This window comes from Rhizobium phaseoli (genome assembly GCF_003985125.1).
GTDB lineage: Bacteria > Pseudomonadota > Alphaproteobacteria > Rhizobiales > Rhizobiaceae > Rhizobium > Rhizobium phaseoli.
Map to the genome: position 1 here is coordinate 57,672 of NZ_ML133575.1, position 102,240 is coordinate 159,911.

Annotated in this window: 104 protein-coding genes and 2 tRNA genes (1 of these 106 cut by a window edge); 40 read left to right on the forward strand and 66 right to left on the reverse strand. The window is 61.7% G+C overall.

Going from position 1 to position 102,240, the window contains the following annotated elements; translation table 11 throughout:
- From flgK to EFD56_RS19105, 12 genes are all read right to left on the reverse strand, one after another.
- On the reverse strand, window positions 1–901 hold the 5' portion of the coding sequence (flgK, locus tag EFD56_RS19050) for a flagellar hook-associated protein FlgK (RefSeq protein WP_004672315.1). Its footprint begins 587 nt before the window's first position; only the first 901 of its 1,488 coding nucleotides appear in the window; its start codon is at window positions 899–901; its stop codon lies beyond the left edge, outside the window.
- A gap of 19 nt (window positions 902–920) precedes the next feature.
- Window positions 921–2,225: a flagellar hook protein FlgE gene (locus EFD56_RS19055; RefSeq protein ID WP_004672314.1), complete on the reverse strand. Its 1,305-nt coding sequence runs from the start codon at window positions 2,223–2,225 to the stop codon at window positions 921–923.
- A 126-nt stretch (window positions 2,226–2,351) separates the two neighbouring features.
- A complete protein-coding gene (rem, locus tag EFD56_RS19060) occupies window positions 2,352–3,023 on the reverse strand; it encodes a transcriptional activator Rem (RefSeq protein WP_009993745.1) in 672 nt (223 codons plus the stop codon).
- Between the two features lie 280 nt (window positions 3,024–3,303).
- Complete coding sequence (locus tag EFD56_RS19065) at window positions 3,304–3,867, reverse strand: lytic transglycosylase domain-containing protein (RefSeq protein ID WP_037114483.1); 564 nt, start codon at window positions 3,865–3,867, stop codon at window positions 3,304–3,306.
- Complete coding sequence (gene fliK / locus EFD56_RS19070; protein ID WP_126905974.1) at window positions 3,809–5,236, reverse strand: flagellar hook-length control protein FliK; 1,428 nt, start codon at window positions 5,234–5,236, stop codon at window positions 3,809–3,811. Before fliK ends, EFD56_RS19065 begins: the two co-directional genes overlap by 59 nt.
- Complete coding sequence (motC, locus tag EFD56_RS19075; protein WP_126905975.1) at window positions 5,233–6,528, reverse strand: chemotaxis protein MotC; 1,296 nt, start codon at window positions 6,526–6,528, stop codon at window positions 5,233–5,235. The genes fliK and motC overlap by 4 nt, the downstream gene beginning before the upstream one ends.
- A gap of 10 nt (window positions 6,529–6,538) precedes the next feature.
- Window positions 6,539–7,861 carry a MotB family protein gene (locus tag EFD56_RS19080; RefSeq protein ID WP_126905976.1) on the reverse strand — a complete coding sequence of 441 codons (1,323 nt, stop codon included), beginning with the start codon at window positions 7,859–7,861 and terminating at the stop codon, window positions 6,539–6,541.
- The gene (locus EFD56_RS19085; protein ID WP_012482690.1) at window positions 7,858–8,487 is read right to left on the reverse strand and encodes a hypothetical protein; all 630 of its coding nucleotides are present in this window, start codon (window positions 8,485–8,487) and stop codon (window positions 7,858–7,860) included. Before EFD56_RS19085 ends, EFD56_RS19080 begins: the two co-directional genes overlap by 4 nt.
- Before the next feature lie 201 nt (window positions 8,488–8,688).
- Window positions 8,689–9,651: a flagellin N-terminal helical domain-containing protein gene (locus tag EFD56_RS19090; RefSeq protein WP_126905977.1), complete on the reverse strand. Its 963-nt coding sequence runs from the start codon at window positions 9,649–9,651 to the stop codon at window positions 8,689–8,691.
- A 300-nt stretch (window positions 9,652–9,951) separates the two neighbouring features.
- A complete protein-coding gene (locus EFD56_RS19095) occupies window positions 9,952–10,863 on the reverse strand; it encodes a flagellin N-terminal helical domain-containing protein (RefSeq protein ID WP_004672304.1) in 912 nt (303 codons plus the stop codon).
- Between the two features lie 246 nt (window positions 10,864–11,109).
- Window positions 11,110–12,018 (reverse strand): flagellin N-terminal helical domain-containing protein, encoded by a 909-nt coding sequence (locus tag EFD56_RS19100; RefSeq protein WP_037143396.1) that lies wholly within the window; start codon window positions 12,016–12,018, stop codon window positions 11,110–11,112.
- A gap of 281 nt (window positions 12,019–12,299) precedes the next feature.
- Window positions 12,300–13,205 carry a flagellin N-terminal helical domain-containing protein gene (locus EFD56_RS19105; RefSeq protein WP_037143392.1) on the reverse strand — a complete coding sequence of 302 codons (906 nt, stop codon included), beginning with the start codon at window positions 13,203–13,205 and terminating at the stop codon, window positions 12,300–12,302.
- 431 nt (window positions 13,206–13,636) lie between these two features.
- Here EFD56_RS19105 and EFD56_RS19115 point away from each other — a divergent pair, with 431 nt between their 5' ends.
- Window positions 13,637–15,553: an O-linked N-acetylglucosamine transferase, SPINDLY family protein gene (locus EFD56_RS19115; protein ID WP_064826944.1), complete on the forward strand. Its 1,917-nt coding sequence runs from the start codon at window positions 13,637–13,639 to the stop codon at window positions 15,551–15,553.
- Window positions 15,554–15,682: 129 nt separating this feature from the next.
- Here the strand turns inward: EFD56_RS19115 and fliP are convergent, their stop codons facing one another.
- The 13 genes from fliP to flgF form a co-directional block, all read right to left on the reverse strand.
- Window positions 15,683–16,420, reverse strand: a complete 738-nt coding sequence (gene fliP, locus EFD56_RS19120; protein WP_004672297.1) for a flagellar type III secretion system pore protein FliP — start codon at window positions 16,418–16,420, stop codon at window positions 15,683–15,685.
- A complete protein-coding gene (locus EFD56_RS19125) occupies window positions 16,417–16,923 on the reverse strand; it encodes a flagellar basal body-associated FliL family protein (protein ID WP_037114479.1) in 507 nt (168 codons plus the stop codon). Before EFD56_RS19125 ends, fliP begins: the two co-directional genes overlap by 4 nt.
- A 12-nt stretch (window positions 16,924–16,935) precedes the next feature.
- Window positions 16,936–17,652, reverse strand: coding sequence for a flagellar basal body L-ring protein FlgH (flgH, locus tag EFD56_RS19130; protein ID WP_011424030.1), 717 nt, complete (start codon window positions 17,650–17,652; stop codon window positions 16,936–16,938).
- Entirely contained in the window at window positions 17,649–18,188 is a 540-nt protein-coding gene (locus tag EFD56_RS19135) for a MotE family protein (protein WP_016734780.1), read from the reverse strand. Before EFD56_RS19135 ends, flgH begins: the two co-directional genes overlap by 4 nt.
- Window positions 18,185–19,306, reverse strand: coding sequence for a flagellar basal body P-ring protein FlgI (locus EFD56_RS19140; RefSeq protein WP_012482683.1), 1,122 nt, complete (start codon window positions 19,304–19,306; stop codon window positions 18,185–18,187). The genes EFD56_RS19135 and EFD56_RS19140 overlap by 4 nt, the downstream gene beginning before the upstream one ends.
- Complete coding sequence (gene flgA, locus EFD56_RS19145) at window positions 19,303–19,785, reverse strand: flagellar basal body P-ring formation chaperone FlgA (RefSeq protein WP_037114475.1); 483 nt, start codon at window positions 19,783–19,785, stop codon at window positions 19,303–19,305. The genes EFD56_RS19140 and flgA overlap by 4 nt, the downstream gene beginning before the upstream one ends.
- A gap of 17 nt (window positions 19,786–19,802) precedes the next feature.
- Window positions 19,803–20,591 carry a flagellar basal-body rod protein FlgG gene (flgG, locus tag EFD56_RS19150; protein ID WP_010023131.1) on the reverse strand — a complete coding sequence of 263 codons (789 nt, stop codon included), beginning with the start codon at window positions 20,589–20,591 and terminating at the stop codon, window positions 19,803–19,805.
- A 19-nt stretch (window positions 20,592–20,610) separates the two neighbouring features.
- Entirely contained in the window at window positions 20,611–20,952 is a 342-nt protein-coding gene (fliE, locus tag EFD56_RS19155) for a flagellar hook-basal body complex protein FliE (RefSeq protein ID WP_126905978.1), read from the reverse strand.
- Between the two features lie 3 nt (window positions 20,953–20,955).
- The gene (gene flgC / locus EFD56_RS19160; RefSeq protein WP_004672289.1) at window positions 20,956–21,372 is read right to left on the reverse strand and encodes a flagellar basal body rod protein FlgC; all 417 of its coding nucleotides are present in this window, start codon (window positions 21,370–21,372) and stop codon (window positions 20,956–20,958) included.
- A 5-nt stretch (window positions 21,373–21,377) separates the two neighbouring features.
- Window positions 21,378–21,770, reverse strand: a complete 393-nt coding sequence (gene flgB, locus EFD56_RS19165) for a flagellar basal body rod protein FlgB (RefSeq protein WP_004672288.1) — start codon at window positions 21,768–21,770, stop codon at window positions 21,378–21,380.
- Between the two features lie 174 nt (window positions 21,771–21,944).
- Entirely contained in the window at window positions 21,945–22,487 is a 543-nt protein-coding gene (locus EFD56_RS19170; RefSeq protein WP_012482678.1) for a hypothetical protein, read from the reverse strand.
- Between the two features lie 2 nt (window positions 22,488–22,489).
- Window positions 22,490–23,884 carry a flagellar protein export ATPase FliI gene (gene fliI / locus EFD56_RS19175; RefSeq protein WP_126905979.1) on the reverse strand — a complete coding sequence of 465 codons (1,395 nt, stop codon included), beginning with the start codon at window positions 23,882–23,884 and terminating at the stop codon, window positions 22,490–22,492.
- A 3-nt stretch (window positions 23,885–23,887) separates the two neighbouring features.
- Complete coding sequence (gene flgF / locus EFD56_RS19180; protein ID WP_004672286.1) at window positions 23,888–24,622, reverse strand: flagellar basal-body rod protein FlgF; 735 nt, start codon at window positions 24,620–24,622, stop codon at window positions 23,888–23,890.
- A 253-nt stretch (window positions 24,623–24,875) separates the two neighbouring features.
- On the opposite strand from flgF, the gene motA reads away from it, so the two are divergent.
- The 6 genes from motA to EFD56_RS19210 all read left to right on the forward strand — a co-directional run bounded on the left by motA (window position 24,876) and on the right by EFD56_RS19210 (window position 30,171).
- The gene (gene motA, locus EFD56_RS19185) at window positions 24,876–25,748 is read left to right on the forward strand and encodes a flagellar motor stator protein MotA (protein WP_012482675.1); all 873 of its coding nucleotides are present in this window, start codon (window positions 24,876–24,878) and stop codon (window positions 25,746–25,748) included.
- Window positions 25,749–26,696 (forward strand): FliM/FliN family flagellar motor switch protein, encoded by a 948-nt coding sequence (locus tag EFD56_RS19190; protein WP_126905980.1) that lies wholly within the window; start codon window positions 25,749–25,751, stop codon window positions 26,694–26,696. It abuts the gene before it with no gap.
- Window positions 26,697–26,761: 65 nt separating this feature from the next.
- The gene (gene fliN, locus EFD56_RS19195; RefSeq protein ID WP_010003290.1) at window positions 26,762–27,349 is read left to right on the forward strand and encodes a flagellar motor switch protein FliN; all 588 of its coding nucleotides are present in this window, start codon (window positions 26,762–26,764) and stop codon (window positions 27,347–27,349) included.
- A gap of 27 nt (window positions 27,350–27,376) precedes the next feature.
- On the forward strand, window positions 27,377–28,417 hold the full coding sequence (gene fliG / locus EFD56_RS19200; RefSeq protein ID WP_004672278.1) for a flagellar motor switch protein FliG: 1,041 nt from the start codon (window positions 27,377–27,379) through the stop codon (window positions 28,415–28,417).
- Between the two features lie 228 nt (window positions 28,418–28,645).
- Complete coding sequence (flhB, locus tag EFD56_RS19205; protein ID WP_029531633.1) at window positions 28,646–29,725, forward strand: flagellar biosynthesis protein FlhB; 1,080 nt, start codon at window positions 28,646–28,648, stop codon at window positions 29,723–29,725.
- A gap of 5 nt (window positions 29,726–29,730) precedes the next feature.
- Window positions 29,731–30,171, forward strand: coding sequence for a hypothetical protein (locus tag EFD56_RS19210; RefSeq protein WP_004672272.1), 441 nt, complete (start codon window positions 29,731–29,733; stop codon window positions 30,169–30,171).
- Between the two features lie 58 nt (window positions 30,172–30,229).
- Here the strand turns inward: EFD56_RS19210 and visR are convergent, their stop codons facing one another.
- From visR to EFD56_RS19275, 13 genes are all read right to left on the reverse strand, one after another.
- The gene (gene visR / locus EFD56_RS19215) at window positions 30,230–30,976 is read right to left on the reverse strand and encodes a transcriptional regulator VisR (protein ID WP_012482671.1); all 747 of its coding nucleotides are present in this window, start codon (window positions 30,974–30,976) and stop codon (window positions 30,230–30,232) included.
- Window positions 30,977–30,984: 8 nt separating this feature from the next.
- The gene (gene visN, locus EFD56_RS19220) at window positions 30,985–31,731 is read right to left on the reverse strand and encodes a transcriptional regulator VisN (protein ID WP_097541242.1); all 747 of its coding nucleotides are present in this window, start codon (window positions 31,729–31,731) and stop codon (window positions 30,985–30,987) included.
- A gap of 383 nt (window positions 31,732–32,114) precedes the next feature.
- Window positions 32,115–33,806 (reverse strand): flagellar basal-body MS-ring/collar protein FliF, encoded by a 1,692-nt coding sequence (gene fliF / locus EFD56_RS19225; RefSeq protein ID WP_012482669.1) that lies wholly within the window; start codon window positions 33,804–33,806, stop codon window positions 32,115–32,117.
- Window positions 33,807–34,005: 199 nt separating this feature from the next.
- A complete protein-coding gene (gene cheT, locus EFD56_RS19230) occupies window positions 34,006–34,395 on the reverse strand; it encodes a chemotaxis protein CheT (RefSeq protein WP_012482668.1) in 390 nt (129 codons plus the stop codon).
- 16 nt (window positions 34,396–34,411) lie between these two features.
- Window positions 34,412–34,966 carry a chemoreceptor glutamine deamidase CheD gene (cheD, locus tag EFD56_RS19235; RefSeq protein ID WP_012482667.1) on the reverse strand — a complete coding sequence of 185 codons (555 nt, stop codon included), beginning with the start codon at window positions 34,964–34,966 and terminating at the stop codon, window positions 34,412–34,414.
- Window positions 34,963–35,352 (reverse strand): response regulator, encoded by a 390-nt coding sequence (locus EFD56_RS19240; protein WP_004672258.1) that lies wholly within the window; start codon window positions 35,350–35,352, stop codon window positions 34,963–34,965. Before EFD56_RS19240 ends, cheD begins: the two co-directional genes overlap by 4 nt.
- Window positions 35,352–36,395: a protein-glutamate O-methylesterase CheB gene (gene cheB, locus EFD56_RS19245; protein WP_004672257.1), complete on the reverse strand. Its 1,044-nt coding sequence runs from the start codon at window positions 36,393–36,395 to the stop codon at window positions 35,352–35,354. The genes EFD56_RS19240 and cheB overlap by 1 nt, the downstream gene beginning before the upstream one ends.
- On the reverse strand, window positions 36,392–37,300 hold the full coding sequence (cheR, locus tag EFD56_RS19250) for a protein-glutamate O-methyltransferase CheR (RefSeq protein WP_037114465.1): 909 nt from the start codon (window positions 37,298–37,300) through the stop codon (window positions 36,392–36,394). The genes cheB and cheR overlap by 4 nt, the downstream gene beginning before the upstream one ends.
- Window positions 37,297–37,764, reverse strand: coding sequence for a chemotaxis protein CheW (locus tag EFD56_RS19255; protein WP_012482665.1), 468 nt, complete (start codon window positions 37,762–37,764; stop codon window positions 37,297–37,299). The genes cheR and EFD56_RS19255 overlap by 4 nt, the downstream gene beginning before the upstream one ends.
- 4 nt (window positions 37,765–37,768) lie before the next feature.
- Window positions 37,769–40,057, reverse strand: coding sequence for a chemotaxis protein CheA (locus EFD56_RS19260; protein ID WP_126905981.1), 2,289 nt, complete (start codon window positions 40,055–40,057; stop codon window positions 37,769–37,771).
- A 17-nt stretch (window positions 40,058–40,074) separates the two neighbouring features.
- The gene (gene cheY1 / locus EFD56_RS19265; RefSeq protein WP_003570362.1) at window positions 40,075–40,440 is read right to left on the reverse strand and encodes a chemotaxis response regulator CheY1; all 366 of its coding nucleotides are present in this window, start codon (window positions 40,438–40,440) and stop codon (window positions 40,075–40,077) included.
- A complete protein-coding gene (locus EFD56_RS19270; RefSeq protein WP_126905982.1) occupies window positions 40,437–40,733 on the reverse strand; it encodes an STAS domain-containing protein in 297 nt (98 codons plus the stop codon). Before EFD56_RS19270 ends, cheY1 begins: the two co-directional genes overlap by 4 nt.
- A gap of 63 nt (window positions 40,734–40,796) precedes the next feature.
- A complete protein-coding gene (locus tag EFD56_RS19275; protein ID WP_126905983.1) occupies window positions 40,797–42,431 on the reverse strand; it encodes a globin-coupled sensor protein in 1,635 nt (544 codons plus the stop codon).
- Window positions 42,432–43,054: 623 nt separating this feature from the next.
- On the opposite strand from EFD56_RS19275, the gene EFD56_RS19280 reads away from it, so the two are divergent.
- Complete coding sequence (locus tag EFD56_RS19280; RefSeq protein WP_126905984.1) at window positions 43,055–44,476, forward strand: ArnT family glycosyltransferase; 1,422 nt, start codon at window positions 43,055–43,057, stop codon at window positions 44,474–44,476.
- Window positions 44,477–44,485: 9 nt separating this feature from the next.
- Here EFD56_RS19280 and EFD56_RS19285 read toward each other — a convergent pair whose 3' ends face one another.
- Entirely contained in the window at window positions 44,486–44,746 is a 261-nt protein-coding gene (locus EFD56_RS19285) for a helix-turn-helix transcriptional regulator (RefSeq protein WP_004674688.1), read from the reverse strand.
- A 77-nt stretch (window positions 44,747–44,823) separates the two neighbouring features.
- Between EFD56_RS19285 and ybaL the strand changes: the two genes are divergently transcribed.
- The 4 genes from ybaL to EFD56_RS19305 all read left to right on the forward strand — a co-directional run bounded on the left by ybaL (window position 44,824) and on the right by EFD56_RS19305 (window position 50,600).
- Window positions 44,824–46,647: a YbaL family putative K(+) efflux transporter gene (gene ybaL, locus EFD56_RS19290; protein ID WP_126905985.1), complete on the forward strand. Its 1,824-nt coding sequence runs from the start codon at window positions 44,824–44,826 to the stop codon at window positions 46,645–46,647.
- Between the two features lie 54 nt (window positions 46,648–46,701).
- Window positions 46,702–47,082 (forward strand): hypothetical protein, encoded by a 381-nt coding sequence (locus tag EFD56_RS19295; RefSeq protein ID WP_012482658.1) that lies wholly within the window; start codon window positions 46,702–46,704, stop codon window positions 47,080–47,082.
- A gap of 84 nt (window positions 47,083–47,166) precedes the next feature.
- Window positions 47,167–49,713, forward strand: coding sequence for a protein translocase subunit SecD (gene secD / locus EFD56_RS19300; RefSeq protein WP_064821338.1), 2,547 nt, complete (start codon window positions 47,167–47,169; stop codon window positions 49,711–49,713).
- A 170-nt stretch (window positions 49,714–49,883) separates the two neighbouring features.
- Entirely contained in the window at window positions 49,884–50,600 is a 717-nt protein-coding gene (locus EFD56_RS19305; RefSeq protein WP_126905986.1) for a sensor histidine kinase, read from the forward strand.
- 104 nt (window positions 50,601–50,704) lie between these two features.
- On the opposite strand, the gene EFD56_RS19310 is transcribed toward EFD56_RS19305, so the two are convergent.
- The 3 genes from EFD56_RS19310 to EFD56_RS19320 all read right to left on the reverse strand — a co-directional run bounded on the left by EFD56_RS19310 (window position 50,705) and on the right by EFD56_RS19320 (window position 52,734).
- Complete coding sequence (locus EFD56_RS19310; RefSeq protein WP_010022093.1) at window positions 50,705–51,142, reverse strand: response regulator; 438 nt, start codon at window positions 51,140–51,142, stop codon at window positions 50,705–50,707.
- Window positions 51,143–51,171: 29 nt separating this feature from the next.
- Window positions 51,172–51,876, reverse strand: coding sequence for a helix-turn-helix transcriptional regulator (locus EFD56_RS19315; protein WP_037143346.1), 705 nt, complete (start codon window positions 51,874–51,876; stop codon window positions 51,172–51,174).
- 480 nt (window positions 51,877–52,356) lie between these two features.
- Window positions 52,357–52,734, reverse strand: coding sequence for a response regulator (locus EFD56_RS19320; RefSeq protein ID WP_126905987.1), 378 nt, complete (start codon window positions 52,732–52,734; stop codon window positions 52,357–52,359).
- A 194-nt stretch (window positions 52,735–52,928) separates the two neighbouring features.
- Here EFD56_RS19320 and EFD56_RS19325 point away from each other — a divergent pair, with 194 nt between their 5' ends.
- Genes EFD56_RS19325 through EFD56_RS19340 form a run of 4 tightly spaced genes read left to right on the forward strand, consistent with a single transcriptional unit; the run spans window position 52,929 to window position 58,723 of the window.
- Complete coding sequence (locus EFD56_RS19325) at window positions 52,929–55,070, forward strand: sensor histidine kinase (protein WP_126905988.1); 2,142 nt, start codon at window positions 52,929–52,931, stop codon at window positions 55,068–55,070.
- Window positions 55,057–55,482, forward strand: coding sequence for a response regulator (locus tag EFD56_RS19330; protein ID WP_004674503.1), 426 nt, complete (start codon window positions 55,057–55,059; stop codon window positions 55,480–55,482). The genes EFD56_RS19325 and EFD56_RS19330 overlap by 14 nt, the downstream gene beginning before the upstream one ends.
- A gap of 4 nt (window positions 55,483–55,486) precedes the next feature.
- Window positions 55,487–57,082 carry a response regulator gene (locus EFD56_RS19335; RefSeq protein WP_126905989.1) on the forward strand — a complete coding sequence of 532 codons (1,596 nt, stop codon included), beginning with the start codon at window positions 55,487–55,489 and terminating at the stop codon, window positions 57,080–57,082.
- Between the two features lie 21 nt (window positions 57,083–57,103).
- On the forward strand, window positions 57,104–58,723 hold the full coding sequence (locus EFD56_RS19340; RefSeq protein WP_184348107.1) for a VOC family protein: 1,620 nt from the start codon (window positions 57,104–57,106) through the stop codon (window positions 58,721–58,723).
- A 16-nt stretch (window positions 58,724–58,739) separates the two neighbouring features.
- On the opposite strand, the gene EFD56_RS19345 is transcribed toward EFD56_RS19340, so the two are convergent.
- The 3 genes from EFD56_RS19345 to EFD56_RS19355 all read right to left on the reverse strand — a co-directional run bounded on the left by EFD56_RS19345 (window position 58,740) and on the right by EFD56_RS19355 (window position 61,726).
- Window positions 58,740–59,639, reverse strand: coding sequence for a DMT family transporter (locus tag EFD56_RS19345; protein WP_126905991.1), 900 nt, complete (start codon window positions 59,637–59,639; stop codon window positions 58,740–58,742).
- Window positions 59,640–59,764: 125 nt separating this feature from the next.
- Window positions 59,765–61,249: an FAD/NAD(P)-binding protein gene (locus EFD56_RS19350; protein ID WP_126905992.1), complete on the reverse strand. Its 1,485-nt coding sequence runs from the start codon at window positions 61,247–61,249 to the stop codon at window positions 59,765–59,767.
- 42 nt (window positions 61,250–61,291) lie between these two features.
- Window positions 61,292–61,726, reverse strand: a complete 435-nt coding sequence (locus EFD56_RS19355) for an OsmC family protein (protein WP_010008021.1) — start codon at window positions 61,724–61,726, stop codon at window positions 61,292–61,294.
- A gap of 144 nt (window positions 61,727–61,870) precedes the next feature.
- On the opposite strand from EFD56_RS19355, the gene EFD56_RS19360 reads away from it, so the two are divergent.
- The 4 genes from EFD56_RS19360 (at window position 61,871) to ligD (ending at window position 65,929) form a co-directional block, all read left to right on the forward strand.
- Complete coding sequence (locus tag EFD56_RS19360; protein ID WP_012482648.1) at window positions 61,871–62,131, forward strand: hypothetical protein; 261 nt, start codon at window positions 61,871–61,873, stop codon at window positions 62,129–62,131.
- 182 nt (window positions 62,132–62,313) lie between these two features.
- The gene (locus tag EFD56_RS19365; RefSeq protein ID WP_010025636.1) at window positions 62,314–62,544 is read left to right on the forward strand and encodes a DUF2188 domain-containing protein; all 231 of its coding nucleotides are present in this window, start codon (window positions 62,314–62,316) and stop codon (window positions 62,542–62,544) included.
- 18 nt (window positions 62,545–62,562) lie between these two features.
- Window positions 62,563–63,417 (forward strand): non-homologous end joining protein Ku, encoded by an 855-nt coding sequence (gene ku, locus EFD56_RS19370; protein WP_126905993.1) that lies wholly within the window; start codon window positions 62,563–62,565, stop codon window positions 63,415–63,417.
- A 1-nt stretch (window position 63,418) separates the two neighbouring features.
- On the forward strand, window positions 63,419–65,929 hold the full coding sequence (ligD, locus tag EFD56_RS19375; protein WP_126905994.1) for a DNA ligase D: 2,511 nt from the start codon (window positions 63,419–63,421) through the stop codon (window positions 65,927–65,929).
- A 2-nt stretch (window positions 65,930–65,931) separates the two neighbouring features.
- On the opposite strand, the gene ku (EFD56_RS19380) is transcribed toward ligD, so the two are convergent.
- The 5 genes from ku (EFD56_RS19380) to EFD56_RS19400 form a co-directional block, all read right to left on the reverse strand.
- Entirely contained in the window at window positions 65,932–66,732 is an 801-nt protein-coding gene (gene ku, locus EFD56_RS19380) for a non-homologous end joining protein Ku (protein WP_016734807.1), read from the reverse strand.
- A gap of 91 nt (window positions 66,733–66,823) precedes the next feature.
- Complete coding sequence (locus tag EFD56_RS19385) at window positions 66,824–67,969, reverse strand: right-handed parallel beta-helix repeat-containing protein (RefSeq protein ID WP_064824820.1); 1,146 nt, start codon at window positions 67,967–67,969, stop codon at window positions 66,824–66,826.
- A gap of 201 nt (window positions 67,970–68,170) precedes the next feature.
- Complete coding sequence (locus EFD56_RS19390; protein ID WP_016734809.1) at window positions 68,171–69,193, reverse strand: ABC transporter permease; 1,023 nt, start codon at window positions 69,191–69,193, stop codon at window positions 68,171–68,173.
- Window positions 69,177–70,712 carry a sugar ABC transporter ATP-binding protein gene (locus EFD56_RS19395; protein WP_126905995.1) on the reverse strand — a complete coding sequence of 512 codons (1,536 nt, stop codon included), beginning with the start codon at window positions 70,710–70,712 and terminating at the stop codon, window positions 69,177–69,179. The genes EFD56_RS19390 and EFD56_RS19395 overlap by 17 nt, the downstream gene beginning before the upstream one ends.
- A 112-nt stretch (window positions 70,713–70,824) precedes the next feature.
- Window positions 70,825–71,811, reverse strand: coding sequence for a sugar ABC transporter substrate-binding protein (locus tag EFD56_RS19400; RefSeq protein WP_037115628.1), 987 nt, complete (start codon window positions 71,809–71,811; stop codon window positions 70,825–70,827).
- A 314-nt stretch (window positions 71,812–72,125) separates the two neighbouring features.
- On the opposite strand from EFD56_RS19400, the gene EFD56_RS19405 reads away from it, so the two are divergent.
- The 9 genes from EFD56_RS19405 to EFD56_RS19445 all read left to right on the forward strand — a co-directional run bounded on the left by EFD56_RS19405 (window position 72,126) and on the right by EFD56_RS19445 (window position 81,443).
- The gene (locus EFD56_RS19405) at window positions 72,126–73,136 is read left to right on the forward strand and encodes a LacI family DNA-binding transcriptional regulator (protein ID WP_064826926.1); all 1,011 of its coding nucleotides are present in this window, start codon (window positions 72,126–72,128) and stop codon (window positions 73,134–73,136) included.
- A gap of 212 nt (window positions 73,137–73,348) precedes the next feature.
- Window positions 73,349–74,080 carry a FadR/GntR family transcriptional regulator gene (locus tag EFD56_RS19410; RefSeq protein WP_126905996.1) on the forward strand — a complete coding sequence of 244 codons (732 nt, stop codon included), beginning with the start codon at window positions 73,349–73,351 and terminating at the stop codon, window positions 74,078–74,080.
- On the forward strand, window positions 74,077–75,663 hold the full coding sequence (locus EFD56_RS19415; RefSeq protein ID WP_126905997.1) for an ABC transporter substrate-binding protein: 1,587 nt from the start codon (window positions 74,077–74,079) through the stop codon (window positions 75,661–75,663). The genes EFD56_RS19410 and EFD56_RS19415 overlap by 4 nt, the downstream gene beginning before the upstream one ends.
- A 76-nt stretch (window positions 75,664–75,739) precedes the next feature.
- Window positions 75,740–76,699 (forward strand): ABC transporter permease, encoded by a 960-nt coding sequence (locus EFD56_RS19420; RefSeq protein WP_126905998.1) that lies wholly within the window; start codon window positions 75,740–75,742, stop codon window positions 76,697–76,699.
- Between the two features lie 3 nt (window positions 76,700–76,702).
- Window positions 76,703–77,578: an ABC transporter permease gene (locus tag EFD56_RS19425; RefSeq protein WP_064833761.1), complete on the forward strand. Its 876-nt coding sequence runs from the start codon at window positions 76,703–76,705 to the stop codon at window positions 77,576–77,578.
- A 19-nt stretch (window positions 77,579–77,597) separates the two neighbouring features.
- Window positions 77,598–78,515 (forward strand): dihydrodipicolinate synthase family protein, encoded by a 918-nt coding sequence (locus tag EFD56_RS19430; RefSeq protein ID WP_126905999.1) that lies wholly within the window; start codon window positions 77,598–77,600, stop codon window positions 78,513–78,515.
- Entirely contained in the window at window positions 78,515–79,540 is a 1,026-nt protein-coding gene (locus EFD56_RS19435; RefSeq protein ID WP_406550337.1) for an ABC transporter ATP-binding protein, read from the forward strand. Before EFD56_RS19430 ends, EFD56_RS19435 begins: the two co-directional genes overlap by 1 nt.
- A complete protein-coding gene (locus EFD56_RS19440; RefSeq protein ID WP_126906001.1) occupies window positions 79,541–80,494 on the forward strand; it encodes an ABC transporter ATP-binding protein in 954 nt (317 codons plus the stop codon).
- A gap of 10 nt (window positions 80,495–80,504) precedes the next feature.
- Window positions 80,505–81,443 (forward strand): dihydrodipicolinate synthase family protein, encoded by a 939-nt coding sequence (locus tag EFD56_RS19445; protein WP_126906002.1) that lies wholly within the window; start codon window positions 80,505–80,507, stop codon window positions 81,441–81,443.
- A gap of 75 nt (window positions 81,444–81,518) precedes the next feature.
- Here the strand turns inward: EFD56_RS19445 and EFD56_RS19450 are convergent, their stop codons facing one another.
- Window positions 81,519–81,917 carry a RidA family protein gene (locus EFD56_RS19450; protein WP_064817426.1) on the reverse strand — a complete coding sequence of 133 codons (399 nt, stop codon included), beginning with the start codon at window positions 81,915–81,917 and terminating at the stop codon, window positions 81,519–81,521.
- A gap of 163 nt (window positions 81,918–82,080) precedes the next feature.
- Here EFD56_RS19450 and EFD56_RS19455 point away from each other — a divergent pair, with 163 nt between their 5' ends.
- Window positions 82,081–82,674 carry a TetR/AcrR family transcriptional regulator gene (locus tag EFD56_RS19455; RefSeq protein ID WP_126906003.1) on the forward strand — a complete coding sequence of 198 codons (594 nt, stop codon included), beginning with the start codon at window positions 82,081–82,083 and terminating at the stop codon, window positions 82,672–82,674.
- A gap of 57 nt (window positions 82,675–82,731) precedes the next feature.
- On the opposite strand, the gene EFD56_RS33170 is transcribed toward EFD56_RS19455, so the two are convergent.
- The 3 genes from EFD56_RS33170 to EFD56_RS19470 all read right to left on the reverse strand — a co-directional run bounded on the left by EFD56_RS33170 (window position 82,732) and on the right by EFD56_RS19470 (window position 84,684).
- Window positions 82,732–82,959 (reverse strand): hypothetical protein, encoded by a 228-nt coding sequence (locus tag EFD56_RS33170; protein WP_004674562.1) that lies wholly within the window; start codon window positions 82,957–82,959, stop codon window positions 82,732–82,734.
- A gap of 72 nt (window positions 82,960–83,031) precedes the next feature.
- Window positions 83,032–84,066 carry an Atu2307/SP_0267 family LLM class monooxygenase gene (locus EFD56_RS19465; protein WP_126906004.1) on the reverse strand — a complete coding sequence of 345 codons (1,035 nt, stop codon included), beginning with the start codon at window positions 84,064–84,066 and terminating at the stop codon, window positions 83,032–83,034.
- Window positions 84,067–84,282: 216 nt separating this feature from the next.
- Window positions 84,283–84,684, reverse strand: a complete 402-nt coding sequence (locus EFD56_RS19470) for a DoxX family protein (protein WP_126906005.1) — start codon at window positions 84,682–84,684, stop codon at window positions 84,283–84,285.
- A gap of 245 nt (window positions 84,685–84,929) precedes the next feature.
- On the opposite strand from EFD56_RS19470, the gene EFD56_RS19475 reads away from it, so the two are divergent.
- Window positions 84,930–85,838: a LysR family transcriptional regulator gene (locus EFD56_RS19475; RefSeq protein ID WP_126906006.1), complete on the forward strand. Its 909-nt coding sequence runs from the start codon at window positions 84,930–84,932 to the stop codon at window positions 85,836–85,838.
- Window positions 85,839–85,875: 37 nt separating this feature from the next.
- Here the strand turns inward: EFD56_RS19475 and EFD56_RS19480 are convergent, their stop codons facing one another.
- Window positions 85,876–86,613: a response regulator transcription factor gene (locus EFD56_RS19480; RefSeq protein ID WP_126906007.1), complete on the reverse strand. Its 738-nt coding sequence runs from the start codon at window positions 86,611–86,613 to the stop codon at window positions 85,876–85,878.
- 676 nt (window positions 86,614–87,289) lie between these two features.
- Window positions 87,290–88,375: a hypothetical protein gene (locus EFD56_RS19490; RefSeq protein WP_126906008.1), complete on the reverse strand. Its 1,086-nt coding sequence runs from the start codon at window positions 88,373–88,375 to the stop codon at window positions 87,290–87,292.
- A gap of 527 nt (window positions 88,376–88,902) precedes the next feature.
- Between EFD56_RS19490 and EFD56_RS19495 the strand changes: the two genes are divergently transcribed.
- The 8 genes from EFD56_RS19495 (at window position 88,903) to EFD56_RS19530 (ending at window position 95,577) form a co-directional block, all read left to right on the forward strand.
- The gene (locus tag EFD56_RS19495; protein ID WP_126906009.1) at window positions 88,903–89,478 is read left to right on the forward strand and encodes a PE-PGRS family protein; all 576 of its coding nucleotides are present in this window, start codon (window positions 88,903–88,905) and stop codon (window positions 89,476–89,478) included.
- A gap of 104 nt (window positions 89,479–89,582) precedes the next feature.
- Window positions 89,583–91,298 (forward strand): type I secretion system permease/ATPase, encoded by a 1,716-nt coding sequence (locus EFD56_RS19500; RefSeq protein WP_126906010.1) that lies wholly within the window; start codon window positions 89,583–89,585, stop codon window positions 91,296–91,298.
- A gap of 14 nt (window positions 91,299–91,312) precedes the next feature.
- Window positions 91,313–92,758 carry an HlyD family type I secretion periplasmic adaptor subunit gene (locus EFD56_RS19505; protein WP_126906011.1) on the forward strand — a complete coding sequence of 482 codons (1,446 nt, stop codon included), beginning with the start codon at window positions 91,313–91,315 and terminating at the stop codon, window positions 92,756–92,758.
- A 7-nt stretch (window positions 92,759–92,765) separates the two neighbouring features.
- The gene (locus EFD56_RS19510) at window positions 92,766–93,044 is read left to right on the forward strand and encodes an IS3 family transposase (protein ID WP_010024466.1); all 279 of its coding nucleotides are present in this window, start codon (window positions 92,766–92,768) and stop codon (window positions 93,042–93,044) included.
- Window positions 93,045–93,175: 131 nt separating this feature from the next.
- Entirely contained in the window at window positions 93,176–93,694 is a 519-nt protein-coding gene (locus EFD56_RS19515; RefSeq protein ID WP_064842255.1) for a hypothetical protein, read from the forward strand.
- The gene (locus tag EFD56_RS19520) at window positions 93,691–94,908 is read left to right on the forward strand and encodes an Nramp family divalent metal transporter (RefSeq protein WP_126906012.1); all 1,218 of its coding nucleotides are present in this window, start codon (window positions 93,691–93,693) and stop codon (window positions 94,906–94,908) included. The genes EFD56_RS19515 and EFD56_RS19520 overlap by 4 nt, the downstream gene beginning before the upstream one ends.
- A 1-nt stretch (window position 94,909) precedes the next feature.
- The gene (locus EFD56_RS19525) at window positions 94,910–95,275 is read left to right on the forward strand and encodes a hypothetical protein (protein ID WP_126906013.1); all 366 of its coding nucleotides are present in this window, start codon (window positions 94,910–94,912) and stop codon (window positions 95,273–95,275) included.
- Window positions 95,272–95,577: a PRC-barrel domain-containing protein gene (locus EFD56_RS19530; protein WP_037143276.1), complete on the forward strand. Its 306-nt coding sequence runs from the start codon at window positions 95,272–95,274 to the stop codon at window positions 95,575–95,577. Before EFD56_RS19525 ends, EFD56_RS19530 begins: the two co-directional genes overlap by 4 nt.
- A 95-nt stretch (window positions 95,578–95,672) precedes the next feature.
- On the opposite strand, the gene EFD56_RS19535 is transcribed toward EFD56_RS19530, so the two are convergent.
- The 10 genes from EFD56_RS19535 to EFD56_RS19580 form a co-directional block, all read right to left on the reverse strand.
- Window positions 95,673–95,748: transfer RNA gene (locus EFD56_RS19535), tRNA-Phe, on the reverse strand.
- Between the two features lie 236 nt (window positions 95,749–95,984).
- Complete coding sequence (gene yacG, locus EFD56_RS19540) at window positions 95,985–96,197, reverse strand: DNA gyrase inhibitor YacG (RefSeq protein WP_016734832.1); 213 nt, start codon at window positions 96,195–96,197, stop codon at window positions 95,985–95,987.
- Between the two features lie 32 nt (window positions 96,198–96,229).
- Entirely contained in the window at window positions 96,230–96,850 is a 621-nt protein-coding gene (locus EFD56_RS19545; RefSeq protein WP_012482617.1) for a Maf-like protein, read from the reverse strand.
- Window positions 96,851–96,905: 55 nt separating this feature from the next.
- Window positions 96,906–97,124 carry a translation initiation factor IF-1 gene (gene infA / locus EFD56_RS19550; protein ID WP_003545338.1) on the reverse strand — a complete coding sequence of 73 codons (219 nt, stop codon included), beginning with the start codon at window positions 97,122–97,124 and terminating at the stop codon, window positions 96,906–96,908.
- A 123-nt stretch (window positions 97,125–97,247) separates the two neighbouring features.
- Complete coding sequence (locus EFD56_RS19555; RefSeq protein ID WP_037143274.1) at window positions 97,248–97,724, reverse strand: arsenate-mycothiol transferase ArsC; 477 nt, start codon at window positions 97,722–97,724, stop codon at window positions 97,248–97,250.
- A 5-nt stretch (window positions 97,725–97,729) separates the two neighbouring features.
- The gene (locus tag EFD56_RS19560) at window positions 97,730–98,203 is read right to left on the reverse strand and encodes a UPF0262 family protein (protein WP_012482615.1); all 474 of its coding nucleotides are present in this window, start codon (window positions 98,201–98,203) and stop codon (window positions 97,730–97,732) included.
- Between the two features lie 4 nt (window positions 98,204–98,207).
- Window positions 98,208–99,506, reverse strand: coding sequence for a histidinol dehydrogenase (hisD, locus tag EFD56_RS19565; protein ID WP_126906014.1), 1,299 nt, complete (start codon window positions 99,504–99,506; stop codon window positions 98,208–98,210).
- A 51-nt stretch (window positions 99,507–99,557) separates the two neighbouring features.
- A complete protein-coding gene (locus tag EFD56_RS19570) occupies window positions 99,558–99,989 on the reverse strand; it encodes a DUF2948 family protein (RefSeq protein WP_126906015.1) in 432 nt (143 codons plus the stop codon).
- Between the two features lie 95 nt (window positions 99,990–100,084).
- Window positions 100,085–101,377 carry a UDP-N-acetylglucosamine 1-carboxyvinyltransferase gene (gene murA / locus EFD56_RS19575; RefSeq protein WP_064826911.1) on the reverse strand — a complete coding sequence of 431 codons (1,293 nt, stop codon included), beginning with the start codon at window positions 101,375–101,377 and terminating at the stop codon, window positions 100,085–100,087.
- Window positions 101,378–101,467: 90 nt separating this feature from the next.
- The gene (locus EFD56_RS19580) at window positions 101,468–101,662 is read right to left on the reverse strand and encodes a hypothetical protein (protein ID WP_012482611.1); all 195 of its coding nucleotides are present in this window, start codon (window positions 101,660–101,662) and stop codon (window positions 101,468–101,470) included.
- Window positions 101,663–101,817: 155 nt separating this feature from the next.
- Here EFD56_RS19580 and EFD56_RS19585 point away from each other — a divergent pair.
- Window positions 101,818–101,892 (forward strand) — tRNA-Thr (locus EFD56_RS19585).
- The last annotated feature ends 348 nt before the right edge of the window (window positions 101,893–102,240 follow it).

A 102,240-nucleotide genomic window follows, 5' to 3' on the forward strand; every position in this document is an offset into this window, starting at 1 on the left:
GAGAGACGAGGCCGCGGGCGATTTCATCGAGCTGCTTCTGGAAGTTGGGGGCGATCTCGTCGCGAACCTGAAGGAGCGACTGGAGGCTCCCCTGCGCCGTCGTCGTCGATCCGCTGCCGCGCGGCAGTGCGACACCGTCGACATAGACCGAATTGCCGGTGATGGTGGCGTTGTAGACATCCTGAGCCTGGAACGTCACCTTGCGCGGGATCGTCTCGAACAGGATCGTCCCGTCAGGCGTGCTCAGCACCATATCGTTGTTGTCGCGCGTTGTCGCGCTGACGCCGACGATCTGCGAAATCTGCTTGAGGGTCTTCTCACGCTCATCGAGAGCGCTGGAAGGGTCCGCCCCCGTAGCCGTGGCGGTCTTCACCGCGTTATTGGCCTTCTCGAACTGGCTGAGGAGCGTGTTCAGCGTGTCGACCGCGGTGGCGATCTGCTTGTCGGCGCCGGCGCGAACGTCCTGTACGGATTGCGAGGCATTGTTCAGCGAGTTGGCGACGTCCTGAGCGGCGGTGATGGCGCCCTGAGCGGCGACAGTGCTGCCGGGCGACGTGCGGAAGGCCTGGAGCTTCTGCTGGAACACCCCGAGATAGGTGGATGGCGACGTTTCATAGTCGTTGCCACCCATGATCGACTTGAGGTCTTCAAGGCCGCTCAGCAGGGTCTGCTGAGCGCTGTCCTGAGAGGACGACTTGAGATACTGGCGCAGCAGGGCGTCTTCCTGAGCCCGGTCGATCTTGACGACCTGCGAGCCGTTCAGGGACGTGGTAAGCATTGCCTGCCGGCGCACGTAATCTTTGTTGCCCGCATTCGAGATATTGTTCGATACGACACTGCTCTGCGTGCCGGTATTGTTGAATATGCTCTGCGCGGTATTAAGTGCGGATGTGAGCGACATGGCTTACCCGTTACCCTGATTATCTCTTGAGATTGACGAGAACGTCCATGATGTCGGATCCCGTCTGGAACACTTTCGAATTGGCGGTGTAGCTGCGCTGCGCTTCGATCATCTCGGTCAGTTCGCCGGCGAGGTCGACGTTCGAACCTTCGAGAGCACCCGATTTGATGGTGCCGAGGCCATTGGTCTGCGGGAAGCCGGTGACGGTGACGCCCGACTGGCCGTTGGCGCTGTAGACGTTGCCGCTCATCAAGGTCAATTTGTCCGGGCTTGCGACATTGGCGAGCGGAATGCGATAGAGCGGCTTGGTGCTGCCGTCTTCATACTTGGCATAGACGATGCCATCGCCGTCGATGGTGACGTCCTTGACCGGGGTCGCCGCCTGGCCGTTCGGCGTGCCGGTGCCGGAAAAGGCAGCGCCGAGCTGGGTCAAGCCTGAGAAGTCCATTGCAATCGTCTGGCCGGTGACCCCATCGGTGATGTTGATAGCGCCGCCCGTGAGCAATTTGCCATCGCGGTCGAAGGTGATCGAGCCCGTGCCGACTGCGCCACCGGCGCTGTAGGGGAAGGAGGTGGTGCCGCCGGTCGCCGCATTGGCGTTGCGGAACATCGCCACTTCCCAGGTGGCCGCAGCAGCGGGAGGTGCCGGCGGCGGCGCTGCCGCGACCGCGGTCTTGGTGAAGTAGAAGTCGTACATCACCTTGTTGCCGAGACGGTCGTAGGCGACCATCGAGACTTTTTTGGTGTCCGTCGTCGTGGTGGCAAGGTTGGCACTCGGGAGCGTCGCAGGAGCGACCGGAGCGACGTTGGCGTTGGAATCGAGGTTGCCTTTGAAGACACCGGATGTCGAGGCGATGGCGGTGAGGCCATCCTGGTTGACGTTGACGGGAACCAGGCCGTCGAAGCCATTGACGACGACCGCGGGAGAACCAGAATCGTAGGAATAGCCCATCAGCTGGAAGCCGGCGGCGTTGACGAGGTTGCCTTCGTCATCCTTCTGGAAGTCGCCGGCGCGGGTCAGAACCGGCGTGCCGTCAGGCCCCTGGACAATGAAGAAGCCGTCGCCCGAGATCGCAAGATCGGTGGTGGAGGTGGTGTAGGAAATGTCGCCCTGATCGGAGACGGCCTGGCGGACGGAGGTCTGAACGCCGCCAGAATTGTAGTTGCCGCCCGAGGAGGGCAGGACCAGCGAGGAGAAGCTCGTCGACACGGCCTTGTAACCGGTCGTGTTCACGTTGGCGATGTTGTCGGAGACCGTGCTGAGGCGGTTCGCCTGCGCGTTCATTCCGGATACCGCCGTCTTCATGCTGCCGAAAATGCTCATCTGAAAACCTCGTTTTACCTGTTAAACTCGAGAGTATTTGTCGGGCCTTGCGTGAAGCTGTCTGTGATGGCGCGCTGCAAGGCCGATCTCGAGGTCCAGCCGGGCGCCGCCACCCGGCCGAGAAAATCAGGCCCAATCGATGCAGTAGCCAAGGAAGCGCTTGGAATCGACCGGATCGACGCCGAGCTTCTTGCGCAGCTTTTTGCGCAGCTTCGAGATGTGGCTTTCGACGACGTTCTCTTCGACCTCTTCGTCGAAGATGCCGTAGATGGCGTTGAAGATCTGAGTCTTAGTCACCCGGCGACCGCGATTGGCGATCAAATATTCGAGGATGCGGCGCTCGCGCCGGGGCAGCGCGAAGACTTCGCCGTTGATCTCGGGGTCGCGGCCATCCGAGAAGACGCGGATGCCGCCGATGTCGGTGTAGTTGGCGATCGCCTTCAGCCGGCGCCGGATCGCAGCCGCCCTGGCGAGGATTTCGCGCGGATGGACCGGCTTGCGCACCACGTCGTCAACGCCGCAATCGAAAAGCGCAAGCGTGTTTTCCAGCGAGGGTTGGTCGCTGACCGCGATCACCGGTGCCATCGAGCGATCCCGGATCGCCCGCGGCAACTCCAGGCTGCGCTGGCCCTGTCCGATGAGGAAGGCCTCGACGGCCGCAATATCAGAATCGGCGGCGGTCTGCACCCAGTCGCCAAATTCCGATGGATCAAAACCGGTAGAGGGAATGCCCTCCCGGCCAAACAGAGATGTATATCCGTCTTTCACGAGCTCGCGCTCATCAACCACTACGATCATTCGTCCGCCTCCGAATCAGTGTGGCACTTCGATGATCTATGGGTACGAATCGCGCGAATCGGCGACAACTCGTTAAAGTTAATGGCAGAAATTAATAATTGATTAAGATCTGCGTGGCGATTTGATCTAGATCTAGTGGTCGCCCTCGAATATCCACACAAAAGTTTCGTGGAAAAGTTAACGAGCGGTTAAATGTGACTTGCGCATCGATTTGGCGCCGGATTCCTGCCACATTATGACACAGTTTCGTCATATTCCGGCACTTCTATTTCCGGTTGAATTAATTTTGGCAGAAGTTACTCGCATTGGGAGTCCACTTGCCGTAGCCCGTGGCCACCAGATTGGCGATGACGCGGCAGACATATTGCTTCTGCGCGGGATCGTTATTCGGGCCGGCATGGTATCTGGCTACCGCCATCGTCCACGTCTCATGACGGTCATGCAGGTTGCGGAGAAACCTCGCGGCATATTCGACGTTGCGATGCGGATCGAACATGTCCTCGGCGGACGCGAAATTCTCGCCGTGATAATAGTGGTTGATCTGCATGCATCCGATGTCGATGAGCTTCGCCCCGCTTCTGCGAGCGACATCGAACTGCCGCATCGCGTCCTCTTCCGAAGGCGGGAAGATCGCCTTACCTTCGACGTTCATGGCATAGGGATAGAGCGAGCCTTTGCGACCGGTCTCCGTCAGACCGACCGAATAGAGGATGCCCTCCGGGATGCCATATTTGGCGGCAGCCGACTGGATTTCGCGTTCGCAGGCGCCGGTGGAGGCAGCCGCCTCAGAGGTAAACGCCGCCAGCCCCGCTGCCGCGAGCCCCGCCAGCAGAAACGTCTTCAATACCGGTCTCGCCTGCGCCATTGAAGCCTCCATCCGTCCGCTGCGCCGTCTGATTGTGGCGCTCGCGCGCCGCCCCGCCCTGCCCCTGCTGGGCGAGCGACTGCTGCGGGGAGGCCTGCCCCTGCCCGCCAGCCTGATTGCCGGCGTCGACGCGCTCGACGGGAGCCATACTGATGGTAACGTTGTCGACCGCGTAACCCTGGCTGCGCAGCGCTTCGAGAATCTTGCCGTGATCTTCCTTCAGCTGCCGGTAGGCGGCACCGGTTTCGACCTTGAGGTCGACGTTCAAGGCATCGCCGGAGAGGCGCATGGTCGCCGTCACCAGGCCAAGATCGATCGGGTTCATCTGGATCTTCAGCGTATTGACCACCTTGCCGGTGCTCGTCCATTCCGCCGCGTTGGAGAGCGCCGAGCTCGGCTCCATGGCGCGCGCCCATTCGGAATCGCCGGAGAGGGCGGCGGTGACGGCGGCGGAATTGGTATTCTGCGCCAAGCCGATATAGCGGCGCGATTCGAGCACCGAGACGTTTTCGACGTCGGTCTTCTTCGAGCCGTCCTTCGACCCGGCCTGATCCGCACCGATGTGAACATCCATCGATACGCCGCGACCGTCGGCGCGGCTGAGCCGGAAGGTTCTGCCGTCAGCGGCGTCGGCATTCTGCGCACCTGGAACCCCGATGTCATCCGCCTTGATGCCTTCGACATTGCCGCTGACGGCCGCCAGGGCGTCGGATGCGTGGCCGCTCGTTTTGCCGTCAGCCGCAGTCTTCTTGTCGACAGGCCCGGCCTCCCCGGCCGTGGCGGCGGCGAGTTGAGCGGCGGCGGCCGGCAAGGCGGCGGGCTCCTGCTTCAACAGGCCGAGTACGTCGGAAATGCCGCCGTCATCGTCCTCGCTGTCGGCATCCGCATCTGTTGCCGAGAGGTCGGTCTTGGCGTGTTTGACCCCTTTGGCTGCCTGCGCGGCCTCGTCAGCGGACGGATCCTTGGCATCGAGCTTACCGCGATCGGCCGGCAACTTGGCCTGATCCTTTGCGGGCTTTGCAGCGGCCTTTGCACCATTGGCGACTGTTTCCGGCCGCGCCTCGGCCTGCGCCTTCAGGGCGGCGTCGCTGAGATCGATCAATGGCTTGGCGCCGCTGCGGCGGCGGACCGTGTGCGCCAGCGTCGCCGCGTCGCCGTCGACCACTCCCTGATCCGGCTGCGCATCGTCGGGCGCGTCGTTGGCGGCACTGCCGCTCGCTTTCGCGAGCACATCGGAGAAGTCGCCCTTCTGACCGGCGGCGTCGCCCTTTCCTGCCCCTTTGGCGGATTTCGCGGCCGCAGCCGCGTCCGCACCGGAGGCTCCGCCCGAGACGCTCAAATCCATCATTGTTCGTTGCCTTCCTGCGCCAGAAGACCATCGATCTCGTCGAGCTTGGATCGGCTGGTCGTCACAAATGCGTTGAATGAGGGGTCGGTATCCTGGCTCTGGCCAGTCGATGCCACACCTCCCGGAACAGGCTCGGGAGACGCGCCTGGCGCTCCCGGTTGCATGGCTATCGCCGCGGCCTTTTCAGAAGTGATTTCTTGATGAGAAGTGTTAGGATCGGATGCTTGCGTCAGGCTTGCCGGATCCGGCGCGCGCAGGATCTGCTCGGCGACGGATCGTGCCGCCGCCTGCAGCGCCTGGTCCCGCGGCGACAGTGCATTGCCGTCAATGCCGCTGACATTCTTCGCCGCCTGATCGATATCCTGCGTGGGAAGGCCGGCCATGCCGCCGTAAAAATCGGCGAGCGGGCCGAAGGCATTGTCGGTGCCTGCACCAAGCGATTGCACACGTTCGACCGCCATGCGCGCCAGCTCCGGCTTGCCTGATATTGCGGCAGCGCGAGCGATGCGCAGATAGACCTCACGCTGGCGCGGAGCATCCATGAAGGACAGGATGTCGACGACATCCTGCGGTTTCACGTCGCGATCATGGGCGACGACGAGCTTGACGAACAGATCGGCAAATTGGCTGGCATAGGGCGAATGCAGGAAGCGGCGGGCATAACGCTGCGAATAGGCCAGCCCCTTGTCTAGCAGTCCCTTGTCGACGCAGATGGCGACGGAACGGCGCAAGGCCGCTTCCTCGACAATCGTGCCCGGCGCGGCGAGACGCGCCTGGTCGTAGAGATCCAGCGCATCCGTCGGTTTCGTGGCGATCAGGACGTTGCCGCCGATCAGCGCCAGGTAGGGACCGATCTTCTTGTCACGATATTCCCTGGCTGTTTCCTCCAGCGTTTTGGCGACGAGGAGCCCTTTGCCGCTCAGATATTTGCGCAGCACGTCGGTGACGCGGTTGTCGAAATAGCCGTTGACGTCATGGGCGATCAGATATTCGAGCGTCTGCGGATTGCCGCCGCTCATCGCATAGATCAGCGCAGCATCGACATTGCGGTCGTCGTCGTAGATCGACGTATCGGCCGTGCGCAGCCGCTCGTCGATCGTGCCCAGCATGAAGCGCTGCATCTCGCCGGCCGAATGATCGCCGGCGACGACCGAATCCTGCACGAACTGCAGCGACCGCAGCATCTTGTACGGCGAGAGATCGTCCGGATCCTGCGCATTGCCTGCGGCGGGCGAAAGCATCGCCAGGCCGAGGGCTATAAATCCGAGGTAACGATGCTGCCGACGCGCCATCCGACTATCCTTAATCCGCCTGCACCAGGATCTCGATCCGGCGGTTGGCCGCGTTGAACGGGTCGGCAGGCAGTTTCAACCGACGGTCGGCGAAGCCGGAGACCTGCGATATGCGCTTCTCGTCCAGCCCGCCGCGCACGAGCATGTAGTAGGCACTTTGGGCGCGATCCATCGACAGCCGCCAGTTCTCGTTCTGGCCGCCCTTGTACTGACGTCCGTCCGTGTGGCCACGGATGGCGACGGCGCCGCCCCTCTCCTTCAGGATCGTGCCTATCCTTTCCATGGCCAGCACCATCTCCTGGCGCGGAACCGCGGAACCGATGTTGAACATCGAATCGTCGTTCTGGTCGGAGATGCTGACCAGCAGGCCGCCTTCGGATGCCGTCACCGTCAGGCCTTCGGCAAGCTTGCCGGCAACGCCGCCGATCTGTTGGGCGATCTGCTGCTGAAGCTCATCCGCTTCCTTCTTCTGCCGTTCGGTCTCGTCCGCGCTCTTGTCAGCATCCTTTTGGTGATCGGCGTTCTTCTCGGCCTCCGCCTTCTTCTCGTCGGGCGCCTTACCATCCGTCGTCTTGCCGCCCTTGGTCTCGGGCGCGCCCTTGGTTTCCTTGCTCTCCTTGGCGTCCTTGGCGGGCTTCTGGTCGGTCGCCAAAGGCACCGGCTTCATATCCTCGGCCTTGGCGACCTCGGTTGCCGCACCTTCGGTCGCCTGCTCCGCGCTCTTGCCGGGCGGCAGGGCTTTTCCAGCCGTTGTCACCTCGACCTGCTTCGTCCAGAAATCCGGATCGAAGGGATCGCGATAGGCTTCGCCGCCATCGGCGCCGGTCGCCGGGCCGGAATCGGCCGCGCCGCCATCGCCCTTGGCGCTGACATTGGCCTGCTGGCCGACTTCCTGGGCGATCTCGGCAAGAACCGAATATGGATTTTCGAAAAAGTCGGCTTCGGAATAATTGGTCTGGTCGCCTGAAGTCGATGTCTGGTCGTCACCATCGGCGGCGGACTTGCCCTCAGTCGGATTGTCTTCCTTCTGCTTCGACTTTTCCTTCTTTTCCTCACCCTCGGCATGGTCGACGGGCTTCTTCAGGCCCTTCTCCGTCGGCTTTTCGTCGGCGAGCTTGATCGGATTGAAATAGGTCGCGACCGCGGCCTTGGTTTCCTCGTTGGCGGCGTTGACAAGCCACATGACCAGGAAGAACGCCATCATCGCCGTCATGAAGTCGGCATAGGCAATTTTCCACGCACCGCCATGGGCACCATCGTGATCACCGCCGCCATGCCGCTTGACGATGATGATCTCGTTCCTGCCGTGGTGATGGTTTTCGCCTTCGCTCATTCGAGAACTTTCTTCAAGCTGGCCGCCCAGGCGGACATACGGGTGACGATGACGGAGTCACCGATTTCGACGGCAAGATCGATATCGTCGCTCTCCAGGTGGCGAACCGCGGTGGCATGTTCGCCGAGCTCGGCCTTCAATATGTCGAAGAGGCGGGTCGGCCCCCTGACGACGATCGGTCCGGCAGCACCCTCGAGGATCGCGTCGCGCAGCAATGCGGCGAGGTTTTCGGCGGCCTTGGCCGCAAGCGCCTCGGTCATGACGGGCGCAATCGCCGCAGCCGCGCCGGCGCTGACCAGTTGGGCGAGTTCTTCGGCAATATCGCGCACGCGCGAGGCAATGACGGCGGCCGCCTCGACTTCATAGCGGAGCTTCAGTTCTTCGAGCTCGCGCGCATGGATCTCGGCCAGAGCGCGCGCCTCGCTTTCGTATTTCTCGGTCAATTCAGCGGTCGCCGCCGCATGGCCTTGCGCATAGGCATCGCGACGCTCCGCCTCGACGTCGACCGATGGTTCGCTCGGTGCCTCGGGAAAAGCATCGCCGGGAAAGTCGTCGATGTCGATGATCGGCGCCGACGGTTTCGGCTCGCCGAAATCCTTCAAATACCGAGAAAGCGAAATGCTCATAGAAACCATCCAGCATCCGGGAGACACGCAGCATGCTGCCCCCCGTTCAAAATGACCTTGCGCGCGACATGTCCTTCGCGGCGAACAAGGGCTTGACCTTGCGCCGGCATGATTTCGGACGATGCCTTCATGCCGGAAACTAGGAAGTCAAACTTGCGCGAGGGTGAATGGCGCCGCCGCCATCGACGATCGCGCCCAGCTCTATTCCAGCAGAATGAGGATCTTGCTGGCGGCCGTGTTCAGGATCGAGATCGCTTCCACGGCCATCTGCTTCTGGGTTTCTATCGCCTTTTGCCGGATCGAAGCCTCGTCCATATCGGTATCGACGAGCGCGCCGACGCTCTTGTCGATCGAATCGGACAGATCGGCGGTGTAGTCGATCTGATCGTCGATGCGCGCCTTCATCACGCCGATCGAGGCGGATGTCGTCGTCAGCGAGGAGAGCAGAGAGTCGGTGACATCCAGCATGTCGGCGAGCTGGGCGTCCGTGGTGTTCTTGCCGATCGCGACTTCCGTGCCCGTCGCCGGCGTCGTCGAATCGGCGTCCAGCAGGTAATAATTCCGCGGTCCCGTGCCGCTATTGTTGATCGCCTGGGCATCAACTGCCTTGGTGAACAGGCCGCCGCTCGCATTGTTCTTATCTATGAGGATGGTCTGCGACGACGGGAAGTCGATGCTCTGAGCCTGGTATTCGCCGGTCGAGGCGCGCACGAAACCCGAAATGACCGACCATGTCGGCGGCGACGCCTTGTCACTGTTCAGCAACCAGTTCTCCCCTGCAAAGGACGTCGATTCGACGACGGTCCTCAGCTGGTCCTTGTATTCGCTGATCTCGGCGTTGATCTTATCCTTGTCGGTGCCGGGCTCTCTTGCCGCAACGAGCTTGGTGCGAATCTGGGTGACGAGATCGATCGCCGAAGTCATCGCCGTATAGGTCGCATCCACCTTGGCGGCACCGAGACCGAGCGCGTCGCCGATCGTGCCGAGATTGGTGCTGTCCGAGCGCATGACGGTCGCGACCGACCAGTAAGAGGCGTCGTCGGCGGCCGTCTCGATCCGATATCCCGAAGACACTTGCTGCTGGGTCTGGCTGGCTTCTTTGTTGATGCTGCGCAGCACCGAAAGTGCATTCACCGCGGCCGCGCTGGTAATCTTAACGGTCATCGACAGGGTCTCGGAATCAGATGAAAGGGCAGGCCGGACTGCCGGCAGCGACTGGCGTGGCGTCATGCCTCCGGTGGATCTCCACCGGCGTGTCGCAAAAACAAATCAACTCAAGGTCAGGTTAACTCGATACCAAGCTGTTGAGCAAGAGCGCGGCCACGAGCCGCAGCCAGCGAAACTTCGCCCGGAGCAACCTATTGATATAAAAGAAAGAACCGCGCCGTTTCGGGCGCGGTCCGGAAGGTTTTCTGCGTGGCGCCGGACGGCGGCGCAAGATTCGGTCCAGCTTCAGCGGGGCGATTAGCTGCGGAACAGGGTGAGGATGTTCTGCGCGCTGGAATTGGCGATCGACAGCGACTGGATGGCCAGCTGCTGCTGGGTCTGCAACGCCGTCAGCTTACTCGATTCCTCTTCCATGTCGGCATCGACGAGGCGACCGACGCCTGAGTCGATCGAGTCGCTCAGCGCTCCGACGAAGTTTTCCTGCAGTTCGATGCGGGTGGAAATCGAACCGAGCTGCGAGGCAGCCTTGGTCATGGCTTCGAGACCGGCCTCGATCGAGGTCAGCGCCATGGAGATCTCAACCGAACCGAAGGTGCTGATATCCATCGAATAGATCGAGCCGATCGTACCGTATGACGTGCCGATAATGCCGGCGCTCGTATCGATCGTGCCGGTCGAGGTCATGCCGAAGAGAACGTTGCCCGAGGAGCTCGTGTCCAGGACGTAGTCCGTCGTCTTGACCGAGACATTGCCGTTGCCGTCGCGGACGAAGGTCGACACGACGCTCTTGGTGCCGTCAGCGCCGGCGACCCAGTTTTCACCGGAGAAGGAAGCCGACTGCGCGATGCTCAGAAGCTGCTGCTGCAGCTGACCGATTTCCTCCTGGACCTTGGTCTTGTCGACGCCCTTTTCGGTTGCGGCAACGATCTTCGCCTTGATCTCACTGATGACGTCGATGGCGCTGTCCATGGCGGAATAGGCAGTGTCGACCTTGGCGGCGCCGAGGCCGAGAGCGTCGGAAACGGCAGACAGCGCCTTGTTGTCCGAACGCATGGTCGTTGCGATCGACCAGTAGGCGGCATTGTCGGCGGCCTTTTCGACGCGGTAACCCGAGGATACACGGTTCTGCGTGCCTTCGAGGCTGTCGTTGATGCCGCGGAGCGTCTGAAGGGCGGCCATCGCCGCGACGTTGGTCAAAATGCTGGTCATGAAATGATTGCCCCTTGTCGGCAGGTGGGAAAAAGGGACATTCCGGAAAGCTACCGGGAACGGGGATCAGCCTCATGCCTGTTAACCGGTTTTAAATTTCGGTTAACCCGCCGTCTCGTTGGCCTCAGAAAACAGCATTATGGTTAATCAATCCTTAACGGAAATAAAAAAGCCGCGCTCCATCGAAGCGCGGCTCTATTTCGAGACGCCCGCCGGAGACCGGCGGGCCATATTTTCTGCCGGATATTAGCCGCGGAAGAGCGACAGGATGGTCTGCGAAGAGGAGTTCGCAATCGACAGCGACTGGACAGCCAGCTGCTGCTGGGTCTGCAGGGCGCTGAGCTTGGAGGATTCTTCTTCCATGTTGGCGTCGACGAGGCGGCCGACACCGGAGTCGATCGAGTCGCTGAGCGCGTTGACGAAGTTTTCCTGCAGTTCGATGCGCTTGGAGATCGAGCCGAGAGCTGCACCGGCGCTGGTCATGGACTTCAGAGCCGATTCGACGTTCGTCAGAGCGGTCTGGATCTGGCCGAGGGTGAAGTTGGTGATGTCCATCGCGTAGACCGAACCGGTCGCGCCATTCGACGTGCCGAGGATACCCGTGGAGGTTTCGACCGCGCCGCCGCTCATGCCGAACAGAACGTTGCCGGCGGAGCTGTCGTCGAGAACGTAGTCGGTCATCACGACGGAAACGGCGTTGGAGCCGTCGCGGACGAAGGAAGCGACGACGTTCTTGGTGCCGTCAGCACCGGCAACCCAGTTTTCACCGGAGAAGGACGCCGACTGAGCGATGCTGAGCAGCTGCTGCTGCAGCTGGCTGATTTCTTCCTGGACCTTGGCCTTGTCGACACCGTTTTCAGTGGCGGCTACGAGCTTGGCCTTGATGTCACCGACGACGTCGATGGCGCTGTCCATGGCGGAGTAAGCGGTGTCGACCTTGGCGGCGCCGAGACCGAGAGCGTCGGAAACAGCGGAAAGTGCCTTGTTGTCCGAACGCATGGTCGTTGCGATCGACCAGTAAGCGGCATTGTCGGCAGCCTTGCCGACGCGATAGCCGGACGAAACGTGAGCCTGGGTCGTCTGGAGGCCCTGGTTGATGCCGCGGAGAGTCTGGAGGGCTGCCATTGCAGCATTATTGGTGTTGATGCTCGTCATAGTCTGATTGCCCCTTATTGGCAGAATTTAAGAAGGGACATTCCGGATTTTGGCCGGCCCACAGCGATCAGCATCATGCCTGTTAACCATTCTCGTTAAGGTTAACTCGCCGTTTCGATGGGCCTAGAAAACAGCAAGATGGTTAAGGAAAGCTAAATTAAAAACGGAAATAGTGTAAAAATATCTGAGGCTTAGACGGATTCTCATTAACCTTATATTAAAACATTTCGCGGCCGGGGATAACCCGGCCGCGAAACTTGGAAGCCTTGTGCCGACCGCTCTTAGCGGAAGAGCGAAAGGATGTTCTGCGAAGAGGAGTTCGCAATCGACAGCGACTGGATGGCCAGCTGCTGCTGGGTCTGCAGGGCGCTGAGCTTGGAAGATTCTTCTTCCATGTCGGCGTCGACGAGACGGCCGATACCGGAGTCGATCGAGTCGCTGAGAGCCGAAACGAAGTCTTCCTGGTTGTCGATGCGCTTGGAGAGCGAGCCGAGAGCTGCACCCGCGCTGGTCATGGACTTCAGAGCAGCTTCGACGTTCGTCAGAGCGGTCTGGATCTGGCCAGCAGTGAAGTTGGTGATGTCCATGGCGTAGATCGAACCGGTCGCACCATTCGATGTACCGAGAATACCCGTGGAGGTTTCGACCGCGCCGCCGCTCATGCCGAACAGAACGTTGCCGGCGGAGCCGCTGTCGAGAACGTAGTCCGTCGTCGTAACCGAAACGGCGTTGGAGCCGTCGCGAACGAAGGAGGAAACAACGCTCTTGGTGCCGTTAGCGCCGGCAACCCAGTTTTCGCCGTTGAACGAAGCCGACTGCGCGATGCTTTTCAACTGCTCCTGCAGCTGGCCGATTTCTTCCTGGACCTTGGCCTTGTCGACGCCGTTTTCAGTGGCGGCAACGAGCTTGGCCTTGATGTCGCCAACGACGTCGATGGCGCTATCCATGGCGGTGTAAGCGGTATCGACCTTGGCGGCACCCATGCCGAGAGCGTCGGAAACTGCAGACAGAGCCTTGTTGTCCGAACGCATGGTCGTTGCGATCGACCAGTAAGCAGCGTTGTCAGAAGCCTTTTCAACGCGGTAACCGGACGAAACGTGGTTCTGCGTGCTGTTGAGGCCCTGGTTGACGTTGCGCAGCGTCTGGAGAGCGGCCATTGCGGAAGAATTGGTGTTAATGCTTGTCATAAATCTGTCCCCTGGAAACTAGATACAAAAAGGAGGACATACCGGACTGTAGTACCGGCGATGACGGACCAGCTTCATGCTACTCGGCGCCTGCTTGTTTGGCCCAAACCCGTCATGTCCAGGGCAATCTCGCAGCCAATGCTTGCCAACTTCTTAAAAATCGAGGTGCCGTGCCGGCTCCTTACATCGCATAGTTAATGCCGGCTGAATCTATTCGTTCACATGCTAACATACCGGGAAAGAAGCCGTTTTCCCTCGGGAACGGAAGCGTCGTCATCAGACGCACCGGTTTCAAGCAAGCTTCGAATGCCAATGTGGCAGGTGCCGGGATAGCACCATCGGATCATCCACCCGCTTTCGGGGAGGACGGCCCGTACCTGCGCCGGGCGATCGACAGCCATGCCAGAACATTTCCTTCACGGAGTTGGGTTTTGAACAGCAAAGTTTCGTTCTCTGCGGCATCCAGAGATTATCAGGCGGGCCGCTACACACAGTCCCTGGCGACGCTCAACCAGCTCATGGATATCCAGCAGGACGCCAAGACCTACGCGCTGCTGGCCAAGAACCTCGTGCAGCTCGGCTTCAAAGCCGATGCCGCGAAAGCCTATGGCCTGGCCGGCAATTGCGAAGGACCGAACGCCTACGAATATCAGAAGCAGGCTGCCAAGCTCTATTACGAAACCGGCAGCGAGGACGAAGCGCTGCTGATCGCCATGCGCAACCTCACCAGGGCGCAGGAAGATGCCGAGCTCGCCTTCATCATCACCGCGATCTATCTGAAGCGCCAGCAGCGGGATATCATCCGCCCGTTCAAGACGGTGCTGTCGGAAAGCATGAATCCCGATCATATGCGGCTGGCGGCCCTGCTGCTCAGCGACGATCTCAACGACGCAACCAACCAGACGCTTGCCCGCAACCTCTTCAAGCGTTTTCCGGGCAATCACGCCTTTCGCTTTCTCCACCTCGTTTTCGCTCGCGAGTTCAATGATTTCGAAGAGGCCGCCAAGCATCAGGCGGCAATCGACGGAACCCTGGCGAAGGGCGATCTCGATATCCTGCGCAAGGACAACCCCTTCTATCATCTGCACTGGTGCGGCAACGAGAATTTCAACCGATATGCCACGATCGGCACGACCCCACTCAACCAGGACCGGGTCGCCTCCCGACGCAACCAGCCGCACACCTGGTCGAACAAGATCCGGATCGGCTACATGTCGTCGGACTTCTGGGATCGCCACGCGACGATGAAGCTGTTGCAGCGCATTCTCGAACTGCACGACAAGGACCGGTTCGAGGTGACGCTCTTCTGCCATACCGGCCCGGAATATCTGAAGCACAATGACACCGACCGCAGCCGCTGGGGCAGGATCGTCGACATTCACGGCTTCTCCGACCAGGCGGTTCTGGCAATCGTGCGTGAGCACAATATCGACATCATGGTCGACCTGAAGGGCCATACGTCAGGCAGCCGGGCGGCCGCCTTCAACCAGCCGCTCGCACCCGTGCACGTCGGCTGGCTCGGCTTTCCCGGCAGCACGGTCAACATCGACCTCGACTACGTCATCGGCGACCATTTCGTTTTGCCCGAAGTGGCAAAGCCGTTCTACCACGAAAAATTCTGCCGGCTGCCGGAGAGCTATCAGCCGAACGATCCGCTGCATCGTCCGAAGCCGCGTCCGGTCACCCGCGAGCAGCTCGGCCTGCCGGAAGATGCTTTCATCTTCGCCTCTTTCAACGGCAACCGTAAGATCACCCCTGAGGTCGTCAACAGCTGGTGCCGGATTCTCAAACGGGCGCCGAACAGCGTGCTATGGCTGATGGCGAATTCGCCACGCAACCAGGCGAACCTGTCGAAGCACTTCCAGACGGCAGGCATCTCGCCGAAGCGGATCATCTTCTGCCCGCGCGCACCCTACGACCAGCATATAGACCGCCAGCAGGCGGCCGACCTCGGCATCGATACTTTCCCGGTCAACGGCCATACGACCACCTCGGAGCAGCTCTGGGGCGGCCTGCCGGTTCTGACCTTCAAGGGCACCAACTTCGCCTCACGCGTCAGCGAGAGCCTGCTGCAGGCGATCGATCTGCCCGAACTGGTCGCCGGCGACCTGCAGGCCTACGAGGATCTCGCCGTCGAACTGGCGCAGAATCCCGGGCGGATCGCGGAATACAAGGCGCGGCTGAAGGAGAAGCGTTATATCGCGCCACTCTTCGACGCCGAACGTTTCTGCAATCATCTGGAGCAGGCCTACGAAATCATGGCCGACCGCGCCAGACAGGGCCTCGCCCCCGAGCATATGGACATTCCGGCGCTGCCGCCGCGCACCGCCCCGTTCGCTTCCGAGTAAGGTTCGACCTGGATGAGAAACCCCGCCGGAGCCATCGTTCCGGCGGGGTTTCCTATTGCAAAAACTCAATGTGTTATGGCGTCCTTTGTGCGTCTGAAACGCGCGGCGCGGTAAAGACCTGGCCAGCGATCAGCTGAACGAGCGCACCAGGCTGCCGACCAGCAGGTTCCAGCCGTCGATCAGCACGAAAAAGAGAATCTTGAACGGCAGCGAGATCGACGTCGGCGGCAGCATCATCATGCCCATCGCCATGGTGATGGTTGCGACGATGAGATCGATGACGAGAAACGGCAGCACGACGAGGAAGCCGATTTCGAAACCGCGGCGGATCTCGGAAATCATGAAGGCGGGGATCAGCACCCGATAATCGATCGGATCGGTCGTCTGGATATTCTGGCCGCGTTCACGCGCCAGATCGACGAACAGCGCCAGATCCTTGTCGCGGGTATTGGCCGCCATGAAGGTACGGAAGGGCTCGGCGATACGCTGGACTGCCTCGGTCTCGTTGATCTGGTTGGCAAGCAGCGGCTGCACGCCGTTCTGCCAGGCCTGATCGAAGGTCGGCGACATGACGTAGAAGGTCATGAACAGCGACAGCGACAGGAGGATCATGTTGGAGGGGGTCGAGGAGATGCCCATGCCCGAACGCAGGATCGAGAAGGCGATGACGAAGCGCGGGAAGCTCGTCACCATGATCAGTATGCCCGGCGCGACCGAAAGCACGGTCAGCAGGCCAAAGGTGCGGATGATCCAGGCGGCGACGGAGCCGTCGACCGGCACGTTCAACAAATCCGTCGGCAGCTGCTGCGCCACCGCCAGTTCCGGTACCGCCATCATGGCGGCTAGGAAAATTATAAATCGAATCATTCGATGACAAATGTCCTGAACATGACCTTCGATACTCGCCCTTGCGAGCGAAGGTCAACACGTTCCTGGATGTCATCCTTGAGATATTGAAAGCCCCGCGGCCCCTCGATCTGCTGGAGGGAAACGGTCCTGATATAGGCCAGGATATCCTGGTGAATATCCTCGGCAACCTTGACGTCAGGCGGCCCGTTGAACAGCAGCGCGACTTCCAGCCGCACCCAGTTTTCCGAGGGGTAGGCGAGGTTCGAGGTGATCGGCTCGAGCTGGACGACGTTGTTGGCCTCGGTCGAGATGTGCGCCAGGCCTTCCTCGGCCTTCTTCTTGGCCTCGGCGTCCTTGGCCTCTTCGGCCTCCTTGGCGACCTTGATCTCGGGGGCGACGATCGTGCCGACCGCCCAGCCGCCGCCGGCGCCGAGCAGGGTCAGGACGGCGACGCCGATAATCGTCATCAACGTGCCGGATTTCGTCTTCGGTTGACCTGCGCTTAAGTCTGCGTCTGCCATCGTCGTTCGGCCTCAAAGCGGCGAGAAAAGGTCGACGGCCTGCTGGCCGCGCGGAGGCTGCTGCACTTCCATCAGGCGGCCGCGGCCGCCATAGGAGATGCGGGCTTCGGCGATCTTGTCGTAGGAGATCTGGTTTTCCGCATTGACGTCCTGCGGACGCACGATACCGGCGACGTTCAGGATGCGCAGTTCCTGGTTCAGGCGCACCTCCTGTGAACCCGAGATGACGAGGTTGCCGTTTTCGAGGATGCCGGTGACGACGGCGGCGACCAGCAGGGTGAGCTTGTCGGTGCGCTCGATCTTGCCCTTGCCGTCGGTGCTGGTGTCGGAGCCGTAGGTCAGATCGGTCTTGGATTCCGGCGTCCAGCCGAAGATCTGCGCATTGACGTCCCAGTTCATGCCGCTCGAATTTTTTCGGCTGCGGTTGGTCTCGTTGTCGAAGGAGGCCTTGTCGTTGATCTGGATGTCGACGGTCAGGATGTCGCCGACATTGAGAGCCCGCGCATCCTTGAAGAGGGCTGCCTGCGAATCGCTCCACAGCGAATAGCCCTGCGCGACGGCGCGCGGCTGCTTCGGATAGAGCGCCATCTGCGGCGTCTGGCCATAGGCAAGGCCGCTGCCGATCGGGCTCATGGCGGGCGCGCGGCCGATCTCGCTGACCGCCGTCGGAGACTGGCAGCCTGCAAGGAGTGCGAGGGCGGCGATCGCGGCCGGGAAACGCATGTTCATGAAGGATCCTTCGACGTATTGGGATCGGACGCACTGGCGATGATGCTGGCGATGGCCGCCGCCTTCTTCGCGTCCATCTCATTGAGGATGAGGCTCGACTGGCGCGGGCTGAGCCGCATGATCACGGCGGAGGCCACCTCGATGTTCATATCCTGCAACTGCAGTGCGGCCGCATCCGGCTTCATCTTCTTGTAGATTTCGGTGAGACCAGCCTCTGCCTGCTTCAGGAAATCGTCGCGCCGCTTCAGCCAGTCCTGGTATTCAGCCTTGCGCTTGTCCATCTCGGCGACGCGGGCGTCGATGTCGGCGCGAAGCTTTTCCAGCTCCTGCTTCTGCAGGAGGTAACGCTGATCGCGGGCGGGATCGGCGATGTTGGTGCAGAACTGCTTGATCTCGTCCTGGGAGGTGATGTCTCCCTCCGGATGCTCCTGCGCGAAGGCGCCGGGGATCGACAGCAGCACGAGGCCTGCCGCCGGCAGCGCCAGCCGGCGCAGCAGCTGCAGGACTGTCATCTCGTGGTTCAGGATCGTCTTCATTGCAGCACAAGCTCCGCCTGCAGGGCGCCCGCCGACTTGATGCCCTGGAGAATGGCGATGATGCCATCCGGTTTGACGCCGATATTGTTGAGGCCGGCGACGAGGGTCCTGAGGTCGGGACCGTCAATGATGGCAACGCGTCCGCCGGTCTGCTCAGCCGCAATATCGGTCTGCGGCTGGACGGCGGTCCGACCGCGCGAGAAAGGCTCGGGCTGGATGATCTGCGGCGTCTCGGTGACCTGGACCGTCAGGGTGCCGTAGCTGACGGCGACCGGCGAAACGCGGACATCGGAGCCGATGACGATCGTTCCGGTGCGCTCGTTGATGACAACCTTGGCCGGCGTATCGGTTTCGACGATGAGATTCTCGACATCGGCCATCAGCCGGGTGAGATCGGCCGTGCGCGGCTTCTGGATCACCACTTCCTGCGAATCCTTGGCTTCGGCGACCGGGCCGCCGAAGCGGGCCGAGGCATAACCGTTGACGATATCGGCGATGCGGATCGCCGTCGAGAAGTCGGGATTGCGCAGCTGCAGGACGAGATTGACCGAATCCTTGAAGCGGGAGGGCAACTCGCGTTCAATGATGGCGCCGCCGGGCACGCGGCCGGCGGTGGTCACACCTTCGGTCACGGTCGCCGCCTGACCCTGTGCCTGAAAGCCGGAGACGATAACGGCGCCCTGCGCAACGGCGTAGATCTGGCCATCGGCGCCGGAAAGCGAGGTCATGACGAGCGTGCCGCCGCGCAGCGACGTCGCGTCGCCGAGCGAGCTCACCGTCACGTCGATCCGGCTGCCGGGGCTTGCGAAAGGCGGCAGGTTGGCGGTGACCATGACGGCGGCGGTGTTCTTGGCGTTGGACTGGCCGCCCTGCGTCGAGATGCCGAGATTCTGCAGCATCGCCCGCATCGACTGCTCGGTGAAGGGCGAAGAGCGGAAACCGTCGCCGGTGCCCTGCAGGCCGACGATAAGGCCATAACCGATCAGCTGATTGTCGCGGCCGGCCTGGAGGGAGGCGATATCCTTGATGCGCGACGTCAGCGCCCAGGCGGGCGCGACGTCGGCCAGGCTCATGGCGAGAACCGCGACAAGCGTCAGGAAACGGAACAACAATCTCATTTTGCCCTCACATGGACCGTGCCGTCCGCAAGCACCGTGCCGCTGACGATCACACCGGAGTCCATATTGCGTGCGCGGATGAGCTGCCCGGTGGCGCCGTCTTCGAGCGGCGTGCCGGCGGCCGAGATCGTCATCGGGCCGAGCGAGAAGACCAGGCGGATCGAAGAGCCGCGCGTCACCGTATAAGGCTCGCGCAGGCCCGAAACAGCAATGGTGCGGCCCGGCAGCAGCGTGCGCTTGGAGACAAGGCCTTCGACCTGGGAAATGGATTTGGCAAAATCGCCGGCAAGGTTGGGGTTGGTGACCTCGACCTCCTGAAGCTGGCTGGCCGACAATGTATCGCCGGGGTAGATGATTGTCGTCGGGACGACGGCATAACCCATGCCGGCGTCGGCGCCTGCGGGCACCACGATGCCCGCGACTGCGATCATGGCTGCCGCCACCCATCCCGAGATGTGTCCTGCCCGGCAAAACATCATGTTTTCGGCCCTTCCCTTTACTTCAGGTTCTTGCTGACGATGGAGGCCATTTCATCAGCGGTGGTGATCACCTTGGAATTCATTTCGTAAGCGCGCTGCGCCGATATCAGCTCGGTGATTTCCTTCACCGGATCGACGTTCGAAGATTCCAGATAACCCTGCTTCATGTAGGCGAAGCCTTCCTCGTCGGGATTGCCGACAACGGCCTCGCCGGAGGCCGCCGTTTCCTGGAAGAGGTTGTCGCCGATCGGCTGAAGGCCCGCCTCGTTGACGAAGTCGGCAAGCGTCAGCTGGCCAAGCACGGTCGTATCCGTGGCGCCCGGCAGCTTGACCGAGACTTCGCCGGAGCGGCTGATGGTCAGTTCGGTCGAGCCTGTGGGAATAGTGATGCCGGGAAGGACCTCGTAGCCGTCAACGGTGACGAGCTGGCCCTGGTCGTTCTTGTTGAAGGCGCCGGCACGGGTATAGAGCGTGGTGCCATCGGTCGACTGGATCTGGAAGAAGCCCTTGCCGATCAGCGCCACGTCGAGATCGTTGCCGGTCTGGGTGAGTTCGCCCTGGAGATGCAGATTGCGCACCGCAGACGTCTGAACACCGAGACCGATATTGGCGCCTTCCGGGACCACGGCCTGGTTGGCGCGGTTGGCCACACCCTTGGCGCGTTCGGTCTGATAGAGCAGATCCGTGAACTCGGCGCGGGCCCGCTTGAAGCCTGTCGTGTTGATGTTGGCGATGTTGTTGGCGATGACTTCCAGATTGGTCTGCTGGGCATCCATGCCCGTTGCTGCAATGGCGAGCGCTCTCATGTGTTCGTCCTCAAATCAGTTACATCTGCATCTTGGTGACTTCGAGAAAGGCCGAGACGACCTTGTCGCGGATGGCAATCGCAGTCTGCAGCGTCTGCTCGGCTTGGAGCATGGAATCGACGACTTCACGCGTCGTCGCCGTACCCTTGATGCCGGCAAAGGACATGCTTTCGGCGCCCTTCAGGCTGTTGACGGCGTCGCTCGCCATATTGCCCATGACGGAGGCGAAGCTCATGCCGTTGGCCGCACCCGCGGTGCCCGGCATGGTCGCTGCGGACGATGAGGCGGAATTCTCGGTCTCGACGGCACCGAGCGCGCGGGTCATCGAAAGGTTGCTGACATTCTGGACGCTGCTGATCATTTATTATTGGCTCTTCAGAAGATCGATCGTTGACGAGATGAGGTCGCGGGTCTGCTTGATGGTCTGCAGGTTGGCATCGTAGGAGCGGTTGGCTTCGCGCATGTCGGCCATCTCGACCAGAACGTTGACGTTCGGCAGCTTGACGACGCCCTTGGCGTCCGCCGCCGGATTGCTGGGGTCGAATTCGGTGCTGAAATCGCCCTCATCGACGCCGACCTTCTTGACGTTGACCGTCTCGACGCCGCTTACGTGGTCCATCTGCTGGCCGAAGGTGATCGTCTTGCGGCGATAGGGATCGGCGCCGGGCGTGTCGCCGGTCGAACGGGCGTTGGCGATGTTTTCCGAGACGATGCGCAGACGCGTCGATTGCGCCTCGAGCCCCGAACCGGCGATTTTCATAGCTGCGGAAAGCGGATCCATGACAATTACTTCCTGACGGTCATCAGCATCATGCGGTTGAAGGAGCTGACCAGCGAGGTGTTCAGATCGTACTGGCGTTTGATGTCGCCCGACTTCGAAAGCTCCTCAGCCAGTCCGACGGTGTTGCCGGATTCCTGAATGCCGATCTCCTGGTCGAGCGCCGCATCCTTGACGTCGATATCGCCGGTCTCGCTGAAATCGTTGCCGCTGAAATGCGCCGGGTTGGTGCGCGTCATGGTGATGTCGGACTTATCAAGCACGGCATCGAAGGGCGTGACGTCCTTGGCACGGAATTTCGGGGTATTGGCATTCGCGATATTGCCGGCAACAACCTGCTGACGGATCGTCAGCCATTCCGCCTGTCGCGAAGCCAAGTCGAAAAGTTGGATCGGTTGCATGAGAACTCTCCGTTTTTACTAGCCCGAACCTAGTGCGGTAATCTTGCGTGGGACTTACCGGAAATCGGGCTTGGCGGCGCTTTCGGCGAGGTCGCACAAGAGGGGCCGCATAAGAGAAAGGGCTCCTGCCGGTCTGCGGCGGAGCCCCTGTTGCCTTCGGCTTTGCGAAGAGGTTCAGTCGTTCTTGTAGATCTCACCCTTGGAGGTGATGATCACCCATTTGCCGTCCCGCTGCTCCAGCGTCGCAAGGCGGCTTTCGTCGGGCAGGATCGAGCCGATGCGCACCACATACATGCCCGAGGGATCCTCGATCAGCGCCCGGCCGTTGGAGACATGCAGCAGGCGGAAGGAAGACTTGCCGGGGAAAGGCTGCTCTTCCAGCAAGTCACCGCCATCCCGCGCTTTGCCGAGATCGGAGACCGTTGCCGTCGTCAGCGGATCGACCGGCGGAACCTTCTTGGCTGCCTCGTTCTTGTTGACCATGGCCAGCGGCGAGACGCTGAAGACGTTGCGGGCCGGCCAATCCGGCAGTTCGCGCGAATTGCTGCTGGCGGCGACATTGATGCCGAACTTGTCGGCGTTGAAGAAAACGTACCAGGGGAAAAAGGCTGAAGCGCCGGCAAGCGCCAGGCCGGTGTAGGTGAGAAACCGATCCAGCATCGCGCCTTTCCTGCGCTGCTTCAGCGAAGCGATGCGTTCGTCGTCGAATTCAGCCACGTCTATCTCCTCTGGATGGGTGCGCCCGGATTGCCCATGCCGGCTGCGGCTTTCAGCGCGCCGGCGAGGTCAGCAAAGGCGTCGACCGACTCACGATCGCCCGGCGCCTGTTTCAGGACGTCGTAAATGATGGGGACCTGCTTGACCGCCATGTCGAGATCGGGATCGGCGCCCTGGCGGTAGCCGCCGATCAGGCGCAGGTCCCGCGTCTCCTCGAAGCGGTGGATCAGCACTTTCAGCCGCGACACCAGCTTCTCCTGGTCCGGCGTCCAGGCCTTGCGGGCAAGACGCGAGATCGAGGCGAGCGGATCGATCGGCGGATAACGCCCCTCTTCGGCGAGGCTGCGCTGCAGGACGATATGGCCGTCGAGGATGCCGCGCGTCGAATCGGCAATCGGGTCGTTGTGGTTGTCGCCGTCGACGAGGACCGAGATGATCGCGGTAATCGTGCCGGCGTCTTCGGGGCCGGGACCGGCGCGCTCGAGCAGGCGCGGCAGTTCGGTGAAGACCGACGCGGGGTAACCGCGCGCGATCGGCGGCTCGCCGGAGGCGGTTGCCACCTCGCGGATCGCATGGGCGAAACGGGTGACGCTGTCGACGATGAAAAGGACGTTCTCGCCCTTGTCGCGGAAATGCTCGGCAATGGTGATCGCCGTCAGCGGCGCCATCTTGCGCAACATCGGGCTCTCGTCGCTGGTCGCGACGACGGCGATCGCCTTCTTCATGTTGCTGCCGAGCGTATCCTCGATGAACTCGCGCACCTCGCGACCGCGTTCGCCGACGAGCGCGATGACAACCTTGTCGAAGGCGTCGGCACGGGCGAGCATCGACAGAAGCGTCGACTTGCCGACACCGGATCCGGCGAAAATGCCGAGGCGCTGCCCGAGGCAGAGCGGCGAGAAGATGTCGATCGCGCGCACGCCGGTCTTGAATCCTGTTCCGACGCGTTGGCGGGTCATCGACGGCGGCGCGGTGTTGGAGATCGAGCGGCGATCGAGGCCCTCGACGATCGGGCCCTGCCCGTCGATCGGCTCGCAGAGCGAATTGATGGTGCGCCCGCACCAGCTGTCGGACGGCGAAATGCGGAAAGCGCCCTTGCGAATGACGGTATCATGGATGCCGATCGGCTCGCCGGGTTCGATCGGGCAGACGTAGATCAGCTCCGGCTCGACGCGGACGACCTCGCCGAGATGGACGCCGGAGGCGGATTTATGCGCCACGAACTCGCCGAGACGAACATGGCGGGAAAGGCCGCGAACGGTGTAGTGGCCGGCGGCAATGGTCTGCACGCGACCACCATGGGCCACCGCGAAGTCGGGCGATGCATATTGGTCGACGAGACCCGCCAGATGCGCCAGCGTCGGGGAAAGGCTGTCCTCGGCCAGTAGCGTGCTCATGTTTTAGCGGCTGCCTCCAAGCGTCTGGACGGCTTCCTTGAACGAATCCTCGCTGTCGCGCATCAGCGACGAGATGCTTTCGAAGGAGCGGTTGACCTCGATCAGCTGGGTGATCTCGCGCATGGCGTTGACGTTGGAGTTTTCCAGATATCCCTGCTCGACGCCGACATTGAAGCGGTCGACCACGGCGCGCGGCTGATCGGTGGTCATGATGCCGCTGTTTTCGTAGCGCAGGTAGCCCTTGCTGATATCGGCCTCGAACAGCCCGAGCGATCCGACCTGGCGGCCGGCCTGATAGATGATGCCGTCGGTGCCGACCGCCGGCTCGCCGGCCTTCGTGTCGAGCTGGATCGGCGCGCCGCCGGCGTCGAGAACCGGATATCCCCGGATCGAGACGAGCTCGCCGGTTTCTTTCAGGGTGAAGCGGCCGTCGCGCGTCAGCACGCGGCCGGCCGGCGTATCGAGCGAAAACCAGGCATCACCCTTGACGGCGAAATCGAGCATGTTGCCGGTATGCTGCAGCTCGCCGTTCTGCTCGTTCAGATAATCATTGCCTTGGGAGACGAAGGCGACTTTGGTGTTCAGCTTGTTCTTGGTGGCCGCCACCATCTCGTCGAACTTCACCTCGGTGGCGCGAAAACCGGTCGTGTTCACGTTCGCCATGTTGTCTGCGATGGTGTTCAGGCGCTTTTCGAGCGCCATCTGCGACGACAGAGAAACATAAAGACCGGATTGCATGTCGGAACGCTCCAAGCATTGGCGATGAACGGAACGAAAAGCCGGGCGTCGTCTGATCTGGTTCGGCCGGAATTTCGCTGAGGCGGCATCTCAGAAACGGGCGCGAACGCCCATTCGTCTCCTTCAGATTGACGGCAGATGCTTGCGCGAAGCTGGTACGCTGAAATGCCCGCATGCGGCCTTTTCATCAGCCTCACGCAAGGCAGAAACCCTATCCGTCTCAAAGAAAAGCAACGTTCAGATTGGGCTGACGATGAACATCATTATCGGATTTATAGTGACTTGCGGCTGTGTCGTCGGCAGCTTCATGGCGATGGGCGGCCACGTGGAGGCTCTGTTCCAGCCCTTCGAATTCGTCATCATCGGCGGCGCCGGCCTCGGCAGCTTCATCATGGCCAATCCGATGAAGGTGGTGAAGGATTCCGGCAAGGCGCTCGGCGAAGCCTTCAAGCACGCCGTGCCGAAGGAGCGCAATTATCTCGATACGCTCGGCGTGCTCTATTCGCTGATGCGTGACCTGCGCACCAAGTCGCGAAACGAAATCGAAGCCCATATCGACAATCCGGCCGAATCGACGATCTTCCAGCAGGCACCCACGGTTCTGAAGAACAAGGAGCTGACGGCCTTCATCTGCGATTATGTCCGCCTGATCATCATCGGCAACGCGCGCAGCCACGAAATCGAGGCGCTGATGGATGAAGAGCTCAACACCATCATGCACGACAAGATGAAGCCCTACCACGCGATCCAGATCATGGGCGATTCCTTCCCGGCGATCGGTATCGTCGCGGCCGTTCTCGGCGTCATCAAGGCGATGGCCCACATCAACGATTCGCCCGAAGTGCTCGGCCACCTGATCGGCTCGGCGCTGGTCGGCACCTTCCTCGGCATCCTGTTGTCCTACTGCGTCTGCTCGCCGCTGGTCTCCCAGATCAAGGTCGTCCGCAACAAGCAGCACCGCCTCTACGTGATCGTCAAGCAGACCTTGCTGGCCTACATGAACGGTTCGGTGCCGCAGGTCGCTCTCGAATACGGCCGCAAGACGATCTCGGCTTACGAGCGTCCGTCCATCGACGCCGTCGAACAGGAAATGATGAACCCAGGCGGCGAAAACAAGGCGGCTTAAATGACCATGAGCGATGCTTCGCATGACAAACCGGCAATGGACCCCGCCCTTCTCGCCAAGCTGACAGGCGGGCTTGGCGACAGAGGCCGCGTGTCCAAGATCTGCAGCGCCTTCGGAGAGGTCTACAGCGAGTTCTTTCCCGATGTCATCAAAAGCGAGACCGGCCTCGACGTGACGGTCAATTATCTCGGCTGCGAGATCGGCTACAAGAACCACCTGGTCGATGATCTCAGCGCCAATGTCACCCTCGTCGATGCGACGTTGCGCAACTGGTCGCAGAACATCACGCTTGCCTGCGGCAATGGTTTCGTCATCACGCTGATGGAGCACCTGCTCGGCGCCACCGCCGATACGATCGAGGAACCGGCCGACCGGCTGCTCTCGATCATCGAACTCGATCTGGCGGTCATGGTGTTCGACAAGATCGCCAAGGTACTGCGCTCGGCGGTCAACGCGCCGGGCGGTTTCGAACCGAGCCTTTCGGCCCCGCACGCCCCTGACGCGCGCCCCCGGCCGCCGGAAGACAAGCCGGACGAATTCGCCGCCGCCATCAACATGTCGCTGACGCTAGCCGGCATCGTTTCGGAATTCTCGCTGATCGTTCCGCAGACGGCGCTGCTGAAGACCAAGGTGACGGCCCCGAAGCCGAAGCGTCAGGCCGCCGCCTCACCTGAATGGAGCGAACAGCTCGGTGACCAGGTGCGCCGCTCGCATGTCACGCTCGAGGCCAGGATCAGGCTGCAGGATCTGACGCTGCGGACGATATCGAAGCTGATGGTCGGCGACGTCATCCCCTTCCGCGACAGCGGCGACGTGCGCGTCGAGGTCAGCGCCAACAGCAAGGAATTGTATGTCTGCGAGTTCGGCCGCTCAGGCGAAAACTACATGGTCCGCGTCAAGGATACGATGAACTCGGATGACGAGCTCATCCGTCATTTGATGAATTAGTCGGTTCTCTGGATTTTGGGCTGCAAAGGCAGTTTGAGGCAAGTTTCAACTGGAATAGTGATTTCATGGCAACGAAGAAAACACAGCAGAACAGCGACCTCTCCCTGGATGTGCCGGGCAGCGAAGCGGATCTCGACCAGGCGATCGACGATCTGCGCGGCGTGCTGAAGCAGGACGCCGATGGTGACCTGTCGCAATTTGGCGGCGACCTGGAGAATGATGCCTTCGGAGCAGGAACGGATCTGGCTGCCTTCGGCGGCGAGATTTCGGATTCCCCTTTCGGCGGCGATGATTTCGGCGGCGATTTCGGCGCTGGCAATGCCAGCCCGGCCGCAGGCATGGATTTCGGCGACAGCTCTTCGTTCGAGACGTCACCGGCGCCGCTCGGCAGCGCGCTGACTTCGAATTTTGAACTGATCATGGACATTCCGATCGATGTCCAGATCATGCTCGGCACCAGCCGGATGCAGGTCTCCGGACTGATGAATCTCAACGAAGGTGCGACGATCGCTCTCGACAAGAAAATCGGCGAACCTGTCGAGATCATGGTGAATGGCCGCAGGATTGCACGCGGCGAGATTACGGTGCTTGATAACGACGACACCCGATTCGGCGTAAAACTGATAGAAGTTTTGAGTACGAAAAAAGCCTGATCCCTGTGGGGACGGAGAGGTTAGACCATGATGGACTTTGACGATTTCGGCGGCGCGCTAGCCGGGAAACCGTTGACCCAGGCTGAAAAGGCGGCGGCGGTCCTTCTCGCCATGGGAAAGGGTGTCGCCGGCCGGCTGTTGAAATATTTTACCCAGGCCGAGCTGCAGACCATTATCGCGTCTGCCCAGTCGCTGCGCGCCATTCCGCCGGACGAACTGCTGTCGCTCGTCTCCGAGTTCGAGGACCTCTTCACCGAGGGCGCCGGACTGATGGACAATGCCAAGGCCATCGAGGCTATTCTGGAAGAAGGCCTGACTCCCGACGAGGTCGACAGCCTGCTCGGCCGACGCACGGCCTTCCAGGCCTACGAGACCTCGATCTGGGATCGCCTCAGCGAGGCGGAGCCGGCATTCGTTGCGCAGTTCCTGCTGCGTGAACATCCGCAGACCGTCGCCTATATCCTTTCGATGATGCCCTCCTCCTTCGGCGCCAAGGTGCTGCTGCAGCTTCCCGACAACCGTCGCGCCGACATCATGAACCGCACGGTGAACATGAAGACCGTCAGCCCGAAGGCGGCGCAGATCATCGAGAACCAGGTGATGACGCTGCTTGCCGAGGTCGAGGCAGAACGCAACGCAGCCGGCTCGACGAAGGTCGCCGATCTCATGAACGAGCTCGACAAGCCGCAGGTCGACACGCTGCTCACCTCGCTCGAATCGATCAGCCGCGAATCGGTCAACAAGGTTCGCCCGAAGATCTTCCTCTTCGAGGACCTCATGTACATGCCGCAGCGCAGCCGCGTCCTGCTGCTCAACGACATTTCGACCGATGTGCTCACCGTCGCGCTGCGCGGCTCGCCGGCCGAGATCCGCGAATCGGTTCTCTCCGCCATCAGCCCGCGCCAGCGCCGCATGATCGAATCGGATCTGCAGAGCGGCATGGGCGGCGTCAATCCGCGCGAGGTCGCCATTGCCCGGCGCGCCGTGGCGCAGGAAGCGATTCGCCTGGCCAACTCAGGCCAGATCGAGCTCAAGGAGAAGGAAGGCGACGCTTCGGCAGCGGCCTAATCTTCCGATACTGTTGACAAATCCGGCCGCCCGAAAGGCGGCTGTTGATCGCCCTGCAACAGACGATTACCCTTCATCGATAGGCCGCGCTCTATAGCGTGTCGCAGAAAACCCGGTTTTCGCGACGCGCTACAGCTCTTTGTTTGGGTGCATGTCGTCATCCCAAAACCGCTGCCCTTGGGTGGCATGCATTCGCTGCGGCCTGTTTCTTTGACGGAGGGCCGCGACTTGGCAGACGATGACAAGGACAGCAAAACAGAAGCCCCGACCGCGAAAAAGCAAACCGACGCCGCGGAAAAGGGCAATGTGCCGTTTTCGCGCGAGCTGTCGATCTTCGCGACCATCCTTGCTACTTTCATCTATCTGGTGTTCTTCCTTCCCGAAAACGTCGGGCGCATGAGCGAAACGCTGCGCGACATTTTCGAGCAGCCCGACCAATGGAAGATCGAGACCGGACCGGACATACTGGCGCTCTTCGTCCGCCTGGGCTGGGCAAGCGCTGCGCTGCTGGCGCCTGCCTTCATCCTGCTCATGGTTTTCGGCATCGCCTCCTCGATCTTCCAGAACTTGCCGACGCCGGTGCTGGAGCGCATCCGGCCGCAGGCTTCGCGCATCTCGCCGATGAAGGGCTGGTCACGGCTCTTCAGCCTGCCCGGCCTTATCGAGTTCGGAAAGTCGCTGTTCAAGGTCGTCGTCGTCGGGGTGATCCTGTTCTTCGTGCTCAGGAGCGAATATTTCGGCTCGATCGACGCGATGTTTTCCGATCCGCAGACGATCCTCGTCAGGATGATGACGGCGATGCGCAAGATCATCATCGTCATGCTGATCGCCACCGCAATCGTCGCCATCGCCGATTTTTTCTGGACGCGCCATCATTGGTTCACCGAACTCAAGATGACGCGTCACGAAGTGAAGGAAGAAAACAAGCAGGCGCAGGGCGATCCCTTCGTCAAAAGCCGGCAGCGCTCGCTGATGCGCGACCGCGCGCGCCGGCGCATGATCGCCAACGTGCACCGGGCAACACTCGTCATCGCCAACCCGACGCACTACGCCGTGGCGCTGCGTTACGCGCGTGAGGAGAACGACGCCCCGGTGGTGCTGGCAAAGGGCCAGGACCTCATTGCGCTGAAAATCAGGGAGATCGCCGAGCAGAACGGCATCCCGGTGTTCGAAGATCCGCCGCTTGCGCGCTCCATGTTTGCGCAAGTCTCGGTCGATAGTGTCATACCGTCAGTCTTCTATAAGGCCGTTGCGGAGCTCATCCACAGGGTTTACGCCGCAGACGCCAAGAACAAACGGGTAAGATAAGCCGAATGAAAAAATGCCCTCACTCTGCCCAGCGTGAAAAGATCCTCGCAGACGCGATCAGCCCGGTCGCCACCGAACTGCGCCTTCTGGATGCTTCTGACCTTATTTCACTGCTGCGCTTCGAGTATTACGGCAATCTGGCCGATCTCGTTGCTTCGGCCGCGGAGCTTTTCTTTCATCCGGGCACGGTCAATTTCGGCCTGGGCGGAAACTATACGTTGGAATGGGGCGGCAAGCCGGAGGTCGTTCTCGACCTGGAAATCAAGCCGCGCGGCGTCACCGTCTATGCCCAGCTCACTCTTGCCGAGGATCATGCCGGCATCGAAATCAACCACATCGCCTTCCAGGATCCCTCTCCCGACCCCGACGAGAATACCGTCTTCCTGGAAAGGAGCCTTCGGCAAGCCCGTTACAGCCTGAAACCGCCGCGGGCGCTCGCCAGCTGAGCGGTCTTGATCAATCAAGCTTTGGCGCCGTCTTGCGTGAACGCCGGCAGGCGCTGCCTCAACTGATGTAGCCGAGCCGGATCGCCTTGGCGATCGCCTGGATGCGGTTGACGGAATCGAGCTTGATCGTCGCCGAGCCGAGATAGGCGTTGACCGTGTGCACGGACAGGCCGAGCTTTTCGGCGATCTCTTCGCTGATGCGCCCGTCGCCGGCAAGCTGCAGACAGGCGATCTCACGTTCGCTCAGTGCTTCGGCGGCGGCCGTGCGGCGCTCGTCGAGCGAGAGCAGATCCATCATGATATGGCAGCAGCGACCATGCAGTTCGACGATCATGTCGCTTGAAGGGTCGATGTCATCGCCGGTAAACAGAATGAAGCCATTGCCGACGGCGCCGAGTCGCACCGGAAAGGCAAGGCCGGAAAAAGGCAGGATGCCATCCCTCAGGCGCGTCATGAACGGCGCGAAGTCGGCCGGTCCGGGGGCCGCCCGGTCATGGGCACCGGCCCATGAAAGCGGCAGCAGCGACTTTTCGATATGGTCGAGAAGGATATCGCCATAGGCATCCGTGAAGGCCTTGCCGAAACCGGCATTGGAAGATCCCCAGTTCTCGAGCTCGCAGACGAGGCGCTGCTTCGCCGGCAGGCCGGAGCCGCTGACGCGGTAGATCGCGAAGCCCTGGGCATCGGCGAGTTTCTGCATCGCGATCAGCCGCGGAAAAAGGTCGGACCGGCTGGAGATCCTGTTCACCCGCACCATGCGGAGCGGATCGGCGCCGTTCATCACCCTGCTTGATGGATGCCCCATGGATCCCCCTATACGAGATTGTTACGGACCGCGAAGGCAATGGCCTCCGACCGGGTCTTGGTCGCCGTCTTGCGCATCACGCTGGTGATGTAGTTGTTGATGGTGTTGCGGGAGATTCCGAGGATCATCGCGATCTCGTCGCTGGTCTTGCCTTCGGCGATCCAGAACAGGCATTCCAGCTCGCGGTCGGTCAGCTCGAAATCACGGTCGACCCTGGCGCCGCCGCAGCGAAGGAAGCTCGCGACATAGCCGGCAAGCAGACCGACATCCCGCAGCCGCTCCGGCGACAGGATAAACCCTTCGCCGAACAGGAACATCAAGGCCAGCCGCGAGCGGCCGACATTGAAAGTCAAAGAACAATATTGGCGGCTGGCGCCCTCCGGCACGGCGGCGCTCTCGGGCAGCAGCGCAAAATTCGGCTGGAAGACCTGCATGCATTTTTCCAGCTCGGTGGAGCGGGCATAGCCGCCGACGAGATCGTTGGCGATGTCCTTGACCAGGTCGAAGGGCCAATCCGAGGAGACGACGAAATCGAGGCCGCTTTCCTGGATGAGATCACAGCGCGCCAGCAGATAGTGCGAAGCGCCGACATATTCCGTCAGGGCGCGCAGACCGGACTGCAACCTGCCAGTGCTGGCGACGCTGTGCAGCCGCTGAATCAATTCATCGCGCGGCAACAGAGCCGGCGCCACTGCGCTTGCGAAATTCATCATCTGCTTCTCGCCTTTGCTCGCCTGAAATATGGTCATATCCATTGGCAACGTCCTGCGGCTGAGAAACGATCACACTCGGTGCAACGGCAATTTTTCTGTAAAGGATTCAATTCATGTCCCGCTGGAATCCCATTTCGAATCACCCAAGGGTAAGCCAGCCGATGTAAAGTACCATCTCCGACTTCTAGGGATTTACTTTCTCCGCCGTCCATGCCCTGATTCGAATGCCGATCATGCCTCTCAAGACATAGTGGAGGCTACGGTGATTCTGGCTGTACCGCAACTTGATTCGCGTTTTACGCGAGTGAGCTTCGGCAGCTTTATCCACCAGCCGCGGGCCTTACTGACCTTTGTGGGGCCCGGCAAGACCCCATACCGGAAAGATCCGGTATGGACGTGAAAAAGGCCGGTTTCCCGGCCTTTTCTTATGCTGCGTCGTCGATCGCCCATTTCCTGAGGATTTTCGCGGCGCGCTCCTCGTTGATCTCGACCATGCGGGCGAGCTTGCGTTCCGGGCCCTCCTTGACGCGGCGGTTGAAGTTGCCGTCGTCGTCGCCAAGGCTGAGCAGGTCCTCGGTGCTGTCGAAGCCGAAGTCGGATCCGAAGCCGTCCATGAGAGCGCCTCCGGGCGCGCCTACCGCCGGCGCGAAGTCCGGCAGCTCGAGCCCGGCCGCTTCCGGCGTGGCGTCGCCGAGGACCGCGCTTGCACCATTGCCGCTGACGCTGCGGACCAGCGGGCGCAGGCCCATCCAGACCACCACGAAGGCGACGGCGACGAAGGCGAGCGAGTTGATGATGCCGGCAAGATTGCGGCTCAGCATGTCCATGACGCGGACACCGCCGGTAGCGTCTTCGAGCAACTGATTTTCGAGGAAGTCCATGGCGGTGACGGTGACGACGTCGCCGCGCTTGGCATCGATGCCGGCCGCCGAAGCGACGATCTTCTGCATTTCAGCGAGATAGGCGTCGATCTTGGCCTGATCGGCCGGCTCGCCGACCATCTTGGCGATACGGCCCTTGTTGACCACCACGGCGATCGACAGCTTTTCGACCTTGTAGCTGTTGCGGGTCGTGGCCGTCGTCCTGCTGTTGATTTCGTAGTTGGTCTGCTCTTCGCGCTTGTCGGACTTGTCCTGCGATTCCGGGCCACTGGCGCCGCCGGCGTCAGGAGCTGCCTGCGGAATGTTCTGTTCGACGGTCGTCGCGTTGTCGGACTGCTTCTGCTGCGACTGCTGGGCTTCCTTGGTCGAGCGTACCGAGCGTTCGACCTTGGATTCGGGGTCGTAGGTCGTTTCCTGGATCTGCTGGGCGTCGGTGTTGAGGTCGGCGGTGACGCTGGAGCGGAAGTTGTCCATGCCGAGGAACGGCGCCAGCGCCTTGTCGATGTTGGATTCGACTTCCTGCTGAACATTCTGGACGATGTTGAGCGAGCGGTTGAGCGAGCTGTTGCTCGCCTCGTCGCCGGACGCGAGCAGCTGACCGGCGGAATCGAGAATGGTCACGTCATCGACGTCGAGCCCCGGCACGGCCGAGGCGACAAGGTGGCGGATCGAGGTCGCGGCGCTGCGCCCGGTGGCCGCACTCGCACGAATCATGACGGAGGCCGTCGGTTTCTGCTCCGCCTTCCGGAAGTTCCCGACCTCCGGCATGACAATATGCACGCGCGCGGCTGTTATGCCCGAGATCGACTGAATGGTGCGGGCGATTTCGCCTTCCAGCGCCCGAACCCGCGTTACTTCCTGCATGAAGGAGGTCAGGCCGAGCGAGCCGACATTGTCGAAGAGTTCGTAACCGGCATTGGCGCTGTTCGGCAGGCCGCGCTCGGCAAGCATCAGGCGGGCCTTGCCCGTCATGCCCGCCGGTACGGAGATGCTGGCGCCGTCCGTGCCGACCTGAAAATTGATGTTGGCTTCGGCAAGCGCCATGCTGATCTGGTTGAGATCGGGAGCGTCGAGGCCGACGTAAAGCGTTTCCTGTGCCGGTTTGTTGACGAAAAGAGCGGCCGCAAGGATGATTGCTATGGAAAGGGCGCCGACGCCTCCCAGAATCATCAGGCGCGTCCGGCCCAGGGCGCCAAAGTTCTTAAATATCTGAACTAATTGATTTAACAGATTCATTCTGTTCTCGCACGATCCGTCAAAGACAAAGCAGGCTTATTGCCTCATCTGACGAATAATCGGCGAAACTTGTGCGAGCGTTTCGTGGAGCGCGCGCGGGACCGATAGGCCGACGCCTGCCATGCAGCGATTTTGCGAGAGCGACCCCGGTGAAACCAAGGCCCAAGGCGGGAGAAGCGAAGCCGAAGGATAGCGTGCGTCAGAAGAAATCGAAGTCGCCGGCCGCCTTGCTCAGCGGCTGAGAATGGCCATGGCGGGTGGCGCCGCCCAGTGCCTTCTGCATTTCCGCCAGCTTGACGAGGCTGAGCGCAGTTGCGACGTCGACGGTCCAGCCGAGCGGGATTTCGCCGGTGATCGTGTCGATGAATTCAGCAAGGCCGCGCGATTTCTGCACCGCCAGATCGATGCCCTGCATGACCTTCATGGCGTCAGGCGAATTCAGAACTTCGGCGCCGCCGAGCTCGAGAAGCTGCGGCTCGATGCGCTCGATCAGGTAGGCGACATCGTGCAGTTCGGACACGATGCGCATCAGGATGTCGCTCAGCGCTTCGACAGGCTCGGGCGGCTCCATCACCGGGTTAAATGTCATATCAAAATCCTTGCCATCAAAAAAATTCGATACTGGTTTCGACGGGCTTCTGCGGAGCGGCGGGACGCTGCTCGAGAGCGACGGTTCTCTGGGTTTCGGCGCCGGTCAACGGATATTGCCGGGCACGGCCGGAGACCGGCCAATATTCGAGTTTGCGCCCATGCTCTCCACCGGTCGAGGAGCCGACCACCGGAATGCCTTCATCCCTCAGGAACTGCATGGCGAAGGCCGCGTTCTGCTCACCGACGTTGGAGAAGGTCGAGATCGTCTTGGCGCCGCCGAAGATCTTTGCCTCCAACCGGTCGCGCCGGGCGCCCTGCTTCAGGAGACCGTTGATCAGCAATTCCATGAGATGCACGCCGTAGCGCGTGGCATCCCCGCCTGATGTCGGCGACGTCGCCGAACCTGGCAGCAGAAAGTGGTTCATGCCGCCGATGCCGGCGACAGGGTCTCTGAGGCACGCAGCCACGCACGAGCCGAGAATGGTCGAGAGCACCGCATTCGGATCGCTCAGAACCTTATACTCGCCTTGAATGATGTGCACGCGGCGGGCTGCCCCCTCAGTGATCATTTCAAGGCTCCAAACACGGCTTCGATGGCCGCTTTCATCTTCTCGATCGTGAACGGCTTGGCGAGCACGTTGTTGGCGCCGAGCTGGGCTGCCTTCTGCACCAGCGCGCGATCGCCCTGGGCGGTCAAGATGATGAAGGCCGCTTTCTTGGTGTTCGGGTTGGTGCGCACGGCCTGAAGGAAACCGATGCCATCCATCTTCGGCATGTTGAAATCCGAGATCACCAGATGATGCGGCTGCTCGGTCATGATCTTCATGCCCTGCTCGCCGTCGCCCGCCGACGTGATCTGCTTGAAACCGAGCTGTGTCAGCGCGTCGCTGAGCAGCAACCGGCTCGTTACCTGATCATCGACGATCAGAACTTTGATTTTCTCCGCGATCGACATTATTCGGTCCCTTCCTTTCGGGCGGCTGTCATTTTCAATATTTCCTCACCGATGGCAGACAGTGGCAGCTGCTGCTCAACGGCGCCAAGTTCGTGCGCAACCCTTGGCATTCCGTAAACGACACAGGTTTTTTCGTTCTGGCCGAGGGTTCTGGCCCCGGCGTGACGCATTTTCAGCAATCCGGCGGCGCCATCACGGCCCATTCCGGTCAGGATCACACCAACAGCGTTGCGGCCGGCCAGTTCCGCAACCGAATCAAAGAGCACATCCACCGAGGGGCGGTGACCATTGACCGGCGGGCGGTCGACAAGGCGGCAGCACGGCGCCGAAGCGCCGGTGACCTGGAGATGACGTTCGCCTCCGGGCGCCAGATAGATCTTGCCGATTTCGAGACGGGCGCCGTCGGTCGCTTCCTGCACCACCGGCGCGCAGAGCCGGTTCAACCGTTCGGCAAAGCTCTTGGTGAAGGTCGGCGGCATGTGCTGGGTAATCACAGTTGGCGGACAATTGGCCGGGAATTTCTGGAGGACGGCAATCAGCGCTTCGACGCCGCCCGTCGACGAGCCGATCGCGACGATCTTGCGGCCGACGCGGAAATCGGCGACGGAAGGCGGCGGCGTGGCGGCCACCACCGGCTGGGAAAACTGGCGCTGGGTGCGGGCGGCGGCCTTGACCTTCTCGGCGAGGTCGCCGAAGGGCCTGGGTTCGCCCGGTCCCGGCTTGCCGACGCAGTCGAATGCGCCGATCTCAAGGGCTGCCAGCGTCGCCTCGGCGCCGCGATGGGTCATCGTCGACACCATGATGACCGGCATCGGACGCAGCGTCATGATCTTTTCGAGAAAATCGAGGCCGTTCATATTCGGCATCTCGATGTCGAGCGTCACGACGTCGGGGTTCAGGCGCTTGATCGCCTCGCGCGCCTCCAGCGCGTCACCGGCCTGGCCGATGACATTGACCTCAGGGTCCGAACTCAGAACGGCCGTGATCAGGCCGCGCATCGTCGGCGAGTCGTCAACGACGAGAACCCGTGCCGGCGCGCTCATGCCTTCCTCCCGAGACCCTTGGTCGTGTAGCGATAGGTCGTGATGCCGATATTGTCGAAGACGTGCTTCGCCTCGCCGGACACGCGCTCGGAATGACCGATATAGAGATGGCCGCCCTCCGGCAGCAGGCCGGCGAAACGCTGCCAGATCTTCATCTGCGTCGGCTCGTCGAAATAGATGACGACGTTGCGACAGAAGATGACGTCGAACTTGCCCTTGAAGGGCCACTGCGCCATCAGGTTCAGCTCATTGTAGGTGATCAGCCGCTTGACCCGGTCGTCGACCTGGAACTTCCTGCGGCCCTGCACCTCGATTTCGCTGAACCATTGCTTGCGCATGGCGGGCGACACGGTTTCGAGCGCGCTCTCGTCATAGGCGCCGGCCCGGGCGATCGCCAGGATTTTCGGATCGATGTCGGTTGCTAGGATCTTGAAGTCGTAATCGGCGACATTCGGCATCAGCGACAGCACGGTGAGCGCGATCGAATAAGGTTCCTGCCCGTCAGAGGAAGCGGCCGACCAGATACGCACCCTGCCGCCGGCTCTCGCCCGCTGCAGAAGCTCCGGCAGCACATGATCGCGCAGATGCTCGAAATGATGATTTTCGCGGAAGAAGCGGGTGAAATTGGTCGTCAGATGCGACAGCATTTCGCGGCGCGGTGCGGCACCCGCCGGGGACGCGACGAGTTCGCAATATTCCCGGAAGCCGGAAAGGCCGAGATTGCGGATATGTTTCGACAGACGCGAATAGACGAGCGAAGCCTTCGTCTCGTTGAGGAAGATGCCGGCATCCGAGTAGATCATGGCGGCGATTTCCGTGAGGTCGCGGCGGGTCAGCGGATATTCTCCGCTCGCCAGCACCTCGTCGGCTCCCAGCCTCTGATCCTTTGCACCCATTGCACTCATGCGGCTTCGCTTTCGGTCTCGGAAAAGAGGGCTTCAAGTTCGATCAGGCAGATCATGCGCTTGTCGATGGCAAGAATGCCTCGGGCAAACTGGCGCTCGAGGTCGGAGGAGATTTCCGGCGTCGGCTGAATGATCTCGTCAGTCACCGTCAGAATGTCGGAGACGGCATCGACCAGGAGGCCGACGACCTTGCGACGGACCTGGGCGACGATGATGACATGACGAGCGGTCGGATCGGCCGGCTTCATGCCGAGGCGGGCGGCGAGATCGATGATCGGCAGCACCGCGCCGCGCAGGTTGATGACGCCAAGCATATAGGCAGGCGAGTGCGGCATCGCGGTCGCCGGGGTCCAGCCCCGGATTTCGCGAACCGACATGATGTTCACGCAAAATTCCTGATCGCCGATGCGGAACGCGATCAACTCGCGGTCCCCTTCGTTCAGACTTTTTACGGAATACGACATTGCCTTACCCTACCGCTGCCAACGACATTTCCGCTTTGAGCGACTGGCCGCGCGAAGCGCCGACAACCGCGTCGACATCCAGGATGAGAGCCACGCGGCCGTCGCCTAGGATGGTGGCGGCGGCAATGCCCGGCACGTGTGTGTAGTTGGCTTCCAGGCTCTTGATGACCACCTGACGCTGTCCCTGGATGGCATCGACCATCAGGGCGCGCTGGCCGCCGCCTTCGGATTCGACCAGAAGCGCCACACCCTCGACCGGATTGGCCTGGGTCGCGCGGAAATTCAGGATGCGGCCGACGTCGACCAGCGGGCAGAAAGAGTTGCGGATCGAAATCAGCCGGTGGTTGGAGCCGAAGGAATGGATCGCAGAGGCTTCCGGCTGCAGCGTTTCGACGATCGCGGTCAGCGGCACGACCAGCGTCTGGCCGGCGACGGTGACCACCATCCCGTCGAGGACGGCGAGCGTCAGCGGCAGGCTCATGGTGAAGACCGAGCCGTGGCCGGGCTTGGAGGTGATGTTGATGCGGCCGCCGAGCGCCTGGATCGAACGCTTGACGACGTCCATGCCGACGCCGCGGCCCGAGATGTCGGAGATCTTGTCGGCGGTCGAGAAGCCCGGCAGGAAGATCAGGTTGTCGATTTCCTCGTCCGACAGGTTGGCGTCGGCCGGGATGAGGTCATTGTCGATCGCCTTCTGGCGCACCTTCTCGCGGTTGATGCCGGCGCCGTCGTCGGCAAGCTCGATCAGGATGCGGCCCGAACGATGCTTGGCGGTGAGGCGGACGGTGCCTTCGGTGTTCTTGCCGGCGGCTGCGCGCTTTTCCGGCGTTTCGATGCCGTGGTCGACGGCATTGCGGATCATGTGGGTCAGCGGCTCGGCCAGCTTGTCGATGACCGTCTTGTCGACTTCGGTGTTCTCACCTTCGGTGATCAGGCGGATCGACTTGCCGGTCATGTCGGCGATTTCGCGGACGATACGTGACATGCGCTGAAAGACCGGCTTCACCGGCTGCGCGCGGATCGCCATCACCGAGTCCTGGATCTCGCGGGTGAGCTGCTGCAGCTCTTCGAGGCCCATGTTGATCGAGGAGGTGCCGGTCGTGTCGTTCTCGATGACGCTCTGCGACAGCATTGCCTGGTTGATGACCAGTTCGCCGACGAGGTTGATGAGGCGATCGACACGGTCAAGATCGACGCGGATCGTCTGGCCGGCACCGGCGGCATTGTTCTGGGCGGCGGCATTTGCTGCAGCCGCTGCTGCGGCGGCTGCCGATTCCTTCTTTTCGACGCGGGCGGCGGCTGCGGCCATTTGCGTGACGTTGGATGCGGTTTCGGCGGCGGCAACGGCCGCAGCCGTCTCGGCGGCGGCAGCGCCGGAAACGTCTTCGGCTGCGCCGGTTTCGTCCAGGATCGACAGGTCGAAGGGAACCGGCACCATCGGCAGTTCCTCATTGGCGCCTGTGTTGCCTGCCGCTTCGTCGACCGGCTTTATCGTCAGGTCGCAATCCCATTCGGCGAATTCGAAGACGGTGCGGATGGCGTCCTCGCCCTTGTCCGTCTTGATCGTGACGTTCCAGAAGAAATAGGCGCCTTCCGGATCGAGCTCCTCGAGGCCGGGCAGCTCGTCCATGTTGCAATAGATGGTCATCTCGCCGAGGCGGGAGAGGTCGCGCAGCAGCAGGGTGGCGTCGTTGCCCTTGGAATAGAGCTCGAAGCGCGGTTTGAACGTGACTTCATAAGCCGGCAGGTCGGAGCCCGCTTCGTCGCCGCCGAAATCGTCGAAGGAGAAGGGGATCGGCTGGAAACCGCTATCGTCGGTCGGCTTGGGAGTGGGCGCGGCAGCAGCCGGCGCGGGTTTTGCGGCGGCCTTCGGCGCAGGCGCCTCTGCGGCGGCCGACGGAGACGGCAATTCGCCATTGGCCAGCGCTTCCAACTCCTTGACGAGGCCGCGGCTGCGGCTCTCATCGACGCTGCCGCCGTCGCGCGCGGCATTGGTCAGGTCGGCGAGCACGTCGGCCGACTTCAGCATCACCTTCAGGACGTCCTGGGTCGGCTCGAGCTTGTTGGAACGAACGCAATCGAGAGTGGTCTCGAACACATGGGCGAAGGCAACCAGATCATCAAGGCCGAAGGCGCCGGCGCCCCCCTTGATCGAATGCACGGCACGGAACACCGCATTGACGGTTTCCGGATCGCGATCGCCATCGTTCATTTTCAGAAGACCGGATTCCAGCTCGGCGAGCTGTTCCTCGCACTCCTGGAAAAAGATCTCTTTGATTTCGTTCATATCCATAGGAGCAAATCCTGGGTTTAAGCGGTTACACGCTCAATTGCATCGATCAGCTTGGCCGGGTCGAAAGGCTTGACAATCCAGCCGGTGGCGCCGGCCTGGCGGGCGCGGTTCTTCTTTTCCGCGTCGCTCTCGGTCGTCAGGACCAGGATCGGGATCGCCCGATATTTCTCGTTGCGGCGGACACCTTCGATGAAGCCGAAACCGTCGAGGCGCGGCATGTTGATGTCGGTCACGATGACATCAGGATTGGACTCTTCGAGAACCTCGAGACCCTCGACGCCGTCTTCCGCCTGGATCGTCTCGAAGCCGGCATTGTTCAGCGTCACGAGCAGCATGTTTCGGATGGTGCGTGAATCATCCACGGTCAGTACTTTTTTCTTCATTGCCGAATCTCCTTGGCAAGCAGGTGGTCAATATTGACGCCAACCAGCTGCATGGTTTTTTGAAATGCGTCGGACACCTGGGAGAAGGTGAACGGCTGCTTGTCCTGCGCCCAGGTTTTCTCGGCGGACATCAGGACCTGTGCGCAAAGAGCACCGATCCGCTCAACGCCGGATGCGTCGATCGAAAGACCGCTGCCCCTCAACGAAAGGAGTTTTTCACGCAAGGCGGAAGCCTCGTTGAGGTCGAGCACCGCTGTCAAATTCAGCGTCTTGCCACTCTTCTTTGCTACCATCAGCTTGTCCTTGTCCCCTTGTCCCCGGCCCGAAAAGATGAGCTGAGGCGATAATCCGATAGGTTAGTAAACATTCCGCCCACCTCCGACGCTTGCGAACGACCGGGGAAGGCCAAAATCGTCATTTTCATATTCGCCCTCGACCGCAGCGGCGCGGGCAGCGGCATCGATGGGACGCGACGGCGTCACGCGGACCGGCGCCGACCGGCCGGCATGGGCATTTTCGCGCGCGATGCGGAATTCGCGAACCGTCCGGCCGAGTTCGACAATGACCGTGTGGAGATCGTCGGCACCATCAGCCGAGCGCTGCGCAAAGCCGGCGCTATCGGCCACTTCGACGCCCAGGCCCTTCACCTCGGCGGTGACGCCGTCGAGGCTTGCGGCATGTTCACCGGTCTTCGTGGCGATGCCTGCAATGGCGGCATTGATGTCGGTGACCTGGCGCACGATGCTGCCGATCGAATCCTGCGTGCGGCCGACCATCTGCACGCCGGCATCGACCTGCGCCTTGGTGGTGGTCACCAGCGTCTTGATCTCGCGGGCGGCCTCGGCCGAGCGCTGGGCCAGCGCCCGGACTTCCTGGGCGACCACGGCAAAACCGCGGCCGGAATCACCGGCACGCGCCGCCTCGATGCCGGCATTCAGCGCCAGAAGATTGGTCTGGAAGGCGATCTCGTCGATCGCGCCGATGATCTGCCCGATCTTTTCTGCCGACTGCTCGATATCGGCCATGGCGCTGATCGCGCGGCCGACGACCTCGCCGCTTTCCTCGACGGCGGCGCGCGTCGAGGCGGCCGCCTGTTCGGCGGCGCGGCTGTCAGCGGCGCCGTCACGCACGCTGCCGGCAATGCCGGCAAGGGTAGCGGCGGAAAGCTGCAGCCGGTCGGCCTGGCCGGACGCCGTGCCGGCGAATTGCCGCGACAGGTCCGCAAGCGACGCCGTTGCCGCTTCCGCTTTGACGGTGCGCCCGGTGATGTCGGCGAATTCGGCCTGGAGACCATCCAAGGCGCCGTTCAGCGCAGCGGCGATCCCGGCATAGGCGCCGTCGACGTCGACAGGAGCGCGCCGCGTCAGATCGCGGGCGGACAGGCCTTCAATGACATCGCCGAAGATCCTGACGATCTCGGCCTCATGATCGGCGCGCTGATCGGCAAGCGCGCGGTTCTGGGCGGCGCGCAGCGCATTGAAGCGGAGCGACACGGCGATTTCCACATCGACCATGACAATGCGGATAATCGCCGTCATCAACTCGGAGATTTCGCGGGTGCGGCGCTTGGCCGACGGCAGCAGCGGCCGGCCGGCGATCTCCCCGGCGAGGCCGGAAAGGACGTGCTCCAGCATGACGCCGTGACCGGCCACGTGCCAGCGCGGGTCGAGACCCATCTTGTTTTCGGTATCGGAGAGAACCTTGACACGCTCGGCATAGAGGCTGTCGAAGCGGGCATCTGTCAGCACGTCCCAATGCGAGGACTGAAGATCATGCAGGCGTTCGACCTGGCGCTCGCTCTCGAAATTGCGCGAGGCATCGGGGAATGACTGGAAGCGGTGGAAAAGGTCACGCAGCCCGGCCTTCAGATGCGCTTCGAGGGCCGGCCGGTTGCGGCGCACCAGTTCGCACTGGTCGGCATCGAGACCGGCAAAGCGCAGGCGGTCGCGCAAGCTGCCTGCCTGCGCTCCACGAGCCTGATCTGATGGCATGTCCTGCCTCAACGCCTGTCCCCGACCCACTGTCCAGGCGGATGCCTGGTTAAAAACTTTCGCAGCATCCGCTGAACGCCAAGCGTGGAGACGGTCCTCTCCACCGGCAACAACCGGCGGATCGAGCCCCCTGATCAGCTATGTTTCGGAGCTGTCTGAAGAGATGGATACCGGATCAACCGGTACGGCGGGACGGCGTCATGCCTGGTGGGAACGAGTGCATCTTCCCATTCCGACGTGTAAACCAATGTTTATGGTTAATTCCTTGCCTGAAGGTTAATAAGCCATTCCACCGTGCCTGCTTTTGAAGCAATTCAGGCCTGTTGGCATGAAATACTGCTGCGCAGTTGCACGTCTGCTACAAGGCACACGCAAGCTCCGTGTTATAGGCCAGTCGACAACCAAGACATGACGTCGACAAGGACAGAGCAATGATTGTTCTCGGATTGGGTTCCTGCTTGATCGCAATGGGCGTGCTCGCAGCTATCGCCCGGCTCGATTTTCTCGCGGCAAACCGCGACATCCGCATGCTTCGGGTGTTCTAAGTCCCTTCCCCGTTGGCAGTCCGGCGCCTTTGGTGTAATCGCACTCGCGCCTTTCATGTCAGCGGAACACTCAAGTTCATGTCCCCCAGATCTGGTCTTCTCATCGTTCTCGGCTTCACGCTCTGGCGCGTCGTCACGCTCTATTTCGATGCGACGGACCTTTTCGTCGACGAGGCGCAGTACTGGTTCTGGTCGCAGAATCTCGATCTCGGCTATTACTCCAAGCCGCCGATGATCGCCTGGGTGATCCGGACGATGACCGAGTTTTCCGGCTCAAATGCCATCTACTGGATCAGGCTCTGCGGACCGCTGATCCACATGGCGGCAGCACTGGTGTTGATGAAGGTTGCCAAACGTTTCGTCGGGCCGGAGATCGAGGGCTGGACGGGCGCCACCTATATCACCCTGCCAGGGGTGGCGCTTTCCTCGGTGTTCTTCTCGACCGACGTCATCCTGCTGTTCTTCATCGCCATTGCCCTGCTTGCCTATTTCGGCCTGACCCAGCGGCGCTCGGTCGGGCTGGCGCTCCTCATGGGCCTCGGGGTCGGCCTCGCCTTCCTGACGAAATATGCCGTGCTGTTCGTCGTTCCGGGCGGCGCACTCGCGCTCCTTCTCATTCCGGCGGCGCGCATCGCCATCCGGGATTTCGTCATCGCCGTCGCGGTCGCGGCGGTCGTTGCCCTGCCGAACCTCTGGTGGAACCTCAGGCACGACAATACGACGGTGCGCCATACGCAGGACATCGCCCATTGGAGCGACCTCGGCATCAATCTCCGCCGCGGGCTTGAATTCTTCGCCGCACAATTCGGCGTCGTCGGGCCGATCATCTTCTTCGCGATCCTCTGGGCGGTCTACCGCATGATCAAGGGCCGGAGCGACGACCGTGAGAAGATGCTGGTCTGGCTGTCGATGCCGGTGGTGGCGCTTATCACCCTGCAGGCGACGGTCGCCAAGGCCTATGCCAACTGGGCCGTGACCGCCTATGTGGCGGGGACGATCCTCGCTGTCTGGCTGCTCTATCGGCTGTGGCCGAAAGGCCTCAGGTTGTCGCTCACCATCAACGGCGTCGCAAGCCTGCTGTTTCCGCTGGCGACGATCTTTCCGCAGCAGGTGCTGCTGCCGAACGGCGACGAATTGATGAAGCGCTATCTCGGCCGCGCCGACGTCAGCCGCGAGGCCGCGGCGCTCGCCGATCAGGCCGGCACCAACATCATCGTCACCAACAACCGCGACATGGTCGCCGATCTTTTCTATACGCTGCGCGACGCCTCCTACCGGATCTATGCGCGGGCGCCGGCAGGCCTTCCGGAGAGCTATTACGAGCAGGAATTCGCCCTGCCCGCCGAGACGACCGGCAAGGTGCTTTTCCTCACGGACGGCCCCCTCGCCTGCGCGACCGAGACGCCCGAGATGCTGAAGAACTGGCAGCCGGCCGCGGGCTACTACAAGAGCAAGACGCTCTACATCTACAAAGTCTCGGCCAGCTGCCTGGCGCCCTAAGTCCGGGTTTTAACCCGGCCGATCGGGCAGGCAGAGGCCGGTGCCCGCGCCTTCGATTTCGACAAACCTGACGCCGCCCTGTTCGAAGGCGAGGCGCAATTGCGCCTCCGTGGCCCGGTGGATGTCGTGGTGGCGTCCCTCGTAATCGCGGATGGTGCTGCGCGACACTGCGGCCCTGTCGGCCAGGTCGGCCTGAGTCCAGTCGAGCAGGCCGCGCGCGGCGCGGCAGAGAGCGGGCGTGAGAATTGTCGCCCTTGCGCCTTGACCCATGATTCCAAGTCACCCATATTGGTCGATATAGACCATATATGTCATAATAAGCAGGATTTCCAGATCGGGAGACGGTAATGCCACACGACACGCCCTTGATCTCGACAATCGTCGGCGGCCTCGTGCTGGCTTTCATCTTCGGCGCGCTTGCCCATCGGCTGCGCATGCCGCCGCTCATCGGCTATCTCATCGCCGGCGTACTGGTTGGGCCGCATACGCCGGGTTACGTGGCTGATCAGAGCCTGGCCCCGGAGCTTGCCGAAATCGGCGTTATCCTGCTGATGTTCGGGGTCGGACTGCATTTCTCGCTAAAAGACCTGATGTCGGTGCGGGGCATCGCGCTGCCGGGCGCGATCGCGCAGATCGCCTTCGCGACGCTGCTCGGCTGGGGGCTTGGCGCCCTCATGGGGTGGCCGACCGGCGGCAGCCTGGTGTTCGGCCTGGCGCTTTCGGTCGCCTCCACCGTCGTGCTGCTGAAGGCGCTGCAGGAGCGGCGCCTCGTCGAGACGGAGCGCGGCCGCATCGCCGTCGGCTGGCTGATCGTCGAAGACCTCGCCATGGTGCTGGCCCTGGTGCTGATCCCGGCGGCGGCCGGCATCGGCGGCGAAGGTCACGCTCCCGCCGAGCCGCTCTCGGCCGGACTGAACCGCCTGTTCGACCTCGATCTCGGCATCGGCGGCATGATCGCCACGACACTGGTGAAGGTGGCGCTGTTCGTGGCGCTGATGCTGGTCTTCGGCCGCAAGCTCATTCCCTGGACGATGCATCGCATCGCCCATACCGGCTCACGCGAGCTCTTCCGGCTTGGCGTGCTCGCCATCGCACTCGGCGTCGCCTTCGGCGCGGCCAAGCTCTTCGGCGTGTCGCTGGCGCTCGGCGCCTTCTTTGCCGGCATGGTGCTGGCCGAAAGCGAGCTCAGCCATCGCGCCGCCCAGGAAAGCCTGCCGCTGCGCGATGCCTTCGCCGTGCTCTTCTTCGTCTCGGTCGGCATGCTGTTCGATCCGAAGATCCTGATCGACAGGCCGCTGCCGATCCTCGCCACTATCTTCATCATCGTCATCGGCAAATCCGTCGCCGCCCTGCTGATCGTGCTCGCCTTCAAGAAGCCGCTCGCCACGGCGCTGACGATTTCGGCGAGCCTCGGCCAGATCGGCGAATTCTCCTTCATCCTCGCCGCCCTTGGCGTCGACCTCGGGCTGTTGCCGGAGGAAGGCCGCGACCTGATCCTGGCCGGCGCCATCATCTCGATCATCCTCAACCCGCTGCTGTTCTTCCTGTGCGACCGCCTGCGCCCGTTGCTCGAGGGCACAAGGCGTGAGGAGAGCACGGCCGAGCCCGCTGTTGCGCCCGCCGAGGAAACGGCGCCGTCTGAGGATGACGAGGTGCATCCGAGCGGCCTCCACGGCCATGCCATTGTCGTCGGTTACGGGCGGGTCGGCAAAATCGTCGGGCAGAACCTGAAATCGGCGGGCACGCCCTTCCTCGTCATCGAGGATTCCGACAAGCGCGTCGGCGAGCTGAAAGCGCAGGGCATCGAAGCCTTCCTGGGCAATGCGGCGGCGACGGAGACGCTCAATCTTGCCAATCTGCCGGCGGCGCGCAGCATTGCGATCGCCATCCCGAACGCCTTCGAGGCCTGCCGCATCGCCGAGCAAGCGCGCAGCGCCAATCCATCCATTCTCATCGTCGCCCGCGCCCATTCCGACGCCGAAGTCGAGGCGCTGAAGCAATATGGCGCCGACACCGTCATCATGGGCGAACGCGAAATCGCGCTGGGTATGGTTGACCGGCTCGCTCAAGTGCATCATGAGAGTGTGGCCTATGAAGACAGTGCCTATGAAGACAGTCATGGGCCTGATACAATTATCGCGACGGACCACCCTCCGCCGGAAAGAGAATGAAAGATTGGCGTGCTTTTGAGCCGATACGGGAGTGACATCGCCGGGACGGAGGAGATGGAGCTGGACCAGCGCCGTCTGACGAGCCGTATCGCTGCTTCCCTGCTCTTCGCCGTACTTGCCTATATCGGCTTGCTTTTCGGCGGCAATCTCGTCATCGCGCCGACCACCGCCGTCAACACGCTTTCCTCGTCCGGCCGCGATCCGCAGCCGCCGCAACTGAGCGCGCGAGAGGCCGTGCGCGGGGTGCTTGCCGCCGAGCGCAAGCTTGCGCCGAAACAGGCCGCCTACGATGCCGGGTCGCCTGCCCTTGCCGCCGCCCCGACGGTCGATTTCGCGGGCTGGAACAGCGCCTCCCCTCTCCCGGCATTCGAAGCTCCGCTTCGTGCTTCAGTTTTCAGAGCCCATCAGCCGCGCGCACCGCCGGCCGCTGCCTGACATTGCGCCAAGCGGCGCTTCCGACAATTGACGACATGCCGCCAGCGCCCGAGCGCCGGCTTTGGATTATCTAAGGAATACAACATGCGCAATTCACCATGGCTGGTGTTCACCTATTCGGTGATCATCATAATCGGCCTATTGATCGCTCTGCCGAATGCTCTGCCGCAATCCACCCTCCAGCGGCTGCCGTCTTGGCTGCCGCATGAGCAGGTATCGCTCGGCCTCGATCTCCGCGGCGGTTCCCACCTCGTCCTCGAAGTCGACGAAGCCGACCTGACCAAGGAACGGCTGCAATCGCTGCTTCAGGACGCGCGCCGCGTGCTGCGCGAAAAGGGCATCCAGCCGAAGGCCGTCGTGCGCAGCCAGAACCAGATCGTCGTAACGCTCGCCGATGCCGCGCAGAGCGATGCGGCCGTCACCGATCTCAAGACGCTCGCCAATCCGATCAGCACCGGCCTCAGCGCCGGCCAGGCGGATCTCGCCGTCACGGCGAACGGCGCCACCATCACCATCGGCTTCTCGCCGGCCGGCATCTCCGCCAATGTCGACAATGCCGTCCAGCAGAGTCTGGAAGTCATCCGCCAGCGCGTCGACCAGGTCGGCGTCTCCGAGCCGACCATCCAGCGCATCGGCGCCAACCGCGTGCTCGTGCAGCTGCCCGGCGCGCAGGATCCGACGCGGCTGCGCCAACTTCTCGGCTCGACGGCGAAAATGTCGTTCCACATGGTGGCGCCGAACAACCAGCCCGGTCCGGGTATCACCATGATGCAGGACGAAGAAGGCCGGTCCTATGCTGTTCTCGACCGCGTCGAAATCTCCGGCGACCGCCTTTCGGATGCCCGCGTCAGCTTCGACCCGAACACACATGAGCCGGTCGTCAGCTTCCGCTTCGACAGCGCCGGCGCCACCCGCTTTGCCGATATCACCCGTCAGAATGTCGGCAATCCCTTCGCCATCGTCCTCGACGACAAGGTGCTGAGCGCCCCCAATATCCGCGAACCGATCACCGGGGGCTCCGGCCAGATCTCCGGCAACTTCTCGGCCGACAGCGCCACGACACTCGCCGCCATGCTGCGCGCCGGCGCCCTGCCCGCCAAGCTGACGGTCATCGAAGAGCGCACGGTCGGCGCCGACCTTGGCGCCGATGCCATCAAGATGGGCATCTATTCCGGCATCGTCGGCTTTGTCCTCGTCGCAGCCTTCATCTTCGTGCTCTACGGCACTTGGGGCATCCTGGCGAACGTGGCGCTGCTGATCCACACGATCCTGACCTTCTCGGCGCTGACGCTGGTCGGCGCAACGCTGACGCTGCCTGGCATCGCCGGTGTCGTTCTCGGCATCGGTCTGGCGGTCGACGCCAACGTTCTCATCAACGAGCGCATCCGCGAAGAAACGCGCAAGGGCCGGAGCGCCTTCGCCGCCATCGACACCGGCTTCCGTCGTGCCTATTCGACCATCATCGACGGCAACATGACCGCACTGATCGCTGCCGCCATCCTGTTCTGGTTCGGCTCGGGACCGGTGCGCGGCTTTGCCGTGACCATGGCGCTCGGCCTGATCATCTCGATGTTCACCTCCGTCGCCTTCGTGCGCGTCGCGATGATCGAGATCACCCGCCGCAGCAAGATGAAGGTGCTGCACATCCGGCCGCTGATCCCGTTCAGCCCCTACGACAAGCATATCCAGTTCATGAAGGCGCGCTTCTTCGGCGTCACTGTTTCGGCGCTGCTGTCGATCGCCTCCATCGTGCTGTTCATCCATCCCGGCCTCAACTACGGCGTCGACTTCCGCGGCGGCATCCAGATGTCCGTCAAGACCCAGGGAACGGCCGATCTCGCCAAGTTCCGCGAGGGTCTGGACAGTCTCGGCCTCGGTGAAATCACGCTGCAGTCCTTCGGCGGCAACAACAGTATCCTCGTTCGCGCGCAGCGCCAGGAGGGCGGCGAAGAGGCGCAAACCGCGGCGGTGACCAAGCTGAAGGCCGAAGTCGCCAAGATCGATCCGACCGCCACCGTCGAAGGCACCGACGTCATCGGCCCGAAGGTCAGCGGCGAGCTCGCCTCGGCAGGCATCCTGTCGGTGGTGATCGCGAGCTTTGCCATGCTGATCTATATCTGGGCGCGGTTCGAATGGCCGTTCGCCGTCGGCGCCATCGTCACGTTGGTGCTCGACGTCACCAAAGCAATCGGCTTCTTCGCCATCACCGGCCTCGACTTCAATCTGACGGCCATTGCCGCCATCCTGACGCTGGTCGGTTACTCCGTGAACGACAAGGTCGTCGTCTATGACCGCATGCGCGAAAATATGCGACTCTATAAATCGATGCCGCTGCGCGAGATCATCGATAAGTCGATCAACGAGACCCTGGCGCGAAGCCTCTACACCAATGCGACGGCCTTCCTCGCCCTGGTGCCGATGGCAATCTGGGGCGGCAGCGCCGTCTCGAGCTTCGCAATTCCGATGGTCTTCGGCATTCTCGTGGCCGGCGCCTCGTCGATCTTCATCGCCGCACCCATCCTGCTCTTCCTCGGCGACTGGCGCCGCCGCCACGCCAAGGCGCCGGTCACCGATGCGGGCGTCGATATCATCCCGCCGGAAGAGGGCCGCTCGCGCAAGTCGGCGAGCTGAAACGGGTTGTTAACGCATCCTTGAACAGGGCGCCGGTTGCAGAGCCGGCGCCCTCTTTTTATGATTGCCTATTGCCAAGATAAAATTATGCATCAATTCAAGCTATTACAGCGTCCACCGCGCATTTGAAAAAAGCGCGGCGCCGCAGCAAAGATCGGGAAAACCGTCAGATGTCACCCAACCCGACGAGACCGCTCCAGACCACTGTTGCCGGCGACACCGAAGAGCGCATCAAGCGCTTTCTCGCCACCGCCTCGCACGATCTGCAATCGCCGCTGCGCCATATCGCCATGTATGCCGAGCTGCTGCTCGACGATCTCGAGGAGACGCTCGACAGCGAACAGCTTCAGAGCCTCAGGATGATCATGGAGAAGGCGCAAGCCGCGCAGCACCTGACCAAGGCATTGATGAGCCTTGCCGGCGGAGCGCCTCAAGTGTCGCCCGAGGTGGTCGACCTCAAGGCGCTGGCCGAACGGATCTGGAACGAGCTGGTGGATGAGACGGGCGCCGGCGATGCCACCCTTGCCTGCCAGGACCTGCCCTCCATCCGCACCGACCCTACGCTGTTCGGCATGGTGCTGCGGCAGCTGATTTCCAATGCCCTCACCTATCGCGGCTCATCGCCGCCGCAGGTAGCGATCGCGGCAGCGCAAGAGGGGGCGATCTGGCTCATCCGGATTTCCGATAACGGATCGGGCATCGATCCCGCCCATCGCGAGCGGATCTTCGAGCCCTTCTGGAAATTGCCGAAGGCAGGAGCCGTCCCCGGCGCCGGCCTCGGCCTGACGACGGCGCAGGAGATTCTGACGGCGCTTGGCGGCGATATCCGCCTTGACCATTCGGACGAAAGCGGCAGCCGCTTTACCATCCGCCTGCCGGTCGCCTAAAGCGTTTCGCGATCTTTCAGATTCGCTTGTCGCGCTTTAGATCTTTGTTTTTACGCATTGTCTTTATCGCAAAACCGCAAACCACCGCACGGTTTCGAAATGCGCTAAATGCTGTAGTCGTCCTTCCAGAAATCCGGGACGTCGTAGGTCACATATTCGCGGATGATGTGCTGCAGCGTCTGCGCGTCGATTTCGTCCTTGCCGATGCGGAAGTCGACGCCGTAATCGGGGAACTCCTGGAAATAGCCGCCCGATATATCGGTCGAGACCACGCCGATCGGGCCGGTATAGCCGATGCCGCGCAGTTCCGGCACCGTCTCGCGGAAGTCGGCATTGGGCAGAAGGCGGTTGTCGAGCAGGATGAGATCGAAGCGCGCCGCACGGATCTTTTCCAGCGCGTCGCCGATCGACGGCGAATATTCGACTTCGACCAGCGGCTCGGAGAGATCGGCGATCTTCTTTTTGAGCGCGCGGAATTCGATGAATTCGTCGTCGACAAAGAGAACCTTTACCGCGTTCTTTCGGACCGTTTCGCTGGTCATCTCATTTTCCCCAGTCCCAAAGTCCATGTTCACGAAACCAAACCGTTTCTCAGGGCGATCGCCACCATGTGGACGCGATTCACTGCGTCGAGTTTGCGCGCGGCCGCGGTGATATGCGAATTGACCGTGTGTTCGGACAGACCAAGAATGATGGCGATTTCCGCCGAGGTTTTGCCTTCGCTCGTCCATTTGACGATTTCCGCCTCGCGCTGGGTCAGCCGTCCGGACATTTCGTGCGTCAGGATTTCCTCGTAGAGCTTGTCGAAAATCCGCATGGCGTCGAGAAGCATGTCGGCGATCTCGCCCTGGTCCGGCTCTTCACGCACGCCGCTCAGCACCAGGCAATATCGCCGCCCTTCCGGTGTGAACAGCGGGATGAAAAGGAAGACGCCGTTGCGGAACTCGTTAAACAGGCGATCGGAGGGGTAGGCAGCCGGCTCAGCGCTCCTGCCATGGACCGGCGTTGCCAGAAACTGGGCGCTCTTTGCCCGGACATTCCCGAGCGCCTCCCTCAACGTCGCGATGAAAAGGCCGACGCGGCGCTCGGGGACATTGGTGATGACGACATCACGTTCACCGAAAGGAGCCGACGCTTCGGAAATGCGGGCAAGCGCGAAATTGTCGAAGTGATAATGCTGCGCCGCCGCTTTCAGCAGACGGAAAAAATCGGTGCGATTGATCGCCCGGCTCAGTTCCGGTCCGGCATGAAAAGGAGTTGCCGCGGCATTGCTCATTCCCAACCTTCCTCTCCTCCCGCCTTGCCCCCGATCCCCAAATCTTGGGATATACGTCTTAAAGGCGAAGAGCTACAAAAATTGCGAGACGGTTGATGAGAGATATCGAAACGGGGACTTTCGGTACGCAAGGCGGATATCATCAGTTATCTCAACTACAGGTGATGCACGGGCAGATTATACTGAGGGGCAGTAGTTCTTACCTGGGTGTCGTAAATCTTCACGCGTTCAACATCCATGAGTGCGGGAAGGCAGTGCCAGACGTAAGCGCGAGAGAGCCGATAGGCCCATTCAGCTAAGGGGTTGGCTGAAGTTCGTGGCGGCGAACGCGGGTCCATTCGGTTCTCTCAGCGCTTATTTTTCATTCTGTCCGCTTCGTTTCGGTTGCATCTTGAGATGCACACTCGGCCTTGTCAATTGCGGTTTGTCATATCGCCCGGACGAATGCCAGGAAACGCACCATCGGGTTTCCCCCGTTTCCTACACTTCAAGATTGAGAAGGATCGCGGCGAGGTCCAGCGGCTTCTCAAGGTAAAAATCGGCACCGGCATCGAGCGCACGGGCGCGATCCTCAGCGGCATCCGATCCGCTGCAGATCGCCAGCCGCATCGCGCTGAAGCGATCGTCGCCACGCAGACTGCTCACCAGGCCGATGCCGCTGTCGAGCGGCATATAGAGATCGGCGACCAGCAGCTCCGGCGGAGCCCAGCCTTCCGCCACGCGCTGCTTCAGCGCTTCCAGCGCGGTCTCGGCCGTCGAAAAACAGAACAGATCGACGTCTATCTGCTGCTTCCTGCGGATATAGTCGAGATAGAAGAGATCATCCCTGCTGTCGTCGACGTAAACGATGGTAGGCATTCAGCACCACGATTTGGATATTGTTCGAATGAACCTCGCTGTCCTTCGTCCTCACGATATCGCGATTTCACAAAAATTCGATCCATCTTATCGAAAAATCATTTCGCAAAAAGCGCGGCGACGGCTTCGCCTGCCTATTGAGTATTCCTCGATTTCGGAAAAAATGGCCCCGCGAACCGAAGGAGGATACACGGGTGCAGGATAAGGGCAACGTGGACCCGCAGGATCAGCGAAGGCGGCGCTATCGCGCTTTCGCGATTGCTGTCGGCTGCCTGATGTTGCTTCTCGGTGTCAGCGCTTTGGCCGGCTGGCTGTTGCAGATCGCGATCGTTATTTCGCTGATCCCCGGCTTTCCGTCGATGGCCTTCAACACCGCGCTTGGCTTCGTGCTTTCCGGCGTCGGACTTGCCGCCTCGATGCTGGCCGACCGCCGCTCTCGTATAGCGGCAACTGTGATGGCAGGGCTTGCAGCGGCGATCGCGGCGGCCCGGCTGGTGGAAATCGCCACGTTCGGGCGGCATTTCCACAATATCGACCTGCTGATATCGCAGCTGCTCGTTCCGCCCGACTTCATCGCTGCAATCGGCGGCGGCATGGGCCCCAACACGGCGTTGATCTTCCTGATCGCCAATCTTTCGCTGCTGCTCTCCCTCCACCTCGAGACGTCGAAAAGCCAGGTGGTGCAGGAGCTGACCAGCTATGTCGTCATCACGCTCGGCATGATCGCGCTCGCCGGCTATGTCACCGATGCCGAACAGGGCTATCGCTGGGGACCTTATGCGGCGATGGCGCTGCATACGGCGATCGGCATGGTGGTCTTCGGCTGCGGCCTTGTTGCCCGCTCCTGGTGGATGCAGCCGGCAAACCGGGCGCAGATCCCGCTGCTGATCCCGGCGGCGGTCTGCTTTACCGCCCTTCTCGTCGATCTCTATACGCCGCTTGGCCTTGCCAACGGCATTCTCTACGTGCCGCTGGTGCTGACGGCCCTCTGGTTCGGCAACAGAAATGCGCCGCTGTTCTTCGCCTTTACCTGCACCGTGCTGCTGATGCTCGGCTTCTTCGCCGTCAGGCACGACGAGGCGTCGTTCTGGCAGGAGATCGCCAACCGCACGATCACCGCCGCCACGCTGTGGCTGATCGCAATCCTCGTCTTCTATTTCCTGCGCAACAACCACAATCTCGAGGCTGAACGCATCCGCTTCGGCGCGCTGGTGCGCAGTACGCCCGACGCCGTCATCGTCATTGATGGGCGTGGAACGATCAAGAGTTTCAATCCGGCGGCCGAAAGCATGTTCGGCTATGCCCCGCAGGAGACGATCGGCCGGAACATCAAGATGCTGATGCCGGAGCCCTATCATTCCGAGCATGACGGCTATCTCACCCATTACCGGCAGACCGGCGAGGAACGCATCATCGGCACGACGCGCATGGTCTCCGGCCGGCGCAAGAACGGCATCGTCTTTCCGATCGAGGTGTCCATCAGCGTCGTCTTCAGCGGTGAGACAAAGACCTTCGTCGGCATCGTTCGCGACATCAGCGAGCGCGCCCGGCAGGAAGAGCGGATGAAAACCACGCTTGCCCAGCTCGAGGCCTATACAGCCGAACTCGAGCGCAGCAACCACGACCTCGATGAATTCGCCTACATCGCCTCGCATGATCTGAAGGAGCCGCTGCGCGGCCTGCACAACCACTCCCGATTTCTCCTCGAAGATTATGAGGACAAGCTCGACGATGACGGCGTGCGCCGGCTGAACCGTCTGGTGCGTCTCAGCCAGCGCATGGAAAAGCTCGTCAACGACCTGCTTTACTTCTCCCGGCTTGGGCGACAGCAGCTGGCGGTCAAACGCACCGATATCGGCCTGATCGTCAAGGATGTGGTTGCGACGATGGAACTCCTGCTGGAGGAGCGGCATGCCAGGGTCGTCATCGACGGCCGGCTGCCGGAAGTCGTCTGCGACGCGCCGCGGCTGACCGAAGTGTTCCGCAATCTCATTACCAACGCCATCAAATACAACGACAAGCCGGCGCCGCTGGTCTCGATCGGCTATCTCGAACGCTATGTCGGCGAGGACGGTACGATCGCCCGCAACGTGTTTTTCGTTAGGGATAACGGCAAAGGCATACCCCGGGAATTCCATGAGGATATTTTCCGCATTTTCAAACGTCTCGAAAAGTCGCAAGATTCCGACGACGGGACCGGAGCAGGCCTCACCTTCGTCCGCAAGATCATCGCGCGGCACAACGGCGATATCTGGCTGGAATCCGAAGTGGGCGCCGGCACCACATTCTATTTCACCCTGGGAAAAAAGCGCGAGGGGCAGAATGCAGCAGCGTGACACGCAACCGATCCTCATCGTCGAAGACAGCGAAGACGATTTCGAAGCGACGATGCGCGCCTTCAAGCGCACCAACCTGCGCAATTCGATCCGCTGGGCGGCTTCCGGCCAGGAAGCGCTCGACATGCTTACGGCGATGGTGCCGAAGCCGGGGCTGATCCTGCTCGATCTCAACATGCCCGGCCTTGATGGCCGCAAGACGCTGGAGGCGATCAAGTCGAATGACGGCTGGCGCAAGATTCCGGTGGTGATCCTGACGACCTCCGACGACGAGCGCGACATCGAAGGCTGCTATGCGCTCGGCGCCAATACCTATGTGCAGAAGCCGGTCGATCTCGACGGCCTCTTCGCCGCGATCCAGCGGCTGAAGGAATACTGGTTCGAAATCGCGATCCTGCCGCTCGAGGACTGACGGTTTGGCGGAAGACTGCTGCATTCTCATCATCGACGACAATATCGACGATCGCGAAGTCTATCGCCGCATACTGGGCCGCGTCTCCAGCACCGCCTATACCGTCGTCGAGGCGGAGACCGGCGAAGAGGGGCGCGCACTGAACGGGCGCAAGCGGCCGGACTGCATCCTGCTCGATTATTCGCTCCCCGGGCGCGACGGGCTGGGCGTGCTTGCCGATATATTAGAGGACGATCCTGCCGCCAATGTCATCATGCTGACCGGCCAGGGCAGCGAGACGGTTGCCGTTGAAGTGATGAAGGCCGGCGCGCGCGACTATCTCACCAAGGATTCGCTGTCGCCCGAAACGCTGCACCGCTGTATTCAGAACGCCATCATGCACGGCATGCTGGAAGCACAGCTGGAGCAGAAGCGGCAATCGCTCGAGATCTTCACGCGCGCCATGGCGCATGATCTGAAGGAGCCGCTGAGGACGATCAAATCCTTCAGCCGCATCCTGCACGGTTCCGCAGCACTTCCGGCCGAAGACCGGGAGCTGCTCGATTATGTGCTCAGCGCCGCCGACCATATGGAAGACCTGATCGTCAAGGTCTCCGGCTTCACCAAGCTCGAAGCCTATGGCGGGCCGGCGCTGACGCCGGTCTCGCTGTCGGATGTGCTCAACCAAGTGGAGGACAATCTGCGCCAGCAGATGGAGAGCCGCGGGGCGGTGATCATTCGCGGGGCGCTGCCGGAGGTCATGGGCGATGCGACGCTGCTGGCCCAGCTTCTGCAGAACCTGGTGTCGAATGCCATCCGCTATTGCGATCGAAAAGCTCCGGAGGTGACGATCTCGGGCGAAGCGCAGGGGGATACCTGCCGGCTGACGGTGCGTGACAACGGACCGGGCATCGATCCCGAGCACCGCGAGCTGATCTTCCAGCCGTTCAAGCGGCTGGTCGGCCGCGGCATCGAGGGCACCGGGCTTGGCCTTGCCATCTGCCGCCGCATCGCGCAGCTGCATGGCGGCTCGATCTGGTGCGAACCGGAGAAAGGGCACGGCGCCACCTTCATCCTCGAAATACCGCTTGCTGCGGCGCGGCCCGCGCCGCCGGCCGCATCGGCCGTTCCGCCGAGCGCAAAGGCAGTGGAGCAGCCGGGCGAAGGTTCCGGCAGGCTTGCCGAAGTGCTGCTCGTCGAAGACAGCCCGGCCGACATCCAGATTCTGAAAATCAAGCTGATGCGGCGGGAGAAAGTGACCTTCAACCTGCATATCGCCACCAACGGACGCGAGGCGATGCGGCTGCTCGAAGAGCGCGCCGGCATAGCCGACCTGCCGCAGATCGACCTGATGCTGCTCGACATCAACATGCCGATCATGGACGGCTTCGAGGTGCTGAACGCCCTTTCGGCCGACGCGCGACTGAACCGGATTCCCGTCTGCATTCTCAGCACCTCAAGCGACGAGACCGACATGCAGCGGGCCAGAAATCTCGGCGCACGCGCCTATATGGTCAAGCCGCCGACCCTGCAGCAATTGGAAGAGGCACTCGAGGATGTCGATCATTTGGAGCTGCTGCAGCGCGGCGATTCGCTTGCGCTTTGTGCGGAACAAAACTAAGCGATGGTCATTGGCAACGGTATGATCTTTGCGACTTTCATACTCGCGCTCCTGACGACGCCGCTTCAATCAGGACTGCTCTCAATGGTTTCAGGCATACATCACGTGACGGCCATCACCCGCAAGGTGCAGGCGAACGTGGACTTTTACGCCGGCTTTCTCGGCATGCGGCTCGTCAAGCAGACGGCCGGCTACGAAGATGCGATGCAGCTTCATCTCCTCTATGGCGATGCAGCGGGCACGCCGGGTTCGCTGGTCACCTTCCTTGTCTGGGAAGATGGCGCGCCGGGCCGGGCAGGCTTCGGCCAGATCAGCGAAATCTCGCTGGCGATCAACCCCGCAAGCATCGGCTACTGGCTGACGCGCGCCATGAGCTACGGGCTGCGCTCGGAGGGACCGGCCGACGAATTCGGCGAGCCCGTGCTCAGGCTGAAGGATCCCGACAATATCATCCTCAAGCTGGTCGGCGCAAAGAACGTCACCTCGCCGGCCGCCTGGGACGGCGCCTCGATCCCGGTCGAGCACGCTGTCCAGCGGGTGCGTGGCGCAACCATGCTGACGGAGAAGCCAGATGAAAGCCGGGGCTTTCTCGAGCGCCATTTCGGTTACCGCTTCCAGGCCAACCGCGGCACGATCGACAGGCTGGTTTCGCAATCGGGCGACGTTATCGACGTGCGCGATGCGCGCGGCTTCTGGTCCGGGGCGCCTGGCACCGGCACGATTGATCACGTCGCCTTTCGCGCCCCCGACGAGGAGACGCTGCTGTCGGTCGGCAAGAGCCTGGAGGCGAGCAATGCGTCGCCGACCAACTTGCATGACCGCAAATATTTTCGCTCGCTCTATGCCCGCGAGCCGGGTGGCACGCTGATAGAGCTTGCGACCGACAAGCCAGGCATGACCATCGACGAAGAGCATGCCGCGCTCGGGACGAAGCTTTTCGCGCCGCCCGACGCGATCACCAATCTCGACGAGCTGAAGGTGGTGCTGCCGCAATTTTCGATGCCCGGCCAGCCGCGCATCAATTATCGCGAGCTGCCCTTCGTCCATCGCTTCTACACGCCGCCCGATCCCGACGGCAGCGTCTTCGTGCTGCTGCACGGCTCGGGCGGCAATGAGACGACGCTGATGCCGCTCCTCAACAAGGTGGCGCCGCGCGCGACGCTGCTTGGCGTGCGCGGCCGCGCGACAGAGGAAGGTTTTCCGCGCTGGTACAAGCGCATCACGCCCTTCTCCTTCGACCAGAACGACATCAAGACCGAGGCGGAGGCCTTTGCCGCCTTCATCGAAGGCGCCGTCAAGTCCTATGGCCTTGACCCCAAGAAAGTCGTCTATGTCGGCTATTCCAACGGCGCTAACCTTTTGAACTCGCTGCTCTACCTGCACCCGAATCTCGTTCACAAGGCGGTGCTGCTGCGCTCCATGCCTGTCCTCAGCGACTTTCCGCATGCCGACCTCAAGGGCACGGACCTGCTGGTCATCAGCGGCAAGACCGATGCCTATGGCAAATATGCCAGCGAGCTGGAAGACCGGCTGAAGAGTTCGGGCGCCACCGTCGATTCCGACGTCATTCCCGGCGGTCACGATCTCGGCGATGCCGATGTGCCGATCATCCAGAAATGGCTTCTGCAGGAAAGCCGCTGACGCCGCGTCGGGATGGTTAGACGCGTGATGCCCGGGCGACCATGATGCCGGCGAGCACCACCGCGGCGCCGAGCGCCTGCATCGCTCCGATCGTCTCGTTGAGCAGCGCCCAGGCGAGGATCGCGGCGACGACCGGCTGAAGCAGCAGCGTCAGCGAGGAGAAGGCCGGCGGCAGATAGGCCAGCGCATAGGTGATCGCCACCTGGCCGCCGGCATGGCTGATAAAGGCGAGACCGAAGAGCATCGACAAGCCATAGAGGGTCGCCGGCAGCATATGGCCTTCGAAGAAGAAGGCCAGCGGGAAGATGCAGACGGCGGCTGACGCCGTGCTCCACAACATGATGCGGATCGTATCGAACCGGCTGCGCAGCCTGCCGATCGCCAGGATATAACAGGCATAGAAGAAGGCGGCGATCATCGCCGTGCCGTCGCCGCGCAAGTCGCCATTGCCGAGCCCTGCCGGACCGCCTTTCAGAATAACGACACCAGCCAGCGCCAGAAGCAGCCCCGACAGGAAGACTCCGCTGGTTCTCGCCCTGAAAAACAGGACGGCGATCAGCGTGACGAAAACAGGCGCGAGATTGGCAAGCAGCGTCGCATTGGCGACCGAGGTCATGGTCAGCGAAAGGTGCCAGGCGGCAAGGTCGAGCGCCAGCATGACGCCGGGAAGAACCAGCATGAAGTAGTCCGCAAGGCTTTGCGGTCTGGGCCCAGCATTCTTCTTCAGCAGCGAGACGATGAAGATCGGGATCAGCGCCAGCGCCACGCGCCAGAAGGCAGTGGCCATCGGACCGACCTCGGACAGCCGCACGAAGATCGGCGAGCCGCCGATCGCCGCTCCGCCGAGAACGAGCGCCGCAAGAGCGAGACGATTGGAAGGCGAGGCTTCGGATAGGGTGGAAGCGGTCTGCGACATGATCTCGATATTTCTGATTGCCCTAAGGCCGTCCGGCCGTTGACTGCGGACTGCGTAGCAGAAGTCGATCGCCTGAGACAGTCGAAGAACGACATCGAAAAGGAAAATCGGGGGGAAATGGAAAATCAGGCGGGATGCGTCTCGGTCTCAACCTGCCGCAGCTTTGCGGCGATTTCGGCCGCAATGAAGAAGGCGTGCTCGGTCACCTGCGGCAGCCCCATCAACTCGCCGAAGGTGCCGCGCGCCAAGGGACCGGAGATCAACAGCGACGGGTCCGCCGTTCCCGACGGGCCGATCGCCTCCGAGCGCTCGGTGCAGGCAAAGCCGAGGCCGGTCGGATCGAGCGACAGGTGGCCGCTGGCCGCGAGCGCCGCGAGCCAGGGCTGGGTATCAAGAATGCCGCCATGGGCCGGCCCGGTGGTGACGACGACGGCATCGTAACTGCGCTCCAACGGCTGGCGCTGATGGCGCGGCTGTAGGGTACAGGCGATGAGCTCGCCTTCGATTCGCGCATCGGCGACGGAGCCGGCGAGGATTTCGAGGCGGCCGGCAGCGATCGCCATATCGAGCACGGTTTCCACCTGCGGCGCGATGCGAAAACGATGCACGTCCCAATAGGGACGCAGATGGCGGACGAGACGACGCCGTTCGGCAATCGGCAGGCCCCGCCAGAGATCATGTCCCTGCGCCCGCACCTGATCGAGCACTCCATGCCAGCTTATGCCCTGCGCTTTTGCGGCGCTTATGGCGGCGCGGATTCCGGCCAGCAGCGACACGGCGGAATGCGCCGCATCGGCAACGAAATCGCCGAAGAGCGGCTGCGGCACCGGCGCATGCCCGCGCGAGCGCAGGCCGCGGCGCGAGATCGCCGTCACCGCACCATCATGTCCACGCCCGGCAAGCGAGGCGATGACATCGGCTGCGGTCAGGCCGTTGCCGATGACCAGCACCCGGTCGTGGGGACGGACGACATCGAGCGCGCCTGATTTGGTGGTGTCGGCGACGAAACGCGGATGGGCGGCAAGCCGGCTCGCAAGCCGGCCGGGAGCGGCCGGCGGCGGATGGCTGGTGGCGATCGCGACGATATCGGCCTCCGTTACGCCGCCCTTGTCGTCGCGGATCGACCAGCGGCCGGCCCGGCGCTCGACATGGCTCACTGCCGCGCGGCAATGGCGTACGCTGCCGTCGTCCAGAAATGGCTTCAGCAGGGAGGCGACATAATCGCCGAAGAGCCGACGCCGGGGGAAGACTTGACCATCGGGGCGTTTTGCCTCGGGGTCGCAGGCGACGGCGTCGCGGGCGTCGATCCAGGCTTGGAATTCGCCCTGGTCGTCAGGCTGCAGGCTCATCTTGGCGGCGGGAACATTGATGCGGTGGGCCGGATCATCCGTGTCATAGGCAAGACCACGGCCGAGCTCGGCGCGCGGTTCGAAGACCAGGATGACGGGATGCGCGTCGGCCGTCATCCGGGCGAGATGATAGGCGACGCCCGCGCCGGAGACGCCACCGCCGATGATGGCGACGACGGGTTTTCCGGACGTCGGCGGAGGCTTGGGCTGCATGATGGCCGAGACCGTTGCTTCGATAGGTCGAGCATAGAAGCCGGACATTGCCGACGCAATCCTCCATCTGCGATTGTCTATTTGTTGAGATCAGCCCGATGCCGCTATCGTCGTCGAGAATTCGGGATTGCCGCGGATGGTGTTGCTGACCGTGCAGATCTCGTCTTCGGCGGCATGGACAATCTTGCTGCGCGTCTCCTCGTCGATATCGCCTTTGATCGAGAAGACGATGTTGAACTTCGCAACGCGTGACAACCCTTCGGTCGCCTTTTCGCCGGTGACGTCGGCCGTGATCTCGCTGATCCTGTCGAGAACGCCCATCTGGCTGGCCGCGATGCGGGCGCTGAGCACGAGACAGCCCGAGAGCGAGGCATAGAGGAGATCGAGCGGGCTGAAGCCCGGCTGCGAGGGCGCGGTGACGATATCGATCTCGCCCTTCGTGGTGGAAGTGACATGCGGAAAACCGGTGCGGCCGAGAGTGGCGGTAGCGCCGGTCGGGCGAGGGCGAGCCTTGAGATCAGCCATGAAGGAATCCTCTGACAACAGCTTCGCAGAGATAGGACAATCCGCACCGGCCGGCAACGGCTCGGCGGTCTGCGATGGCGGAACCTTTCCATCCGCCATCAGTTGATTACACCTGAACGAAAACAGCGACAAAGGTGGATTGCGATGGCGCATGTCCGCAAGATGGATCGTCAGGACCGGCGGATGGATGCCCGCGACCGGCTGATCGTTGCGCTCTATGCGCAGCTAAAGGCCGAGCGGGAAACACGCGAAACGCTGGAATGGGCGATCCGCAACGGCGCTATGTCACAGGAGGTGCTGGAGGCGATTGCGGCCGATCCGGTTCCGGTCGTCACCAGCGAGGATATCGCTTCGCTCGAGAAAATCATCGCCCTCGACGAAAGGCGCAAACCAAATAGGAACTGAAGCATGTCGCGCAAAAGTGTGCAGCGGTTTTGCGGCAACGGCATCCGAGAAAACAAAGACCTAAAGCGCAAGGAGCGAATCTGAAAGTTCGCGGCGCGCTTTAGGAGCATTCCAGCCAAGTTGCGCAGCGGTCCTGAGGCCCGACTTGCGCAAAAAGGCGTTCGAAGAAGAGGAGATCCGAAATGGCCGATATCACCTATCAGGTCGTCCCGCATGACAATGGCTGGGCCTACAAGCTCGGCGACACTCTGTCGGAAACCTATGCGACGGCGGATGAAGCGATCGTGCGCGCCAAGGACGCCGCGTCGCGCCAGAAGATTGGCGATGGCGACGCGCTGCTCGCCTACCCCTCACCCGATGGCGGCTGGGCATTCCAGGAGCTCGAAACCGACAAAAGCAGCAGTCGGCTCTGATTTGGCACGGAGGATGGAATGGCCGCGCGGGCAAGCTGGAAAGGTCATCTGAAGGTAGGCGACCTTGCTTGCGCCGTCGGACTCTATACCGCCATTTCCTCCTCCGACCGCGTTTCCTTCAACATCATCAACCGCAAAACCGGCCATCGCGTCGAGCGGCAATTCGTCGACAGCGAGACCGGCAAGCCGGTGGAGCGCGATGACCAGGTCAAGGGCTACCAGATGGAGAACGGCGATTACATCGTCATCGAAGGCGACGAGATTGCCGGGATCATGCCGGAGAGCGACAAGGTGCTCGATGTCAAGGCTTTCATCACCTATGACGATATCGACAAGCTCTATTTCGACCGTCCTTATTATCTCGCACCCGTCGATGAGCATGATGAAGAAACGCTGTCGCTGATCATCCGGGGGATGCGCGACGCCAAGGTGGCGGCGCTGGCCGAAGCTGTGCTTTTCCGGCGCAACCGGACACTGCTGATCCGGCCGCATGACACTCACATCATCGCGACCCTGCTGAACTTCGATTATGAGGTGCGCTCGGCCGACACCGTCTTCAAGAACATTCCCGATATCAAATTCGACAAGGAAATGCTCGAGCTCGCCGGGCATATCATCGAAACCAAACATGGCAGCTTCGATCCGAGTGAATACGAAGACCGTTACGAAGCCGCCGTCGTCGAATTGGTGAAGGCAAAGATCGAGGGCCGGGCGCCGCCGAAGAAGAAACCGGCGCCGGAGCGCAAGGTGGTCGATCTGATGGAAGCGCTGCGCCAGAGCGCGAAACTGAGCGGCAAGAGTGCGGCGAAGAAGAGGCCGGCAACGAAGGAGGCGCCGGCGCGCAGCGACAGCCAAAAGAAGAAGGCAGGCTGAGATGGCCCTCGAGACCTATCAGGCGAAGCGCAATTTCAAACTCACCCCGGAGCCGCGCGGGCAGAAGGGCCGCAGCACCGGCAACAGTTTCGTCATCCAGAAGCATGATGCGACAAGGCTGCATTATGACTTCCGGCTCGAGATGGATGGGGTGCTGAAGAGCTGGGCGGTGACGAAGGGGCCGAGCCTCAACCCGGAGGACAAGCGCCTGGCCGTGCATGTCGAAGACCACCCGCTGTCCTATGGCGATTTCGAAGGCATCATCCCGCAAGGGCAGTATGGCGGCGGCACCGTCATCGTCTGGGACCGCGGCACCTGGACGCCGGTCGGCGACGCTGACAAGGCCTACCGGAAAGGTCATCTGGAATTCGAGCTCGACGGCGAGAAGCTGAAGGGACGCTGGCACCTCGTGCGCATGCACGGCCGGCCCGGCGAGGCGCGCGAGAACTGGCTGCTGATCAAGGGGGATGATGCCGAGGCGCGCCATGACGGCGACATTCTCGAGGAACGGCCGGAATCGGCCAAGACAGGCCGGCAGCTCGAAGAGGTGGCGGAAAATCCCGATGCGACCTGGAAGTCCAGATCCGGAAACGGCAAGGCGGTTGCCGCCAAGACGCCGGCACAAAAGGCGAAGCCGTCGGGATCCGGCGAACGCCAATGGCCTAAAGGCGCGCGCAAGGGCGCAATGCCCGACTTCATCGAACCGGTGCTTGCCAAGCTGAAAACGAAGCCGCCGGCGGGCGATCGCTGGATCCACGAGATCAAGTTCGACGGCTATCGGCTGCAGGTCAGGATGGAGGACGGCAAGATCCGCATGTTGACCCGCAGCGGTCTCGACTGGACGGCAAAATTCGGCAAGGACGTGCTCGACGCCTTTGCCGCCCTGCCGGTGCAGTCGGCGGTGATCGATGGCGAAATTGTCGTCGAGAGCGATAGCGGCGCCTCGGATTTCTCAGCGCTCCAGCGCGATCTGAGCGAGGGCCGCAACGACCGCTTCGTCTTCTATGCTTTCGATCTCCTTCATCTCGACGGCCACAACCTGCTTGATGCCAGGCTCATCGATCGCAAGCATCTGCTGGAAAGCCTGCTGCCCGCCGATAATGACAAGCTGCGCTACAGCGCGCATTTCAACGAACGCGGCGGCCTGGTGCTCGATCATGCCTGCCGGCTCAGCCTCGAAGGCGTAATCTCCAAGCTGCGCGACAGCAAATACACCTCGGGACGCAAGGGCGATTGGATCAAATCGAAGTGCTCGCACCGGCAGGAATTCGTCATCGGCGGCTACGTGCCATCGACATCGATGAAGAATGCGATCGGCTCGCTGGCGATGGGCTATTACCGAGATGGCGAGCTCAAGCATGTCGGGCGGGTCGGCACCGGGTATACGGTGGCCACCGCGCAGATGCTTTATGAGAAGCTGTCGCGGATGACGCAGAACGAGAACTCCTTCGACGACAAGCTCACCGCCGAGGAGAGGCGTGGGCTGATCTATGTCAAGCCGCAGCTGGTCGGCGAAGTCGAGTTCCGCGCCTGGTCGGCCGACGGCAATCTGCGCCATGCAGCCTTCCGCGGACTGCGCGAGGACAAGCTCGCCAAAGAGGTGACGCGCGAGACGGAACAGACCGCAGCCCGCCCCCTGCCGAAAGCCGCTGTGACGCTCACTCACCCCGACCGTATCTACTGGCCGGACGAAGGTGTTACCAAGGAAGGGCTGGCGAATTATTATGCGCAGGTCTGGCGCTTCATGGCGCCCTACGTCGTCAACCGCCCTTTGGCGCTCTTGCGTCTGCCGGACGGAATCAACGGTCGTCAGCGTTTTTTTCAAAAGCACGCCTGGAAAGGCATGAACCCTCATATCGAGGAAATCATCGATCCGAAGGACAAGCAGGGAGAGAAGTTGCTGCGGATAACCGATTTCGACGGGGTCGTGGCGCTGGTGCAATCGGCCGTGCTTGAAATCCACCCATGGGGCACGACGACCGACAATTGGGAAAAGCCCAACATGATCACCATGGACCTCGATCCCGGCGAGGCGGTGGCGTGGGAAGATGTGATAGCCGCCGCTTACGAATTGAAGGCGCGGCTGGAAGCCGAAGGCCTCGCCGCCTTCGTCAAGACGTCAGGCGGCAAGGGGCTGCATGTGGTGACGCCGCTCGCGCCGAAAGCCAGCTGGGTGGAGGTGAAGGCTTTCGCCAAAGGGCTGGCCGACAGCATGTCGGCCGATGATCCCGACCGCTATCTCGCTACGGCGACGAAGGCCAAGCGCAAAGGGCGGATCTTCATCGATTATCTGCGCAATGGCCGCGGCAACACGGCGGTTGCAGCCTATTCCACACGCGCAAGGCCGGGTGCGGCCGTTTCCATGCCGCTGGAATGGAGCGAACTGACCGCCGACATCGGGCCGGCCTATTTCACTGTCGACAATACGCCGACGCGGCTCGACGCCTTGCCCGGAGATCCCTGGGATGGATTTTTCGCGGCGGCGAAACCGTTGGAAAAGAAGAAAAGATAGGATTATCGCGGCTTGCGGCCGCCTTCCGCCAGACTCTTCTTCAGCGCGTCCATGATGTTGATGACGTTCCCGGTCGATTTCACCGGAAGCGGTTTCTTGGCAGGCGCGGCCTGCTTCAAGCTCTTCTGTTTGCCGCGGATCATCGACTTCAGACGTTTCTGGATCGGGTCCTGCACCATGGTCGGGCTCCAATCCTTGGTTTCTTCCTTCACCAGCCGCTTCATCAGCGCTAAAAGCTTGCTGTCGACCTTTGCCTTGTCGTCGATCTCGGCCAAGGGTTCGCGCACCTCGTCGCCATAATGCAGCGTCCAGAGAATGATGCCCTTGCCTTGCGGCTCCAGCAGCACGGCGCGCTCGCGGCGATAGAGAACCAGACGGGCAATACCGACGACATCATTTGCCTTCATCGCCTCGCGGATGACGCAGAAGGCTTCCACGCCGACCTTATCCTCAGGCGCCAGGAAATGCGGCTTGTCATACCAGATCCAGTCGATCGAGCCGCGTGGCACGAAACTATCGATATCGATGGTGCGGGTACTTTCCAGCCCGACTTCCTCGATCTCTTCGTCTTCGAGAAGAACATAGTCGTCCTCGGCGCGCGGATAACCCTTCACCTGATCCCTGTCGGCCACCGGCTTGTGGGTGACGCTGTCGACATAGCGGCTTTCGAGGCGGTTCTTCGTCTGGCGATTGAGGACGTGGAAACGTACCTTGTTGCTTTCGGTCGTCGCCGGCGTCAGCGAGACGGAGGCGGTGACGAGCGAGAGCTTGAGATAACCCTTCCAGAATGTCTGGCGTGCCATGGCTGTCCTCTCCCGACACGGTTGGACATGGCAGTCAACGGCAAAGTCGTACTTTGGTTCCCAGGGTGATCGGCGGCTGCGCGCGGCGCCGTCAGGTCGAGAGATACCGCTTCTGCCAGGGCAGCTTTTTTTCCTGCCATGCGCGCGGGGTGAATTCGTCATAGGCTGTCTCGGCGATCGCCAGCATCCAATTGCGGCCCTTGCGGGCAAGCAGCACGCAGGACAATTCCATGCCGGGCTCGACGGCGATGGAAGGCCGGTTGGCGCCCGGTATGTCGACGCCCTTGTCCCGCCACTGGATGACGATTTCATCGGGTTCGGAGGTCCATTCCCCCGAGGCGACGGAGGCTTTTCCATCGCCATTGTAGCGAAGCGGCGGCGGCGCGACATTCAGAAAGCTGCCGTCATTGTGATAATTGCCGTCGACCTGCCCGGCGGTGGCTTCGCCCGTTCCTTTCAGAAGGATGTCCTGTCGGCATCGCATGAATATGTTGCGCCGGAAGCTCCCCGACCATGGACGATTGGCGAAGAAGGCGACGTCGCACTCGCTGATGACGTTGTCGTGGATATCGATGTCCTTGCGGAAAGCCCGCTCCTGGTCGGAAAAGCCGCTCAGGCTGATGCCGCGATTATTGTTCTCGATCCAGTTGTCATAGAGGTGATGGCCGGCATGATCGGCCTTGTCGCCTATGCCATAGCCGAAGGAATAGTCGTTCATCCGGCCGTCGCGCATGATGTTGCTGCGCACCACGGCATCGTCGCCGATCGACGAAAAGGAGAAATTCTTGCCGCCGATGAAATTGTACTCGACCCGATATCTCAGGGTTTTGTCGCAGACCAGCGCGCCCTTGTTCGACGTGCTCGTCGGCGACTGGAGGAAGAGATTGCCGCGGATCACCACGTCCGAACTGATATTGTCGTCGCTGTTTTGATAGGCGAACTGACAGCAATCCGCGCCCTCGCCCGGTGCCTCTCCCATCCGGTTGTTTTCCAGAAGCACGTTCGACGTCTTCGTCAGATAGATGCCGTCGCCGCGGACATTCTCCGTCTCGCAGCGCCTGACGACGAGGTTCTTGCCATTGTGAAATTTGAAGCCGCGCGGCGAGTTCTTGACGACGACGTCTTCGACCACCGTATCGGAAAACACCTGATAGGCGAGGCCGACATCCTCCGCACCATCGATGACCTGCGCCCGCGTGGAGACGCCATGAGCTTTCTTTCGCAGGATTGCGGGCATCCGGATCTCCATCGGCGCGGTTACCTCAGCACCGCCCCTCTTCTCAGAGGCGAAAGCGATGCGGTAACGCATTGAGCTGCTGCATGGCTTATCCCTTAAATCAATTGCGATTCAGGAAATACGCAGTCGCGCCGAATTAAAGCAGGGCATGTGGCAGGAGTTTGACGGCCTGCTTCACTTTGCAGGCCGCCTTGCAACCGGTCACCGGGTCTCGAGTATCCGCATCAACCGCCCGCGATAGCTATCGAGGATGACCGCAAGCACGATGACGGCGCCGATGACGATCGGCTTGATGTTGTCGTCGGCGCCCAACAGCTGCAGCCCCGTCGACAGCACCTGCAGGATGCAGGCGCCGACCAGCGTTCCGACGATCGAACCCTTGCCGCCCGAGAGGCTGGTTCCGCCGATGATGACCGCGGCGATCGCATTCAATTCGTAGCCGATGCCGGCAACCGGGCTGCCGACGTTGAGGCGGAGCAGATAGACCATGGCGGCAATGCCGGCGGTCAGGCCCGAGATCGTGAACACTGCGATCTTGTAGCGCTTCGGCTCGTGTCCCGACAGCCGCACAGCCTCTTCATTGGTGCCGATCGCGAAGACGAAACGGCCGAAGACCGTATAACGCAGCACGAACCAGCCGACGAGGACGACGACGATGGCAATCAGGAAGATCGACGGGAAGATGCCCCAGAAGATCAGATTGCCGAAATCGACGAAGGGCTGCGGCAGGCCGGTGATGGTGGAGTTATCGCTGACGACGCGGGCCAGGCCGCTTGCCACATTCAGCATGCCGAGCGTGACGATGAAGGACGGAAGCTTCCACTTTTCGCAAACCCAGCCATTGATGGCGCCAAGGATCGCGCCGGTGCCCATCGAGGCGAGCGACGCCAGCACGATCGCAGCCCAAGGGGACAGCCTCGGGTCGATCATGATCGTGGCGCCGATGACGGTGCAAAGGGCCAGCAGCGAGCCGACCGAAAGATCGATGCCGCCGACCAGGATGACGAAGGTCATGCCCGAGGCGAGGACTGTGTTGATGGCGATCTGCACGAAGATCTTCAGGAAATTCTCCGGCGTGGCGAAATAGGGCGCAGTCGCCGAGAAGAATATGACGATCAGGACGAGGGCGATGGCAACGCCTGCCTCCTTCATCGAGATCCGGATGAGCTTGTCCCAGAAGCCTGTCTCTTTCGCTTCGATCTTGGTTTCAATGTTGCCGGACACGACTGTACTCCTTGTAAGCGAGTGAGAGGATCCTGCTCTCTTCGAATTGATCCCGCGCGATTTCGCCGGCGATCTTGCCGTCCGACAGGACGATGATGCGATGGCAGATGCCGATGAGCTCCGGCAGATCCGAGGATACGACCAGAACGCCCTTTCCTTCGGCGGCAAATTTCCACAGAAGTTCGTAGATTTCCGCCTTGGCGCCGACGTCGATCCCGCGGGTCGGCTCATCGAATATCAGCACCTTGGGACCGCGGAACAGCCATTTGGCGATGACGACCTTTTGCTGATTGCCGCCCGAAAACGTCCTGACCATCTGGTGGATCGACGGGGTTTTGATGCGCAGCTCGCGCACCAGACGCTGGGCGTGGTCGTTCTCCGCCTTTCGGCTGATCAGTCCCTTGCGGGAGATCTTGCTGAAATCCGTCACCGTGGCGTTTTCCGCGCAGCTCATATCGAGCATCAGGCCCTGCAGCTTGCGGTCTTCCGTCGCCAGGCACAGGCCGGCGGCAACCGCGTCTTTGGGTGAATTGATCGCAACCGGCACGCCGTCGACGCGGATTTCGCCGCCGGCTTTGGCGTCGGCGCCGAATATGGCGCGCACCGCTTCCGTGCGACCGCTGCCGACAAGGCCGGCAATGCCGACGATTTCGCCCTTGGCGACGGAAAACGACAGTTCCGGGCTGTTGCGTGTCACCTTCAGGCCGGAGACGCCAAGCGCTTCGCCGAACACGGCGGTGTCGCTGCGAAAGACGCCATGATCCGAAAGCGTTCGTCCGACCATCAGCTCGACGATATCGGGGATCGCCAATCCGGACAGAGGGCGCGTGATGACATGCTGACCGTCGCGCAGCACAGTGACGTCATCTCCGACTTCGAAAATCTCCTCGAGCCGATGGGAGATATAAAGCGTCGTGACGCCGCGCGCCTTCAGCCGCTTCAGGATCTCGAACAGCCGGTCGACCTCCTTGGAGGTCAGGGTTGCCGTCGGCTCGTCGAGGACGAGCAGCTTGCTTTCATAGCAGAGCGCCTTGGCGATCTCGAGCAGTTGCAGTTGCGCGACGCTGAGGCGGCTGGCAAGCGTCATCGGCGCCACATCGAGGCCGACTTCCGCCAGCAGTTCCGCCGCGCGGCTGTTCATTTTCCGGTAGTCCACCAGGCCGTATCGGCGCGGAAGATGCTCGAAAAGCAGGTTTTCGGCGACGGTGAGATTGGAAAGGGGATGGAGTTCCTGGTGGATGACGCGAATGCCCGCCTGGAAGGCTTCCAGCGGCGAGCCCGGACGATAGGGCTTTCCGTCAAAGGAAATCTGCCCGTCATCCGGCTTGAAGACGCCGCCCAGCAGGTTGATCAAGGTCGACTTGCCTGCGCCATTCTCGCCGAGGAGAACGTGGCCCTTGCCGCGGCCGATCCGCATGGAAACATTTCTGAGCGCCACGACGCCCGGGAACCGCTTGCCGATCCCATCCAGCTTCAAGATGTAGTCGTCTGCTGCGTCTGACACGTCCACCTCGTGCATGATCCGTTGAAATTCGAGATGGCCACCCTCCGCACAAGACGCAAATCGGCTGGCAGCGGTCAGCGCCGGCTTGGCAGCCGGCGCTTCCTGTGGCCTTAAATCGGCAACCCGATTATTTGAGGTCGCCGGCGGTGACGAGTTTGATGTCGGTCTTGACCCAGCCGGTGAAGTTCTCGCCGGCAAGTTCACGCATACCGTAGTCGATGCCCATGACCGCCATCTGCGCGCCATACTGTTCGACGGTGGCAAGCATCTTACCATCCTTGATCAGCGGCTGCACCGGCGGGATGTTGTCGAAGCCGACAACCTTGATCTTGCCGGCCTGGCCGGTTGCATCGAGCGCCTTGACGACGCCAAGCGCCATCGAGTCGTTGGCGGCCATCACGCCCTGAATATCCTTATACTTCGTCAGGAAATTGGTCATGACGGTGTTGGCTTCTTCCGTCTCCCAGTGGGCGGTCTTGCTGTCGAGGAGCTCGAGCTTGCCCGCCTTGACGGAATCCATGAAGCCTTCCTTGCGCTCCTTGGCATTGTCGGCCTCGGGATTGCCCTCGAGGATGACAACCTTGGCGCCCGGACCCAGATCCTTGGCCAGCGCGTCGCCGGCGAGCTTGGCGCCTTCCTGATTGTCCGGGCCGAAGAAGGCCAGATCGATACCGGCTGCCTTCTTGGCATCGGCGTCGAGCGGCACGTCGATGTTGATGACCTTGACTCCGGCCTTCACGGCCTTGGCCAGCGGCGTTGCCATGGCCTTGGAATCGGCTGGAGCAACGACGATGATGTCGTATTTCTGCGTCACGAAGTTTTCGACGGCATCGACCTGGGCGGCGAAATCGCGCTCGTCCTTCATGCCGACGGCCTTGAAATCGAACTTGTCCTTGTTCTCAGCCGCATATTTATCGGCGCCGGCCTTCATTTGCTTGAAGAACTCATTGGACAGAGACTTCATGATCAGGCCGACCTTGGGCTTGCCGGCCGCAAAAGCGGGCGACACGCCGCAGGACAGGGCGAGCACCAGGGTGCCGGCAAGTCCGAGCTTCAATGCCGCACGGCGCGGCGCATTCATCAGGACGGAATCACGCTTTGTAGAATGGGACATTTCTCTCCTCCGAACGGTTCCGGGCCTATCCTCACCTGAGTGCCTTCGCAGATGAACCGTTTCCAACGACACTTGGGTAACAATGCGTCACTGGATTGTCAAGGCGCTGGAAACCGGAGGTAAGTGGGGAAAATGGGATTAATCCCTGCTCTCAGCAAGTGGCGACGATGAACCGTTTCCATTGAATGCGGCCCGCCCCCATGCTATGGGAGATATCATCACGTTTGACGAAGGCGATGGAGACCATTAGCTGAAGGCTCGATCGGGGCGTTCGGGCGTCCCGAAGTGAAGATGAAGGGACATGTTCTTCCATTATGCCAAAGGTCGGAATTCGAGACGTTGCCAAGCTTGCCGGCGTTTCCACCGGGACTGTCTCACGGGTCTTGAACGACCACCCTTCGGTGACGGATGAGCTGAGGGCACGCGTCAGACGCATCATCGACGACCTCGGCTATATGCCCGACCCGTCGGCGCGAAGCATGCGCAGCAAGGTCAGCCGCCTCATCGGCATCGTCATTCCGGATCTGACCAATCCGTTCTTCTCCGAACTCGTGCAGTCCGCCGAACAGGCGGCGGCAAGTCATGGCTACAACATCATCGTGATGACGTCGTTTGACGATGCGGCCAAGGAGGCCGACCGCATCGGACAACTGACAAGCCGGAAGGTGGACGGCATCATTCTCGTTCCCAGCAATGATTTCCATACGCTCAAGCTGCCGAAGGCCCTGCCGATCGTCGTCGTCGACCGCCTGATGCCGGGATATTCCGGCATCGCCTCCGATCACCGCAGCGGCGTGCGCCTCGGGGTCGAACATCTTCTTAAACTCGGCCATCGCCGCATCGGTTTCATTTCAGGCCCCAGGCATTCCGTGCCGGCCAATGATCGCCTCAAGGGCTACCTTGATGCGATGGGCCAATCCGACGACGACGGGCAAATTCAGGCCTCGCAATTGATCGCCGAGGCGGCTTTCGATTATGAAAGCGGCCGATCAGCCGGAAACTATCTGCTGGCGCGGGCGCGCAGCGAACGCCCGACCGCCATCTTTGCAAGCTCGGACCAGCAGGCGATCGGCTGCATGAGAGCGGCCCACGATCTGGGGATCCCGATCCCCGCAGCCCTTTCCATCGTCGGCTTCGACGGCATTCCGCTGTCGAGCATGACGACGCCGCGGCTGACCACCGTCAAGCAGCCGATTCAGAGGATTGCCGCAGCGGCCGTCGCAGTTCTCTTGAACAAGCAACCGACGCCCGGCGTCGGCCATCCCATCCTGCTCGACTGCGAACTATCGGAAGGGGAAACGACCTCCTCCCCGCAACCCGACTGACCAGATCGGCCGCCCGGCGCTTCTTCGGCTTTCACCATTCCTAGATTTCGCTCCCACGGTCCAGACCGAAGCGTGGCCCAAACGCAATCCACCTTTTCTGCCGCAACGCCGGCCAGGCGCCGATCTGCGTGTCTGAAGAAATCCATTTGACGGATATCCTACAAGTGGATATGTCTAAGCCATCCTCATCATTGCAGACCAATGGGAATGGCATGTCGCTGAAATCCATGAAGCCCCTCGCCCGCGCGCCTCTTCTCCACGTGTCCGTGCAGGAAAGCCTGCGCGCCTATATCAGCGACAACGCATTGAAACCCGGCACGCCGCTTCCGGCCGAATCCGACCTGGCGAACCAGCTCGGCGTCAGCCGCAATTCGCTGCGCGAAGGCATCAAGGCATTGGAATCCGTGGGGGTGCTGGAATCGCGCCGCGGCATCGGCATCTTCGTCAAGGCTTTCTCATTCGAACCGCTGCTCGACAATCTCGCCTATGGCCTTGGCGGCGCCCTGCGCCAGATCGAGGAAGTGATCGAGATCCGCCGGACCCTGGAGGTCGGCCTGATCGGCAAGACGGTCGAGATGATCGGCGGCGACGATATCGCCGAGCTGCGCGCCACCGTGGAGCGCATGCGGGTCCATGCCGAGCGTGGTCAATCCTTCGCTGACGAAGACCAGCTTTTTCATACCCTGCTGTTCCGCTGCCAGAACAATGAGACCCTTGCCCGGCTGATCGATGTGTTCTGGCTCGCCTTCTACAAGGCGTCCGATTTCGTCAACCTCGACAATGTCGACCCCGTCGCGACCTGGAGGGATCACGCGGCGATCGTCGATGCCATCGAGGCAAGGGACGTCGCGGAAGCACAGAAGCGCCTGGACCGCCATTACGACGGCATTTCCCGGGTGATCGCCGCCAATAAGAAAAGTGCCAATGTGGGAGGAGCACAATGAAAGGACTGTTGAGATTATCATCCGCCATCGCGCTTGCTGCGATGATGGCGACGACCGCCATTCCGGCCTACACCGCCCCGGCGCGGGCAGCGACGCTCTCGGGCGGCTTCGATGTCGGGCCCGGCGGCTTCCAGGGCAATTTCAACCCGCTCGCCGCGACGGGCGGCTTCACCTGGCTCAGCGTCTACTTCGAACCGCTGGTGACCTATGACGAGAAGCTCGAGAAAGTCGTCGGCCAGCTCGCCGCGTCCTATGAAGTCAGCCCCGACCAGACGACCTACACATTCAAGCTTGCCGACGCGAAATGGCATGACGGCAAGCCCTTCACCGCAAAGGACGCGAAGTTCACCATCGAGCTTGCCAAGAACGCCAAGACCGGCTCGGTTCTCGCAGCGCGACTGAACGCCGTTTCCTCGGCCGAGGCCAAGGACGACAAGACGCTGGTCATCAAACTGTCGGCGCCGTCGGCCAGCCTGATGGATACTCTGACGAAGGTGATGATGCTGCCGGAGCACGCGCTTTCGCAGATCCCCGCAGACCAGCTCGCCAAGAACAGCTGGTGGTCGACCGCACCAATCGGCACCGGGCCGTTCAAGTTCAGCAAATATGTCACCGATCAATATGTCGAACTTGCCGCCAACACCGACTACCGGGGCGGCAAACCGGCGTTGGAAAAGATCATCAACCGCTATTTTGCCAATCCGGCTGCGGCGATTGCCGCACTGCGCGCCGGCGAAATCCAGTTCACCTACGTCGAATCCAACGATCTGAAGGCCTTCAACGACAATAGGGATTTCCGCGTCATCGAAGGCAACTCCTTCGTCGTCAACTATCTCGGCTTCAACCACGACTCGCCGATCTGGAAGGATATCCGGGTCCGCCAGGCGGTGATGTACGCGATCAATCGCGACGCGATCATTCAGAGCCTTTACGGCGGTGCCGCCAAACCGGCAAACTGCGCCTATATCGCCGACCAGCTGGTGCCGGCGGGCATCGAGACTTATGCCTACGATCCGGAAAAGGCCAGGCAGCTGTTGAAGGAAGCGGGCTGGGATCAGATCAACGGCGACAAGCCGATAACTCTTCTGACCTATTACACGACGCCGCTTGCCGCCAATGTCATGGCCGCGGTTCAGGCGATGCTGGCTCAGGTCGGCATCAACGTCACCCCCCGCGCCGTCGACACGCCGACCTATAACAGCATCGTGCTCAACCCGACGCCAGACATCGAGCAGTTTCAGATGGTTTATGCCGGCCTGCAGAACGGCCCGGATCCGGGCAGCATCAATGTCGGCCTCAACGAGAAGCAGATCCCGCCGGCCGGCCCGAACGTCGCCCGCGTGCGCATGCCGATGCTGACCGCCGCGCTCGACGCGGCGCTGAGCGAGACGGATGCCGCCAAGCGCGACGGCCGCTACCAGGAGGTCTGCACGGTGATGAACAAGGAATTGCCCTGGGGTCCGCTCTGGGTGGCAAAACGGTATGGCGTCGCCTCCACCAAGCTCAAGGACTTCATCTGGACGCCCGCCCCCGGCGGCGGCCCTTACCAGGCGCATCCGGAAAAATGGGCGGTCTCCGAATAGGGCGCCACGCATCCTGAGAAAGCCAAGGGCGGTCAGGTCGGCGAACCTGTCCGCCGCCGCACAGGAACGGATTTTCATGCTGAGATACAGTCTCCGGCGGCTGCTAATCGGAGTGGGCATGCTCTTTGCCTTGAGCATGCTGATCTTCATCATGCTGCGCCTTACCCCCGGCGATCCGATCGACGCCTATATCGACCCCAATGTGCCGATGTCAGCGTCGGATCTTGCGGAACTGCGCGTCACACTCGGCCTCGACCAGCCGCTGCCGGTGCAATATGTCGCCTGGCTGCAGCAGGCGCTGACGGGAGATCTCGGCTATTCGAACAAGCGGCCCGATCAGCCAGTGCTCGGCCTCGTGCTGTCGCGGGTCGGCCCGACGGTTCTGCTGATGGGATCGGCGATCGCGATCGCGATCATCGCCGGCATCGCGACCGGCATCGTCAGCGCGGTTCGCCGCAACTCCCTCGCCGACCTGTCCTTGTCGGTCTTGGCGGTCACCGGCATTTCCAGCCCGCCCTTCTTAAGCGCGCTGGTCGGCCTCTATCTGTTTTCGGTCTATTTCCGCTGGATGCCCTCCGGCGGCATGCTGACGCCCGGCCGGGAGTTTTCCGTCGCCGACCTCCTACACCACCTCATCCTGCCGGCGACCCTGCTGGCCGTGGCGCAGACGGCGCTGATCATGCGTTATATGCGCGCGTCCATGCTCGAGGTGCTGAACCAGGACTATGTGCGCACGGCGCGCGCCAAGGGCGTCTTCGAATTCTGGGTCATCACCAAACACGCCCTGCGCAATGCGCTGCTGCCCGTCATCACGCTGATCGGCTCGACCATCGGCCTTGCGATCGGCGGGGCGATCTTCATCGAAAGCGTCTTCAACTGGCCCGGCATGGGCCTGCTGATGGTCGATGCGGTGGAGGGCCGCGACTATCCTGTCATCATGGGTTCGACGCTGGTGATCGGCGCCTGCGTCATCGCCGTCAACCTTCTGACCGATCTGGCCTATGCGATGGTCGATCCGCGCATCAAGGTGGGCTGAGTGATGCTGGCACGAAGCCCCGCCCGCAGTCCGGGCCCGATCGCACGCTCCCTGCATCGCTTCCTGCTCAACCGGGCCGCCTTTGCCGGCCTGTGCATGATCGCGCTGGTGATCGCGGCAATCCTTTCCTATCCGCTGTGGTGGAGCTTCAAACCCAACGACATCGATCTGCTGGCGATGAATGCGCGGCCGGGATCGGGGCACTGGTTCGGCACCGACGGCGTCGGCCGCGACATCTTTGCCCGGGTGATGGACGGCGGCCGGATCTCGCTTTTGGTGGCGCTCACCTCGACCGTCATCTCCGCCATCATCGGCTTCCTGGTCGGGGCGGTCTCGGCGCTTGCCGGCCGCTTTGCGGATGCGGTCACCATGCGTTTTGTCGATCTTGTCATGACGCTGCCGCCGGTCATCTTCCTGCTGGTGCTCGCCTCGATCGCCGGCACCGGCATCTGGCCGACGGTCTTCGTCATTTCGCTGCTCTCCTGGCCGCTGCTGGCGCGCATGGTGCGCGCGCGGCTGCTGGAACTGCGCGAGCGTGACTTCGTGATGGCGGCAAGAGGCATGGGGGCGGGTCTGCCGCACCTGCTCTTCCGCCACGGCCTGCCGAACTCGATCGACATCCTGGTCGTCTTCGCGACGCTGCAGATCGCCAATGCCATCCTGCTCGAGGCCGGCCTTTCTTTTCTCGGGCTCGGCATTGCGCCGCCGGCGGCAAGCTGGGGCAACATGCTGAATGCCGCCCGCTCCACCGCCGTGCTCGAACAATATCCCTGGCAGTGGCTGTTTCCCGGCGGCTTTCTGGTGCTGGCCGTCCTGGCAATCAACTTCATTGGCGATGGTCTTCGCGATGCCTTCGACCCTCGCGCCGAATTAAACTGACGATCGAAAGAAAGCGAAAATGAGCAAATTCAAGGGTGTCGTTCCTCCCGTCATAACCCCGCTGAACAAGGATTACACCGTCGACTACCCGTCCTATACGCGGGTGCTCGATAACCTGATCGAGGCCGGCTGCCATGGCCTGTTCGTGCTCGGCTCGACCAGCGAGGTGATCTTCCATGATGAAAAGACCCGCCGAGAGATCATCGAGCACTCGGCCAAGGTCATCAACGGCCGGGTGCCGCTGATCGTCGGGGTCATCGATCCCACCACCCACCGGGTCATCAACCATGCCAGGATCGCCAAATCGGCCGGCGCCGACGCGGTTGTCGTGACGGCGCCGTTCTACACGGTTACCAGCCAGCCCGAGACCATCGATCATTTCCGCTATATCCGCGATGCGGTCGACGTGCCGCTGATCGCCTATGACATTCCCGTCTGCGTGCATGTGAAACTGCAGCGCCAGACCAGCGTGACGCTGGCGAAGGAGGGAACCATCATCGGCATCAAGGATTCGAGCGGCGACGACGGCAATTTCCGTTACGTGCTGCTCGATCTCGCCGACAACAAGGATGTCTTCCTGATGACCGGTTCCGAGATCGTCGTCGACACGGCGCTGCAGATGGGCGCCCACGGCGTGGTGCCCGGCATCGCCAATGTCGATCCGCATGGCTACGTCAGGCTCTGGAATGCCGCCCAGCGCGGCGACTGGGTCGCGGCCCGCAAGGAGCAGGAGCGGCTCTGCCGGCTCTTCGAAATCGTCTGGGTCGGCTCGGGACGTGTCAGCGGCGGTGCCGCCGGTATCGGCGCCTTCAAGGCGGCGATGAAGAGCCTCGGCATCATCGATACGGCGCTGATGCCGCGCCCGCGCGCGGCCCTCAACGAGGCCGAGACTGCAAGGATCGACGAAATTCTGCGCGCCACCGGCCTGCTTTCCTGATGGACACCATGCCACAGACCACCGACACCATTCTCGACATCAAGGGGCTGCGGACCATCTTCCGCATCCGCTCGGGCGCGGTGACGGCGGTCGACGGCATCGATCTCAGCGTGGCGGCGGGCGAGACGCTGGCGCTCGTCGGCGAGTCCGGCTCGGGCAAATCGGTCACCAGCCTTTCGGTCATGCGGCTCCTGACCCGCAATATCGGTGCGATCGCCGCCGGCCGCATCGATCTGAAGCGCAAGAATGGCACCATCAGCAATCTCGTCGACCTCGCCGAAAAGGACATGCGCGCTGTTCGCGGCAATGATATCGGCATGGTCTTCCAGGAACCGATGTCGAGCCTCAACCCGGTCTACACCATCGGCGATCAGATCTCGGAGCCGATCCGCATTCATCGCGGGGCGAACCGGAAAGCCGCCATGGATGCGGCCGTCTCGCTTCTCGACAGCGTCGGCATTCCCGATGCCAGGCGCCGTGCCGGTCAATATCCGCACGAATTATCCGGCGGCATGCGCCAGCGCGCCACGATCGCCATGGCGCTTGCCTGCGACCCGACGCTGCTGATTGCCGACGAGCCGACGACGGCGCTCGACGTCACCATCCAGGCGCAGATCCTCGCCCTCCTGCAGGCGCTGCAGCGCGAGCGCGGCATGGCCATGCTCTTCGTCACCCATAATCTCGGCGTCGTCGCCGAAATCGCGCATCGGGTGGCGGTCATGTATGCCGGGCGGATCGTCGAGACCGGGCCGGTGGCCGACGTTTTCCGCAATCCGCGGCATCCCTATACGATCGGCCTCCTGGCCTCGATGCCGAAACTCGGTGACGCCAGCCGGATGAAACAGGCGGGGGAAAGGCTGGCGGCCATTCCGGGCGTCGTGCCGAGCCTGATGAACATGCCGGCCGGCTGCGCTTTCCAGCCGCGCTGCCAATTTGCCATCGACGCCTGCCGCTCGGCCGTGCCGCCGCTCGCCAATGTCAATCCGCGCCATAAGAGCCGCTGTATCCGCTGGCAGGAGATCTAAATGAGCGAGCCCCTTCTCTCCGTCCGCGACCTTGGAAAGGATTATACGTCCCGCGGCGCCAGGCTGACCATTCTGCGGGGCATTTCCTTTGATATCGGCAAAGGCGAGGTGGTCGGGCTGGTCGGCGAATCCGGCAGCGGCAAGACGACGATCGGGCGATCGGTGCTGCGCCTCATCGAACCCTCCGCCGGCAGCGTCCGCTTCGACGGCACCGAACTCACGGGCCTGTCCTCATCGGCCATGCGGCGCCTGCGGCCCCGGATGCAATATATTTTTCAGGACCCGTTCGCGAGCCTTTCACCGCGCATGACGATCGGCGAAATCCTGACCGAGGGGCTGAAGATCCAGGGCCTCGGCACGGCAAAGGAGAGACTGGAACGCGCCCGCGCGGCGCTCGAACAGGTCGATCTTCCCATGGACGCCGTCAATCGTTACGCCCACGAGTTTTCGGGCGGCCAGCGGCAGCGGATCGGCATCGCCCGGGCGCTGACGCTCGCACCCGAATTCATCGTCGCCGACGAGCCGGTCTCCGCACTCGATGTCTCGATCCAGGCGCAGGTGATCAATCTTCTGCGTGACCTGCAGCAGAGCCTTGGCCTGACCATGCTGTTCATCAGCCACGATCTCGCCGTGGTCGAATATATCTGCGACCGGGTGATCGTCCTCTATCTCGGCCGGATCATGGAAATCGCGCCAAGTGCTGTGCTTTATGCCAGGCCGCTGCATCCCTACACCAGGGCGCTGCTGTCGGCGATCCCTTCGCCCGATCCCGATGCGCCGCGCAACCGTCAGATCCTCAAGGGCGATATTCCAAGCCCCGCCGATCCGCCGAGCGGTTGCGTCTTTCGCACGCGCTGTCCGAAGGCGCTAGCGGCCTGCGGCGAGACCGTGCCGGAGCTGCGTGAAATGACGCCGGGGCATTTCAAGGCCTGCATCCGCGATGACCTGACCTGAAGGAGGTGAGATGACGATGACAAGCCGCCGCCATCCGATCGCCGGCAACTGGGCAAGCCTGCTCCTGCCGATCGCCGAGGACGACAGCATCGATTTCGAAAAGCTCGGCGAGGAAATCGACATTCTGATCGCCGCCCAGGTCGACGGCATCTATTCGAACGGCACGGCGGGTGAATTTCATAACCAGACCGAAACGGAATACGAGCGAATTCAGGAAATGTTGGTGTCGCGCTGCCGGGCGGCCGGAATGGCCTTCATCATCGGCGCCTGCCAGCCCGATCCGATCATCATGCTCGATCGCCTGCGCCGCGCCACTGCCCATAAGCCATTGGCAATCCAGGTGATCCTGCCCGACTGGTGGCCGCTCACCAATCTCGAAGCCATCGATTTCCTGCAACGGGCGTCGGAGGCCGCCGACGGCATCCCGCTGATCCTTTACAATCCCCCGCATGCCAAACGTGTTCTGACGCCAGCCGAGCTCAGCGACGTGTGCGGCCCCTGCCCGTCGGTGGTCGGGATGAAGATCGCCGATGGCGACGACGCCTGGTATGCACAGGCACGCGCCTATCTCGGCGAATTTTCCCTGTTCATTCCCGGCCACCATCTCGCCACCGGCATCAAACGGGGCGTTGCTGCCGGCGCGTTTTCCAATGTCGCCTGTCTCAGTCCCCGCGGCGCCCAAGCCTGGACAGCGCTGATGCACACCGACATCGACGCCGCGCGGGAGATCGAAAGCCGCATCTGCGCCTTCATGGACAGTCACATCGTCCCGTTTCGACGTGAGCACGGCTATTCAAATGCCGCGCTCGACAAATTGCTGGCGGGGATCGGCGACTGGGGTCCTGTGACCACCAGACTGCGTTGGCCTTACCGCTTTATCAGCGAGCAGGACGCGAATGGTCTACGCGATCGGGCTCGCCGGATGATCCCGGAACTCTTCGCTCGGTAGATGGGATCTCACGCGTCCATCGTCACAGTCTACGACGCAGACCGAGCGGCCAGGCTGCCGCAGGATCATCGCGGATCATGCATTCGAAGGGATGCGGGCGATCACCTTAATCTCGAAATCGAAGCCTGCGAGCCAGTTGACGCCGACCGCAGTCCAGTTCGGATAAGGCGCCTTGCTGAAAATCTTCTGCTTGGCAGCCATGATCGTTTCGAACTGGTTTTCGGGGTCGGTGTGGAACGTCGTCACATCAACCAGATCCTCAAAGGTGCAGCCTGCGGCCTCCAACGTCGCCTTGAGGTTTTCGAACGCCAGCCCGACCTGGCGTTCGAAGTCGGGCTCCGGTGTACCGTCGGAACGGCTGCCAACCTGGCCGGAGACGAAGAGAAGGTCACCGGATCGGATGGCGGCGGAATAGCCGTGTTCCTCGTAAAGAGCATGCCGGTTTGCGGGAAAGATTGCTTCGCGTTGAGTCATTGTCGAACTCGTTTCGGTTTGTTGACTGGACACCGCCGAGGCCGCGATACAACAGGAGCTTCCCATCTTGCCGCCTCATCTGATATACGGTTCGTATCTGAATAACCGTATACGCGGCGTACGTCAAATTGATATACGTCGTGTATGTGAAATTGGAGTTGAGATGGTCAACCGCCGTGTCGAGACAATGGAGGAAAATCGCCGGAAGCTGATCGCCGCCGCGCGAAAGGCCTTTGCCGAGAAAGGATATGCGGCCGCCTCGATGGACGATCTGACGGCCGACGTGGGCCTCACGCGGGGCGCCCTTTACCACAACTTCGGAGACAAACGCGGGCTGCTGGCCGCGGTTGTCGACCAGATCGACACCGAAATGGCCTTGCGCGCCCAGGAGATCGGCGCCCGTGCGGGTGATGGTTGGCAGGGCCTGCTTGCCGAAGGTGCAGCCTATATCGAGATGGCGCTCGACCCGGAGGTCCAGCGCATCGTGCTGCTCGACGGACCCGCAGTGTTGGGCGATCCATCCCAATGGCCGAGCCAGAGCAACTGTCTTCAGGCGACCAGACAGGCGATCGAGCGCCTGATCGCACAAGGAACGCTGAAGCCGGTCGATGCGGAAGCAGCCGCCCGGCTGTTGAGCGGCGCTGCGCTCAATGCCGCGCTCTGGATCGCTGCCAGCGATACACCGAAGGGGGTGCTGCCGAAGGCTGTCGAAGCCTTCACCGCTTTGGCTTCGGGCCTTCTCAAGACATCGGCGTAAGTTCGGTTCTTGATTGCACGGAATGGAGTGCGCGGCGCGGCCAAGCCCTGTCGCCCGTCACAGATAACTGCCGAAAACCAGAAGCAGCGCACCGACCGCGATGATCGCAAGCGCCGGCCAATTCCGCGATAAGCCGAGGAACCTCAGGCCCTGGCGCCGCGGTTCCAACGTCGCGCCGGTTTCCGGCATCAGGTGCGGATCACTCGGTCTTCGACGAAGCGTCGGCCGTAGAAGAAAAAGAAGGCCGCCGATTATCAGAGCGGCACCGATCAGAACTGCCCACATCGTCACCTCCGCGGGGAATACGGATCTAGCCTAAACCAGACCGGCTCGTGATTGTTCCGTTGCTGCAGCCGTTTAGACAGAGGCGCGCCGTACCGAGGGCGCGACCTCGATGCCCAGCAGTTCGATCGAGCGGCGCATGGCTTCGGTTTCGAGCGCCGCTGTGCTCATTTGGAACGTCACTCGGGAAACACCCCCCAACGCCGCGCTCGCTTCCCGTGCCTTGGCGATGACGGTCTCAGGACTGCCGATCAGAAAGGCGCCGCGAGGGCCGCACATCGCCTCGAACTGGGCGCGCGACGGCGGCAGCCAGCCCCGTTCCCGGCCGGCCTGAGACATCATCTGCTGCCAGCCGGGAAAGAAGGCATCCCTCGCAGCGTCATCCGTATCGCCGACGAAACCCATTGCGTGCACACCGATCTTCTCTTCTGCCGGCGGATGGCCGGCTGCCGCCCAGGCGTGTCGATAGAGATCGACGAGAGGCCGGAAACGTTCGAAATGGCCGCCGATGATGGCGACCATCAGCGGCAGGCCGAGTGTGCCGGCGCGGGCGAAGGATTCGGGCGTTCCGCCGACGCCGAGCCAGACGGGCAGCCGATCCTGATGCGGACGCGGATAAACCCCTTCGCCATTGAGCGGTGGGCGGAAGCGGCCCTGCCATTTGATATGCGGCGCCTCGTTGAGCTTGAGCAGGAGATCGAGCTTTTCGACGAACAATGCGTCATAGTCCCTGAGGTCGTAGCCAAAGAGCGGATAGGCATCGATGAAGGAGCCGCGGCCGACCACCAGTTCGGCTCGTCCGCGGGAGATGACATCGAGGGTTGCAAACTCCTGGAACACGCGCACCGGATCGGCCGCACTGATGACGGCAACAGCGCTTGTCAGCCTGATCCTCCTGGTCCGCGCAGCCGCTGCCGCCAGGATCACTGCAGGAGCCGAATCGAGCGCGTTCTCGCGGTGATGCTCACCCATGCCGAAGACATCGAGGCCGACGGCGTCTGCCAGTTCCACCTCGGCGAGCACCCTTTCCATGCGGTCGGCCGCCGACTGCAACTGCCCCGTTTTCGGGTCGGTCGCAAGCATCGCAAAACTGTCGATACCGATTTCCATGGCTCAGTCCTTCCAGGTGAGGTTGTTCGGATATCCGTGTCCGGATTCAATAGGCACTGCCGGTGCGCTGCGGTTCGGGCCAGCCGAGCGACTGGCCGAATTGTGTCGTGTGGCATCCGGCGGCGGAAAGGGACACAAGCAGGACGATGGAGAAGCGAAACATTGGAACCTCGAAAAGCGGTATCGGCGGCGGCGCCGGAGCGGTCGGCGCCGGGATCAGCGGATTGCGTCAAGGATGATGGCGAAGGCGCGGCGGTGCATCCAGGCTATGCTGCCGGTGATCAGAAGCAGAATGATCGCCGGCACCGGACTGCCGCCGATGACGAAGAGATGGGTCAAAACGGCGAAGACCATTGTGACGGAAAGCAGCAACGCACCGAAGGCTGCCGTCGCCGGAATCAGCAGGGCAATCGCTCCGGTGACCTCCACAGCACCCGTCAGGATGCGGAACCACTGGCCGGCGCCGATCTGGTCGAAGATTGCGACCATCATCGGGACACTCGCGAGCTTGGCGCTGCCGGCAGCGAGAAATGCCGCCGCCGCGAGGCTCCGCAGGCTCCAGGAGATAATCTTTGCGGTTTTGTTCCGATCCGCCGATGACGCCGATGTAGAATGCATTTGGCACCTTTCCTTTGTTGCCGCTCGCTCTGTGGTTTGGGGAGCGCAGCTCACGTGGCGCTTCGATGCCATGATCAGACCCATCCGAACAGCCGGTATTTTCTGAGACAATCTATCGGGCAATCCGATATTGCTCTATGCTTCCATCAGCATGTCGTTGGCTCGGAGCGCTGCACACGTCTCGGCGACATTGCAATCAGGCGCCCGCAAAAGGCGGGCGTTATCGAAATCAGCGGAGGTTTGCCGTGTTGGACGGTCTATCGCTCGATCAGCTCAGGACATTCATCAGCGCTGCGGACGAAGGCAGCTTTTCCGCAGCCTCGCGCAGGCTCGGGCGCGCCCAGTCGGCGGTCAGCGAGTTGGTTCGCAGCCTGGAGATTCAGCTCGGTGTCACCCTCTTTGACCGCAGCGGCCGTTATCCCAGGCTGACGGCAGCCGGCAGCAGGCTGCTTTCGACCGCCCGCGAGGTCGTCGCCAAGGTCGATTCCTTCAAATCGCAGGCGAAAGGAATGGCCACGGGCCTTGAGCCGGAGCTTTCGGTCGCCATCGACGTGTTTTTCCCCATTCATGTCATCGCGGAGGCCGCCAAGGATTTCCGGCAGCAATTTCCCGAAGTGCCGTTGCGGCTGTTCGTGGAGGCGCTCGGCGGCACCGTTCAACCCATTCTCGATCAACGGGCCGGTTTCGGCATCGTCGGATCCTTGCCTGCCATGCCGGCCGGCATTCTCACCGAACCTCTTGCCGGCGTGACGTTCCTGGTCGTTGCTGCGGCGGATCATCCGCTGGCGGCGATCGGAGGAACGATCTCCAGAGCCGAACTGGCAAAACATGTGCAGCTGGTGCTGACCGATCGAACCGAACTGTCGAGAGGGCGTGAGTTCGGCGTGATGTCGCCGCAGACATGGCGACTGGCCGACCTCTTCGCCAAGCATACGTTCCTGCTCAATGGACTGGGTTGGGGCGGCATGCCCGAGCACGCGGTCAGGGCGGATATTGCGGCCGGACGGCTGGTCGAGCTGGCGGTCGAGGATATTTCGGCCAGCGGACTGAGGCTGCCGATGTCGGCAGCCTACCGCTCGGACGGTCCGCCGGGACCCGCTGGCCGCTGGCTGATCGAGCGCCTGAAGATTTGTTCAGGCGCCCAGGCAAACTAACGCATGTCAATGCAAGTGTTTTACGACGCCCGCAAAATTAGGTCGGCGAAGCGTCGTGCCCGCCGGCGGCTCTTTGAATCAGGCGGGCAACCACCTCGGTCCGGTTCTGCGCCTGCAGCTTGCGCATGATATGCTGCAAATGCATCTTCACCGTATGCCCGGACAAATTCAGCTTTCCTGCAATCACCTTATTTGAACAGCCGCTTTGCAGCTCTGCGAGGATATCCGCTTCCCGCGGCGTAAAGTCGGCAATCGCGAGGTATTGCGTCCTGTCATCCAATCTTCTTTCGGCCTCGTTTCTGGCCGGGCCATGCTCGTTCGAGCCGTTTGTCACGGCGCCCAGCAGCTGCGGGAAAAATGTTCCTCCGGCCAGAACGAGACGAAGGCCGGCAAGGGCGATGTCAACGGCAAGCGAAGTCGAGAAAAAGCCGCGGATGCCCATCTTCAGCGCCTGACGGGCGATGATGGCATCGTCGGTCCCTGAGAGCAACGTGATAGGAGCATCGGGAAAACGTGCAGCAATCGCTGCCAGATCTTCACGCAGGCTGGCGCTTTCGACCGCTCTGCCGGCCAGATCCAGTGCAATCAATCGGACATCGGCGCCAAGTGCCCGATCGAGACTCTCGGTCGAGACCAGATCGATAAAGTTCCACCCGGCGAGTTCCCGCTCCAGCAGTTTCACCACGGTGGTGCGCGCTAAGGTAGAATTCCCAATGACAATCACGGTTAGTGTATTGCGCCCCACCCGGCGCCTGGGTCCAGAACTGGCGGACATTGCGGGCTCCCCGGAATATTTGCAACCCAACAGCTAGTGATATTAATCCCGTTCTCACTACATGTCATGATAAAAAGCGAGTGTATTACCGATACCAATAGTCCGTTCCCTCCCGATAATTCTTATAGTCTATAAGATTTTTTCGAGAGATAATCGTGCCGGCAAGAGCACGTTTCATGCCGATATGCTGGCTGAACTTGCCGTCGCGGGCTTCCGGCCTTCGCGGAATTCACGTACGGCAAGCGGGGTCAAAAAGCGTTCAAGGTTTTGAAAAGGCAACAGATTTGCGACAGCTCCATTTGGCAGGGCGCTGGTGGATAGAACGCGCTGCCGACAGGCGCGGCTTTGTTTCCATATCGCAATTCAAAGCAACCACGGACCCGACAGCAAAACGACAAACGCGAAAGGCAACAAAAGCCCGAGATCGGTGCCATACCCGTTATGATTACCGAATGTGTCGCTCCTATCGGTGCATTTAATACCAGTTTGGGTCGTGTTCGCTCAGGCTCCCACGGCGCCGGCGCCGCCAGATGCCGCGCAGATCTCGCGGTCTCGCGGCCGAAATCGGCGACGGTGCAGGATGAGGCATAGCGGGATGTTCGCCATCTCGGTAAGCGCGGCGTCATGCCGGCACCGGAAAAACGACCGGCAGTGTAATTGGGAGCTTACCGATAGATCAGCTGTGCATGAAGCTCAGTATGTCGTCGACGAGAGCCGAATGGGCGTCCGTGAGGTTACCCTCTCCGCCGTGGCCCGCGATGCCGGCCAGCTGCAGCGCGTGTTGATCATAGAGGACATGGTCGATCTGCTGGGCGTCCGCCGTGCCGCCGGCGGGAACGGCGATGTTGATGGGATGGAAATAGCCGAAATTGAGGTCGACCATGTTGCCGGTCGCCGATCCGATCCCGCCACCGCCGCCGACATGGTTGCCGGTAAAAATCGTGTCGGACGACAGATTGAAGCCACCGCCGTTGCCGCCGACGCCGGCGATCTGCACAGTGCCCTGATCGAAAATCACATTGTTTGTCTGATGGGCCTCGGCCGAGCCGCCTGCGGCGCCGATGGCGATGTTGATCGGCGAGAAGATGGCGATACTGACATCGACCATGCTGCCGACGAAATATCCATCGCCACCGTGGCCGGCATAATTATCGCCGGTGAAGGTGAGCGACGTTCCCGGGCTCAACGACGGGCCATGGCTCGCGACGTTGTGATCTCCGCCCGAGCCGCCTATGCCGCCGATCTGGGTTGCGCCCTGCAGGAACAGCGCGTTGTTCGATTGGTCGGAGTGCGCCACCGCGCCGGGACCGGCAGCCACGGCGGTATTGACGGGGGCAAACAGCGCGACCTCGGTGCTGACGAGCCCACCATAGAAGAGACCGGTGCCGCCGCTGCCGGCATGATTGGCGTCACCGCCGCCGATGGCAACATTGCCGCTTCCGCCATTCCCGCCTATTCCCGCCATTTCGGTGGGATGCTGGTTGATGAAGGCGTCGTTGCCCTGAACGGCCTCGGCAGCCGAATGAGGCCCCGCAATGGCGGCGTTGGACGGCATGAAGACGGCCAGTGCATTGCTGCTGATCACACCTTCGCTTATCCCGTCACCGCCGCTGCCGGCTGAATTGGAGCTCGGACCGGAAGCGACATCCAAGGGAAGCCAGGTCGGCACCAGTGCCAGATGCCCCGCAGCCACATTGAAGGCGGGGTTTTGATCGGCGCCCGCTCTGGGCAGGTCTTCCGATAAGGGACGAATTTCCGTCATGACCGTCTCCGTTCCACGACCAACCGCGTCCGCCGAGCGGCCTCAATTGTGCATCCATTGTGCCTCTGAACGGAGGAAAAGCGGAGCCTGCAATTCGTCTACGCCTGGTCGGCTAGTCCTGTAGCCATTTGGCTGTCATCGCCGCTGCCAGCCGTCAATCCCCCCGCCTTTGGGACCAGCAGCCCTGCATCCTGCGGCGGGACACGAAGTCTTTTCAACACCGGACGGGAACTCCTGCGCCAAGCGCAGCCTGCCCAGGCGCCGGAACAAAGCCGGCCGGCCTGGGCGGCCGTTGTCTGTGGCAGGCCACCCGGGGCCGGATCACTCAGGGCTTATCCGAAACAACGCACCGTCGCACCAAGTATACGCCCATAAGAACATCGCCGAATATCTAGATAGTTTGCAGCTTAAATCGTGGCAAGATTCGACCGCGGTTGTATTGGCCGGGGCGGCGAACTGAATATCAACGCCGTAAGGGGACACCGTAAAAGGAACTCGGACGAAACGAAGTAGAAGGAGCGATATCAATGCCTATTCCACAAATATCCGACACGATTCATCTCAACAATCCGGATGCCGGCGACGCGAATGCCGGCAACGGCGGTGATGGCCACAATCACGGGAATATCGACTACAACCCGGTTGCATATATCAGCCCCGTGCAAACGGTTGCCGGGGCAACTACCGATCTGCACAACGGCGATCACGTCTGGCAGAAAGCGGACTGGGATGCCGGCAATGGCGGACCCGGTGGCTTTACCGAGGCCCAGAATGGCTTCTTGGCGAAGATCTCGAACAGCGGCGCCGGCGGGGCCGGTGGAGATACTCATTCCAACGGCAACCAAGGAAACGAGAGCGGCGGCGACACCGCTTCCGTGGCTGCGGCGACGACCGCGACGCAACACACGCAGCTGATGGCGGATCAGCATGCCAACATCCTCGCAGGCGTCGGCGGCAACGGCGGCAACGGAAACATGGCCCGTGGCGGCGACATAGCGTCGGCTCTGGTTCACACCGATCCCGAAACGACGACGGTGCACAATTCTCTCGATCACTTCATAAACGCCTTTGGCGATATCGACCTCAGCCATCTCGGCTCATGAACGCTGGTCCGGAGGGCCGCCGGTTTCGGCCGGCGCCCCTCAGCCGCTACTGAACCAATCCGCAGCCTCCTTCGTGTCAGTATCAAATGCAGCGAGATCTGATAATGACAACGACTTTGATAAAACCAGCGCGCCCGCAGACACATCTGGTACTTGCGCTGCGCGCTTGTGCCGGAGCCTTCGGCCTGGTCTTCCTCTACAGCTGCGGCTACAATCTCTTTCTTCTGGCGCCGTCCATCTATCTCCTGCAGATCTATGACAGGGTCCTGTCGAGCCGCAGCGCCGATACGCTCGTGATGCTGACGCTGATCATCGCCATCGCCGTGCTGGTCGGGTCCATGCTGGATATCGTGCGCCGGGCAGCGCTTTCGCGCGTCGGCAGCTGGGTGGATCACAGGCTGCGGCCCATGGTGCTGACCGCATCGTTCGAATATGCCGCCCGCGTCGACGCGGGAGCCGCCACCGAGTGCTACAGGGACCTCGCCGCGCTGCGCCAGTTTCTCGATTCACCGGCGAGCTCGCTGTTTTTCGACGTTCCCTGGGCGCCGGTATTCCTGCTCCTGCTCTTTCTTGTTCATCCGCTGCTTGGGACCATCGGTCTGTTGAGCGCAGTTGCACTTCTGCTATTTGCGTTCCTGACGGAATTGGCGACGCGCGAGCCGCTTGCCCATGCCAATGCCGCCCTTTCGAGGAGCTATTTCCGATTTGCGACCGCCCTCAAGAACATCGAGGTGATCCGGGCAATGGGCATGCAGGATGGCGCGGCGATGATCGTCTACCGCGATGCCGAAATGGCAAGAAGGGCGCAGGACATCGCGATGCATCGCACGGAGATCATTCTTGGCTTCTCCAAATCGATCCGCACGCTCGCGCAGATCCTGATGATGGGATCGGCGACCTGGCTGGTGCTCGCCAACAGCGGCAGCCCCGGAATCATCTTCGTTGCGAGCCTGCTGCTCGGGCGCGGGCTTGCCCCGATCGAGGGCGCAATCGGTGCATGGCGCTCCTTTACCTTTGCCAGGAATGCCTTCAATCGCTTGAACAGGATGCTGATAACAGTCGCATCGGAACAGGATGGCCGTATTGTGCCGTTTCCGGAGCCCAATGGGCTGGTTCTCGAAAATGTCAGCTATGTCACGCCATTCGCCGATCGGCCGATATTGACTGGCATTACTTTGCGCCTCGCGCCGGGCGATTGCATAGCGCTGATCGGTCCGTCGGGATCGGGAAAATCGACCCTCGGTCGTGTCATGGCAGGCGTGGTGCCGCCAACGAGCGGATGCGCCCTTCTCGGCGGGGTCGATATTTCGGCTCTGCGCCTCTGCGGCGGGGCTCGCCACGTCGGATACCTGCCGCAGGACATCGAACTCTTCGGCGGCGCCATCAAGGATGTGATCGGCCGGCTGGACGGAGAAGATCCCGGCAAGGCGATCGACGCCGCAAAGCTGGTCGGATTGCACGACGCGATCATGCGGCTGCCCCAGGGCTACGAGACCGACATCGGTGAAAACGGCAGCCTGCTCCTCAGAGCCCAGCGCCAACAGCTGGGGCTGGCCCGGGCGGCCTATGGAAATCCGTCTCTGATCGTTCTCGACGATCCGAACTCGAGCCTCGATTATGACGGCGAACGGATGCTGTTTGCGGCCATCGAGCGCATGAAAGCCCGGCGGATGACCGTCGTTATCATAACCCACCGGATGGGAATCCTGCCCGTCACCAACAAGATCGCCATCATGCGTAACGGCACGGTGGCTGCCTTCGGCGACAGCGAACGGATTTATGAAACCTATCTTCAACCGCCGTCTCGAACAGGAACATAGGGAGGGACGCCGCCATGACCCTTGTTTCACTGGACGCCACGCCGGCGAGACTTTCAAATTCGCCAAGGACGGACCAGCGCTTCGCTCGACGATCAGCACCGGCAGCCAGGCAAGAGACGGCCTATACGCCGGTGATCAAACAGAAACAGCGTGGCCCCGCCCCCGCTTCGCCGATGCCGGGGCTCAGGGGCGTTGTCTGGATGGGGAATCTGTTGATCCTGGTCTTCGTCGTCGGCTTGGGAATCTGGTCGGTTTTGGCGCCGCTGAAAAGTGCGGCGGTCGCATCGGGCGTCATCGAACCGGAGTCCAGCCGCAAGACCATTCAGCATCTGGAAGGCGGCATCGTGCGACGGATCCTCGTCAAAAACGGCGACGCTGTCATATCAGGGCAGATCGTCATCGAACTCGACGACACGAAGTCCCGCTCGGAGCGCGACAGCATCCAAGGGCAGCTTTGGGACGCCGAAGGAAACCGCGCCCGCCTGCTCGCGGAGCAGGCGGGCGCAGACCAAGTTACCTATCCCGAGGATCTCAGGGCCGCGATGGACAGATATCCTGCCGCCAGCGCGATTCTGACCGGACAGCAGAAAATCTTCGAAGCCCGTCGCCAAGTCATGCAGGCGGAAATTCAGATCACCAATGAGAGAATCGCACAGGTGCGGCAGGAAATCGTCGGACTTGGCGCGCAGAAGACGGCGCTGGCCGACCGAGCCGCAATCTCGAGCCAGGAACTGGATCAGGTTATCGCCCTCAGCGCCAAGGGGCTGGAAAGAAAGAACAGACTTCTCAACCTCCAGCGGGAAAAGGCAGATCTTGATGGCCAGCAGGGTGAAGTCGCGGCGCAGATCTCTCGCGCTTACCAGGTGATCAGCGGGGCACAGGCCGATCTGGCAAAACTCGAGAGCGACCGGCTGAGCGAAATCGCCCAGGGCATGCGCGATACGGAAGGCCGGATCATGCAACTGCGCGAGCGCCTGCGGGCCATCGACGACCAGCTTTCGAGAACCGATATCCGCGCTCCCGAGGATGGCACGATCATGAACCTGCGCGTCCATACATCGGGTGGGGTGATCGGCGCGGGCGAACCGCTTGTCGATCTGCTGCCGCGCTCCGATCGGCTGATCGTGTCAGTTCACGTCAGACCGGAGGACATCAATCTCGTCCGTGCGGGGCTGGAGGCCCAGGTGCATCTCCTGCCCTACAATCAGCGCCGCGTTCCGCTGCTCAAAGGTCGGGTCGAATATGTATCGGCCGACCGTCTCATCGATACGCAGACCGGCCAATCCTATTTTGCCGCGACCATCCGCGTCACGGACGAGCGGCTGGCGAAAATGAGTGATGTCGAGCTGGTCGCCGGCATGCCCGCCCAGACACTGATCGAAACGGGCGAAAGCAGCGTGGCCTTCTATGCCGTCAGGCCACTTTTCGACAGTTTCAACAGAGCATTTCGTGAGGACTGAAGCGGTGATGGGCAAGCGAAAATATGACGACGACCAGATTACGGGCATCCTGAAGGAACACCAGGCCGGCGTGACGGTGGCGGATGTTTGCCTCAAGCACGGTATCAGCGAGCCGACCTTCTATCGGTGGCAATCCCTGCAGTCCGGGAATGCCGGCGTGCATGCAAAAAGGGTGAGAGCCCTGGAGGAAGAGAACCAGAAGCTCAAGAAGCTTTTGGCCGAATCCATGCTTTCGGCGGCAACGCTGAGCGAGATGCTGGCGAAGACAACGAAAGGGCGGCACTGACCTCGAAACAAATGGGGCATGACCGCGGCCCATTTCCGAAGCGGCGTCAGGTGGATGGAACTAGTTGGTCGGTCACCGGTTGATGGATGAGCGAGTCGTCATAACAGCGCATTCTTCGTAGGGAGCGCACCTTGACCGAATGTTCATCGCCGCGCACCTCCTTTACGCCTCGTACGCAAGCGCGGCCAGTCGACAAGATTTGGGGGCAGGATTGCTTTCCGATTGATTCAGGACAAACGGTCGAACGAAATCCGCCCTTCTCCAAACCGGCCTTGTGTGCGCTTCTTCTGCTGTCGCTCGTTTCCTGTTCGAACGAAGACGAGCAGTCCCGTAAGCGAATGCAGGAAATCCTCTCGTGGAGCGCCAGCGCCGAGATGATCCTCGATGCCCGCCTTGGCGCACGTGTTCCAGAGGGTTTCACCGATCTTGCCGTGGAGCGGTGCCAAAAGGAAATTTCGGATCTTTCATCGCAGCTGCCGCAAACATCGAGATATGATCAAGCGCGAGCGGCTGCGGCCAGATTCAATGGATTGATCGCCGCAGCACACGACGAGATCCGTCACGGCCGCTTTGAACAGGGCCAACAGCATCTCGTCGAGCTCCGCCGCCACGAGGCGGAGCAGCGTGCGACCTCTGGTGCAGCCGGATGAAGAAGCTGCTTCAGATTTCGCTGGGGATCGTCACCAGCGTCGGGGGTTTTATCGAAACCGGTCAGATTGCAACCTCGAGCCAGGCCGGCGCAGCCTACGGATTCAGCCTGCTTTGGCCCATCGTCATCGGCACAATCTGTCTCATCTTCCTGATTGAAATGGCGGGGCGATTTGCGATCGCCAGCCATCACACCGTCGCGGATGGGTTGAGGGAACGCTTTGGAGCGAATTACTTCCTGGTCACTTTGTTGATCATTTCGATCGTCAATCTGCTCGTCCTTGCGTCAGAGATCGGCGGCATTGCTCTGGCATTGCAATTCGTCAGCGGTGTCGGTTTTCAGTGGTGGGCCTTGCCGGTCGCCTTCATCGTGTGGCTCCTGCTCTGGAAGGGCACGTTTGGCATGATCGAAGATGGCGTCGCCATCATGGGCTTGGTGGCGCTGTGCTTCGTGGTGGGTGTGTTTGTCATGGGCCCGCCTTGGCTGGAGGTGGCAAAAGGCTTGGTGCCAACGCTACCGCACAAAGAGCCGCTGCACTATGGTTTCATTGCCGTCAGCATTCTCGGAGCCGTCATCGCTCCGTTTCTGTTCTTGTTTTACTCGTCAGGCGCGATCGAGGAAAAATGGGATAAGAGCTTCTTCGGCGCCAATCGCGTGATCGCGCTGTTGGGAATGAGCTTTGGCGCCGTCATTGCAGCGGCAATCCTGATCGTGGCGGCACTCGTCTTTCCGCCACGCGGCATCACAGAGATCCAGGGATATGACCAGATTGCGCCGATATTGACCCCGGCGTTCGGCGAATGGGGCTTTTACCTTTTCGCGGCTTCGCTCGGAATCACCTGCTTCGGTGCTGCGCTCGAAGCAAGCCTTGGCCAGGCCTATCTGGCTGCCCAGGGTTTCGGCTGGAATTGGTCGGAAGATGCCAAGCCCGGGACCAATCCGGCCTTTGCGCTTGTCTACACGGGCTTCATCGCCATCGCCGTCCTGCCGATCGCGATCGGCGTCGACCCCCTCCAGCTGACGATTTTTTCAATGGCGATCACCGCCCTGGCCTTGCCCTTCGGCGTCGTTCCATTTCTGTTTTTGATGAACGATCGCAATTTTGTTGGAGAACATCGGAATGGATGGATCAGCAATGCCGCCGTGCTGGCCATTATCGGCCTGTCGTTCATCGTCGCTCTCATAACCCTTCCGCTGCAAATCTTTGGAGGATGATATGCTTTTGATCCGTGACGTCCTCGACAAGCAAATGGTCGACCAGGAGCAAAATCGTATCGGCAAGGCAGACGGCGTCGTCCTGAGCCTTTCCGACGGCGACCCTCCCAGAGTCGCTTTCATCGAAATGGGAAGTGTGACGCTGTCGCGCCGTCTGGGCCGCTGGCCGCATCGCTTTGTGCTTTGGCTGTATCGAGCGGCCGGCACAGATGATAGGGCTGAGGTCTTCCGCGTGCCCTGGGCAAAAGTGAGAGACGTTGGGATCGACATCGAAGTGGACGTGGATCGTCGCGAGACGCCATTGGAGCGTTGTCAGGATTGGCTGAGGCGCCACGTGATCAGCTGGATCCCGGGAGGGCAATCATGACCGAGATTCGGCTCGAACTCCTGCTGGGCAGACAGGTTTACGACCTTGACGGCGAGGCTGTGGGTCGTGTGGAAGAGATCAGAGCGGAAGCACGCGGCGCGGATCTTTACGTCGTGGAATATCACCTCGGCCCCTACAGCCTCTTTGAACGGCTCTCCGCGCTTGCCATTGGTCGCGCGGTTTTGACCGCGATAGGGGCATCCGGCAGGAAAAAAGCGGTACCATGGGACAAGCTTGACATGCGGGATCTCGAGCACTTGCAAGTGACTTGCCGAAAGGCCGCTTTGCATACGCTGGACTGAGGCTGCCCTCGCGCCGAGCCGATTGGCGCCCCGTCCAATCAATAGGCCGTGCTGCTATGAGACTGTATCAATGAGACTGGTTTGCAGGAAATAAGTGGTGCCCAGGACCGGAATCGAACCAGTGACACGCGGATTTTCAATCCGCTGCTCTACCAACTGAGCTACCTGGGCTAACCTGCTTCTCAAGAGTTCTTCGCGAAAAGAACCGCGGGGCCTTGGTTCGCCCCGGAAGCGAGCGGGGTTATAGCATCTTGTTCGCTCATGGCAAGCGTCAAATGACTCTTTTTTGACGGTCTCGCCGGATTTGCCGATTCATGAGGAAAAATAAGAGCTTCGGCGATAGATTTCGCTAAAGCGCGTCGTATTAAATTTGATTCATGCGACGCGCTTTAGCCGGGCGACATGCTTTAGTTTTCCTCGTCGGGGTAATCGGCCTTCGTCTCGTCATCGGCAACCGGAATGGCATAGGAGCCGGTCAGCCAGCGGGAGAGATCGACCTCGCGGCAGCGGTTGGAGCAGAAGGGATAATGTTCGCGATTCGACGGTTTGCCGCATTCGGGGCAAGGGCGCGTCTTGCGCAGCGGTTCGACCTTGGCGGCGGCTTTCCTGTCTTCAGGCATGATCGGTCCGTCCTATGGCGTCGGCCGCGGGCTCAGGCCTCGGGCCACCGGCTATGCACATCGAAGCCTTCGCCGGTCAGAAGCACAATGGTTTCATAAAGCGGCAGGCCGACGACATTGGTGTAGGAGCCGACCATCTTCTGCACGAAGGTGCCGGCGAGGCCCTGGATGCCGTAGGCGCCCGCCTTGCCGCGCCACTGGCCGGAGGCCAGGTAGTTTTCGATCTCGAAGCCGGACAGCCGCTTGAAGCGCACCTTGGTCTCGACGATCTTCTGGCGGATCTTGCGATCCGGCGTCACCAGGCAAACGCCGGTATAGACGAGATGGTTGCGTCCGGACAAAAGATGCAGCGAGCTCAGCGCTTCGTCGGCAAACTCGGCCTTGCCGAGAATGCGCCGGCCGACGGCGACCACCGTATCGGCGGAAAGGATATAACTGCCCTTCCAGGTGATATCGCCCTTGATGGCGGCAAGGGCGGCTTCCGCCTTCTCGGCCGAAAGCCTTCGGGCGAGCGAACGCGGATGCTCCGACTTCTTCGGCGTCTCGTCGATATCCATCGGCATCAGGCGCGAAGGCTCGATGCCTGCCTGGTTGAGCAGGTCGACGCGACGAGGCGAACCCGAAGCGAGAATGAGCTTGTATTTCAGCGCCATGGAACCTCGACCATCGGCAGACGGGAGAAGGACCCTTGCAGGACCTTGGGCAAGCTTACTTGAAACGGTAGGTGATGCGGCCCTTGGTCAGATCGTAGGGCGTCATTTCCACAAGCACCTTGTCGCCGGCGAGAACGCGGATGCGGTTCTTGCGCATGCGGCCGGCGGTATGGGCGATGATCTCGTGTTCGTTTTCAAGCTTCACGCGAAAGGTCGCGTTCGGCAGAAGTTCGGTGACGATTCCCGGGAATTCGAGGACTTCTTCTTTCGGCATATAGTGGTTTTCTTCCTGTGGGTTGAAGAGGCAGCGCAGCGCGCGCCTTTAAAATTTGGGCGGAAACTACACAATCAAGGCGGGTTTGTGAACCTTGTTGATCGGGCTTTCCGTCATTTGTTTTCACGCCGATTGCGCGGCAATGCCATTTCGTTTCAGCAGCCGGCTTTCGATGAGGCCGGTGAGGTGATTGCGGACCTCGCGATAGCTCTCGAGAATCTGCTCGCGCGTGCCGCTGACAACCGTCGGGTCCATGGTCGGCCAGTAGACGACGTCGATTGCATTCGAGCGCGTCAGCTCGAGTGCGGCGTGATGGGCCTGCGGCGACAGCGTGATGATCAGATCGAAATAATCGTCCTCGAGCTCTTCCAGCGTCTGCGGCTGGCGGCGCCCGAGGGAAAGCCCGATCTCCTCGAGCACGACATCGACGAAGGGATCGCGTTCGCCGGCGCGAACGCCGGCCGACCTTATATAGGTATTGGACGGCAGAATGCTACGGGCGATGATCTCAGCCATCGGCGAGCGGATGGCGTTCAGCCCGCACATGAAGAGGATGGCGCCCGGCCTCTTTCCCTCCCCGACGTCGGCGGCGAGCTCCATCTCCGTCACCCGCGCCAGTAGAGCACGCAGACCAGCGTGAACAGCCGCCGGGCGGTGTCGAAATCGATCTCGATCTTGCCGGTGAGCCTGTCCTTCAGCGTCTGCGACCCCTCATTGTGGATGCCGCGCCGGCCCATATCGATCGCCTCGATGCGGCTTGGCGTCGCCGAACGGATCGCTTCGTAATAGCTCTCGCAGATCATGAAGTAATCTTTGACGATCCGCCGGAAGGGCGTGAGCGACAGAATATGGGTGGCAACATTGCCGCCATCTTCGGTGGTGATGGCGAAGACCAGCTTCGAATCTGCAAGCGAGATGTTCAGCCGGTAGGGCCCGCCGGCATGACCGATCGGCGCAAAGCTGTTCTCCTCGATCAGGTCGAAGATGGCGACGGCGCGCTCATGCTCGACATCGGGCGTCGAACGGCCGATCGTATCGTCCAGGACGACGTCGCAAAGCCGGAAATCGCCCGCCGCCATGCCCTCACCTTTCGAGGTTGAGGCGGATCGCGACCGATCGCGCATGGGCATCGAGACCTTCGGAGACCGCCAGCGCGATCGCCGCCGGGCCAAGCGTGCGCAGCTCACCCGGCCCAAGGCGCAGGATCGAGGTGCGCTTGACGAAATCGAGCACCGAAAGGCCGGAGGAGAAGCGCGCAGAACGGGCCGTCGGCAGCACATGGTTCGAACCGCCGACATAATCGCCGATCACTTCGGGTGTATGGGCGCCGATGAAGATCGCGCCGGCATTGCGGATGCCGTCGAGCAGTCGGTCCGGATCGGCGACGGCAAGCTCGAGATGTTCGGCGGCGATGCGGTTGGCGAGTGGAATGGCCTGTTTCAGATCGGCCACCAGGATGACCGCGCCGAAATCGCGCCAGCTGGCGGCCGCCGTCTCGGCGCGGTTCAGCGTCTTCAGCTGGCGTTCGACCGCCTGCTCTACCGCCTTGCCGAATGCGGCATCGTCGGTGATCAGGATCGCCTGGGCGCTGGCATCGTGCTCGGCCTGCGCCAAAAGATCGGCGGCGATCCAATCGGGATTATTGTCCTTGTCGGCAATCACCAGCACCTCGGAGGGGCCAGCAATCATATCGATGCCGACGGTGCCGAAGACATGGCGCTTGGCGGCGGCGACATAGGCGTTGCCGGGACCGGTGATCTTGGCGACCGGGGCGATCGTCTCGGTGCCATAGGCGAGAGCGGCGATCGCCTGGGCGCCGCCGACGCGGTAGATCTCGCTCACGCCGGCAAGCCTGGCGGCGGCGAGCACCGCCGGATTGACGGCGCCGCCGGTGGCGGGAACGGCGATGACGATACGGTCGACGCCGGCGACCTTGGCCGGCACGGCATTCATCAGCACCGAACTCGGATAGCTCGCGGTGCCGCCCGGGACGTAGAGCCCGACCGCCTCGATCGCCGTCCAGCGCGAGCCGAGACGGACGCCGAGATCGTCCTCGTAAATATCGTCCTTCGGCAGCTGCCGGCGATGATGGCTCTCGATGCGCAACGCCGCGAGCTTCAGCGCCCCCAGCACTTCGACAGGCACCGCTTCAATGGCGGCGTCGATCTCTTCAGGCGTGACGCGCATCGGCACGGTGGCGAAATCGATGCCGTCGAATTTCAGCGAATATTCGGCAAGCGCCACATCGCCGCGCGCCCTGACGTCATCGATGATGGCGCGGGCCACCGTGTTCACATCCTCGGAGACTTCGCGCTTCGTCGTCAGGAAAGCGGCGAAATGCTGCTCGAAACCTTCCGATGCCTGATCCAGCCAGATTGCCAAGGCCGATATTCCTTCTCAACTCGAAACCGCAACATTCAAACGTCTGGCGCGTCAGGGATGGCGCGGCTTGGAAGCCGCCTCCCAGGCGCCGCCGATATCGGCGAGCTGGATCTCGATGCATTCGACATCGAGCGCAATCGAGGCATTGCCCGACAGCGTCAGCTCGACCGTGCCGTCCGGCCCCTCGCCCTTCTTCTCGAAGCGCAGCGCCAGGAGCGACAGCACCTCGTCCCGTTTTGTGCGGTCGATGCCAAGCGAACGCACGGCCAGCACGCGCTTGAAGACCAGGGCAGCCCGGCGGCGCTCGAAACCCCTGCGCTTGCGCCCGGCACCTTCCCAGACGAAACGATTGGCGGCAAGGGCGAATTGCGCCTCACGCGGCGACCAGTCGATGTCACCGACCTTGAAGACGCTGTCCTGCATATGCGCGGAGATGATGGCAAGATCCTCATCATCGAGCGCAACAAGCTTCAGATCGGTCATTCAGTCTTATCCCAGCAGGCACCGCCGGAATGGCGATGCGTCAGACAAGGGAAATAGGATGCTGCGACCGATTACGCAACCGGGATGAACGAGGCTTACTCGCTGATGCGCTGGACGACGGCACCGCAGCGGGTCAGCTTCTCCTCGAGCCGCTCGAAACCGCGATCGAGGTGATAGACGCGGGAGACCGTGGTTTCGCCCTCGGCGGCAAGGCCGGCGATGACGAGCGAAACGGAAGCACGCAGATCGGTCGCCATGACAGGCGCACCGCGCAGGCGCTGGACACCTTCGATCTTCGCCGTCTGGCCGGAGAGCGTGATCCTGGCGCCGAGGCGGGCAAGCTCCTGCACGTGCATGAAGCGGTTTTCGAAGATGGTCTCGGTGACGTGCGAAATGCCGGAGGAGCGGGTCATCAGCGCCATGAACTGCGCCTGCAGATCGGTGGGGAAGCCCGGGAAGGGATCGGTGACGATATCGACCGGCTTGATGCCGGCGCCATTGCGCTTGATGCGCATGCCGTTGTTGGTCGCGGAGATGTCGGCGCCGGCGCGGCGCAGCGTCTCCACCGCGGTTTCGAGCAATGCCACATCGGTGTTTTCGAGCACGACGTCGCCGCCGGCCATGGCGACCGCCATGGCATAGGTGCCGGTCTCGATGCGATCCGGCAGGACGCGATGACGGGCGCCGGAGAGCGAGGTGACGCCCTCGATGGTGATGGTCGGAGTGCCGGCGCCGGAGATCTTGGCGCCCATGGCGTTCAGGCAGTTGGCGAGGTCGACGACTTCAGGCTCGCGGGCGGCATTGCCGATGACCGTGGTGCCGCGGGCAAGCGTCGCCGCCATCATCATCACATGGGTGGCGCCGACGGAAACCTTCGGGAAGGTGTAGCGCGCGCCGATCAGGCCGCCATCCGGGGCCTTGGCGTTGATGTAACCGGCATCGATCTCCATGGTCGCGCCGAGCGCCGTCAGGCCTTCGATGAAAAGATCGACGGGGCGCGTGCCGATGGCGCAGCCGCCCGGCAGCGACACGCGGCAATGGCCCTCGCGCGCCAGCAGCGGCCCGATGACCCAGAAGGAGGCGCGCATTTTCGAGACCAGCTCATAGGAAGCAGTGGTATCGACGATGGTGCGGCAGGTGAAATGGATCGTGCGGGCGTAGGAATCCTCCTGGCGCTCGCGGCGGCCGTTGACGGCGACGTCGACGCCATGATTGCCGAGGATGCGCATCAGAAGTTCGACATCGGCCAGATGCGGCACGTTTTCCAGCGTCAGCGTATCGCTGGTCAGCAGCGAGGCGATCATCAGCGGCAGTGCGGCATTCTTGGCGCCGGAAATCGGAATGATGCCATTCAGCTCATTACCGCCGACGATTCTGATACGATCCATGTGCGCTTACTTCCTGAAAGTTCTGACGTGAAAGAGGAGTGGGTGTTTAGGGGATTTTTTGCGGAGCTTCAATTCGTGCCGGACGGAACATTACGATTCGTCCATTTTTGCGGCGGGCAGCCCATTTGTTTCGTCGGCCTGGCCGGAGCGGCGGGCGCGGACCTGCTGTTTGCGTCGGCTGAGATTTTCCCTGAGCTTTTCGGCGGCGCGCTCGCGGCGCAGTTTCGCCTGTGCCTCGATCGCCTGTTTGCGGCTCTGCTGGCCGGTTTCGGTCTTGTCGTTCATGTCACAGAATTAACCGAATTCGCGCCGATCCAAAAGTCCCCCGCATCGCAATCCACGCGAAGTTGGAATTTGTTGCTTGCGCTTGCCGTCAAGCTGTGGCAATAGCCGCCCCGTTCCCGCGATTGAGCCGCCCGGCTCCCCCGGGTCCTGGTCCTGCTGCCGTAGCTCAGTGGTAGAGCACACCCTTGGTAAGGGTGAGGTCGGTGGTTCAATCCCACTCGGCAGCACCAGTTTTCTAATCCGACATCATTTCTCGCGCTTGGCTGGCCAGTCCCTCATCCGCCTGCCGGCACCGACCGGGGTCGAGCCACGGGTCTCGACCCGTCCTTCGGACCCCCGTAAACGGGGCGAAGGGGATATGCCGCAAGCTTTTCGTCCCCCGTAAGCCTCGCGTAGGGCACCTCCCCTCGCCCCGTTTACGGGGAGAGGGTTAGGGTGAGGGGCTGCCAACGGTACAGCCCGGGCAGATCCCTGACAGAATGAACCGGGTTGATGGTTGACAAGTCATAGTGCGTCGGAGGGAGGGCTTCCGATGCCATTTGTGGAGACTTGTCGCATGGAAGAACGTGTTCGGATGC

What these genes read in the sequence shown, in the direction of transcription:
- yacG (WP_016734832.1), bottom strand. Translation starts at nt 96,197, where the DNA reads ATGCCTGAAGACAGGAAAGCCGCCGCCAAGGTCGAACCGCTGCGCAAG.
- flgA (WP_037114475.1), bottom strand. Translation starts at nt 19,785, where the DNA reads ATGATGTTTTGCCGGGCAGGACACATCTCGGGATGGGTGGCGGCAGCC.
- EFD56_RS19405 (WP_064826926.1), top strand. Translation starts at nt 72,126, where the DNA reads ATGCCAAAGGTCGGAATTCGAGACGTTGCCAAGCTTGCCGGCGTTTCC.
- EFD56_RS19505 (WP_126906011.1), top strand. Translation starts at nt 91,313, where the DNA reads ATGACCCTTGTTTCACTGGACGCCACGCCGGCGAGACTTTCAAATTCG.
- EFD56_RS19270 (WP_126905982.1), bottom strand. Translation starts at nt 40,733, where the DNA reads ATGGTAGCAAAGAAGAGTGGCAAGACGCTGAATTTGACAGCGGTGCTC.
- EFD56_RS19555 (WP_037143274.1), bottom strand. Translation starts at nt 97,724, where the DNA reads ATGGAGCTCGCCGCCGACGTCGGGGAGGGAAAGAGGCCGGGCGCCATC.
- EFD56_RS19570 (WP_126906015.1), bottom strand. Translation starts at nt 99,989, where the DNA reads ATGACCGATCTGAAGCTTGTTGCGCTCGATGATGAGGATCTTGCCATC.
- EFD56_RS19490 (WP_126906008.1), bottom strand. Translation starts at nt 88,375, where the DNA reads ATGACGGAAATTCGTCCCTTATCGGAAGACCTGCCCAGAGCGGGCGCC.
- EFD56_RS19255 (WP_012482665.1), bottom strand. Translation starts at nt 37,764, where the DNA reads ATGTCGTATTCCGTAAAAAGTCTGAACGAAGGGGACCGCGAGTTGATC.
- EFD56_RS19125 (WP_037114479.1), bottom strand. Translation starts at nt 16,923, where the DNA reads ATGGCAGACGCAGACTTAAGCGCAGGTCAACCGAAGACGAAATCCGGC.
- EFD56_RS19470 (WP_126906005.1), bottom strand. Translation starts at nt 84,684, where the DNA reads ATGCATTCTACATCGGCGTCATCGGCGGATCGGAACAAAACCGCAAAG.
- EFD56_RS19510 (WP_010024466.1), top strand. Translation starts at nt 92,766, where the DNA reads ATGGGCAAGCGAAAATATGACGACGACCAGATTACGGGCATCCTGAAG.
- EFD56_RS19320 (WP_126905987.1), bottom strand. Translation starts at nt 52,734, where the DNA reads ATGCCTACCATCGTTTACGTCGACGACAGCAGGGATGATCTCTTCTAT.
- EFD56_RS19105 (WP_037143392.1), bottom strand. Translation starts at nt 13,205, where the DNA reads ATGACAAGCATTAACACCAATTCTTCCGCAATGGCCGCTCTCCAGACG.
- EFD56_RS19210 (WP_004672272.1), top strand. Translation starts at nt 29,731, where the DNA reads ATGAAAAAATGCCCTCACTCTGCCCAGCGTGAAAAGATCCTCGCAGAC.
- EFD56_RS19480 (WP_126906007.1), bottom strand. Translation starts at nt 86,613, where the DNA reads ATGTCCGCCAGTTCTGGACCCAGGCGCCGGGTGGGGCGCAATACACTA.
- cheD (WP_012482667.1), bottom strand. Translation starts at nt 34,966, where the DNA reads ATGATCACTGAGGGGGCAGCCCGCCGCGTGCACATCATTCAAGGCGAG.
- EFD56_RS19455 (WP_126906003.1), top strand. Translation starts at nt 82,081, where the DNA reads ATGGTCAACCGCCGTGTCGAGACAATGGAGGAAAATCGCCGGAAGCTG.
- flgF (WP_004672286.1), bottom strand. Translation starts at nt 24,622, where the DNA reads ATGCAATCCGGTCTTTATGTTTCTCTGTCGTCGCAGATGGCGCTCGAA.
- EFD56_RS19340 (WP_184348107.1), top strand. Translation starts at nt 57,104, where the DNA reads ATGATCTTTGCGACTTTCATACTCGCGCTCCTGACGACGCCGCTTCAA.
- EFD56_RS19425 (WP_064833761.1), top strand. Translation starts at nt 76,703, where the DNA reads ATGCTGGCACGAAGCCCCGCCCGCAGTCCGGGCCCGATCGCACGCTCC.
- EFD56_RS19445 (WP_126906002.1), top strand. Translation starts at nt 80,505, where the DNA reads ATGACGATGACAAGCCGCCGCCATCCGATCGCCGGCAACTGGGCAAGC.
- EFD56_RS19385 (WP_064824820.1), bottom strand. Translation starts at nt 67,969, where the DNA reads ATGCCCGCAATCCTGCGAAAGAAAGCTCATGGCGTCTCCACGCGGGCG.
- EFD56_RS19355 (WP_010008021.1), bottom strand. Translation starts at nt 61,726, where the DNA reads ATGGCTGATCTCAAGGCTCGCCCTCGCCCGACCGGCGCTACCGCCACT.
- EFD56_RS19305 (WP_126905986.1), top strand. Translation starts at nt 49,884, where the DNA reads ATGTCACCCAACCCGACGAGACCGCTCCAGACCACTGTTGCCGGCGAC.
- EFD56_RS19440 (WP_126906001.1), top strand. Translation starts at nt 79,541, where the DNA reads ATGAGCGAGCCCCTTCTCTCCGTCCGCGACCTTGGAAAGGATTATACG.
- EFD56_RS19395 (WP_126905995.1), bottom strand. Translation starts at nt 70,712, where the DNA reads ATGCACGAGGTGGACGTGTCAGACGCAGCAGACGACTACATCTTGAAG.
- EFD56_RS19360 (WP_012482648.1), top strand. Translation starts at nt 61,871, where the DNA reads ATGGCGCATGTCCGCAAGATGGATCGTCAGGACCGGCGGATGGATGCC.
- fliG (WP_004672278.1), top strand. Translation starts at nt 27,377, where the DNA reads ATGATGGACTTTGACGATTTCGGCGGCGCGCTAGCCGGGAAACCGTTG.
- ku (WP_126905993.1), top strand. Translation starts at nt 62,563, where the DNA reads ATGGCCGCGCGGGCAAGCTGGAAAGGTCATCTGAAGGTAGGCGACCTT.
- secD (WP_064821338.1), top strand. Translation starts at nt 47,167, where the DNA reads ATGCGCAATTCACCATGGCTGGTGTTCACCTATTCGGTGATCATCATA.
- EFD56_RS19260 (WP_126905981.1), bottom strand. Translation starts at nt 40,057, where the DNA reads ATGGATATGAACGAAATCAAAGAGATCTTTTTCCAGGAGTGCGAGGAA.
- flgC (WP_004672289.1), bottom strand. Translation starts at nt 21,372, where the DNA reads ATGGATCCGCTTTCCGCAGCTATGAAAATCGCCGGTTCGGGGCTCGAG.
- EFD56_RS19275 (WP_126905983.1), bottom strand. Translation starts at nt 42,431, where the DNA reads ATGCCATCAGATCAGGCTCGTGGAGCGCAGGCAGGCAGCTTGCGCGAC.
- EFD56_RS19100 (WP_037143396.1), bottom strand. Translation starts at nt 12,018, where the DNA reads ATGACGAGCATCAACACCAATAATGCTGCAATGGCAGCCCTCCAGACT.
- infA (WP_003545338.1), bottom strand. Translation starts at nt 97,124, where the DNA reads ATGCCGAAAGAAGAAGTCCTCGAATTCCCGGGAATCGTCACCGAACTT.
- fliF (WP_012482669.1), bottom strand. Translation starts at nt 33,806, where the DNA reads ATGAATCTGTTAAATCAATTAGTTCAGATATTTAAGAACTTTGGCGCC.
- EFD56_RS19240 (WP_004672258.1), bottom strand. Translation starts at nt 35,352, where the DNA reads ATGTCGATCGCGGAGAAAATCAAAGTTCTGATCGTCGATGATCAGGTA.
- EFD56_RS19080 (WP_126905976.1), bottom strand. Translation starts at nt 7,861, where the DNA reads ATGAGCGAAGGCGAAAACCATCACCACGGCAGGAACGAGATCATCATC.
- flgH (WP_011424030.1), bottom strand. Translation starts at nt 17,652, where the DNA reads ATGAACATGCGTTTCCCGGCCGCGATCGCCGCCCTCGCACTCCTTGCA.
- EFD56_RS19545 (WP_012482617.1), bottom strand. Translation starts at nt 96,850, where the DNA reads ATGGCGCTGAAATACAAGCTCATTCTCGCTTCGGGTTCGCCTCGTCGC.
- EFD56_RS19430 (WP_126905999.1), top strand. Translation starts at nt 77,598, where the DNA reads ATGAGCAAATTCAAGGGTGTCGTTCCTCCCGTCATAACCCCGCTGAAC.
- fliI (WP_126905979.1), bottom strand. Translation starts at nt 23,884, where the DNA reads ATGAGCACGCTACTGGCCGAGGACAGCCTTTCCCCGACGCTGGCGCAT.
- EFD56_RS19055 (WP_004672314.1), bottom strand. Translation starts at nt 2,225, where the DNA reads ATGAGCATTTTCGGCAGCATGAAGACGGCGGTATCCGGAATGAACGCG.
- ligD (WP_126905994.1), top strand. Translation starts at nt 63,419, where the DNA reads ATGGCCCTCGAGACCTATCAGGCGAAGCGCAATTTCAAACTCACCCCG.
- EFD56_RS19465 (WP_126906004.1), bottom strand. Translation starts at nt 84,066, where the DNA reads ATGGAAATCGGTATCGACAGTTTTGCGATGCTTGCGACCGACCCGAAA.
- EFD56_RS19330 (WP_004674503.1), top strand. Translation starts at nt 55,057, where the DNA reads ATGCAGCAGCGTGACACGCAACCGATCCTCATCGTCGAAGACAGCGAA.
- EFD56_RS19400 (WP_037115628.1), bottom strand. Translation starts at nt 71,811, where the DNA reads ATGTCCCATTCTACAAAGCGTGATTCCGTCCTGATGAATGCGCCGCGC.
- flgG (WP_010023131.1), bottom strand. Translation starts at nt 20,591, where the DNA reads ATGAGAGCGCTCGCCATTGCAGCAACGGGCATGGATGCCCAGCAGACC.
- EFD56_RS19560 (WP_012482615.1), bottom strand. Translation starts at nt 98,203, where the DNA reads ATGGCGGCGGGCGATTTCCGGCTTTGCGACGTCGTCCTGGACGATACG.
- motC (WP_126905975.1), bottom strand. Translation starts at nt 6,528, where the DNA reads ATGGCGCGTCGGCAGCATCGTTACCTCGGATTTATAGCCCTCGGCCTG.
- EFD56_RS19315 (WP_037143346.1), bottom strand. Translation starts at nt 51,876, where the DNA reads ATGAGCAATGCCGCGGCAACTCCTTTTCATGCCGGACCGGAACTGAGC.
- EFD56_RS19350 (WP_126905992.1), bottom strand. Translation starts at nt 61,249, where the DNA reads ATGTCCGGCTTCTATGCTCGACCTATCGAAGCAACGGTCTCGGCCATC.
- EFD56_RS19415 (WP_126905997.1), top strand. Translation starts at nt 74,077, where the DNA reads ATGAAAGGACTGTTGAGATTATCATCCGCCATCGCGCTTGCTGCGATG.
- motA (WP_012482675.1), top strand. Translation starts at nt 24,876, where the DNA reads ATGAACATCATTATCGGATTTATAGTGACTTGCGGCTGTGTCGTCGGC.
- EFD56_RS19365 (WP_010025636.1), top strand. Translation starts at nt 62,314, where the DNA reads ATGGCCGATATCACCTATCAGGTCGTCCCGCATGACAATGGCTGGGCC.
- visN (WP_097541242.1), bottom strand. Translation starts at nt 31,731, where the DNA reads ATGGATATGACCATATTTCAGGCGAGCAAAGGCGAGAAGCAGATGATG.
- cheY1 (WP_003570362.1), bottom strand. Translation starts at nt 40,440, where the DNA reads ATGAAGAAAAAAGTACTGACCGTGGATGATTCACGCACCATCCGAAAC.
- EFD56_RS19520 (WP_126906012.1), top strand. Translation starts at nt 93,691, where the DNA reads ATGAAGAAGCTGCTTCAGATTTCGCTGGGGATCGTCACCAGCGTCGGG.
- fliP (WP_004672297.1), bottom strand. Translation starts at nt 16,420, where the DNA reads ATGATTCGATTTATAATTTTCCTAGCCGCCATGATGGCGGTACCGGAA.
- EFD56_RS19280 (WP_126905984.1), top strand. Translation starts at nt 43,055, where the DNA reads ATGTCCCCCAGATCTGGTCTTCTCATCGTTCTCGGCTTCACGCTCTGG.
- rem (WP_009993745.1), bottom strand. Translation starts at nt 3,023, where the DNA reads ATGATCGTAGTGGTTGATGAGCGCGAGCTCGTGAAAGACGGATATACA.
- ybaL (WP_126905985.1), top strand. Translation starts at nt 44,824, where the DNA reads ATGCCACACGACACGCCCTTGATCTCGACAATCGTCGGCGGCCTCGTG.
- fliN (WP_010003290.1), top strand. Translation starts at nt 26,762, where the DNA reads ATGGCAACGAAGAAAACACAGCAGAACAGCGACCTCTCCCTGGATGTG.
- EFD56_RS19190 (WP_126905980.1), top strand. Translation starts at nt 25,749, where the DNA reads ATGACCATGAGCGATGCTTCGCATGACAAACCGGCAATGGACCCCGCC.
- EFD56_RS19580 (WP_012482611.1), bottom strand. Translation starts at nt 101,662, where the DNA reads ATGAACGACAAGACCGAAACCGGCCAGCAGAGCCGCAAACAGGCGATC.
- EFD56_RS19285 (WP_004674688.1), bottom strand. Translation starts at nt 44,746, where the DNA reads ATGGGTCAAGGCGCAAGGGCGACAATTCTCACGCCCGCTCTCTGCCGC.
- EFD56_RS19450 (WP_064817426.1), bottom strand. Translation starts at nt 81,917, where the DNA reads ATGACTCAACGCGAAGCAATCTTTCCCGCAAACCGGCATGCTCTTTAC.
- ku (WP_016734807.1), bottom strand. Translation starts at nt 66,732, where the DNA reads ATGGCACGCCAGACATTCTGGAAGGGTTATCTCAAGCTCTCGCTCGTC.
- EFD56_RS33170 (WP_004674562.1), bottom strand. Translation starts at nt 82,959, where the DNA reads ATGTGGGCAGTTCTGATCGGTGCCGCTCTGATAATCGGCGGCCTTCTT.
- cheR (WP_037114465.1), bottom strand. Translation starts at nt 37,300, where the DNA reads ATGAGTGCAATGGGTGCAAAGGATCAGAGGCTGGGAGCCGACGAGGTG.
- EFD56_RS19420 (WP_126905998.1), top strand. Translation starts at nt 75,740, where the DNA reads ATGCTGAGATACAGTCTCCGGCGGCTGCTAATCGGAGTGGGCATGCTC.
- cheB (WP_004672257.1), bottom strand. Translation starts at nt 36,395, where the DNA reads ATGAGCGCGCCGGCACGGGTTCTCGTCGTTGACGACTCGCCGACGATG.
- EFD56_RS19525 (WP_126906013.1), top strand. Translation starts at nt 94,910, where the DNA reads ATGCTTTTGATCCGTGACGTCCTCGACAAGCAAATGGTCGACCAGGAG.
- visR (WP_012482671.1), bottom strand. Translation starts at nt 30,976, where the DNA reads ATGGGGCATCCATCAAGCAGGGTGATGAACGGCGCCGATCCGCTCCGC.
- EFD56_RS19495 (WP_126906009.1), top strand. Translation starts at nt 88,903, where the DNA reads ATGCCTATTCCACAAATATCCGACACGATTCATCTCAACAATCCGGAT.
- fliE (WP_126905978.1), bottom strand. Translation starts at nt 20,952, where the DNA reads ATGATCAGCAGCGTCCAGAATGTCAGCAACCTTTCGATGACCCGCGCG.
- EFD56_RS19295 (WP_012482658.1), top strand. Translation starts at nt 46,702, where the DNA reads ATGGAGCTGGACCAGCGCCGTCTGACGAGCCGTATCGCTGCTTCCCTG.
- EFD56_RS19310 (WP_010022093.1), bottom strand. Translation starts at nt 51,142, where the DNA reads ATGACCAGCGAAACGGTCCGAAAGAACGCGGTAAAGGTTCTCTTTGTC.
- murA (WP_064826911.1), bottom strand. Translation starts at nt 101,377, where the DNA reads ATGGATCGTATCAGAATCGTCGGCGGTAATGAGCTGAATGGCATCATT.
- EFD56_RS19410 (WP_126905996.1), top strand. Translation starts at nt 73,349, where the DNA reads ATGTCGCTGAAATCCATGAAGCCCCTCGCCCGCGCGCCTCTTCTCCAC.
- fliK (WP_126905974.1), bottom strand. Translation starts at nt 5,236, where the DNA reads ATGATGGATTTGAGCGTCTCGGGCGGAGCCTCCGGTGCGGACGCGGCT.
- EFD56_RS19140 (WP_012482683.1), bottom strand. Translation starts at nt 19,306, where the DNA reads ATGAGATTGTTGTTCCGTTTCCTGACGCTTGTCGCGGTTCTCGCCATG.
- EFD56_RS19090 (WP_126905977.1), bottom strand. Translation starts at nt 9,651, where the DNA reads ATGACCGTTAAGATTACCAGCGCGGCCGCGGTGAATGCACTTTCGGTG.
- EFD56_RS19085 (WP_012482690.1), bottom strand. Translation starts at nt 8,487, where the DNA reads ATGAGCATTTCGCTTTCTCGGTATTTGAAGGATTTCGGCGAGCCGAAA.
- EFD56_RS19530 (WP_037143276.1), top strand. Translation starts at nt 95,272, where the DNA reads ATGACCGAGATTCGGCTCGAACTCCTGCTGGGCAGACAGGTTTACGAC.
- EFD56_RS19095 (WP_004672304.1), bottom strand. Translation starts at nt 10,863, where the DNA reads ATGACCAGCATTTTGACCAACGTCGCGGCGATGGCCGCCCTTCAGACG.
- EFD56_RS19435 (WP_406550337.1), top strand. Translation starts at nt 78,515, where the DNA reads ATGGACACCATGCCACAGACCACCGACACCATTCTCGACATCAAGGGG.
- flgB (WP_004672288.1), bottom strand. Translation starts at nt 21,770, where the DNA reads ATGCAACCGATCCAACTTTTCGACTTGGCTTCGCGACAGGCGGAATGG.
- EFD56_RS19345 (WP_126905991.1), bottom strand. Translation starts at nt 59,639, where the DNA reads ATGTCGCAGACCGCTTCCACCCTATCCGAAGCCTCGCCTTCCAATCGT.
- cheT (WP_012482668.1), bottom strand. Translation starts at nt 34,395, where the DNA reads ATGACATTTAACCCGGTGATGGAGCCGCCCGAGCCTGTCGAAGCGCTG.
- EFD56_RS19500 (WP_126906010.1), top strand. Translation starts at nt 89,583, where the DNA reads ATGACAACGACTTTGATAAAACCAGCGCGCCCGCAGACACATCTGGTA.
- EFD56_RS19135 (WP_016734780.1), bottom strand. Translation starts at nt 18,188, where the DNA reads ATGAAGACGATCCTGAACCACGAGATGACAGTCCTGCAGCTGCTGCGC.